This is a genomic window from Bacillus sp. Marseille-Q3570 (genome assembly GCF_946151055.1).
Taxonomy (GTDB): domain Bacteria; phylum Bacillota; class Bacilli; order Bacillales; family Fictibacillaceae; genus Pseudalkalibacillus.
The window spans coordinates 57,672-173,014 of the sequence record NZ_CAMGYZ010000004.1 but is presented as its reverse complement, the minus strand read 5'-3'; the positions used below and the strand labels follow the sequence as shown (position 1 = coordinate 173,014).

108 protein-coding genes and 1 riboswitch (1 of these 109 only partly in view) are annotated in these 115,343 nt (G+C 45.5%); of the genes, 85 read left to right on the top strand and 23 right to left on the bottom strand.

Going from position 1 to position 115,343, the window contains the following annotated elements:
- On the top strand, window positions 1-474 hold the 3' end of the coding sequence (atpD, locus tag N8M93_RS08745) for a F0F1 ATP synthase subunit beta (protein ID WP_261131048.1). Its footprint begins 930 nt before the window's first position; the window shows 474 of its 1,404 coding nt (coding positions 931-1,404); its start codon lies off the left edge, out of view; the stop codon is at window positions 472-474.
- Between the two features lie 69 nt (window positions 475-543).
- Window positions 544-948 carry a F0F1 ATP synthase subunit epsilon gene (locus N8M93_RS08740; RefSeq protein WP_261131047.1) on the top strand — a complete coding sequence of 135 codons (405 nt, stop codon included), beginning with the start codon at window positions 544-546 and terminating at the stop codon, window positions 946-948.
- A 604-nt stretch (window positions 949-1,552) separates the two neighbouring features.
- Here N8M93_RS08740 and N8M93_RS08735 read toward each other — a convergent pair.
- From N8M93_RS08735 to N8M93_RS08725, 3 genes are read right to left on the bottom strand one after another with little or no spacing between them, the layout of a single operon-like run.
- Entirely contained in the window at window positions 1,553-3,073 is a 1,521-nt protein-coding gene (locus tag N8M93_RS08735; RefSeq protein WP_261131045.1) for a tripartite tricarboxylate transporter permease, read from the bottom strand.
- A 13-nt stretch (window positions 3,074-3,086) separates the two neighbouring features.
- The gene (locus N8M93_RS08730) at window positions 3,087-3,551 is read right to left on the bottom strand and encodes a tripartite tricarboxylate transporter TctB family protein (RefSeq protein WP_261131043.1); all 465 of its coding nucleotides are present in this window, start codon (window positions 3,549-3,551) and stop codon (window positions 3,087-3,089) included.
- A gap of 40 nt (window positions 3,552-3,591) precedes the next feature.
- Complete coding sequence (locus N8M93_RS08725) at window positions 3,592-4,569, bottom strand: tripartite tricarboxylate transporter substrate binding protein (RefSeq protein ID WP_261131042.1); 978 nt, start codon at window positions 4,567-4,569, stop codon at window positions 3,592-3,594.
- Between the two features lie 294 nt (window positions 4,570-4,863).
- Here N8M93_RS08725 and N8M93_RS08720 point away from each other — a divergent pair, with 294 nt between their 5' ends.
- The 9 genes from N8M93_RS08720 to N8M93_RS08680 all read left to right on the top strand — a co-directional run bounded on the left by N8M93_RS08720 (window position 4,864) and on the right by N8M93_RS08680 (window position 13,829).
- Entirely contained in the window at window positions 4,864-5,313 is a 450-nt protein-coding gene (locus N8M93_RS08720) for an Lrp/AsnC family transcriptional regulator (RefSeq protein ID WP_221567293.1), read from the top strand.
- 344 nt (window positions 5,314-5,657) lie between these two features.
- Entirely contained in the window at window positions 5,658-6,599 is a 942-nt protein-coding gene (gene nikB, locus N8M93_RS08715; RefSeq protein ID WP_261131039.1) for a nickel ABC transporter permease, read from the top strand.
- A gap of 22 nt (window positions 6,600-6,621) precedes the next feature.
- The gene (locus N8M93_RS08710; RefSeq protein ID WP_261131038.1) at window positions 6,622-7,527 is read left to right on the top strand and encodes an ABC transporter permease; all 906 of its coding nucleotides are present in this window, start codon (window positions 6,622-6,624) and stop codon (window positions 7,525-7,527) included.
- 23 nt (window positions 7,528-7,550) lie between these two features.
- Window positions 7,551-9,098, top strand: a complete 1,548-nt coding sequence (locus N8M93_RS08705; protein WP_261131036.1) for a glutathione ABC transporter substrate-binding protein — start codon at window positions 7,551-7,553, stop codon at window positions 9,096-9,098.
- A 7-nt stretch (window positions 9,099-9,105) separates the two neighbouring features.
- A complete protein-coding gene (locus N8M93_RS08700) occupies window positions 9,106-10,113 on the top strand; it encodes an ABC transporter ATP-binding protein (RefSeq protein WP_261131034.1) in 1,008 nt (335 codons plus the stop codon).
- A complete protein-coding gene (locus N8M93_RS08695; RefSeq protein WP_314728274.1) occupies window positions 10,085-11,059 on the top strand; it encodes a dipeptide ABC transporter ATP-binding protein in 975 nt (324 codons plus the stop codon). Before N8M93_RS08700 ends, N8M93_RS08695 begins: the two co-directional genes overlap by 29 nt.
- Window positions 11,060-11,074: 15 nt before the next feature.
- Window positions 11,075-12,685, top strand: coding sequence for a gamma-glutamyltransferase family protein (locus tag N8M93_RS08690; RefSeq protein WP_261131032.1), 1,611 nt, complete (start codon window positions 11,075-11,077; stop codon window positions 12,683-12,685).
- A 50-nt stretch (window positions 12,686-12,735) separates the two neighbouring features.
- The gene (locus N8M93_RS08685; protein ID WP_261131449.1) at window positions 12,736-13,305 is read left to right on the top strand and encodes a chromate transporter; all 570 of its coding nucleotides are present in this window, start codon (window positions 12,736-12,738) and stop codon (window positions 13,303-13,305) included.
- Window positions 13,302-13,829, top strand: coding sequence for a chromate transporter (locus tag N8M93_RS08680; RefSeq protein WP_261131030.1), 528 nt, complete (start codon window positions 13,302-13,304; stop codon window positions 13,827-13,829). The genes N8M93_RS08685 and N8M93_RS08680 overlap by 4 nt, the downstream gene beginning before the upstream one ends.
- Before the next feature lie 262 nt (window positions 13,830-14,091).
- On the opposite strand, the gene N8M93_RS08675 is transcribed toward N8M93_RS08680, so the two are convergent.
- Genes N8M93_RS08675 through N8M93_RS08665 form a run of 3 tightly spaced genes read right to left on the bottom strand, consistent with a single transcriptional unit; the run spans window position 14,092 to window position 15,348 of the window.
- The gene (locus N8M93_RS08675; protein WP_261131028.1) at window positions 14,092-14,277 is read right to left on the bottom strand and encodes a Fur-regulated basic protein FbpA; all 186 of its coding nucleotides are present in this window, start codon (window positions 14,275-14,277) and stop codon (window positions 14,092-14,094) included.
- A gap of 16 nt (window positions 14,278-14,293) precedes the next feature.
- Entirely contained in the window at window positions 14,294-14,986 is a 693-nt protein-coding gene (locus N8M93_RS08670) for an LrgB family protein (protein ID WP_261131026.1), read from the bottom strand.
- Complete coding sequence (locus tag N8M93_RS08665; RefSeq protein WP_261131024.1) at window positions 14,983-15,348, bottom strand: CidA/LrgA family protein; 366 nt, start codon at window positions 15,346-15,348, stop codon at window positions 14,983-14,985. The genes N8M93_RS08670 and N8M93_RS08665 overlap by 4 nt, the downstream gene beginning before the upstream one ends.
- Window positions 15,349-15,516: 168 nt before the next feature.
- Here N8M93_RS08665 and N8M93_RS08660 point away from each other — a divergent pair, with 168 nt between their 5' ends.
- The 19 genes from N8M93_RS08660 (at window position 15,517) to N8M93_RS08570 (ending at window position 33,681) form a co-directional block, all read left to right on the top strand.
- On the top strand, window positions 15,517-15,840 hold the full coding sequence (locus tag N8M93_RS08660) for a MerR family transcriptional regulator (RefSeq protein ID WP_261131022.1): 324 nt from the start codon (window positions 15,517-15,519) through the stop codon (window positions 15,838-15,840).
- 345 nt (window positions 15,841-16,185) lie between these two features.
- On the top strand, window positions 16,186-16,560 hold the full coding sequence (locus N8M93_RS08655) for an NADH-quinone oxidoreductase subunit A (RefSeq protein WP_261131021.1): 375 nt from the start codon (window positions 16,186-16,188) through the stop codon (window positions 16,558-16,560).
- On the top strand, window positions 16,551-17,069 hold the full coding sequence (locus N8M93_RS08650) for an NADH-quinone oxidoreductase subunit B family protein (protein ID WP_236314324.1): 519 nt from the start codon (window positions 16,551-16,553) through the stop codon (window positions 17,067-17,069). Before N8M93_RS08655 ends, N8M93_RS08650 begins: the two co-directional genes overlap by 10 nt.
- On the top strand, window positions 17,066-18,511 hold the full coding sequence (locus tag N8M93_RS08645) for an NADH-quinone oxidoreductase subunit C (protein WP_261131019.1): 1,446 nt from the start codon (window positions 17,066-17,068) through the stop codon (window positions 18,509-18,511). The genes N8M93_RS08650 and N8M93_RS08645 overlap by 4 nt, the downstream gene beginning before the upstream one ends.
- A gap of 3 nt (window positions 18,512-18,514) precedes the next feature.
- Window positions 18,515-19,615, top strand: a complete 1,101-nt coding sequence (locus N8M93_RS08640) for an NADH-quinone oxidoreductase subunit D (protein ID WP_261131017.1) — start codon at window positions 18,515-18,517, stop codon at window positions 19,613-19,615.
- Window positions 19,615-20,616, top strand: a complete 1,002-nt coding sequence (gene nuoH / locus N8M93_RS08635; RefSeq protein WP_261131015.1) for an NADH-quinone oxidoreductase subunit NuoH — start codon at window positions 19,615-19,617, stop codon at window positions 20,614-20,616. The genes N8M93_RS08640 and nuoH overlap by 1 nt, the downstream gene beginning before the upstream one ends.
- Window positions 20,617-20,629: 13 nt before the next feature.
- Window positions 20,630-21,049 (top strand): NADH-quinone oxidoreductase subunit NuoI, encoded by a 420-nt coding sequence (gene nuoI / locus N8M93_RS08630; RefSeq protein ID WP_221567277.1) that lies wholly within the window; start codon window positions 20,630-20,632, stop codon window positions 21,047-21,049.
- The gene (locus N8M93_RS08625) at window positions 21,046-21,567 is read left to right on the top strand and encodes an NADH-quinone oxidoreductase subunit J (RefSeq protein ID WP_261131013.1); all 522 of its coding nucleotides are present in this window, start codon (window positions 21,046-21,048) and stop codon (window positions 21,565-21,567) included. Before nuoI ends, N8M93_RS08625 begins: the two co-directional genes overlap by 4 nt.
- A complete protein-coding gene (gene nuoK, locus N8M93_RS08620; protein WP_221567275.1) occupies window positions 21,560-21,874 on the top strand; it encodes an NADH-quinone oxidoreductase subunit NuoK in 315 nt (104 codons plus the stop codon). The genes N8M93_RS08625 and nuoK overlap by 8 nt, the downstream gene beginning before the upstream one ends.
- A 15-nt stretch (window positions 21,875-21,889) precedes the next feature.
- Window positions 21,890-23,746, top strand: coding sequence for an NADH-quinone oxidoreductase subunit L (gene nuoL, locus N8M93_RS08615; RefSeq protein WP_261131011.1), 1,857 nt, complete (start codon window positions 21,890-21,892; stop codon window positions 23,744-23,746).
- Complete coding sequence (locus N8M93_RS08610) at window positions 23,746-25,272, top strand: NuoM family protein (protein ID WP_261131010.1); 1,527 nt, start codon at window positions 23,746-23,748, stop codon at window positions 25,270-25,272. Before nuoL ends, N8M93_RS08610 begins: the two co-directional genes overlap by 1 nt.
- Window positions 25,269-26,759, top strand: a complete 1,491-nt coding sequence (nuoN, locus tag N8M93_RS08605) for an NADH-quinone oxidoreductase subunit NuoN (RefSeq protein ID WP_261131009.1) — start codon at window positions 25,269-25,271, stop codon at window positions 26,757-26,759. Before N8M93_RS08610 ends, nuoN begins: the two co-directional genes overlap by 4 nt.
- A gap of 436 nt (window positions 26,760-27,195) precedes the next feature.
- A complete protein-coding gene (locus tag N8M93_RS08600; RefSeq protein WP_221567271.1) occupies window positions 27,196-27,426 on the top strand; it encodes a DUF1146 family protein in 231 nt (76 codons plus the stop codon).
- 296 nt (window positions 27,427-27,722) lie between these two features.
- The gene (locus N8M93_RS08595) at window positions 27,723-28,472 is read left to right on the top strand and encodes a YwmB family TATA-box binding protein (RefSeq protein WP_261131007.1); all 750 of its coding nucleotides are present in this window, start codon (window positions 27,723-27,725) and stop codon (window positions 28,470-28,472) included.
- Window positions 28,473-28,502: 30 nt separating this feature from the next.
- Complete coding sequence (gene murA / locus N8M93_RS08590) at window positions 28,503-29,816, top strand: UDP-N-acetylglucosamine 1-carboxyvinyltransferase (protein ID WP_261131005.1); 1,314 nt, start codon at window positions 28,503-28,505, stop codon at window positions 29,814-29,816.
- A 412-nt stretch (window positions 29,817-30,228) separates the two neighbouring features.
- Window positions 30,229-31,263 carry a stage II sporulation protein D gene (spoIID, locus tag N8M93_RS08585; protein ID WP_261131004.1) on the top strand — a complete coding sequence of 345 codons (1,035 nt, stop codon included), beginning with the start codon at window positions 30,229-30,231 and terminating at the stop codon, window positions 31,261-31,263.
- A gap of 340 nt (window positions 31,264-31,603) precedes the next feature.
- Window positions 31,604-32,440 carry a M23 family metallopeptidase gene (locus N8M93_RS08580; RefSeq protein ID WP_261131002.1) on the top strand — a complete coding sequence of 279 codons (837 nt, stop codon included), beginning with the start codon at window positions 31,604-31,606 and terminating at the stop codon, window positions 32,438-32,440.
- Window positions 32,418-32,630 carry a hypothetical protein gene (locus N8M93_RS08575; protein WP_261131000.1) on the top strand — a complete coding sequence of 71 codons (213 nt, stop codon included), beginning with the start codon at window positions 32,418-32,420 and terminating at the stop codon, window positions 32,628-32,630. The genes N8M93_RS08580 and N8M93_RS08575 overlap by 23 nt, the downstream gene beginning before the upstream one ends.
- Before the next feature lie 169 nt (window positions 32,631-32,799).
- Window positions 32,800-33,681 (top strand): DUF1028 domain-containing protein, encoded by an 882-nt coding sequence (locus tag N8M93_RS08570; RefSeq protein WP_261131446.1) that lies wholly within the window; start codon window positions 32,800-32,802, stop codon window positions 33,679-33,681.
- Between the two features lie 53 nt (window positions 33,682-33,734).
- Here N8M93_RS08570 and N8M93_RS08565 read toward each other — a convergent pair whose 3' ends face one another.
- Genes N8M93_RS08565 through N8M93_RS08555 form a run of 3 tightly spaced genes read right to left on the bottom strand, consistent with a single transcriptional unit; the run spans window position 33,735 to window position 36,982 of the window.
- Entirely contained in the window at window positions 33,735-34,601 is an 867-nt protein-coding gene (locus N8M93_RS08565; RefSeq protein WP_261130998.1) for a transglutaminase family protein, read from the bottom strand.
- Entirely contained in the window at window positions 34,598-35,539 is a 942-nt protein-coding gene (locus N8M93_RS08560; RefSeq protein ID WP_261130996.1) for an alpha-E domain-containing protein, read from the bottom strand. Before N8M93_RS08560 ends, N8M93_RS08565 begins: the two co-directional genes overlap by 4 nt.
- Before the next feature lie 12 nt (window positions 35,540-35,551).
- A complete protein-coding gene (locus N8M93_RS08555) occupies window positions 35,552-36,982 on the bottom strand; it encodes a circularly permuted type 2 ATP-grasp protein (RefSeq protein WP_261130994.1) in 1,431 nt (476 codons plus the stop codon).
- A gap of 108 nt (window positions 36,983-37,090) precedes the next feature.
- Here N8M93_RS08555 and N8M93_RS08550 point away from each other — a divergent pair, with 108 nt between their 5' ends.
- The 12 genes from N8M93_RS08550 to N8M93_RS08495 all read left to right on the top strand — a co-directional run bounded on the left by N8M93_RS08550 (window position 37,091) and on the right by N8M93_RS08495 (window position 46,489).
- On the top strand, window positions 37,091-37,624 hold the full coding sequence (locus tag N8M93_RS08550; protein ID WP_261130993.1) for a hypothetical protein: 534 nt from the start codon (window positions 37,091-37,093) through the stop codon (window positions 37,622-37,624).
- A gap of 280 nt (window positions 37,625-37,904) precedes the next feature.
- Window positions 37,905-38,171, top strand: coding sequence for a sporulation transcriptional regulator SpoIIID (spoIIID, locus tag N8M93_RS08545; RefSeq protein ID WP_221567262.1), 267 nt, complete (start codon window positions 37,905-37,907; stop codon window positions 38,169-38,171).
- Window positions 38,172-38,319: 148 nt separating this feature from the next.
- On the top strand, window positions 38,320-39,321 hold the full coding sequence (locus N8M93_RS08540; RefSeq protein WP_261130989.1) for a rod shape-determining protein: 1,002 nt from the start codon (window positions 38,320-38,322) through the stop codon (window positions 39,319-39,321).
- Between the two features lie 126 nt (window positions 39,322-39,447).
- Entirely contained in the window at window positions 39,448-40,269 is an 822-nt protein-coding gene (locus N8M93_RS08535) for a flagellar hook-basal body protein (RefSeq protein WP_261130987.1), read from the top strand.
- 46 nt (window positions 40,270-40,315) lie between these two features.
- The gene (locus N8M93_RS08530) at window positions 40,316-41,143 is read left to right on the top strand and encodes a flagellar hook-basal body protein (protein WP_261130985.1); all 828 of its coding nucleotides are present in this window, start codon (window positions 40,316-40,318) and stop codon (window positions 41,141-41,143) included.
- 22 nt (window positions 41,144-41,165) lie between these two features.
- The gene (locus tag N8M93_RS08525; protein ID WP_261130984.1) at window positions 41,166-41,507 is read left to right on the top strand and encodes a DNA-directed RNA polymerase subunit beta; all 342 of its coding nucleotides are present in this window, start codon (window positions 41,166-41,168) and stop codon (window positions 41,505-41,507) included.
- A 466-nt stretch (window positions 41,508-41,973) separates the two neighbouring features.
- A complete protein-coding gene (locus N8M93_RS08520) occupies window positions 41,974-42,552 on the top strand; it encodes a transposase (RefSeq protein WP_261130981.1) in 579 nt (192 codons plus the stop codon).
- Window positions 42,553-42,633: 81 nt separating this feature from the next.
- Window positions 42,634-43,071 carry a 3-hydroxyacyl-ACP dehydratase FabZ gene (gene fabZ, locus N8M93_RS08515; RefSeq protein ID WP_261130979.1) on the top strand — a complete coding sequence of 146 codons (438 nt, stop codon included), beginning with the start codon at window positions 42,634-42,636 and terminating at the stop codon, window positions 43,069-43,071.
- Between the two features lie 24 nt (window positions 43,072-43,095).
- Window positions 43,096-43,719: an arylformamidase gene (gene kynB, locus N8M93_RS08510; protein WP_261130978.1), complete on the top strand. Its 624-nt coding sequence runs from the start codon at window positions 43,096-43,098 to the stop codon at window positions 43,717-43,719.
- A gap of 156 nt (window positions 43,720-43,875) precedes the next feature.
- The gene (locus tag N8M93_RS08505) at window positions 43,876-44,028 is read left to right on the top strand and encodes a hypothetical protein (RefSeq protein ID WP_261130976.1); all 153 of its coding nucleotides are present in this window, start codon (window positions 43,876-43,878) and stop codon (window positions 44,026-44,028) included.
- Between the two features lie 292 nt (window positions 44,029-44,320).
- On the top strand, window positions 44,321-44,803 hold the full coding sequence (locus N8M93_RS08500) for a glutathione peroxidase (RefSeq protein ID WP_261130975.1): 483 nt from the start codon (window positions 44,321-44,323) through the stop codon (window positions 44,801-44,803).
- A 300-nt stretch (window positions 44,804-45,103) separates the two neighbouring features.
- A riboswitch (cyclic di-GMP riboswitch) is annotated at window positions 45,104-45,188 on the top strand.
- Window positions 45,189-45,316: 128 nt separating this feature from the next.
- Entirely contained in the window at window positions 45,317-46,489 is a 1,173-nt protein-coding gene (locus tag N8M93_RS08495; RefSeq protein ID WP_261130973.1) for a DUF5667 domain-containing protein, read from the top strand.
- 232 nt (window positions 46,490-46,721) lie between these two features.
- On the opposite strand, the gene N8M93_RS08490 is transcribed toward N8M93_RS08495, so the two are convergent.
- Window positions 46,722-47,258 carry a DUF2569 domain-containing protein gene (locus tag N8M93_RS08490; protein ID WP_261130971.1) on the bottom strand — a complete coding sequence of 179 codons (537 nt, stop codon included), beginning with the start codon at window positions 47,256-47,258 and terminating at the stop codon, window positions 46,722-46,724.
- Window positions 47,259-47,341: 83 nt separating this feature from the next.
- A complete protein-coding gene (locus N8M93_RS08485) occupies window positions 47,342-48,118 on the bottom strand; it encodes a GNAT family N-acetyltransferase (RefSeq protein WP_261130969.1) in 777 nt (258 codons plus the stop codon).
- 195 nt (window positions 48,119-48,313) lie between these two features.
- On the opposite strand from N8M93_RS08485, the gene N8M93_RS08480 reads away from it, so the two are divergent.
- Entirely contained in the window at window positions 48,314-49,372 is a 1,059-nt protein-coding gene (locus tag N8M93_RS08480) for an acyltransferase (RefSeq protein WP_261130967.1), read from the top strand.
- Between the two features lie 249 nt (window positions 49,373-49,621).
- Window positions 49,622-51,643, top strand: coding sequence for a penicillin-binding transpeptidase domain-containing protein (locus tag N8M93_RS08475; RefSeq protein WP_261130965.1), 2,022 nt, complete (start codon window positions 49,622-49,624; stop codon window positions 51,641-51,643).
- Window positions 51,644-52,019: 376 nt separating this feature from the next.
- On the opposite strand, the gene N8M93_RS08470 is transcribed toward N8M93_RS08475, so the two are convergent.
- From N8M93_RS08470 to N8M93_RS08460, 3 genes are all read right to left on the bottom strand, one after another.
- Window positions 52,020-52,712 carry an OmpA family protein gene (locus tag N8M93_RS08470; RefSeq protein ID WP_261130964.1) on the bottom strand — a complete coding sequence of 231 codons (693 nt, stop codon included), beginning with the start codon at window positions 52,710-52,712 and terminating at the stop codon, window positions 52,020-52,022.
- Window positions 52,713-52,717: 5 nt separating this feature from the next.
- Window positions 52,718-54,286 (bottom strand): hypothetical protein, encoded by a 1,569-nt coding sequence (locus N8M93_RS08465; RefSeq protein WP_261130962.1) that lies wholly within the window; start codon window positions 54,284-54,286, stop codon window positions 52,718-52,720.
- A gap of 484 nt (window positions 54,287-54,770) precedes the next feature.
- Window positions 54,771-54,947, bottom strand: coding sequence for an aspartyl-phosphate phosphatase Spo0E family protein (locus N8M93_RS08460; protein ID WP_261130961.1), 177 nt, complete (start codon window positions 54,945-54,947; stop codon window positions 54,771-54,773).
- 265 nt (window positions 54,948-55,212) lie between these two features.
- On the opposite strand from N8M93_RS08460, the gene N8M93_RS08455 reads away from it, so the two are divergent.
- On the top strand, window positions 55,213-58,521 hold the full coding sequence (locus N8M93_RS08455; RefSeq protein WP_261130960.1) for a 5'-nucleotidase C-terminal domain-containing protein: 3,309 nt from the start codon (window positions 55,213-55,215) through the stop codon (window positions 58,519-58,521).
- Between the two features lie 69 nt (window positions 58,522-58,590).
- Here the strand turns inward: N8M93_RS08455 and N8M93_RS08450 are convergent, their stop codons facing one another.
- Window positions 58,591-58,857 carry a hypothetical protein gene (locus N8M93_RS08450; RefSeq protein ID WP_261130958.1) on the bottom strand — a complete coding sequence of 89 codons (267 nt, stop codon included), beginning with the start codon at window positions 58,855-58,857 and terminating at the stop codon, window positions 58,591-58,593.
- A gap of 339 nt (window positions 58,858-59,196) precedes the next feature.
- Between N8M93_RS08450 and N8M93_RS08445 the strand changes: the two genes are divergently transcribed.
- Both N8M93_RS08445 and N8M93_RS08440 read left to right on the top strand, forming a co-directional pair.
- Window positions 59,197-60,639 carry a phospholipase D family protein gene (locus N8M93_RS08445; protein ID WP_261130956.1) on the top strand — a complete coding sequence of 481 codons (1,443 nt, stop codon included), beginning with the start codon at window positions 59,197-59,199 and terminating at the stop codon, window positions 60,637-60,639.
- Between the two features lie 57 nt (window positions 60,640-60,696).
- Window positions 60,697-60,990 carry a hypothetical protein gene (locus N8M93_RS08440; protein WP_261130954.1) on the top strand — a complete coding sequence of 98 codons (294 nt, stop codon included), beginning with the start codon at window positions 60,697-60,699 and terminating at the stop codon, window positions 60,988-60,990.
- Between the two features lie 66 nt (window positions 60,991-61,056).
- Here the strand turns inward: N8M93_RS08440 and N8M93_RS08435 are convergent, their stop codons facing one another.
- Both N8M93_RS08435 and N8M93_RS08430 read right to left on the bottom strand, forming a co-directional pair.
- On the bottom strand, window positions 61,057-61,986 hold the full coding sequence (locus tag N8M93_RS08435) for a diacylglycerol kinase family protein (RefSeq protein WP_261130952.1): 930 nt from the start codon (window positions 61,984-61,986) through the stop codon (window positions 61,057-61,059).
- 369 nt (window positions 61,987-62,355) lie between these two features.
- A complete protein-coding gene (locus N8M93_RS08430; protein ID WP_261130950.1) occupies window positions 62,356-63,303 on the bottom strand; it encodes an LCP family protein in 948 nt (315 codons plus the stop codon).
- A 206-nt stretch (window positions 63,304-63,509) separates the two neighbouring features.
- On the opposite strand from N8M93_RS08430, the gene N8M93_RS08425 reads away from it, so the two are divergent.
- Together N8M93_RS08425 and panF are read left to right on the top strand one after the other, a co-directional pair.
- A complete protein-coding gene (locus tag N8M93_RS08425; protein ID WP_261130948.1) occupies window positions 63,510-63,800 on the top strand; it encodes a YhdT family protein in 291 nt (96 codons plus the stop codon).
- Window positions 63,797-65,263, top strand: coding sequence for a sodium/pantothenate symporter (gene panF, locus N8M93_RS08420; protein WP_261130946.1), 1,467 nt, complete (start codon window positions 63,797-63,799; stop codon window positions 65,261-65,263). The genes N8M93_RS08425 and panF overlap by 4 nt, the downstream gene beginning before the upstream one ends.
- Before the next feature lie 299 nt (window positions 65,264-65,562).
- Here panF and N8M93_RS08415 read toward each other — a convergent pair whose 3' ends face one another.
- Both N8M93_RS08415 and N8M93_RS08410 read right to left on the bottom strand, forming a co-directional pair.
- Complete coding sequence (locus N8M93_RS08415; RefSeq protein WP_261130944.1) at window positions 65,563-65,787, bottom strand: hypothetical protein; 225 nt, start codon at window positions 65,785-65,787, stop codon at window positions 65,563-65,565.
- Between the two features lie 184 nt (window positions 65,788-65,971).
- Complete coding sequence (locus N8M93_RS08410) at window positions 65,972-66,205, bottom strand: hypothetical protein (RefSeq protein ID WP_261130942.1); 234 nt, start codon at window positions 66,203-66,205, stop codon at window positions 65,972-65,974.
- A gap of 123 nt (window positions 66,206-66,328) precedes the next feature.
- Here N8M93_RS08410 and N8M93_RS08405 point away from each other — a divergent pair, with 123 nt between their 5' ends.
- Window positions 66,329-67,666, top strand: coding sequence for a hypothetical protein (locus N8M93_RS08405; RefSeq protein ID WP_261130940.1), 1,338 nt, complete (start codon window positions 66,329-66,331; stop codon window positions 67,664-67,666).
- 46 nt (window positions 67,667-67,712) lie between these two features.
- On the opposite strand, the gene N8M93_RS08400 is transcribed toward N8M93_RS08405, so the two are convergent.
- Window positions 67,713-68,840 (bottom strand): M20 family metallopeptidase, encoded by a 1,128-nt coding sequence (locus N8M93_RS08400; RefSeq protein ID WP_261130938.1) that lies wholly within the window; start codon window positions 68,838-68,840, stop codon window positions 67,713-67,715.
- A gap of 261 nt (window positions 68,841-69,101) precedes the next feature.
- On the opposite strand from N8M93_RS08400, the gene N8M93_RS08395 reads away from it, so the two are divergent.
- From N8M93_RS08395 to N8M93_RS08340, 12 genes are all read left to right on the top strand, one after another.
- Entirely contained in the window at window positions 69,102-70,451 is a 1,350-nt protein-coding gene (locus N8M93_RS08395; RefSeq protein ID WP_261130936.1) for a M20/M25/M40 family metallo-hydrolase, read from the top strand.
- A 12-nt stretch (window positions 70,452-70,463) separates the two neighbouring features.
- The gene (locus tag N8M93_RS08390) at window positions 70,464-71,672 is read left to right on the top strand and encodes a M20 family metallopeptidase (protein ID WP_261130933.1); all 1,209 of its coding nucleotides are present in this window, start codon (window positions 70,464-70,466) and stop codon (window positions 71,670-71,672) included.
- Entirely contained in the window at window positions 71,669-73,222 is a 1,554-nt protein-coding gene (locus N8M93_RS08385; RefSeq protein ID WP_261130931.1) for an ABC transporter substrate-binding protein, read from the top strand. The genes N8M93_RS08390 and N8M93_RS08385 overlap by 4 nt, the downstream gene beginning before the upstream one ends.
- Before the next feature lie 64 nt (window positions 73,223-73,286).
- Window positions 73,287-74,201: an ABC transporter permease gene (locus tag N8M93_RS08380; RefSeq protein ID WP_261130930.1), complete on the top strand. Its 915-nt coding sequence runs from the start codon at window positions 73,287-73,289 to the stop codon at window positions 74,199-74,201.
- 17 nt (window positions 74,202-74,218) lie between these two features.
- Window positions 74,219-75,139, top strand: a complete 921-nt coding sequence (locus N8M93_RS08375; protein WP_261130929.1) for an ABC transporter permease — start codon at window positions 74,219-74,221, stop codon at window positions 75,137-75,139.
- 27 nt (window positions 75,140-75,166) lie between these two features.
- A complete protein-coding gene (locus tag N8M93_RS08370; protein ID WP_261130928.1) occupies window positions 75,167-76,150 on the top strand; it encodes an ABC transporter ATP-binding protein in 984 nt (327 codons plus the stop codon).
- The gene (locus N8M93_RS08365) at window positions 76,147-77,151 is read left to right on the top strand and encodes an oligopeptide/dipeptide ABC transporter ATP-binding protein (RefSeq protein ID WP_314728272.1); all 1,005 of its coding nucleotides are present in this window, start codon (window positions 76,147-76,149) and stop codon (window positions 77,149-77,151) included. The genes N8M93_RS08370 and N8M93_RS08365 overlap by 4 nt, the downstream gene beginning before the upstream one ends.
- Before the next feature lie 463 nt (window positions 77,152-77,614).
- A complete protein-coding gene (locus N8M93_RS08360) occupies window positions 77,615-79,105 on the top strand; it encodes an AbgT family transporter (protein ID WP_261131442.1) in 1,491 nt (496 codons plus the stop codon).
- Window positions 79,106-79,130: 25 nt separating this feature from the next.
- Window positions 79,131-80,324 (top strand): M20 family metallopeptidase, encoded by a 1,194-nt coding sequence (locus tag N8M93_RS08355; RefSeq protein ID WP_261130927.1) that lies wholly within the window; start codon window positions 79,131-79,133, stop codon window positions 80,322-80,324.
- The gene (locus tag N8M93_RS08350; RefSeq protein WP_261130926.1) at window positions 80,321-81,628 is read left to right on the top strand and encodes an amidohydrolase; all 1,308 of its coding nucleotides are present in this window, start codon (window positions 80,321-80,323) and stop codon (window positions 81,626-81,628) included. The genes N8M93_RS08355 and N8M93_RS08350 overlap by 4 nt, the downstream gene beginning before the upstream one ends.
- Before the next feature lie 3 nt (window positions 81,629-81,631).
- Window positions 81,632-82,885, top strand: coding sequence for a M20 family metallo-hydrolase (locus N8M93_RS08345; protein WP_261130925.1), 1,254 nt, complete (start codon window positions 81,632-81,634; stop codon window positions 82,883-82,885).
- A 145-nt stretch (window positions 82,886-83,030) separates the two neighbouring features.
- Window positions 83,031-84,332 carry a hypothetical protein gene (locus tag N8M93_RS08340; RefSeq protein ID WP_261130924.1) on the top strand — a complete coding sequence of 434 codons (1,302 nt, stop codon included), beginning with the start codon at window positions 83,031-83,033 and terminating at the stop codon, window positions 84,330-84,332.
- Between the two features lie 308 nt (window positions 84,333-84,640).
- Here the strand turns inward: N8M93_RS08340 and N8M93_RS08335 are convergent, their stop codons facing one another.
- Window positions 84,641-86,968 carry a glycerophosphodiester phosphodiesterase family protein gene (locus N8M93_RS08335; RefSeq protein ID WP_261130923.1) on the bottom strand — a complete coding sequence of 776 codons (2,328 nt, stop codon included), beginning with the start codon at window positions 86,966-86,968 and terminating at the stop codon, window positions 84,641-84,643.
- 671 nt (window positions 86,969-87,639) lie between these two features.
- Between N8M93_RS08335 and N8M93_RS08330 the strand changes: the two genes are divergently transcribed.
- From N8M93_RS08330 to N8M93_RS08320, 3 genes are read left to right on the top strand one after another with little or no spacing between them, the layout of a single operon-like run.
- On the top strand, window positions 87,640-88,671 hold the full coding sequence (locus N8M93_RS08330) for an extracellular solute-binding protein (RefSeq protein ID WP_261130922.1): 1,032 nt from the start codon (window positions 87,640-87,642) through the stop codon (window positions 88,669-88,671).
- Window positions 88,672-88,689: 18 nt separating this feature from the next.
- Window positions 88,690-89,814, top strand: coding sequence for an ABC transporter ATP-binding protein (locus N8M93_RS08325; protein ID WP_261130921.1), 1,125 nt, complete (start codon window positions 88,690-88,692; stop codon window positions 89,812-89,814).
- Entirely contained in the window at window positions 89,811-91,571 is a 1,761-nt protein-coding gene (locus N8M93_RS08320; protein ID WP_261130919.1) for an iron ABC transporter permease, read from the top strand. The genes N8M93_RS08325 and N8M93_RS08320 overlap by 4 nt, the downstream gene beginning before the upstream one ends.
- 226 nt (window positions 91,572-91,797) lie before the next feature.
- On the opposite strand, the gene N8M93_RS08315 is transcribed toward N8M93_RS08320, so the two are convergent.
- Together N8M93_RS08315 and N8M93_RS08310 are read right to left on the bottom strand one after the other, a co-directional pair.
- Window positions 91,798-92,682: a hydroxymethylglutaryl-CoA lyase gene (locus N8M93_RS08315; RefSeq protein WP_261130917.1), complete on the bottom strand. Its 885-nt coding sequence runs from the start codon at window positions 92,680-92,682 to the stop codon at window positions 91,798-91,800.
- Window positions 92,679-93,353 carry a GntR family transcriptional regulator gene (locus N8M93_RS08310; RefSeq protein WP_261130915.1) on the bottom strand — a complete coding sequence of 225 codons (675 nt, stop codon included), beginning with the start codon at window positions 93,351-93,353 and terminating at the stop codon, window positions 92,679-92,681. The genes N8M93_RS08315 and N8M93_RS08310 overlap by 4 nt, the downstream gene beginning before the upstream one ends.
- Before the next feature lie 229 nt (window positions 93,354-93,582).
- On the opposite strand from N8M93_RS08310, the gene N8M93_RS08305 reads away from it, so the two are divergent.
- From N8M93_RS08305 to N8M93_RS08210, 20 genes are all read left to right on the top strand, one after another.
- Window positions 93,583-94,791, top strand: coding sequence for a CaiB/BaiF CoA-transferase family protein (locus N8M93_RS08305; protein WP_261130913.1), 1,209 nt, complete (start codon window positions 93,583-93,585; stop codon window positions 94,789-94,791).
- 16 nt (window positions 94,792-94,807) lie between these two features.
- On the top strand, window positions 94,808-96,247 hold the full coding sequence (gene leuC, locus N8M93_RS08300) for a 3-isopropylmalate dehydratase large subunit (RefSeq protein ID WP_261130910.1): 1,440 nt from the start codon (window positions 94,808-94,810) through the stop codon (window positions 96,245-96,247).
- Window positions 96,231-96,824 (top strand): 3-isopropylmalate dehydratase small subunit, encoded by a 594-nt coding sequence (gene leuD / locus N8M93_RS08295; RefSeq protein WP_261130909.1) that lies wholly within the window; start codon window positions 96,231-96,233, stop codon window positions 96,822-96,824. Before leuC ends, leuD begins: the two co-directional genes overlap by 17 nt.
- Window positions 96,825-97,020: 196 nt before the next feature.
- Window positions 97,021-97,266, top strand: a complete 246-nt coding sequence (locus N8M93_RS08290; protein WP_261131440.1) for a hypothetical protein — start codon at window positions 97,021-97,023, stop codon at window positions 97,264-97,266.
- Entirely contained in the window at window positions 97,263-98,768 is a 1,506-nt protein-coding gene (locus tag N8M93_RS08285; RefSeq protein ID WP_261130907.1) for a sodium:solute symporter, read from the top strand. Before N8M93_RS08290 ends, N8M93_RS08285 begins: the two co-directional genes overlap by 4 nt.
- 51 nt (window positions 98,769-98,819) lie before the next feature.
- The gene (locus N8M93_RS08280; RefSeq protein WP_261130905.1) at window positions 98,820-100,079 is read left to right on the top strand and encodes an MFS transporter; all 1,260 of its coding nucleotides are present in this window, start codon (window positions 98,820-98,822) and stop codon (window positions 100,077-100,079) included.
- Between the two features lie 26 nt (window positions 100,080-100,105).
- The gene (locus tag N8M93_RS08275) at window positions 100,106-100,702 is read left to right on the top strand and encodes a flavin reductase family protein (RefSeq protein WP_261130903.1); all 597 of its coding nucleotides are present in this window, start codon (window positions 100,106-100,108) and stop codon (window positions 100,700-100,702) included.
- A 462-nt stretch (window positions 100,703-101,164) separates the two neighbouring features.
- Window positions 101,165-101,722: a sigma-70 family RNA polymerase sigma factor gene (locus N8M93_RS08270; RefSeq protein WP_261130901.1), complete on the top strand. Its 558-nt coding sequence runs from the start codon at window positions 101,165-101,167 to the stop codon at window positions 101,720-101,722.
- Window positions 101,712-103,079, top strand: coding sequence for a hypothetical protein (locus N8M93_RS08265; RefSeq protein WP_261130899.1), 1,368 nt, complete (start codon window positions 101,712-101,714; stop codon window positions 103,077-103,079). Before N8M93_RS08270 ends, N8M93_RS08265 begins: the two co-directional genes overlap by 11 nt.
- A gap of 477 nt (window positions 103,080-103,556) precedes the next feature.
- Window positions 103,557-104,609, top strand: coding sequence for a M14 family metallocarboxypeptidase (locus tag N8M93_RS08260; RefSeq protein ID WP_261130897.1), 1,053 nt, complete (start codon window positions 103,557-103,559; stop codon window positions 104,607-104,609).
- A 504-nt stretch (window positions 104,610-105,113) separates the two neighbouring features.
- A complete protein-coding gene (locus tag N8M93_RS08255) occupies window positions 105,114-105,539 on the top strand; it encodes an esterase family protein (RefSeq protein WP_261130895.1) in 426 nt (141 codons plus the stop codon).
- A gap of 24 nt (window positions 105,540-105,563) precedes the next feature.
- Window positions 105,564-105,875, top strand: a complete 312-nt coding sequence (locus N8M93_RS08250; protein WP_261130893.1) for a hypothetical protein — start codon at window positions 105,564-105,566, stop codon at window positions 105,873-105,875.
- Window positions 105,872-107,149, top strand: a complete 1,278-nt coding sequence (locus N8M93_RS08245) for an ABC transporter substrate-binding protein (RefSeq protein ID WP_261130892.1) — start codon at window positions 105,872-105,874, stop codon at window positions 107,147-107,149. The genes N8M93_RS08250 and N8M93_RS08245 overlap by 4 nt, the downstream gene beginning before the upstream one ends.
- An 80-nt stretch (window positions 107,150-107,229) precedes the next feature.
- Complete coding sequence (locus N8M93_RS08240) at window positions 107,230-107,973, top strand: N-acetylmannosamine-6-phosphate 2-epimerase (protein ID WP_261130890.1); 744 nt, start codon at window positions 107,230-107,232, stop codon at window positions 107,971-107,973.
- Window positions 107,924-108,778 (top strand): MurR/RpiR family transcriptional regulator, encoded by an 855-nt coding sequence (locus tag N8M93_RS08235; protein WP_261130888.1) that lies wholly within the window; start codon window positions 107,924-107,926, stop codon window positions 108,776-108,778. Before N8M93_RS08240 ends, N8M93_RS08235 begins: the two co-directional genes overlap by 50 nt.
- Before the next feature lie 12 nt (window positions 108,779-108,790).
- Window positions 108,791-109,705, top strand: coding sequence for an ROK family protein (locus N8M93_RS08230; RefSeq protein ID WP_261130886.1), 915 nt, complete (start codon window positions 108,791-108,793; stop codon window positions 109,703-109,705).
- Window positions 109,695-110,564 (top strand): carbohydrate ABC transporter permease, encoded by an 870-nt coding sequence (locus tag N8M93_RS08225; RefSeq protein ID WP_261130884.1) that lies wholly within the window; start codon window positions 109,695-109,697, stop codon window positions 110,562-110,564. The genes N8M93_RS08230 and N8M93_RS08225 overlap by 11 nt, the downstream gene beginning before the upstream one ends.
- Window positions 110,565-110,576: 12 nt before the next feature.
- Window positions 110,577-111,470, top strand: a complete 894-nt coding sequence (locus N8M93_RS08220) for a carbohydrate ABC transporter permease (RefSeq protein WP_261130882.1) — start codon at window positions 110,577-110,579, stop codon at window positions 111,468-111,470.
- A 27-nt stretch (window positions 111,471-111,497) separates the two neighbouring features.
- Window positions 111,498-113,060, top strand: a complete 1,563-nt coding sequence (locus N8M93_RS08215) for a DUF4127 family protein (RefSeq protein WP_261130880.1) — start codon at window positions 111,498-111,500, stop codon at window positions 113,058-113,060.
- A gap of 76 nt (window positions 113,061-113,136) precedes the next feature.
- Window positions 113,137-114,804 carry an alpha amylase family protein gene (locus tag N8M93_RS08210; RefSeq protein WP_261130878.1) on the top strand — a complete coding sequence of 556 codons (1,668 nt, stop codon included), beginning with the start codon at window positions 113,137-113,139 and terminating at the stop codon, window positions 114,802-114,804.
- Window positions 114,805-115,343: the final 539 nt, after the last annotated feature.

Below are 115,343 nucleotides of genomic sequence, written 5' to 3'. Positions count from 1 at the left end.
ACTGACCCAGCACCAGCAACAACGTTCGCTCACTTGGATGCAACGACGAACCTTGAGCGTAAGCTTTCAGAAATGGGGATCTACCCTGCGGTTGACCCGCTTGCTTCAACTTCTCGTGCACTCGCACCTGAAATCGTTGGAGAAGAGCACTACAATGTTGCTCGTCAAGTACAGCAGACGCTTCAACGTTACAAAGAGCTTCAAGACATCATCGCAATCCTTGGTATGGATGAGTTGAGTGACGATGACAAGTTGACTGTATCCCGTGCTCGTCGTATCCAGTTCTTCTTATCTCAAAACTTCCATGTTGCTGAGCAGTTTACAGGTCAAAAAGGTTCATATGTACCTGTAAAGGAAACGATCGAAGGATTCAAACAAATCCTCGATGGTAAGCATGATGATATTCCTGAGGACGCATTCCGTCTTGTTGGACGTATTGAAGAAGTACTAGAAAAAGCTAAACAAATGGCATAAATGATCTGTGCGAAAAGAAGATAAAGGAGCTTTATCCGATTTTTGTACAAAGGCCCGAGGAGGGGTTTCATGAAGACATTCACGGTAAGTGTCGTCACCCCTGATGGCCCTGTGTATGAAGAAACAGGCGCAGAAATGGTCAGCGCGAAAGCCACCAGTGGTGAGCTTGGAATCCTGCCAGGCCACGTTCCGCTTGTAGCACCGTTGACCATCAATGCAGTGCGCATCAAGAAAGACAACAATACACAGATCTTGGCTGTTAGTGGTGGCTTTATAGAAGTACGGCCAGAGCAGGTGACAATCCTTGCACAAGCAGCAGAACTTGCAGCAGACATCAATGTCGATCGTGCAAAAGCTGCGAAAGAACGTGCGGAGAAACGCCTGCAAGGTTCGAAACAAGAAGACATCGATTTCAAACGCGCCCAGTATGCATTGGACCGCGCAATCAATCGAATCAATATTACAAGCAGATAATACTGCTTACAAAGACCTTTTCAGCTCGATTATGGAGCTGGAAAGGTCTTTTTTTAATCTCCTTGTTGATTTTTAATCGAAATCCACTACCATTCCGAGGGCTGAAGAAAAGTGGAGACGATCTGAAAAAGTCACACAGGTTACTGGAAAACTGACGAAGTTACACAGTTCACTGGAAAACTGACGTTGATGCTGTGGTCGCCGCAGGAAGTTTGAAGTGATCCAAGTGAGTGGTCACTGAGCTGGACATCACTTACTTCCGTACTTCTATCATCGCGGAAACCAAGTTGTACTAACCCGTTAACGGACACAGGAGACCTTATTTGACTAAAATAATGGAATTTTTCAAACTTAGCGGACACCAGAGACCTTATTTCGCCAATATCACAGGAAATCGGCTGTTTTGTTCACAAATAACGGCTGTGGTGTCCGTTAACTAATAACATGGCTGTGTGGTCTCTCCTGGACTGCTGTTCCCGCAGGAGTGTCGTAAATTCCCTAAAGCATCACCCAAGTTTTGTAACAGGACGTTTGTTTGAAAATCCACAAAAAATGCAGATCACTTCTTTGAAATGACCTGCAGACAAAAAATCCATATTTTGTGTTATGTTCTTGGGACACCGGTTGAATCAGTAGTTTGGATACGCTTGTTATACCGGATATCTGTAATGATCGCATATAAAATCGAGAGAACAGTCAAGAGTAATAGTACTCCCGAAATTGGTCGAGTAATGAAAAGCGTCAGATCACTATTAGTCGTAATTGCGATGCGTAGGTTTTCTTCTGTCAACGGTCCAAGAATGACACCCAATATAAAGGCAGGTAGTGAAAAGTTTCCAAGTTTCATTAAATAACCAACAATTCCGAACAGTAGTAAAACCCAAATGTCAAAAACCCGATTATTGATTGCGAAACTTCCTAGTGCACATAAGATTATGACAACAGGAATGAGATAATGCATCGGAACGTCATTGATCCTCAGGAAAAATTTGATGCCAAAAGATTGGATGATGAGCATGAAAATAGCTGAAATAAAGAACGAGAGAAAGATTCCATAAGCTAAAACTGGTTCAGAGACAAAAAAGTACGGTCCGGGTTGGATCCCATGGACTAAAAGTGCCCCCATCATCATTACTGTTACCGCGCTTCCCGGAATTCCTAAAGCAAGTGTAGGTATCAATGCGCCTCCCTCCGAAGAGTTGTTCGCAGATTCTGCAGCAATAATGCCATCCTGAGTCCCTTTTCCAAATTTACCTGGGTTTCTAGACATTTTTTTAGCAATATCATAGCTTAGGATATTAGCAATACTTGAACCTGCTCCCGGCAGGGCACCGATAAAGGTTCCTACAAAGGAGGAGCGGATCACATTCACCCAGGAGGAAAACATATTTTTCAAGGTCTTGCTGACGGGATAGGATAAACTGATATTCTGATTGAATTCCAGCTTTTCCTTTTTTTCCTTTTTAGCCTCAGACAGGAGTTGAGAGAAAGCAAAGATCCCGATCAAAACGGGTAAAAATGCAAACCCGCTCAGCATTTCCACAGATCCGAAAGTGAAACGCTCAACTCCCATTATAGGATCGGTTCCAATTGTGCCGATAAACATGCCGACCAGACCAGCTATCAATCCTTTTATCAAATTTCCTTCACCTAAACTTGCAATAGCGCTTAATCCAAAGACCATAAGACTGAAAAATTCCCATGCTCCGAATTTGATCGCCCACGTCGATAACAGCGGAGCAGCCAATACAAGTATCACTCCCCCGATGATCGAACCGATGAACGAAGACCATAATCCGATAGCCAGTGCTTTTCCAGGCTCCCCGTTCTTCACCATAGGATAACCATCAAAGGTCGTAGCCATTGCAGAAGGAGTTCCGGGAATCCCTAATAAACAGGCAGAAATCAACCCACCGGAAGCACCACCTAGCCAAACTCCCATCATCAATGAAATTCCTGCAAGTGGTTCTAAACCAAAACTGAAAGGTAGGGTCAGCGCTACTGCCATGGTAATTGTAAAGCCGGGGATACATCCGAAGACGATTCCAGCAATGACTCCGATCATCATCAATAGCAGAGTATCCCATTGTAGAATTGCTTGAATACCTAAAAGTAAGTTATCCAATCGTTAACCCTCCTTAGAAAAAGATTCCCTTTGGTAAGTAAACGTTCAAGACGTTCTGAAAGATGACTGAAAGGGTAACAGTGATCACTAGTAAACTGATTAATGGAATCACATGGCTTTTAAACGGTCTCTTCTCAGGCAAGATCAGTAGATAAATAAGCGTAATGAAAATGAAAGAAGAAATGATGAATCCAAGGAAACCCAAACTTAAAATATAGAGGGCGAAGAGGGCGAAGATGATCCATACGATGCCCTCTTTTTGATTTTTGTCCCTCTTCTTTTCCTTTACCTTTTCTTTTCTCAAAAACGATTGAATGAACATTACAATCGTCAAAATGGCGATCAATCCTAAAAGAAGACGCGGGAAAAATGCTGCTGAGATCTCGGTAAGGCCCTTTGTATCGATGGATGTCGATTGATAGTAAAAGAATATACAAAAAACAAGTAGTACTGCTCCTGCAATACGCTCTTTAGTCATACGCAACCCCCTGTTCCGTTGTTTTTACCTATCAAGGTGATTAATCGATTACACCTTGACGTTTCAGCATTTCGCTCAAATAATCGACATCATCCTGGAGATGCTTGGCGTATTCTTCGTTATTCATATATCTGACCTCTACACCCATTTTTTCCATTTCTTCAACGAACTTAGGGTTTTCCGCAACTTTTTTAATGGCATCACTTAACGTTTTGACGATTTCGTCAGGTGTCCCTTCTGGGGCGAAAAATCCACGGTTTGTTGCGTTTGTAAAGTCGATCCCTTGCTCTTTCAATGTCGGTACATCAGGAAGAGCAGGGGTTCTTTCATCAGTAGCAATCCCTAACATTTTGAGTTGGTTGGCTTTCATATATTCCTTAGCAGCAGGAATGGTTGTTGCTCCAAAATCCAGATGCTGACCTAACAATGCTTGAGTACGTTTAGCCGTACCGTCATAACCGACAATTTTGAATTTGACATCCGCTTCGTCCTGGATACCAAGAGGTACAATATGTGAGGTGGAACCGATGGATGCACCGAAGCTGATTGATTCGGGTTCTTCTTTCAGTTGTTCAACGACATCCTCCATACTGTCCCAGGGGTTGTCCACATGAGTAGCAATCAACTGAGGTGCTGAAGTAAGCAGAGAGACAGGCTCGAAGGAAGAATAGTCAAAATCTGTTTTTCCCATCAGTTGTGAAATCCCGATCGAATCATGCCCAGCTAAGATGGTATATCCGTCTGGTTCAGCTTTCATCGCTTCTTCAGCGCCAATGGATCCACTTCCTCCATTGATATTTTGTATCGTTATTTTGGTGTCCAATTCTTTTTCTAGATACTTTACTGCAACCCGGTTGATGACATCCGTATCACCACCCGCAGACCAAGGAACGATCAACTTGATATTTTTTTCGGGGTAATTCGACGAATCACCCGAGGATGAACAACCTGTAAGAGCTGTGGCGATCGAAAGAATAAGTACGAATGTGAAAAGCATTCTCTTCTTCAATTGTTTCATGTTTACTCCCCCTAATTGTTAAATTGAAAGGGATACAGCCGATTCTCGAACATTTGTAAATGTAATTCGGCATTTGGATTCCCTTTTGTTGCAAATAAGTATATACAAAATATTTCGACAAGTCTATGCAATGCTTAAATTTTCTGATTAATTTTTATTAAAAGCTTTTTTATACTCAATTATTTTGGATAAAAATAGGTTAAAAGTATGAAATTGTTAATCGATGTGATTGTTTAGCAAACCCATTATCTATATAATAAAGGGAGATAAACTTTACATTTGTGTGGTGAGGGAATGAAAATTGATCAGATTGATAAGAAAATCTTAGAATTGCTTACTCAAAACGGAAGAATGTCATATGTGGATATAGGGAAGGAACTGAATCTATCCAGAGTCTCTGTGAGAGAAAGAATCAACCAATTATTAAAAAATGGTGTTATTGAAAAGTTCAGTGTCATGATCAATTCAGAAAAAGTCGGAAAGAATGTATCTGCTTTTTTTGAAGTGGATTGTGAGCCGAATGCTTTAGTGAAAGTAGCGGAAGCACTAGCAAGCAATCCTAATGTTGCAAGCTGTTATCAGATGACTGGACCAAGTACATTGCATATGCATGTGTTGGTCAATGATTTCATCGCGTTGGAATCATTCATTAACAATGAATTGTACGCCCTTGAGGGAATAACACGGGTTGAAAGTCATATCCTTTTGAGAAGGTTCAAGAGTAGAGCAGGACTTAAGTTGTAGACAACCGATCGAAATTATACAAAACGGAAATTTAACAGGTTTATTTAAACATGCCGGAGGAAAAAGCGCTTCCCCGGCTTTTTTTATTTGACAAAAAGAAGTATTTTTCGCAATACTTCAATTTTTTTGTATATTTTGTGGATTTTTGTCTTCAGTATCTATATAATCATAAATAATTTAATAAACCATACATTTGTTAATAAGAAATGGAATATGGATTAACAAATGTATAAAAAAATAAATAATTCCTTTTCGAAAAGATAACTATATTTTTCCATATTAATGAAACTGGGATTGTTTTTTTATTTTTTATTTCGTATGCCGAAATTATTGGAGGTGAAAACATGATCAGTCTAGTCTTAAGACGTCTTTTACAGTTGGTGTTGTTGCTGTTTGGAATATCTTTCATCGTTTTTATGAGTATGCATATTTCACCAGGTGACCCTGCGAGCATCATCGGCGGGCCGACTGCAACGGAATCTGATATTGAGGCAATCAGGGATAATCTCGGTTTGAATGATCCTGTGTTGGTCCAATACGGAAATTATATTGCAGGGGTTCTCCAGGGAGATCTCGGATTTTCCTATCAATCGAAAGAATCCGTAAGTCAAGCAATCCTCACAAGGTTTCCCAATACACTGAACCTTGCCATAGCAAGCATGATTGTTGCGGTGGTCATTGGGGTTACAGCAGGGATCATTTCTGCATTGAAGCAAAACTCATGGCTTGATATTTCAAGCACGACGGTTGCACTAGCGGGGATATCTATCCCGAATTTTTGGCTCGGGACGGTTCTGATCCTTATTTTTGCAGTTAATTTGCAATGGCTGCCTGTGGGAGGATTAAGTGCTCCTTTCTGGACAATCGAGGGGATGAAACAGTTGATATTGCCTGCAATCACTTTAGGGACAGGATCAGCCGCCATGATTGCCCGTATGAGTCGTTCAACGATGTTGGAAGTGATAAGGGCTGATTTCATCCGTACAGCCAGGGCTAAGGGAGTAAAAGAAAAATCAGTTGTTTGGGTTCACGCATTAAGAAACGCAATGATTCCCGTCATTACGGTCATAGGTTTGAATTTCGGGTTCCTTTTAGGAGGAACGATCATTACTGAACAAGTCTTCGCCATCAACGGGGTAGGGCGACTGATGATTGAAGCGATCGCCGCAAGAGATTTTCCCATGGTACAGGGATCGGTCCTTCTTGTAGCAACTCTATTTGTACTTGTAAACCTGATCGTCGACATCGTCTATGCGTTTATTGATCCACGAATCAGCTACGATTAAGCGATTGAAAGGAGGTTATGAAATGTCTAGTGGGGCAGTGGCTTCGAAAAATTCACAACTTGAAAATAGCAATCAGAAGAAAGAGAAAATGGTTTTAGTGATCACAAAACGATTATTAAAGAACCGATTAGCGGTATTTGGTCTGATCATCATTTTCATACAAGCTTTGATGGCTATTTTCGCAGATTGGATCACTACGTATCCCCCCATCCAACAATCATTGGCAGATAGTGAACTGCCGGTTTTTTCAGAGGGACATTGGCTAGGTACGGATAATTACGGTCGGGATATGTGGAGCAGGATCGTGTTTGGCGCCAGGATATCGCTGGTTGTCGGTTTCGCATCCGTCATACTTGGGCTGATCGGTGGTATAACATTAGGACTTATATCTGGTTATTATAAAAAACTTGATGGGATCATCATGCGATTTGTAGACCTGTTGTTTGCTTTTCCAGGAATTCTATTAGCTATGTTGATCATTGCAATGTTAGGAACAAGCCTGGTGAACGTCATGATTGCAATCAGTATTTGGTCGATACCGACATGCGCCCGGATTGTAAGGGGAAGTGTATTATCTGTAAAAAAACAGGAATACATCGTAGCGATGAAATCCCTCGGGGCAAGTAATTTCCGTATTCTCATCAAACATATTCTACCGAACTGCATGGCTCCGATCATTGTATTTGCCACAATGAGAATGGCTACAGCGATTCTTTCAACATCTGCACTCAGCTTTTTGGGACTTGGCGCACAGCCGCCGACTCCGGAGTGGGGTGCTATGATTGCAGCTGGCCAGGATTTTATGTGGACATCACCACATATGACAATAGTTCCTGGGATTGCAATCATGCTAGTTGTGTTTGCGTTCAATGTCGTGGGTGATGGGTTGCGTGATGCGTTGGACCCTAACATGGACTTCAATAACTGAAAATAACGGGAGGAAAGGTTGAAATGAAAATGAAGCGATTGAGCACTTGTTTACTAGCAGTCTTCTTAATAGCATCTGTCGCATTGGCAGGTTGCAGTGGAGGAAAGTCAGGTAATGGCTCTGGAGGTAACGGGGACGTTCCTCAGGAGCTGACGTATGCGACTACGACAAAGGCGGTCGGTCTATCCCCGATCGAAACGAATGATTCTGTTTCATCCCGCGTTATCGAACAAATCTATGAAACGTTATTCATCCGGGATGAAAAGTCGATGGAAATCGTTCCTTACCTTGCAGAATCCTATGAAAACCCAGATCAGAAAACCTGGGTCATCAAACTGAAAGAGGGAATCAAGTTCCATGATGGAACTGACTTCAATGCTGAAGCTGTCAAATATACATTCGATAAGTTCAGGGATCCAGAAACTGCAGCGCCTCGAGCATCCTTATTGGAACCGATCGAATCGATCGAGGTGAAGGATGAATATACGGTTGTCATCAAAACGAAAGAACCCTATGGTGCGATGCTTGCTGCATTATCCCATTCAAATGCGTCAATCGTGAGCCCGACTGCTGATAAAAAGGGGAATTTGAACAAAGAACCTGTTGGGACCGGCCCTTTCAAATTTGTTGAATGGAAGTCAGGGGACCATATCACGCTAGAAGGAAATAAGGATTATTGGCAAGACCCGCCTCAACTTGAGAAAGTGACCTTCAAAGTCGTTCCTGAGGTGAATACAGCTGTCTCGATGCTTCAGACCGGAGAGGTTCAATTCATTGATGGACTTACGGCTGAGCATTTGCCAAGACTTGAATCGATTAAAAATGTCGAGATCATGAAAAAAGAAGGGACACCTGTATCCTACCTTGGCTTTAACATGGCTAAAGCTCCATCAAATGAGCTTCCATTCAGGCAGGCTGTTGCTTATGCATTGGACAGAGAGGCTTATGTTAAAAAATTAAAAGGATTAGGGGTCCGATCCAACAGCATCATCGGACCTAAGGTTTTTGGCTATGACGAATCAGCCGAACAATCAGGTTACGAATATGATCCTGAGAAGGCGAAACAATTGCTAGAGGAAAATGGATATGCCGGGGAAGAAGTCAAAATGTTGGTTGCGAATACGCCTGTGTATATGAACATGGCTGAAATCGTCCAGGCTCAGCTAAAAGAAGTCGGCTTAAAACCTCAAATCGAAACACTTGAATGGGGCACTTTCCTGGATGTGAGTAAAAAAGGTGAATTTGATATCACATTCCTGGGCTGGACGAATTCAACCGCAGATGGAAGTGAGCTTCTTTACCCTAACCTTCATAGCGATAATATCGGTTCATCAAACCGGGTCCAATACTCGAACCCTGAGTTTGATAAATTGGTAGATGAATCACGGAATATCGTCGATCAGGAAGAACGTAAACAGAAACTGATCGAAGCGAATGAAATCGTCGTAGAAGACATACCATGGGTCGTCATGAACCACGGGATTGTAGCAGCGGCATATGATAAATCGGTTAAAGGCTTGGAGATGGATCCTACTGGCCGATGGTCATTATATAACGTACACAGAGAGTAGGGTTAACATGCCAGAACAGTTGCTTAAGGTGGATAACCTCGTAACGAAATTCAAGACGGCTGAGGGCAAGCTTTCAGCCGTCCGCGGGGTTTCATTTTCCGTCAATAAAGGCGAAACGGTTTGTATCGTTGGAGAGTCGGGTTGTGGGAAAAGTATCACATCATTATCCATCATGGGGCTGCTTCCCAATAACGGCGAAATCAGTGAAGGATCAGTTCGATTTTCCGGTCAGGAACTTACGAAATTATCAAAAGAAGAGTTGCGTAAACTCCGGGGCAACAAGATGTCGATGATTTTCCAAGAACCGATGACTGCATTGAATCCCGTTTTCACTGTCGGGTTTCAACTCAGGGAACCACTGATGATCCATAAGAAGTTATCCCAGCGAGAAGCCCATCGTAAAGGGATCGAGTTATTGAATCAGGTAGGCATTCCTTATCCGGAAAAGAGAATGTCCCAGTATCCCCATGAACTGAGTGGTGGAATGCGACAGAGGGTCATGATCGCGATCGCTTTAGCGTGCCGCCCATCCCTGTTGATCGCTGATGAACCGACAACAGCACTCGATGTTACGATACAAGCTCAAATACTTGATCTTATTGATGAGATGAAAGAAGAATTAGGCATGGGGGTCATCATGGTCACGCACGATATGGGGGTTGTTGCCGAAGTAGCTGACCGCGTCATGGTCATGTATGCTGGTGAAAAAATCGAAGAGGCGGATGTCGAAAGTTTGTTCATGAATCCTCAACACCCGTATACAAAGGGATTGTTGAAATCAGTACCAAACGTAGATGATCGTGACCATCAGTTGGAACCAATCCCTGGCACTCTTCCTAATTTGAACGAAAAAATAAGTGGATGCCGTTTTCATAACCGGTGTGAATTCGCAACGGAAAAATGCAGGGAACAGTCCCCGAAGACTTTTACTGTCAATGAAGGGCATACGGTCAGATGCTGGTTACAGGAGGTGGAACAAAATGATGATGCAGAAACAGCCGCAACCACTTCTTAAAATCAGCAAGATGAAAAAGTATTATCCGATAAAAGGCGGCTTCCTTCAAAGGGTGCAAGGACATGTAAAGGCGGTTGAAAATGTGACCATCGATGTCTATGAAGGAGAAACTTTGGGTGTTGTTGGTGAGTCCGGATGTGGAAAGTCAACCTTTGGCCGTGCTGTGCTTCGACTTGAACCTCTGACAGAAGGATCGATTCAATTCAAAGGCGAAGAAATCGGAATGCTTCCAGAATCCAAGCTCAAAAAGTATAAAAGGCAAATGCAGATGATTTTCCAGGATCCTTACGCCTCGTTGAATCCGAGACAACGAATCGGTGATGCGCTTGAAGAGGCTTTCATCATCCATACGTCACTGTCTAAGAAAGAACGGAAAGAAAAGGTTAACAGTTTGCTTGAAGAAGTTGGATTGAAACCGGAACATTATGACCGTTATCCCCATGAATTCAGCGGGGGTCAACGACAAAGGATAGGGATTGCCAGAGCGATCGCCTTGAATCCTTCTTTCATTGTTTGTGATGAGGCTGTATCGGCACTTGATGTATCCGTGCAGGCCCAAGTCATCAAACTATTAAAAGACCTTCAGGATAAACATCAATTGACTTACATGTTCATTTCACATGATCTAGGCGTAGTCCGTCATATCAGTGATCGCGTCCTTGTCATGTATCTCGGGAATACTGCGGAGCTCGCACCAGCTGACCGAATTTACGAGAATCCTCTGCACCCTTATACGAAAGCTCTGTTATCTGCAATCCCTCGCCCAATTCCAGGGAGGAAGCGCAAACGTGTGAAGTTAGAAGGAGATTTGCCGAATCCGGCGAATCCTCCTAAGGGGTGTGCTTTTCATACAAGATGTCCACTGGCAACTGGACAATGTAAAGAAGAAAAACCAGTATGGAGAGAAGTAGAGGAAAATCATTTTGTTGCCTGTCATGAAGTTTAGAAGGGGGAATCGATCATGAGCTATGATGCTTTATACAATCCGTATCCATCACAACGGATGACGACTTTTGCGAAAAATGGGATGGTGGCAACCTCGCAGCCGCTCGCTGCACAAGCAGGGCTGGAGATCTTGAAAAAAGGCGGCAATGCAGTCGATGCAGCCATCGCGACCGCTGCATGCTTGACTGTTGTTGAGCCGACGTCCAACGGGATCGGTGGGGATGCATTTGCACTCGTTTGGATGAAGGGGAAGCTGCATGGACTGAATGCAAGTGGTCCATCACCACAGTCGATTTCAATAGAAGCACTTGAAGAACGAGGAATGGAAGAAATCCCGAAGCATGGATGGATTCCTGTCACAGTACCTGGTGCACCAGGAGCCTGGGCTGCGTTATCGGAACGTTTCGGTAAATTACCGTTGACAGACGTGCTGGCGCCGGCCATCGATTATGCGGCAAATGGTTATCCGATTTCACCGACGTTAGGGAAGTTTTGGAAAGCAGCTGCAGATCATTTTAAAAATGTGTTCACCGATGATGAATTCAAGCATTGGTTCGATACATTCGCTCCTGAAGGAAAGGCACCAGAGGTAGGAGAAGTATGGCGTTCAGAAGGGCATGCATCGACTTTACGAGATATCGCCGAGACAAAAGCGGAATCGTTTTATCGTGGGAAAATCGCTGATCAAATCGACGCATTCTCGAAAAAGTATGACGGTTTCATACGTAAGGAGGATCTAGCATCCTATCAGCCTGAGTGGGTAGATCCGATCGGTGTCGAGTATCGCGGACACAAAGTTTGGGAGATTCCTCCAAATGGTCAAGGGATCATCGCGTTGATGGCGTTGAACCTTTTGAAAGACGCCAAGTATTCGAATAAGGAAGACGTAGACACGTATCACAAACAGATTGAGTCAATTAAACTCGCATTCACGGACGGTCTCAAATATGTGACGGAAAACAAATCGATGACGACGAGAACGGAAGACCTTTTAAGTGAGGCGTATGCTGCAGAACGGAGAAAACTGATCGGGGAAAGGGCGATGGATCCGACACCTGGAACACCTCCAAAAGGTGGAACCGTCTATCTCGCTACCGCTGATTCAGAAGGCAACATGGTCTCGTTCATCCAAAGCAACTACATGGGATTCGGTTCAGGTCTTGTCGTACCAGGAACGGGAATCGCATTACAGAATAGAGGTCACAATTTTTCGATGGATCCTGAACATGATAATCGTCTTGAAGGCGGTAAGAAAACCTATCACACAATCATCCCAGGCTTTTTGACCAAAGGCGATCAACCAGTCGGTCCATTCGGTGTAATGGGAGGATTCATGCAGCCGCAAGGACATCTGCAGGTGATCATGAACACGCTTGATTTCCACCTGAACCCACAAGCTGCACTTGATGCACCAAGATGGCAATGGATGGAGGACAAGAAAGTTTTAGTCGAGCCGAACTTCCCGAACCACATTGCTCAAGCTCTTGCACGTAAAGGCCATCAGATCCAGGTCGCTTTAGACGGCGGACCGTTCGGGAGAGGGCAGATCATTTGGCGAGATCCAGAGACGGGCGTCCTTTCAGGTGGAACGGAATCACGGACGGATGGCAGTGTTGCCGCTTGGTAGGAAGAAGCGAAACAGAGGTGAATCCTCCTAAGACGGTAAAAAAGAAAACCATACACATCCCTTTGTTTCTTGCCTTTTTCCGGGTTGGCATTTTCGGCTATGGAGGGGGGCCTTCCTCCATTCCGCTCGTGCATAAAGAGGTTGTTGAGCATTACGGATGGTTTACGGATGATGAATTCGGGGATTTGCTTGCCCTGGGTAATACACTCCCTGGACCGATCGCGACCAAACTTGCAGGCTATATCGGGTACCGGGTTGCGGGCCCAATCGGTATGATCAATGCTGTGGTGGCGACGATTCTACCTTCAATCCTGGCCATGATCGCTCTCTTGACGACACTTAGTATGTATAAAGATAAATCCTGGGTGCAAGGGATGACGAAAGCGGTGGTTCCTGTCGTCGGATTCATGCTCGCCCAGTTGACCTGGCAATTCACGAAAAAATCGAAAGCTGGTTTAGGATGGGTGCAGGCACTTGTTATCATTGCACTTTCCTTAGTCCTGATGGAATTCGTCAACGTCCATCCAGGAATCATTATCGGTTTTCTACTATTATATGCCTGGTTCGGAACACGGGAATCATCTGAAAATGATGATGAGAAGGCGAGTGGTGCATCATGATCTACTGGCATATCTTTTTAGCGTTCTTCATACCAGGTATCCTTGGCTATGGTGGTGGCCCTGCCTCGATTCCATTGGTTGAAAATGAAGTCGTAGACCGATATGACTGGATGTCGACAGAGGAATTCAGTGAAGTCTTAGCACTTGGAAATGCTCTGCCTGGGCCGATCGCGACGAAAATGGCGGGTTACATCGGATATGCACAAGCTGGATGGCTAGGTGCTACGGTTGGGATTTTCGCAACAGTCGCGCCATCGCTCATTTTGATGATCATCCTTTTGAAAGCATTGATGAAATATAAGGATTCCGAAAAAGTCAAGCGGATGACGGTGATGGTAAGACCGGCAATCGCTGTGTTGCTCGGTGTGATGGCATACCAGTTTTTTGTGAGTTCCTATGCAGGTTCTGGTGTCTTGCAAACGGTGCTTCTGATCGCTGCGAGCTATCTGTTCCTGGTCAGACTCCGGGTCCATCCAGCGTTCGTCATTGCTGGAGCACTCGTCTATGGCGGAATCTTCTTATAAAGAGCCTTTGATTGGTGGTTAACCCCAAAAGTTAGTTTTCTACTCTAACTTTTGGGGGGCGGTACCATTGTGCTCTTTTTTTAGCGTTGTGGTTGTAGTAAGGTTCTACGGTTTACAAATATGATAAGCGGTTTTTACAAAATAAAGAGTCGAATTTGCCAAATTATGAGCGTAATTTACAAAATTCTGCTCCAATTTTACAAAAACGAAAAGCGGGTGCCCTGAAACTGTCACAAGAGCACCCGATTCTTCTATGATATCGTCAACCCAGCCCATGTTTTCTTTTGTTCATCTCTCTCAATTGCATCATCTTGAATTCCTTTTCCAGCTCTTTAAGTGTAAGTTCATACAGCTGGCGATCGCTTGATTTGTAGTAACCAGCGTTCAAGAGCTGGCTGATGTAGTGATGTTTCACACGATCAAGACTTTTCCTTAGATATGCGGCCATCGAAAACACGCCTCCTTTACATTAATAAAATGGCTGCCGGGATCAGGACTGAAATGAAAATCGCTGTCGTTGTCATGCCGATGCTCCCCATCGCCCCTTCCTCTTCACCCCATTGCAGGCATTTGCTCGCGCCAAGTGCTTGTGCCGATGCCCCCATCGCCAAACCTCTCGCCGCTTTGCTAGTAATATTGAAAAGCTGCAGCACTTTTGGACCGCAAATGAATGAAAAGACAGCTGATGATAAGACAAACAAAACAGTTAACGAGGCTTCCCCGCCGATTTTATCTGAAACCGATAAAGCGATTGGTAATGTGGCCGCCTTTGGGGTAAGGGAAGCGAGCATTTCAGCATTGATTTTAAAAAGCCCCGCAAGTGCAAGCGTTGTCGTGAGTCCGGCTAAACTGCCTGAGACGATTGCGATTCCGATTTTCTTGAGGTTCCGCTTCAACAGCTGCCACTGTTTGAACAATGGAATCGCGAGTGATACGATCGCTGTTTGCATCAAGAATGAAAAGAGATCCACACCCTCCTGATAGCGTTGGTAATCGACATGCAATATCGGAAGAAAACAAACGAGAAACAGTGAAACCGTATATAAAGGATTGAGCCAGCTCTTACGCATCGATTTTTCATAAATCTTCAAACCTGCCAAATAGGCAGCATAGGTGATGATCGTCGTAAATAAAATCTTCCCCAAAACAACAGTCATTCTTTTTGCCTCCTCCGTAATTTTTCATACCATTGCACAACAATACCGGTTGCTAAAATGATGGTGAGACTGCTTAAACCTAAAATCAAGATCAGCTTCCATATTTCTTTTTCAAGTAAGTGGATATACATGACACCTCCGGTTACAGGAGGAATGAACAATAGCGTCATATGCCTTAATTGGAAATCCGCTGCTCTCTCCACCCAATCAAGCTTGATAACACCCGTCAAAAGGAAGAAAAGAAGCAGAAACATTCCGGCGATGCTGCCCGGCAAAGGCAGATGGAATAATGAAACGACAAAAGATCCAAGGAACAAGGCGGATGCAATAAGTGTGAACTGCCAGAGAAACTGGATGATCATGGACACCACCTTACATGTTTACGTCAAGTTTATAGGGCTTAAAAAGGTATTTCATCAAGTTTGTCAGAAAATATAACAGGATTTTTTATTTTCATGTTAGAAAATCTGACATGAGTCTTGAAGAGATCATATGAAAAGGTATAGTTATGATAGAAGGGAGTGTTACGGATGTCTGTTGATGAAAGTTCTTATAGAGAAAGGAAAGTGATTGTAATCGGTGTAGTGAAAGAGCTTACGGGGTTGAGTGAACGTCAGATCCGCTATTACGAAGAACGCAAGCTGATTTTTCCTGAAAGAACGGTCAAAGGTACTCGTAAATATTCATTCTCAGACGTAGAAACACTTATGGAGATCGCGAATAAAAGAGAAGACGGTGTCCAGACGAACGAAATCAAGAAAGAAATGGTATCGAAGAAAAAGCTGAAGAAAGATCTGGTGAAAGAAGAAATGATCCGAGGGCAACTGAATGCACACTTCCGTAACCAAAGATGACATTTGGGGATTTCTATGAAGCGATATTTACGGCACTCGGTGAACACACATCCATGCAGGGCCCCCTCGGTAAGGGGATGAATTTAAAGAAATATAGGTAAAAAGAAACCGAGATTCCAGCATGAAATTTTTCGAGATAAATAAGCTAGAAGTATGGGTCAAGCATAAAAAGTGGATGCGCCTCTCATTCTGCAAGAGAGGCGTGCATTTCGTGTGGCGAAGAAAGTGGGTATAACTGTCACTCATCGTATCGACACAAAAATTGGTATTTGATATAATTGATAGCGATTACAATTTTAAAAAATTTCTAACATCGACCTTAAATAGACAGATGGGGAGGTACATATGGAGCTCTATCACTTGTATCAAAACAACTACCTGGTCGTTTTGATGTTCTTGCTATTAGGCATCCTTTTACCTGTTGTCGCTTTGACTGCCGGTAGGATCCTGCGACCGACAAAACCGACGAAAGAAAAACAAACAACCTATGAAAGTGGTATCGAGCCCTTTCATCAAAGCTGGGTGCAATACAATGTCCGTTACTACATATTCGCCTTGCTGTTCGTGATTTTCGATGTGGAAACCGTGTTCTTATATCCATGGGCCGTCGCTTATGATAAGCTCGGGATTTTCGCACTGATCGAAATGGCGATCTTCATCGTCATGTTATTGATCGGACTCATCTATGCGTGGAAGAAGAAGGTGTTAAAATGGATGTAAAATTGGAGCAGATTACCCCAGAAGAACGACAAGAGCTCTCCAAAAATGTATTTTTCGTCACACTCGAACAGGTGAAGGCGTGGGCAAGAAGCAATTCCCTCTGGCCTCTTACGTTCGGGTTAGCTTGCTGTGCAATTGAAATGATGGGAACCGGTGCCTCACATTATGACTTGGACCGCTTCGGCTCTTTTTTCCGTACTTCCCCACGGCAGTCTGACGTCATGATCGTCTCTGGTACGGTTACGAAAAAAATGGCGCCTGTACTGAAGCGTCTATATGATCAGATGCCAGAGCCGAAATGGGTGATTGCGATGGGCTCTTGCGCAACAGCAGGCGGACCATACATAAAATCGTATGCTGTTGTGAAAGGGGTCGACCAGGTTGTCCCTGTTGATGTCTATATTCCAGGCTGCCCACCAAACCCGGCAGCATTAATCTATGGAATTAATAAACTTCAAGAAAAGATCCGCTATGAAGCTAAGACTGGGAAGCGGGTGACGGATAAATGAGTGATCAAGAGAAACCATTCTCCGAAATGACAGAAGAAGAGAAAGCAGAAGCAAAGCGCAAAGCTGTCGAAGAAGCGAAACGCAAGGCCGCTGAGAAGAAAGCGGCAAAAGAAGCGGGAAAGGAAGCAGGAGAACCGTCCCCAAAAACCGGCTCTGCCGAAAAACCATTCTCCGAAATGACCGAAGAAGAGAAAGCAGAAGCAAAGCGCAAAGCGGTTGAAGAAGCGAAAAGAAAAGCAGCCGAAAAGAAAGAAGCGAAAGAAGCGGGAAAGGAAGCAGGAGAACCGTCCCCAAAAGCCGGCGCTGCTGAAAAACCATTCTCCGAAATGACCGAAGAAGAGAAAGCAGAAGCAAAGCGCAAAGCGGTTGAAGAAGCGAAACGCAAGGCCACTGAGAAGAAAGCGGCAAAAGAAGCGGGAAAGGAAGCAGGAGAACCGTCCCCAAAAGCCGGCGCTGCCGAAAAACCATTCTCCGAAATGACGGAAGAAGAGAAGGCGGAAGCGAAGCGTAAAGCGGTGGAAGAAGCGAAACGCAAGGCCGCTGAGAAGAAAGCGGCAAAAGAAGCGGGAAAGGAAGCAGGAGAACCGTCCCCAAAAGCCGGCGCTGCCGAAAAACCATTCTCCGAAATGACAGAAGAAGAGAAGGCGGAAGCGAAGCGTAAAGCGGTTGAAGAGGCGAAACGCAAGGCTGCTGAGAAGAAAACAGCGAAGGAAGCGGGGAAGGAAGCAGCAGAACCGTCCCCAAACAACGATGCCAAAGCTAAAGCAGCCGCTGCAGCGAAAGCAAAGGCAGCCGCTGCAGCCAAGGCTAAAGCCGCGAAGTCTGGAGGCGGTGGTGCTGGAGATGATGAGAAAGCGAAGGCGATCGCAGCAGCGAAAGCCAAAGCCGCCGCCGCCGCAAAAGCAAAATCAGCAGCTGGCGGAGCAGGAGCGAAGACCGCTGAACCAGCTGAAGAGAAGCCATCACCAAACCAGCCCCTCCTGGATAAGTATGTGAAGACGATCAAGGACAACCTTGGCGAAGACGTTCTGGAAGAGTCCTATATTAACAGACTTGCAAAGGACGTCCCGACCCTCGTCGTCAAACGGGAAAGGTTTTATAAACTAGCAGAATTCCTGAAGCATAATGAACAACTGAATTTTGAATATGTAAGCGAATTGCATGGAACCGATTTTGAAACGCATATGGAAGTCTATACCCATCTTTATTCCTTTAAAAACAATCAGCCTGTTGCAGTGAAAGTGAAATTGGACCGTGACAAACCGGAAGTCGCATCTGTGACACCGGTTTGGCCTGGAGCGAATTGGCCGGAGCGTGAAGCGTATGATCTGCTTGGAATCCGTTTTACCGGACACCCGAACTTGACGCGGATCCTGATGCCGGATGATTGGGTCGGATACCCGATGCGAAAAGATTATGAACCATACGATGTGGAGGTGTAACCCATGATTCGTACAGAAGAAATGCTGCTCAACGTTGGACCTCAGCATCCGAGTACCCACGGCGTGTTCCGGATCGTGTTGAAAATCGATGGAGAAATCATCAAGGAAGCCACACCTGTGATCGGTTACCTCCACCGTGGAACGGAAAAGCTCGCTGAAGACCTGCAATATACACAGATCATTCCGTATACTGACCGGATGGATTATCTATCAGCGATGACGAACAATTATATCCTTTGTCACGCAGTCGAGACGATGATGGACATGGAGATTCCCGAGCGTGCGGAATATTTACGCGTACTCGTGATGGAACTGGGTCGTATTGCGAGTCATCTCGTTTGGTTCGGTACATATTTACTTGATATCGGTGCATTGAGCCCGTTCTTATATGCATTCCGTGAACGGGAGATGATCATCAATTTACTTAACGAAATCTCTGGAGCGCGTCTGACATTCAACTACATGCGTGTAGGCGGCGTAAAATGGGACGCGCCGGAAGGCTGGATCGAGAAAGTCGAAGAGTTCATTCCGCACATGCGTAAAGAACTTGCGGGTTACCATGATCTTGTCAGCGGAAACGAAATCTTCCTCAACCGTGTTCGCGGAGTCGGGAAGTATACGAAACAGGAAGCAATGGCGTACTCCTTGAGTGGTGCGAACCTTCGCTGTACGGGTGTCGATTGGGACCTTCGGAAAAAAGAACCTTATTCCATCTACGATCGTTTCGATTTCGATGTCCCTGTCTTTGACGGCGGAGATGCCTGGGCCCGTTATAAGTGCCGTCTGGCGGAAATCGAAGAGTCGATCAAAATCGTCGAGCAGGCTGTTGAACAGTTCCCGAAAGAAGGGGACATCATGGCCAAAGTTCCGCGAATCATCAAGCCGCCTGCTGGTGAAACCTATGTGCGCATAGAATCACCCCGGGGAGAGATCGGCTGTTACATTTCATCCGAAGGAAAGAAGGAACCGTATCGTCTGAAGTTCAGAAGACCGTCCTTCTATAACCTGCAGATTTTACCGAAGCTGTTGAAGGGTGAGAATATCGCCAACTTGATCACGATCCTTGGCGGTATCGACATCGTACTTGGGGAGGTGGACGGCTGATGATGGAAGATTTGCTCTACTCATCACCTTCACTGACAAATACGCTGATCTTTTTCGGACTCGGTGCGAGCTTGCTCATGATGGTACTCGGATTTGTGACATATGCGATCTTAGCCGAGCGTAAAGTCATGGGATTCATGCAGCTCCGTATCGGACCGAACCGTGTCGGCGGACCGTTCGGATTGCTCCAGACGGTAGCTGACGTCCTTAAGCTTTTATTGAAAGAGGACACGATTCCGAAAGCGGCAGATAGACCTTTGTTCATTTTGGCTCCGGTCATTGCTTTTGCACCAGCGTTCATGGTGCTCGCTGTCATACCATTTTCAGAGTCACTCCGATTTTCCGACATCGGAATCGGATTGCTTTATTATATCGCGATATCCGGCATCTCCACGGTCGGTGTCCTGATGGGCGGATGGGCTTCGAACAACAAATATGCGCTGTTAGGTGGTATGCGTTCTGCAGCGCAGATGATTTCCTATGAAGTGCCGCTCGTCATGTCGGTGATCGGGATCATCCTTCTTACCGGAAGTTTGAATCTGATCACGATCGTCGAAGCGCAGGAAAGTCTCGCATTTCTATTCGTACAGCCGCTTGCATTCGCGATTTTCATGATTGCGTCTGTTGCAGAATTGAACCGGACGCCGTTCGACTTGCCAGAAGCGGAGTCCGAGCTCGTGGCAGGTTATCACGTCGAGTATTCAGGATTCAGATGGGCATTCTTCATGCTTACGGAATATGTCTACTTGTTCGCGATGGCATCGATTACGACGATCCTTTTCTTAGGTGGATGGAATCCGGTGCCGTTTCTTGAATTCATTCCAGGAATCATCTGGTTCGCGCTGAAATTCAGCGTAGTCGTTTTCTTCCTGATCTGGCTGCGTGCCACATTACCACGGATGCGCGCCGATCAGCTCATGTCATTCGGATGGAAAGTATTATTGCCGTTAGCACTGCTTAACATTTTTATCAGCGCGGTGATCAAGGAAATCTGGTTCTAACGGAGGGATTACAATGAAAGGACTCGTAAAAGGGTTAAAATACACACTGAAAAACTTGACCAAACAGAACGTGACGTATTCGTATCCGGATGAACCGCTTGAGATGCCAGATCGTTTCCGAGGAATCCAGAAATTCTATCCGGAAAAATGCATCGTCTGCAACCAATGTGCGAATATCTGCCCGACAGACTGTATTGAACTGACAGGCAAAAAGCACCCGGATCCGAATAAAAAAGGGAAGATCATCGATACGTACGATATCAATTTTGAAATCTGCATCCTTTGTGACCTTTGCACAGAAGTCTGTCCGACAGAGGCGATCGTCATGACGAACAATTTCGAGCTGGCGGAATACAGCCGCGATGAGCTGTTCAAGAATCTTGAATGGCTTGACGAAAACGATACGAACGTAAGAAAGGAGAATAAGGTATGAATGGTGAATTGATCTTATTCTTTGTTCTTGCACTCGTTGCAATCGGTAGCGGTGTACTGATGCTGAACCTGACGAAGGTCGTCCACATGGTGATCGCCCTCGTCTTCACGTTCCTCTCAATTGCGGGATTGTACGTGATGCTCTCAGCGGAATTCGTTGCATTCGTACAAATCCTCATCTATTCTGGTGCGATCACGATCATCATGCTATTCGGAATCATGCTCACAAGGCACGATGACAAGACCGAAACGAAGATCGGTGCACCGAGGATGATCCTGGTTTTGACAGGGATCGTCGCATTCTTCGTCATCATGTTCTTCCAAATCAATGATCTGAGCTTTGGGGAACAGGCCGCCGATCTGCATGTAGATAATACAGAGAAGATCGGAATCGCTTTATATTCCAAATACGTCATTCCATTCGAATTGACCTCTGTTTTGCTACTTGTGGCGCTGGTCGGAGCAATCATTTTGGCGAAACGGGATGATGAAAAGGAGGGGGCAGAGGACAATGAGTAGTGTACCTTTATCCGTCTATCTTGTTCTTGCTCTGATCCTCTTTTGTATCGGACTTTTCGGAGCTTTGACGAAACGGAATGCCGTCATCGTCTTGATTTCCATCGAATTGATGCTTAACGCAGTGAACATCAATCTTGTCGCTTTTGCGAAGTACGGCATCAATCCTAGTATCACTGGACAAATTTTCTCCTTGTTTACGATTACCGTCGCTGCTGCTGAAGCTGCGGTAGGGCTTGCGATCCTGATCGCCCTCTACCGTAACCGTAAGACTGTAAACGTAGATGAGATGGACATTATGAAACGATAAGGAGGAGGATCGACAATGCACCCAATCATCTGGCTCATACCTGTGTTACCACTTCTATCCTTCGTCCTTCTCTTATTGTTTGGTCGTAGGTTGAAAGAAGCATCAGCCCTCGTCGGCTCATTTTTGACATTTGGCTCCCTCATTTTGTCTGTCGTCATTTTCATGGGACAGTGGGGTGGGGAACCTGTAAAACAAACCCTTGAATGGCTTGCGATCGGAGACACTGTACTGACGATCGGTTATGAAATCAATCCATTGAACGCGCTTATGCTCGTCATCGTCTCGCTCGTCAGCTTTCTCATCCAGGTGTATTCGAAAGGTTATATGCATGACGACAATCGCTTTCCTGTCTTTTTTGCCTACCTTGGCTTGTTCACATTTGCGATGCTCGGTCTCGTCATTTCACCGAACCTTTTACAGCTCTATATCTTCTGGGAGCTAGTCGGTGTCGGTTCATTCCTGTTGATCGGGTACTATTTTTATAAAAATGAAGCGCGAGAAGCAGCGAAGAAAGCCTTCATCATGACACGTATCGGCGATGTCGGTCTGTTCATCGGGATGATCTTGTTATTCTGGCAGGTCGGAAGCTTTGAACTCGATGTCATCTTTGATGCGGTCGCAGCTGGAGATATTTCACAGGGCTGGATTACGCTGACCGCGATTTTGATTTTCATCGGGGCCATCGGTAAGTCAGGTCAATTCCCATTACATACATGGTTACCGGATGCGATGGAAGGTCCGACACCTGTTTCGGCATTGATCCACGCAGCAACGATGGTTGCTGCAGGTGTTTACCTTGTCGCGGCTACGTTCCCGCTATTCGAAGCCTCTGAAACGGCGATGACCACTGTCGCTGTCGTCGGTGGTTTCACTGCGATTTTTGCAGCGACGATCGGTCTTGCCCAGGCAGATATCAAACGTGTCCTTGCGTATTCCACAGTCAGTCAGCTCGGCTACATGATGCTAGCATTAGGATCTTCAGGCTATGTCGCCGGAATCTTCCATTTGACGACGCATGCATTTTTCAAAGCACTCTTGTTCCTGGCAGCTGGAAGTGTCATTCATGCCGTACATACACAAAACATCCATGAAATGGGCGGCCTTTGGAAGAAGATGAAATGGACAGCACCATTGTTCCTGATCGGGGCGATGGCGATTTCAGGCGTACCTTTGTTGTCTGGCTTCTTCAGTAAGGATGAAATTTTAGCGGCAACCTATGCAGATGGCCGTTATGGACTATTCTGGATCGCAGTGATCGCGGCATTCTTGACCGCATTTTATATGTTCCGACTGTTTTTCCTCGTCTTTACTGGCGAGAACCGCGGAAAAGTGAAAAATATCCACGAATCACCGGGTGTCATGGTGTTCCCGATGGTGGTGCTCGGGATTTTGGCAGTGGTAGCTGGTTATATCAATACACCGGTAGCGCAAGTGTTTGGTGATTACCTGGCGAACAGTCCTTATGTAGAAATCCATCACCATGAGGCACACTGGTGGATTCCTGTTGGCGCAACAGCCGTTTCCTTGCTGGGAATTTTCATGGCATGGCTCGTCTATGCAAAGAAAAAAGTGAGGAGGCTATCCGAAGCCTCACCGGATTTCCACTATATTTTATTGAACAAATACTTCATCGATGAAACATACGATTATAGCTTTGTAAAAGGAACGAGAGGATTCAGTTACTTCTGGTATTATATCGATCGCTTCGTCGTCGAAGGTGTCGTCCAGCTTGTAACAGGTGCTGTCGGGTGGTTGAGTAAAATCAGCTCGAGAGCCCAGAACGGACAGGTGCAGCTTTATGCTTCTGTCGCATTCGCCGGAATGGCTGTCCTGCTTCTCATCGTTGCCTGGTTAGGGGGGTACTTGACGTAATGGATTCTATTCTACTATCTGCACTTATTTTCTCCCCGATCGTAGGAATACTGGTCTTGTTGTTCGTACCGAAAACGGAGGACAGCTCCATCAAGTGGGTCGGATTTTTAGCGACGCTATTACCGCTCGTCCTTGCTTTCATCGTTTATTTTGGATTTGACAGTGCGAACGAATCATTACAGTTCATCGAGCAATACAAATGGATCAATTTCGATATTCTACCCATGCAGAACGGTGGGGATTTCTCAGTAAACTATGAACTTGGCGTCAATGGGTTGACCGTGCTGCTTTTATTATTGACGGCGGTCGTGTCGACACTAGCTGCAGCAGCATCCGTCTGTATCAAGGAGCAGTCGAAAGGTTACTTCATGCTGTTTCTCCTATTGGAAATCGGCATGCTTGGGGTTTTCGCTTCACAAAACTTGCTGCTTTTCTTCATCTTTTTCGAGATCACATTGATTCCGACCTTCTTCCTGATCGGAAAATGGGGTTATCTCGACAAAGAGAAGGCAGCATACAGCTTCTTAATCTACAACGGATTAGGTTCTGCGATTTTACTGATCGTCTTCATCATCCTTTATATGAAGGCAGGAACGATGAATTTCACCGGTTTATCCGCGTTCTTGAGCCAACCGCCTGAGATGCTTGAGCGGTTGTACATCGGAGACAACTTCCGGATGGGACTGTTGATTGCCTTATTGGTTGCATTAGGTGTGAAGTTGCCAATTGTGCCTTTGCACTCCTGGATGTTGCAGGTACACGTCCAAGCGCCGCCATCGATTGTCATGATCCACTCTGGCATCTTGCTTAAGATCGGTGCTTACGGACTTTATCAGTTCGGAATCGGGTTCTTCCCAGGAGAGTTTGAGAAGATCGCCTTCTGGATCGCTTTACTCGGAGTCATCAACCTTTTATACGGTGCGTTCATTGCTTTCGTACAGATTGACTTTAAAAAGGTCCTCGCATACTCTAGTGTGTCGCACATGGGGATTGTGCTGATCGGACTCGGAAGCTTGACCGATGCTGGAATCCAGGGAGCGATGTTCCAAATCATCTCGCACGGATTGATCTCAGCGTTGCTGTTTTTCCTGGTCGGATTGATGTACCAGCGTACAGGAACGTCGTTGATCACACATTTAGGTGGAATAGCAAGAGTGATGCCGGTGACTGCTGGATTCTTGCTTGCTGGAGGTCTTGCGTCACTCGGGTTACCTGGAATGTCTGGTTTTGTCAGTGAATTCATGGCATTCCTCGGACTATTCGAAGTCATGCCGGTGCTAGCAGCAGTCGGGGCGCTAGGAATCATCCTGACAGCAGTCTATATGCTTCGTGCCGTATTAACGATAACGTTCGGCGAAACGAAAGAACCACTTGTTTCAATCAAAGAAGCGCGGTTCGTCGAATGGGTGCCAGCTTTGGTACTGACCTTTTTGATTGTTCTGATTGGAGTTTATCCAGCAGTCCTATCTGATATGCTGCAACTTACGATCAACGCCATGATGGCAGGCAGGGGGGCTGTTGTATGACACTAGAAAAATTGTTGAGCTATGACTGGGGTATCATGGCCCCTGAATTCACGATACTGATTGTGGCGACTTTGCTGTCGTTGATGGATTTGTTCATGCCGAAAAAAGCGAGTCGAAAGCCTCTGGCGCTTGTAGGGATTGCGGGTGTGATCATTGCGATCGTCTTTTCGCTCACGCAGATCGGCACAGAACCGACAAGCATCCTTTTTGATACGTATCGCTTCGATTCATTCGCGCTAGCGTTCAAATTATTATTCCTTGTGGCGACCGGTTTGATATTGTTGTTAGCCCTTGATTATGAAGGGAAGGCGAAATGGGAGTTCAGAGGAGAATTCTTCTATCTCTTGCTGACGGCATTGCTCGGTGCGATGATGATGGCGTCCAGTGCGGATCTTATCACTTTGTTCGTCGGACTTGAGTTATTATCGATTTCTTCCTATATATTAGCGGGGATTCGTAAAACCAATCTCCATTCCAACGAAGCGGCATTCAAATATGTCGTCAATGGTGGAATCGCCACCGCGATCACACTTTTCGGAATGAGCTATATTTACGGTTTGACAGGAGCAACCAACCTGTATGACATCGGTGAGGCTTTGACAAATCCTGTTGTTGAACAGAATGCTTTCCTTCTGATAATCGCATTCGTCATGCTGTTTGTCGGGCTTTCGTTTAAAATTGCAGCTGCTCCATTCCACATGTGGGCCCCTGATGTATACCAGGGCTCAGCGACTCCTGTTACGACTTTCTTAAGCGTGGTATCGAAGTCAGCTGGATTTACATTGATTTTAAAAGTATTCCTGATCGCGTTCTTATCTGTACAGGGCTGGCATAACGCGATCATTCTGGAGCTTCAGCCGTACATCGCAGTCGTTGCAGGAGTGACAATGGTTGTAGGTAACCTGATTGCCTTGAGACAACGAAACATCAAGCGCATGTTCGCATACTCGAGTATCGCACACGCTGGTTATGTGCTCGTGCCATTCGTCTCATTGTCGCTGCTTGTTTTTAAAATGACATGGTTCTATCTGCTCGCCTACTTATTGATGAATATCGGGGCATTCGCAGTCATCCAATTCGTGACCGAACGCGAGAAATCCGAAGACTTCACGGCGTTCGCGGGACTGTATAAACGGGCGCCATGGGTAGCGGTGATGATGGGTGTATTCATTCTGTCCCTTGCTGGACTTCCATTCACAGCTGGATTCATCGGTAAATTCGGCATTTTCATGAGCTCCCTTGGTACAGGGCATTATGTTTTGGCATCTGTTATGATCGCCACGACGGTCGTATCGTACGTGTATTATTTCAATGTACTTGTACAGATCTTTTTCCGTAAAAGCGGAGTCGATCGGATGCGACCGTCAATCGGGCTGATGATCGTCATGATCATCTGTACAGCCGGCACGATCTTGTTCGGTGTCTACCCAAGCGCAGCATACGAGTTTTTCCAGGGATTCGATATGAACGAGCTGTTTGTAAAATAGCATTTACATTATAGAGAGCTGAACCCCAGTGGTTTGGCTCTTTTTGTGTACCTTGCATTTTATTCTGTTTGCGATTCAGTTGAACAGTTAATAATTAGAGGACAACTGTTCCGTTATCTGTGACAAAAAGGGGTGATTTGAAAAAATAGAGGACATCTGTTCCGCTAATTAGCAAAAACAACCCTGATTTTCTCAGGTTTTAGGTGAATAAGGTCTCTGTTGTCCGCTAAATTTCGGAAGTTTAGGCTTTTAACTCTCTGGTGTCCGATATGCAGTGTACTTGGATATGTGGGGAGGAAATGTCGAATATTGCGCGGGAAATAGGCGGATAATTAGGTCTAAAGGTTTATTTTGTTAATTAATGAAGATAACCGAAGGAAAAGTGAAAAACTTGTCGAAAAATATAGGTATGCAATTATTGGAGGTCTAACGTCTTATGCACCCATTTGGAACACAGGCTTTGTTGAATATAATCGTGAGTATCGTTTTTCTCGCTGTATCCTGGTGGGCGTTACAAGCACTCAATTTTGAAAGGTTCATTAAAAGCGGGCGGGTCTTCCAAGCCCAATTATTGATGATTTTACTGACAATCGCGCTTGCCTCACTTTTAACATCGTTTTTCATGAATTATTTGTCCTGGTCGACACAGTTGAAATATCTGTTCTAAAAGAAACGAATGAATGATGAGAAATTACTGCCAGTGAACGTCGGAGTCGATCCATCCATGTGCAAGTATACAGCCTTGCGGATCGACTGGTAAGGGAGTGAATTGTAAAGGGAGTTAATTTTTACACTTAAAGAAAGTATAAAAATTCTTCAGTATAAACGAACCATTTAAAGACGAATACATAATGAAGATTGTCGAGGGATGAAGACAGGCTTTTTGTCGCATCTTGACTACATCTTCCATGTATGAACCTCTCTCTCATGGAAACAATTGTAATGAGAGAGGAGTGGGGAATTATGAAACAAAAATTCATACTATTCGGAATGTCGTTGACGATTTTGCTTGCATGTTTTTCAGGTGCCGAGGCGAAACAATCCACATGGTCTGATCAAGAACTTTTGGATATAACCCGCGTTATGGAGCAGTCTGACATAACGATCAAGGGTTGGTCATTTTATGGTAAAAACAAATATGGTTTTGTTTCAGATTTTACAGGGTATGTATCGTTAATAGAAAGCCTGCAGGCAAAATCGCCAAACTTCCGGTGGGAGAAGATTGTCGAAAAAAAAGAACATTGGAACGTAACAGGGCATTATACGAATCCATATGGTATTGAAGAGAAAGTTTCAGTGTTTGCTTACCCCCACAAAAATCAGTACATGGCGTACATTATTTATTATGTTCAGGGGAAGTCCTGGGACCCTGAAAGTTGGAGAGCTTTCAAACCTGAGTATAGGCACAAAGTCCAGCTGTTTCTAGGGGAGAATGCGAAAATTTATACTTGTGTTGAAGGTGTGAAATCTGATAAAATGAGTATTGTTTTGCAAAAATTGGCGAAACAACTCGTTCAGTCATTTGACGCATCCATAATTGAGACATTAAACGAAGAGACATTTCTGTCCCTATCAGCATATACTGACGAATGGAAGCCTTCAATCCAAACAGATCGAAAACGGATGAACCTGCAAATTGGACTCCGGAACAGCGGAATAGGCGGAAAGACAACCATAACAATTGGAACACCGATAATTACGACTGAATATTAATATATAAATTGGACGCGGAGGGGAATTATCTTGGAAAAAATCATCGTCCGTGGTGGTAGGCGGTTAGAAGGCTCCGTCAGAGTAGAAGGGGCTAAGAATGCCGTACTGCCTGTCATCGCAGCATCGATTTTAGCTAGTAAAGGAACAAGCACTATTTCGGAAGTGCCAGCACTTGCCGATGTTTATACGATAAACGAAGTATTACGCCATTTGAATATTGGCGCTGAATATTCGAATAATCAAATAAATGTAGATGCGACACGCCCATTGAAGACAGAAGCACCTTTTGAATATGTTCGTAAAATGAGAGCATCATTCCTGGTGATGGGCCCATTATTAGCAAGAGTCGGGATCGCACGAATTGCTTTACCAGGAGGCTGTGCAATCGGATCACGTCCGATCGACCAGCATTTAAAAGGCTTTGAAGCCATGGGAGCGGAAGTTAAAATCGGAAACGGTTTTATCGAAGCGAAAAAGGAAGGACGCTTACAAGGGGCTAAAATCTATTTGGATTTCCCAAGTGTAGGTGCAACTGAAAACATCATGATGGCAGCTGCCTTAGCAGAAGGCACGAGCATCATCGAGAATGTAGCGAAGGAACCTGAAATCGTTTGTCTTGCAAATTACCTGAACGCAATGGGAGCTAAGGTATACGGGGCAGGTACAGGCACACTTCGTATCGAAGGTGTAGAAGAAATGCATGGTGCTGAACATCAAGTCATCGCTGACCGTATTGAAGCTGGAACATTCATGGTTGCGGCTGCAATCACTGGCGGGGATGTGACGATCGAGAACGCACAAAATGAACATCTGACACCGCTTGTATCAAAGCTACAGGAAATGGGCGTCTCTATTACTGAAACAGAAAATGGTGTGCGTATCATTGGACCTGAGAAGTTGAAGCCGGTTGACATCAAAACGATGCCGCATCCAGGTTTTCCAACTGACCTTCAGTCGCAAATGATGGCTCTATTATTAGCAGCTAATGGAACAAGTGTCATTACGGAAACAGTTTTTGAAAATCGTTTCATGCATGTGGAAGAATTCCGCCGTATGAATGGTGATATTAAAATCGAAGGTCGTTCTGCAGTGATCAATGGACCAGCAAAACTTCAAGGTGCAGAAGTAGCAGCGACAGATTTACGTGCTGGAGCAGCTCTTATCCTTGCAGGTCTTATTGCAGACGGATACACAAGAGTCACAGAACTACAACATTTAGATCGCGGATACGTTGATTTTTCCGGAAAATTAGCAGCACTAGGGGCAGACGTAGAACGCGTGAAAGAAGAAACAGAATCGATCACAAACGAAAATCAAACACAAAACTTAAAAGCCAAGGCATAATATATCTACTTATAAGAAAGTCGTCTTCCACAGGAAGGCGGCTTTTTTGGTTGTGCAAGGCATATTTTTGTTTTTGAAAGCCACTAACTTTAGAATGAACAAATTAATCGGAAAAGTGAACAAAATAACTTCCAAAGTGAACAGAAAAACCTTGAAAGTGAACAGATTTATCAAGGAGTGAATAGATTGTCATTGAAATAGTGCATCAGGGCCCTGGAGTGATTTTGTGCATTTATTTTTATTCTTGAAGGAAGGTCTTCGAAACTTGGGCATGTGAATTTGCGGAAACTTTGTTTGATCTCATGTTCGTGTATTCGGTGGTTTTATGAAGGTCCTGTTCACGTTCTTCAGTTCTAAAAGGTTGTCCAAGCCCATAAGCTATACTAACTTTGAAATTTTGGGGGGGCTGCCAATGAACCAAATACGATTTGGAACACCATTTTATCTCTTCATAATTGGACTACTTACATTCATACTCTTACTCCCGAGTTTGATCGTCATGCCTTTTAAAAATGATGTTGAGCAAAGTACATCACCTGGAAAGTTGGAAAAGGCAGAAACCGAAGCTCCGATTGTTTTAAATTCAGAAGTTGATGTTTCTGTTTATAAAACGTCTGCTAAAAAGATTGAAACATTACCTCTTGAAGACTATGTAAAAGGGGTCGTAGCGGCTGAGATGCCTGCAGACTTTGAAATTGAAGCCCTGAAGGCACAGGCATTGACAGCGAGGACGTATATTATAAAAATGCTTCTGAATCCAGCTGATATGAATCTGCCCGAGGGAGCCGACGTGACGGATGCGGTCATCCATCAGGTATTTAAAAATGATCAAGAACTACAGAAAGCATGGGGCAAGGATTATGAGTGGAAAATGAAAAAGATTACACAAGCGGTGAAAGAGACGGAAGGAAAAATCATCACCTATGATGGAAAGCCGATCGATGCATTATTCTTTTCTACTAGCAATGGGTTTACGCAAAACTCTGAGGATTATTGGTCGAGTTCGTTTCCGTATTTGCGAAGTGTAGAAAGTCCGTGGGATAAAGATTCACCGAAGTATTTCCATCAACAAGCGTTTCCGGTTGATGTCGTGGAATCGAAGCTGAATGTGAAATTGGCCGACGAAGATGGAAAAGTCGGAAAAATATTGAGCAGAACAAAAGGAAATTATATTGATACGATTGAAATTAACGGCAAGAAAATGAGCGGAAAAGATATTCGCGTCGGGTTGAATCTCAAATCCTCAGATTTTACGATTCTCAGAAAAGGCGATGAAGTGATCTTTCAAACGCGCGGCTATGGCCACGGGGTCGGCATGAGCCAGTATGGCGCCAACGGAATGGCCCAAGATGGCAACAACTATAACCAAATCGTCAAACACTACTACAACGGCGTCGAAATCACCGACACCCAGGCCTACACAAGTAAACTCACCGCATCGAACTAATGTCGCTTCGGTGCCAGGCACGACAATTTCACCCTACAGCTCCAACGAGTTTGAGACGGTGCCTGGCACCGAAGCGAACCCCTTGGGGCTGTTGAGGTCTCAAATGGTGCCTGGCACCGTTTTGAATCCCTAGTGCTGCAATGACTTTGAAAGTGTACCAGGCACCGCCAATAGATGCTACTGTCTTTTGAGGCAGTGGTATTTTTGTGTGGTTTTACTAGTGTATCACCCAGTGCAACTTGTTACTTTCCCCTGTTTGTCGAAATAATATTCAGAAAAAATTTACCGGAATGTATATATTTTGAAAAATGTGCCAACAATGTTGCTGAGGTGATGCAAAATGAGAGAAGAAGAAAAACAAAAAAATCCTCTTAAGGCAAAGTGGTACAAAAAGAAGCGTTGGGTTTATCCGGCAGTATATCTTGGGTTTGCAGCAGTGATTTTGGCATCTGTCCTTTGGTATCAAAATAGCATTGGAGATAAGCTGAATGAAGAAGCTGATCCAATCGGTTTTGAAGACCAAGATTCAGTACCAGTAATGTCAGACTCAGAAGTACTTAAGTCACCAGTTTCAGATGATGTCACAGTTCAAAGAAAGTTCTATGACAGCAAAGCATCTGAAGCAGAACAAGAAGCAGCTCTCGTATTCTATAATAATACCTACTTCCAGAATAAAGGAATCAACTATGCGACTGAGAGCGGTGAACCTTTTGATGTAATGGCAAGCTTGAGTGGTAAAGTTGTAGATGCTGGTCAGGATCCACTAGTAGGATACTTCGTCCACATCGAACACGATAACGGTGTAATGACGCACTACTCTAGCCTTGAAAACTTACAAGTTGAAAAAGGTGACACTGTGAAGCAAGGTGATGTCCTAGGAACAGCAGGTATGAGCCTTCTTGACAAAGAAGCACAAGTACACGCACACTTTGAAGTACGTAAGGATGGCGTAGCAGTCAACCCAGAAGAGTACTTCAATAAAACAGTCACTGACATTCCTGCTCAAAAGCAAGAAGTCAACGAAACTCTTACTGATGAAGAAACAGATGCGGACGCAAAAGAAGAAGCTGATGTAGACTCTGATGAAGAGAACGCAAACCCGTCAAGCGAAACCCAAAATGATGACGCTCAACCACAGGAAAACTCTGTCGAGGATGAAGATCAATCAGGCGCTTAAAACCACTAAAGCGTCAAAACAAATAAACACTAGACAAGCTCTGGAGAAACTCCAGAGCTTTTTTCTTTTTACCTCGGTGCCTGGCACCTTCAGCGAAGCGTTGGGAGAGAAGGATTCCGAAAGTGTACCAGGCACCGAACAGGAACCCAAGCGCAACAAGGGTTTCGAAAGTGTACCTGGCACCGATTGAAACTCCTTCTGCGGCAAGGCTTCGTAATCGGTGCCTGGTACAGCCTAAGGTACAGCCTAAGATAGGGCAGCCAAAGGTGCAAGTTTGACGTTTTTTCACCTGTGAAAAGGGGAATGGGGTGGACATCGAGAATTACTGGTTAGAGGTTGTGAAGGGAGAGTGTTCGTTCATGTATACAGGGAAGATTCCGAAAGATTTGGTAGCTACGTTTTCTATTGTCGGTTTTGATCCAGAAACAGACGAACTAGGTATCGCGGTTCAGTCGAAGTTCATCGGTGTGGGATCTGTTGTGCCATGGGCGAAAGCGGGTGTCGGGGCGGTGGCGACACAGTCGTTCGCCAACACGTCATACGGTCCGAAAGGTCTTGAGCACATGGCGTCGGGTAAGTCTGCTGAAGAAACAATCAGGTTATTGACGGAAAAAGATGAGCAGCGGGAGCTTCGCCAGGTCGGAGTTGTTGATGCGAAGGGGAATCCCGCGACTTTTACGGGTAAGGATTGCTATGATTGGGCAGGCGGCCGTACGGGTAAACATTATGCAGCGCAAGGGAATATCCTCGTCAATCAGGAAACCGTCGATCAGATGGGTATGGCGTTCGAGAACACCACAGGGACCTTAGCTCATCGCCTTCTCACTGCCCTCAACGCTGGCCAGCATGCTGGTGGGGATAGCCGTGGAAAACAGTCGGCAGCCCTCTTGATCGTCAAAGATAAAGGCGGTTACGGCGGCTATAATGACCGTGCCATCGATCTTCGTGTCGACGACCACAAGGAACCAATCAAAGAATTGATCCGCATCCATCACCTGCATCAGCTTTATTTTTCACGCTCAAAAGAAGAGAACATCGCCGAGATAAAAGGAGATGTATTCCGTCAGCTTGCTTTTGAGCTCGAGCGACTTGGCTATCTTGAAAGAAGCGATGAACATTCAGAGGATGCCGTCCTGGACGCCTTACGCGTGCTCGTCCATCAGGAGAATTTTGAAGAACGCGAACAGAAGCGAGGCTACATCGACCTTGAAATCCTCGACTTCATGAAAAAAGCGCAATAATAAAAATCCAACAGAAAAAGCGGAGGGCCTCCAAGCCTTCCGCTTTTTCACTATCAAGCTGTTACATTTTCCTCTAGCGCATGAACACTGACCTTCACATCAAGCTTCTGGACACCTCCGTGATAGACCCCCTTCAATGGAACGATATCTCCATAATCCCGACCGACCGCAACACGGATATGCTGATCTTTTACAAGTACGTTATTCGTCGGGTCGAAACCGATCCATCCGGCTGTCGGAAGTTTTATCTCCACCCAGGCGTGTGTGGCAGCATCACCACGCATGGCTGAATTTTCACCGATATACAGATAACCGCTCACATATCGGGCAGGGATTCCGCATGACCTGCATAACGAAAGCATCAGATGGGTGTAATCCTGGCAGACCCCGACCTTATTTTCAAGTGCTTCCGAAGCGGTCGTGTTCACCGTCGTCGACCCAGGTGTGTAGGTGAAGGTATCGTAAATATACTTGTTGACCAGTTTTACGAATTCGAAGGGATCATCGCATTGCTTCCATAACGGTTCGGTAATTTCCTTACAAATCTCATCAGGAAGCGTCGTGTACTCCGTCTTCATCAAAAACTCGGCATACTGTTCCTTGAATGTCTGTGAAAAGAGTGCGTCCCTCATCTGGGGGCTGAACGAATAGGCTTCCTTGAAAGCATATGGATCGATCATCACTTCAGATGTCGTTACGAGCAAAAGCTCATCATGGTCCTCCCATGCATAGAACGTCTCCACGTGGTTGCCCCAATAATCGTAATGGACATACGACGGGACGTTCGGGGTGATTTCTTTTTTAAAAGAAATGCATTCCTGTTTCACGTCATCAATCGGCTTAAGCCGGAATTGATTGATGCTCTGGCTCACTGGTTGTTCGTATGTGTAATGTGTATGCTGGGTGACCCTGTATTTCATACGCCCACTTCTCCAAGATAGTAGGTTTTATTGATCAAACGACCGAGCTGAAAGCAATCGGACTGGAACTTTTGTAAAAATTGATGGATATCCTCAGTAATGACGTCAATGACGGTCATCGTTTTAAAGTCCTGGCGCATCTGGGCGATCAATTGATGGAGATCCTCCGAGTAATGCTCGATTTTACCGTTCTCAAGCTCCTGGAACACGTTGTAGACCTGCTCAAGACAGTAATTGATCGAACGTGGGAAAGCCTCATCAAACAATAGAAACTCGATGACACGCTCACCGGTGATGAACGGATGGTGCTTTTTCAAGTAAGCCTCGTGCCCGCTGACAGATTGCAGGACGGCGAACCAATGGCGGTAAAGTGATGGATCGTTGTGCTCCGGATCTTCAGAGCGGTAATAGTAGATATTGAGAATGCGGGACGTTTTTTCGGCACGTTCAATGAATTTCGCCATCTTGATGAACAGATAAGCCTCATCAAACGATAACGTCGCTTCAACCATCCCCTGGAAAAGGGCAGACTGGCGGATGATCATCTGGTAAAAATCATCGATCGTATCAACCGTCCAGTTTTCATACTTGTATTGTTTGACCTCCCAATAGAAGGAATTCATCATTTCCCATAATTCCTGCGGGATGATTTCGCGGATCGCCCGTGCATCCTCCCGCGCCAGTTTTACACAATTCAAAATCGAGTTCGGATTGTCGGTCGAGAACGACATGTAATCCATGACGGACCGAGCATCATACAGATCGTAGCGCTTTTCGAATTCCTCGTTAGCGCCTACAATTGATATCAACTCATCCCAGTGGTTTTCTTTATGCTCGATGCTGCCGATCAGGCGTACAGAAATAAGCCGGGCGGTATTTTCTGCACGTTCGATATTGCGTGACATCCAGTATAGTGAATTCGAAACTCTGCTAAGCATGCTTGTCCCTCCTTAATCGGTCATGACCCAAGTATCTTTTCCGCCGCCGCCCTGCGAGGAATTGACGACGACCGAACCTTCCTTCAGTGCAACCCTTGTCAGACCGCCTGGGAAGACGTGTGGATGCTCCCCGTTGAAAATGAATGCACGGACGTCGATGTGGCAACCAGCGAATTTTTCCCCTCTAAAAACAGGAAGCCGTGAGAGATTGACCATTGGCTGTGCAATGTAGTTGGCTGGATTCTTTTCAATCTGGATCCGGTAGTCTTCCCGTTCTTTTTCGGTTGCATGTGGACCGATCAAGAGATTATAACCCCCTGAACCGTCCGTCTGTTTTACGACGAGTTGATCGAGATTTTCCAGTACGTATTTGCGTTGTTCTTCATCTCGTAAAAAGTACGTCTCGACATTGCGGATGATCGGCTCTTCGCCGAGGTAGTAGCGGATCATGTTCGGCACATAATGATAGATGGCTTTGTCATCAGCCACACCGTTTCCAATCCCGTTACTGATGGTCACGTTGCCAGCACGGTAAGCATCGAGCAGACCGGCGACACCGAGCATGGAATCAGGACGGAACTCGAGCGGATCGAGAAAATCATCGTCAATACGGCGATAGATGACGTCGACGCGTTTCAGCCCCCTCGTCGTTTTCATATAAACGATACGGTCGCGGACGAGCAAATCACGTCCTTCAACAAGTTCAATGCCGAGCTGCTGGGCTATGAAACTATGATCAAAATAAGCAGAGTTATAGACACCAGGTGTAAGAAGTACGATGTTCGGATTTGAGACATTGTTCGGCGCGATGGAAGAGAGAGCGTCATGGATGTGCGTGAACTGGTTTTCGAGCGAGACAACATCATAGTCCTGGAAAAAGTCAGGGAATACGTGACGCATGACGTAACGGTTCTGGAACACGTAGGATAGCCCGGACGGATTCCTGAGATTGTCTTCGAGGACGCGGAACTCTCCGTTCTCGTCTTTGATCAGATCTATACCAGCCATAAATATATGATTTCTTCGTGGAACTTTGATTTTCGTAACCTGGGGATAAAAGTATTTACAGGTGACGACGAGTTCTCGGGGAATGAGGCCGTCTTTCAAAATCTGCTGGCCATTATAAACGTCGTCTAAAAATAGGTTAAGAGCTTTGACACGTTGTATGAGACCCTTTTCGAGCTGCTGCCATTCGTCCTTCGGAATGATGTTCGGGACAAAATCGAAAGGGATCGTACGCTCCGCACCCTGGTCGTCGTTATAGACGGTGAAGGTGATACCCTGTCTGAGGAAGTTCTGCTGAGCAGCTTCATGGCGGGCTTGCAGTTCATCCTCGGGAAGGGCGGATAATCGATCATAGAGGGTTTGATAATGCGCACGCGGCTTCCCTCTTTCCTGGAGCATTTCATCAAAGAATGAATCGGTTTCATAAGTTTTGAACATTCAATGTCCCCTCCCGTTATTATGTTCTTTTGTTTTTTTTGTTTCGGTGTTGGAATTTGGCTCGAATGTTTGGACACGGTTGTGACTCGATGCAGCTATGTAGTCAAAATGTTAGCGGGAAATTTATTCGAAAATTCTAACATTTCAAGAATACACTATAGAAATCCCTTTATCAAGACAAGAAAAACACTAATACTGTCGAACGATGATGAATCATTAAAAGTTTTAATACAAGAGCAAAAAACCTGTATGAAAACCGCAAAAAATAGTGTACCAGGAACCGATCACGAAGCCCTGTCGGAGAAGGGATCCGAACCGGTGCCAGGTACACTTTCAAAAGCGTTGCCGGAGAAGGGATCCGAACCGGTGCCAGGTACACTTTCAAAAGCGTTGTCGGAGAAGGGATCCGAACCGGTGCCAGGTACATTTTCAAAAGCGTTGCCGGAGAAGGGATCCGAACCGGTGCCAGGTACATTTTCAAAAGCCTTGCAGCACAAGGGATCCGAAAATGTACCTGGCACCATCTCAAAACCGTTGCGGCTCAACGGTGGAATTGTCGTGCCAGGCACCGAACGCCGAAGTGATGGCACCGGACAAATAAAATTTTCTAACTTTTCGTACATTTTATTGGCTTGTTTGTGAGCGATGGACACTGTGCGGCAAGCGTTTTCAAGGGCTGTTTCAATAAAAAGTAAACAAATTCCCTTGTCCCACTTGACTTTTAGGTATATAACCACATCCCTAATAATAAAATGTTACAAAACGAACTTTAGGGGACCGCGATGAGAAGTCTAAGTAAAGCTGCGTGCGAGCTTAGCAGTCATTTTGTTCATAGGGGGAAGATGACAATTTAACATTTCGCAGCCTAGATATTGAAGTCTCATTTCGCACCTCTTACATCCAATTTAGGGAGGCGAGTGGTGTGCACGATTACATCAAAGAACGAACCATCAAGATAGGCAGGTATATCGTGGAGACAAGAAAAACCGTTCGAATGATCGCGAAGGAATTCGGTGTTTCGAAAAGTACTGTCCACAAAGATTTAACTGAACGATTACCTGAAATCAACCCGGAGCTGGCCAACAGTGTCAAAGAGATTTTGGAGTACCATAAATCGGTACGACATCTCCGCGGGGGAGAAGCTACTCGGGAAAAATACAAAAAATCGACCGAAAAGGTGGTCAATTAATTTTTGGGTAGTGATTAAGTACTATTTTTTGACAAATTTTGTCCCTATTCTACACAAACTATGGTACACTTATAAAATGGATGAACTACATAAATTTAACAAATCATACTACCAATAGAACTAGTCTGAAATAGGGAGGATTTACCGCATGTTTTCTAGAGATGTGGGCATTGATCTGGGTACCGCCAACGTACTCATTTATGTGAAAGGACGGGGGATTGTCCTCGATGAACCATCAGTCGTGGCCATCGACAATAACCTGAATCGGGTTTTAGAGGTTGGTGAAGCAGCTCGAAGAATGGTAGGGCGAACTCCTGGAAATATCGTCGCAGATAGACCATTGAAAGATGGGGTGATCGCAGATTTCGAAATGACTGAAGCGATGCTCAAATATTTCTTGGATAAGATTAATGTAAGGGGGCTGATAGGCAAGCCGAGAATCTTGATCTGTACCCCGACAAACATTACGACTGTTGAACAAAAAGCGATCCGTGAAGCTGCTCAAAAAAGTGGAGCAAAACACGTATTTCTTGAAGAGGAGCCGAAAGTTGCTGCGATTGGTGCTGGTATGGACATTTTTCAACCATACGGGAACATGGTCGTTGACATAGGCGGTGGGACATCAGATGTTGCCGTTCTATCCATGGGCGATATCGTCACCGCCTCTTCGATTAAAGTGGCGGGGGACAAGTTTGATCAGGACATCCTTCAATACATAAAACAGAAGTACAAGCTACTTATCGGAGAACGGACCTCTGAGAGCATCAAGATCCAGGTAGCGACGGTCTTTCCAGGAGCTCGTGACGAAGAGATGGATATCCGCGGCCGAGACATGGTCAGCGGTTTACCACGCAACATCACGATCGGATCTGCAGAGATAGAGGAAGCGTTGAATGAATCTGTCCATTCCATTGTGATGGCTGCGAAAAGCGTACTCGAAAAAACACCTCCAGAACTTTCAGCTGACATCATCGACCGAGGAATCATCCTTACGGGAGGCGGTGCGCTTTTACATGGAATCGAACAGCTTTTTGCCGAAGAATTGAAGGTGCCGGTCCATGTTGCGGATGACCCGCTGACTTGCGTGGCACGTGGAACGGGCTTGATGCTCGAACATATCGACAAGTTACCGAAGCAAAAAACGTCTTGAACGAGCGACTGAATCTATCAATGAAAACTAGCATTTTGCGCTAAGGCCTGGCAAATCCCAAGTTATATTTAAAATGGACAAGCCAAAGCACTGTAGTTGCTTGAAAAATCGAAGGAGGAGAGCAGCATGTTTCGAGGATTTTACACAGCGACGTCCGGAATGATCTCGCAGCAGCGGCGTCAGGATTTATTGACGAACAATCTAGCAAATGCCAATACACCCGGATTCAAAGCGGATCAGGCTTCACTTCGCGCCTTTCCACAAATGTTGTTGAGCCGTCTCGGAGAAACGAACGTAGGAGGGCACTCGATTCCGACGAGTAAGCAAGTTGGACCGCTTGCGACAGCTGTTTACATGCAGGAAACGATGCCGAATTTCCGACAGGGTGACCTTCAGGAGACCGGAAATAACCTAGATGTTGCTCTTCTTCAAGGCGCAGTCCCAATCAATGAGGAGACCGGAGTGCAAGGTGCTTTGTTTTTCACTGTACAAAATGAAGAAGGTGCGACCCGCTTGACGCGGAACGGGAATTTTTCACTGGACGCGAACGGAAATCTCGTAACGAGCACCGGTGATTTTGTGCTGGATACGGAAGGGAATACGATCCAGGTCGACGGTTCTGATTTTACGATGGATGCTAATGGTAGGATCATAGAGGCTGGCGCTCAGGTGAACGTCGCGCTGATCGAAAATCCGAATCTACTAGAAAAAGAAGGCAACGGCCTTTTCGTGGCAGGTAATGAAGACACGATCATTCCGGCCGTAGGGAACCCCGAAGTTTCCTTTCAATTGAAACAAGGATTTGTTGAGCGCTCGAACGTAGATGTCGAACAGACGATGGTAGAGATGATGAATGCGTATCGGACATTCGAAGCTAACCAGAAGGTTTTACAGGCATATGATCGGACGATGGAAAAAGCATCGAATGAGATTGGTAGACTTGGCTGATTTTAAAAGATTTGCTATAGCAGGATAGATTTCAGGAGGTAGAAAGATGAATCGATCGATGATTACGGCTTCTGTATCAATGGGGCAGTTGCAGCACCAGTTAGACACGATTTCAAATAACCTTTCCAATAGTAATACATATGGATTTAAGAGACGCAATGTGCAATTCGCGGATTTACTTGTACAGGAGATGAATAACCAGCCGAATCGGAAAGCAGAAGATGGCCGCTTGACACTGGATGGGATCCGTCTTGGAAGTGGGGCGAGGGTTTCAGGGACAGCTCTTCGCCTGGAACAAGGTAGCGTTGTCGAAACAGGCAGAACACTGGATGTTGCCTTGTTAAATCCAAATGTTATGTTTCAAATTGCGAAAAGACTTGAAAATAATGTCGAAATCATTGAATATACAAGAGAAGGGTCTTTTTATGTAACACCTGTAGAAGGAAACCCTGATCAACTACAACTTACTGCTGCGAATGGGGATCGCGTCATGGGCGAAGACGGCCCGATTGAGGTGCCCGCAGGTTTCAATTCGATTTCGATCAGCGGAAATGGCACGATTCAAGCAAAAATGCCGGATGGTACGGTCGTTGATGCGGGCCGTTTGGCTTTGGCTGAAGTTGTTCGTCCGCAGTTGTTGGAATCGTCAGGTGATAACCGATTCAGAGTCGATCCTGGAACTGCGGTTGGACAAGCTATCGCACAAGTGGACCAGGGTGAAGGTTTGATCCAGCAAGGTGCGTTGGAACAGTCCAATGTCAACGTCGCGCATGAGATGACGCAACTTTTAACGACACAACGTTCGTATCAGATGAACGCCAGAGCGGTTACGATGGCTGATCAGATGATGGGGCTTGTGAATACCATTCGATAAGCAGGGTTAATGGGGAGTTAACATGATTCAAAAAAATACAGAAGCCAAAAATGAACGATCTTCTTTAAGACAAGCATTTAAGGCGAGTAAAAATAAATTAATGAAAATCACACCAAAGAAGAACGAGGAAAGCTCGCCTTCTTCACGGGAAGAACGCAAGCAACAGAAAGCCGAAGCAGAAAAGCTGCGCGTGCGTCTCGTGCCGATCTGGCTGCGATTGATCATCGTCATTCTTCTGTTTGCACTATGTCTTGCAGGCGGACTCGCAGTAGGATACGGCGTAGTCGGAGACGGGGAAATGATGGACGTTTTCAAAAAAGACACATGGCAGCACATCATCGACATCGTCAAAAAAGATTCATAGAGGGAAATTTGAATAAAAATATGCTCAGAAGCCCGTTGGGAGCGGAATGCCACCGCTCCCAACGGGCTTTTAATTTGGGGAGGTACCACGCTGAAGTCGGTGTTTCCGCTGATGCCGGTGCCAGGCACCAACCGAGAAACCTTGTGGGAGAAGGGGTTTAGAACGGTGCCAGGCACCAACTGAGAAGCCTTCAGGGAGAAGAGGTTCAAATCGGTGCCAGGTACCAACTGAGAAGCCTTGTGGGAGAGGGGATCCAAAACGGTGTCTGGTACAGAAATTGAAGAGAAAAGGTACATAAATGTATTGGAGTAGGGATTTCGTGCGAAAAATCATTTCCATATTTATCTATTTATCGGTATAATGATGGTAGTTTCCTCTTTTTTCGACATCTTCGGAAACTCCCTGTAAATTACCCTCTGAACTGCTGAAGATCCACGATAATCAAATATTTTTAAGGAGTGACGCTATGCCTCGAAAGCCAAGGGTATGGTATCCGGGAGCGGAGTATCATATCACCTCGCGTGGTAATCGAAAGACCCCACTTTTTTACGACAATCAAGATCGCCAGAAGTACATGAAATTCCTCAGTGAAGCCCGCACAGAATTCACCTTCGACCTCTATTCCTACTGTCTGATGACGAACCACATCCATCTGCAATTGAAGACCCACTACTCATCTGCCACCCAAATCATGAGAAAAATCCACCATCGCTATGCCCTCTACTTCAACAAGAAATATGAATTCGTCGGTCATGTGTTCCAGCAACGATACGGCGCAAAACTCATCGAATCACCCAACTATCAAATGGATGTCAGCAAATACATTCACCTGAATCCCGTGAAAGCCGACCTTGTCGCAACACCAGGCGCCTACGAATGGAGCAGCTACCGGACCTATGTCGATTTTCATAGACTCCCCAACGTCAATCCCTATCCTGTCCTCGCTCATTTTCCATATCCTCAGAACATCCAGTACCAGAAATTTGTCGAAAAAGATCCAACCTCATCCATCACCGGAGACAACCTAGAAATATCCCTCCCATAGCGACGCCACCCAGGATTTATTTTTCAAAGACGTTTTATGCTATGATAGGGAAAAGAATGCACTACATAGGAGGATTTACATATGTTGAACATTGATGAAATCAAAGCGATCATCCCGCATCGCCACCCAGTCTTACTGGTAGACAAGGTATTGGAAGTGGAAGAAGGCAAACGCGCAATCGGACTAAAAAATGTAACCGCTAACGAAGACTTTTTCAACGGACATTTCCCAGAATACCCTGTGATGCCAGGTGTTCTGATTGTCGAAGCGCTTGCTCAAGTCGGAGCGGTCGCCCTTCTTAAAAAAGAAGAAAATCGGGGACGCTTAGCCTTTTTCGCAGGAATCGACAAATGTCGTTTTAAAAGACAAGTGCGTCCTGGCGATCAATTACGTCTTGAAGTCGAACTGACACGTGTCCGTGGATCGATGGGGAAAGGGACAGCTGTCGCAACTGTCGATGGCGAAGTCGCTTGTGAAGCGGAAATCATGTTTGCGTTAGGTGACAAGAAAGAAGAATAAGCTATTAAAAAGGGAGTTTTGCTGATGAAAATTTGGGACATTTCTCAACCATTGAAGGAGGGAGTGCCAACTTGGCCTGGCGATACTCCCTTTTCTTTTAAATTGAACTGGACCAAAGAGGAAACAGGCTCAGTCAATGTTGGCAGTCTGACGTTGAGCACGCATACCGGAACGCACGTGGATGCACCGTTCCATTTTGACGACCATGGCAAAAAAATGTTGGATTTGCAGCCTGAGCTTTATGTTGGTGATGCGCTCGTCGTCCATTTGGAAGACCGTGAAATGATTAGGCCAGAAGACCTTGAAGGCTATGATCTAGGGGCAGTGGAACGATTGCTGATCAAGACTGGTTCCTGGACTGACAGAAGCAAGTTTCCGGAGTCGATCACCTATCTTTCAGAAGAACTTGCCCCATTTTTAAAAGAAAAAGGCATCCGTTTGATCGGGGTAGATGTGCCTTCCGTCGATCAGGTAGATTCGAAGGATTTGGCAGCGCATCACAGCTTGTTGAACAACGACATCCATATTCTCGAAAGTGTCGTGCTCGATGAAATTGACGAAGGGATCTATGAATTGATCGCCTTGCCACTGCCGCTCGAGGAATCCGATGCAAGTCCGGTCAGAGCCGTTTTGCGGAGAATACTATAATCCAAAAAATGTTAAGCTGATGTTAGCGTGATGTTAAAAACGTAAGGAAACCTTATGCATTCCGTAAAATCACCCAATTTTTCCGGAAAATGCTCTATATTGTAAGTAGCTGGTACACAAACCAGCACAAAACTTGCGATACAAGGAGTGGTTACCGTGAACAAAGGTTTTCTCGCTAAACTAGGCTCTGCATTATTCGCAATTATGTTGATCACAGCATGTAACGGAACAGAAGAAGAACCAACGAATGAAGAACCGACTGAAGAGGAAACGAACACTGAAGAAAGTGAAGGTGAATCTTCTGAATGACGGTTTTGATTATAAATTGAAAACGTAGGCACATGTCCTGCCTCCCTAACCCCTCATCGGAGCTGCTCCAACGCAGCTCTATTTTTTTGTGCATTTAAAGAGTGTACCAGGCACGACAATTTACCCCTTGGTATCACTGGGTTCGTGAAAAGTGCCAGGCACCGATTCAAACACCTTGGGAACATTGACTTCTTGGTCGGTGCCTGGCACCCGAATAGGAACCCGAATAGACGATATCTTTTGACTTAGTTGATGGTTATTGCTACTTTTTGAATTAAAAGGAGGCTGTTTAATGAGTAGTGTTCATGATTTTTCAGCTAAGTCGATTTCAGGAGAAGAGAAGAAGTTAGCCGATTACAAAGGGAAAGTACTACTGATCGTCAATACAGCAAGCAAATGCGGTTTTACGCCTCAGTATGAGGGCTTACAGCGATTGTATGATACATATAAAGACGATGGGTTTGAAGTACTCGGCTTTCCCAGCAACCAATTCATGAATCAGGAACCCGGCTCTGAAGTAGACATCCAGGAGTTCTGTAAACTCAATTATGGAGTAAGTTTTCCAATGTTCAGTAAAGTGGATGTCAAAGGTAGTGAGGCTCATCCTTTATTCAAACATCTGATAAAAGAGGCACCTGGTATGCTTTCTGATCAGGTTAAATGGAATTTCACCAAGTTTCTCGTCAATCAAGAGGGCAGGGTAATCAACAGGTACGCCCCTCAAACCAAACCTGAAAATATTGAAGAAGACATTCAAAAATTACTGAGTCGGTAAATTACTGCTAGACGAGTCAACTGTGCTCGTCTCTTATTTTATTTAAACTCGCTATGAAAAAGTTCCAAACCAGGACAAAATAGTAATGTGTAAAGGGACTACAGACTTAAGGCAATCCCAAAATGATGGAAACGCAAATAATGAATATAGCCCTTTGGATATAGGTCATTTATCCTCAACACAAAAAAATTCCCGATTAACGGTCTTATATGGTCGGTTGGTACTAGATATTTTCTGAAAAAACAGGTAATATTTACTTGGAAAAATAATGTCGAATTCTTGTATAATAAAACTAATTAAAGCAGATAATGGCAAAGCTATCGAAAGGTAGTGACGCAAAGCTAAAGGGACTAACGGTTTATACCTATGTCAGCCAGTTGCCTAAGTATCAGACATACATACATAACTTGGACCCCCTGAGTGGGTACGGCAGCAAATTCCTGGGTTGAACGTTACATACAGCCTTGGCAATCTGCTTTTTTTATGGAAAAAAGAACAGAGGGGATGGAGAACATGATCAAAAAATGGATCGCAACGATCAGCGCAGCTTCACTTTTGCTTTTTGGAGCAACACCAGCTGCATTTGCAAACACAGACGAGTCTACACCAACAGTAGATGTGTCTGAGGGATCAACTAATGAGGAAGAAAGCACAACTGGAGAAGGTACTGAGGAAGAAACCACAGAAAGCGAAGAAACTACTGAAGAAACAGAAAATGAAGATTCAACTGAAGAGGGGGCTGAAGAAGAAACAGAAGAACCGTCACTACTTCCTGGGGATTTTTTCTACTTTGTAAAAACAATGATCGAGAATGTACGTCTAGCGGTAGCTTCAGATGAATATGAAGAAGCGAAAATTTTAGCAGAGATTGCAGCAAACCGTATTGCTGAAGCGAATGCTCTTTTTGCAGCAGGTGAAGAGGAATTGGCCCAAGAGACGCTTGAAGAAGCGTTGAAAGCGCAAGAAGCTGCGATGGAAAAAGCAGAGGAAGAGGAGTCTTCAGAAGAAACTGAAGAAGGTACAGAGGAAGAAGGAACTGAAGACGAGACTTCTACCGGTGAAGAAGTGAAGGAAGAAGAATCAACCGAAGAAGAACCAACAGAAGATGAGGAAACAACTGAAGAAGGAACGGAAGAGGAAGAAGGTTCCGAGGAGGACGAACTTCAGGCAAAATTATCTCATAACATAGATGCACTTCTAATGGCTCTGACACATGTGAAAAATCCGAATGCTCAAGCTTCTTTGATGAATAACATCCAAAAGGCTTTTGCTAAACTTGATAAAAAGATTGCAAAACTTGAAGAGGGATACGGATTAGACGGTGATCAAGAGGAAGAAGTTGAAGGCGAAGAAACTGAAGTGACCGAAACTAAAAAAGAGGCTGCAGCTGAAGAAGCAGAAAAACAAGCTGAAAAAGCTGAAGAAGAAGCAGAGAAACGAGCTGAAAAAGCTGAAGAAGAAGCAGAGAAACGAGCTGAAAAAGCTGAAGAAAAAGCAGAAAGACAAGCTGAAAAAGCTGAAGAAAAGGCCGAAAAAGCTCAAGAAAAAGCTGAAAAAGCTCAAGAAGAACGAGGAAAAGGTAAGCAAGATAAAGAACGAGGAAATAAAGACAAACACGAGAAGGATCGCGGAAAAGGTAACCAAGGAAAAGGTAATGGAAACGGCAACGGCAACGGAAGAAATTAACACCGTTCAGTCAGTTGAAAAAGAGAGAACTCCACACAAAAATTGTGGAGTTCTCTTACATTTATCAATACTACCCGCGTACCAGGCACCGAACAGAAAGCCAGTGGTAGCAAGGGATTTCAAACGGTACCAGGCACCGAACAGAAGGCCGGTGGTACCAAGGGATCTCAAACGGTACCAGGCACCGGGGATTGACACCGTCATTGGAAACGTCTTTTTCATCCCTGAGATTTTACACCGATAATCCTCCACCGGAGAGCGGTTGTTTGAAGCTTGTCCTTTTCATGAAGGTTGCTTTGACTCGTTTTGATTTCAATAAGTATGGGACCAAAACCAGGCATGAGACCAATGAGCCGATCTGCTGTCTATAGGTTTGGGTTTTGATGTATACAAGCATTTCTTCAGATATCGGAAGTGAGCTGAAGATCCAGCTGGTCATGAATCCATCGGCAACCGAAAAAATTGCCACGCCAACTAAGAAATAAATCATGTATTTCGGAAAAGAAGGGCTTCTATTGAACAGCAGCCACAACGCGACAAACGACAAAACAACAATCCCATAATCCACGGCTGCCCCGACGAAAAAGGTGGGTGCAAACCAAGCGTGATACATCGCATTCCCAGGTTCCGTCAACAAGCTCCATGCTGGTGTGTCATAAACTGTCACATAGCTTTGATAAAGGGCATAGAGACGAATGATCGGGACGAACAGAAGACCAGCAACAATCAAAATCAACCATCCAGCGATTCCTTCGTGTTTAGATCCCATAATGATCTCCTTTCGTTTTCCTTAATCTGCTATTTAATACCCGCAATCCCCTTAAAGGAAACTAGAGCATTCTACCCAAATTTTCAGGTGCTTTTATATACCTCATATTTGCCGAGTTCCATAAATCCCAGCTTTCGTAAAATCGGTTCTGAGGTGCCTTTCCTGGCTTGCGTGACGATCCAGTTGCTTCCGTATGAACTGGCAAGCTCCATCCGTCTCGATAAAAGCGCACGATAGATGCCTTGCCCACGGTACTCCGGCAAAACGCCGGTTCCGGAGAGATACATCGCTTCACCATCACTGCTGAATCGATATCCTGCATAGCCGACCGGACGATCCCCATCCCTGACGACCAATAAACCGCCTCGACGGCCAGGAGCTTTTAAATACTCAAGCCTCTGACGTACCAACGTTTTTTTCGTCGCATCATCATATCCCCAGATGTACGCGCTCACCTCAACATATTGGCGGACATCATCCTCATCCACTACATTTCGGATTGAATACGGCAGGTCCACCTTTTCCCACTGATCAACGGCTTTCACTAGTCCGTAGTAGGTGTCTTCATGCTCAAGTCCAGCCGATTCTACTTTTAAAATCAAATCCTCAGGCTTAGAATCCGGTCCAATCCACCAGGAGTAGGGATTGCCCTGATAAAAACGCTCCACTTCACCAATCAACTGATCGAACGCTTCATCAGTCTCAACTTCAACCTTAGCAATCTTGTTAGATAAAAAGCTTGATGACCCATTTGTCTTGTACATCAATAACGCCGGACGTTCCACAAATTCAACATTGTCCGGCACACTTTCATAATCCCACATAACCCCGCGGACATACGTCCATAATTGTTCATCCATTGCTGTCACAACCTTTTTTTCACTTAACAGTCATTTCGTTTACAAAGTTAAAACTCCTGCAACTCAAATTTTACAATGGGACGAGTAGGTGCTATATCAATATTTTACATAAATTGTAAGTTATTTTATGGTCACTTTGCCCTTGATACAACCGAATTGCTAAATGTAGTAATTTTTTTGGGGGAGGTGTTACTAGTGGAAAAAACACTTGAAAAATCCAAAGGTAAGTTTTTCGAAGAAATTCATTTTTTACGCGCGTTCGCTTGTATTGGTGTTGTGCTGGTACACCTTAGTGCAAGTTATTATAATCAACATGACCAGACATACAACTGGCTGACATTCGCATTGAACCAGCTAGGTCGTTTTGGAACACCGACATTCGCCTTGATAAGCGGTTTCCTATTGTTTCACCAGGTAAAAGCAAAAGGCTTTGATTTTCAAAGATTTTTAAAATCACGATTCACAAAAATCGTCATGCCCTTTGTCATTTGGAGTATCTTTTACCTGCTGATCAATGTTTTTGTATTGAAGGCCAACCTGCCAACAGGATCTGATTTCATTGAAACTTTCCTGACGGGTGCTACGTTTTATCATTTATATTTCATGGTCATTGTCATCCAGTTTTATTTCATTTTTCCATTATTACAGTCTATAAGGACAAAACGTTCATGGATGATCGCACTTGTTCTTTCTTTCATAACCAGTGCTTTCTTCATTAATTTATCGCATTTCATGTCCGTACAAGAGGGACTGGGAGCAATCTTGAGTAACCGTGTATTCATTTTTACATGGATCTTTTACTTCATATTTGGTGGCTTTTTAGCCTATTATTGGCGCTCGATCACAAAGCTCATCACAAGCCAGACGAAATTGGTTGTATTGGTCGTAGCCGTCTATCTTTTAGCGATTTACGAATATAAAATCATGGGGTCGATCCCTTCGAATAGAATGACGAACCTGATCAATATCCCATTATTGAGTATGGCTGTCATCGGACTCTTTCCGATCATCCAAAACCTGCGGATCCTTTATAAACCATTAAAATTGATCGGGACACTGTCGATGGGCATTTACCTCGTGCATCCCTTAGTGCTCTTGTTTTTAAACCAAATTCTACCTCATACAGCCTGGGCAACAAGAGGATTGCCAATCATGTATGTAGTGGTGATGCTGCTCTCGATCGCAATCGTCCAGGCGATCCGCAAATTATCATTTGTGCAATATATCATTCCAGTTCCGCGCATGCAGAAATAAATAATGTTTGAAAAGCCCTTTTGCGAGGGCTTTTTTTGTGCTTGAAGAAAGTATGAAAATATTTTCTTCAGTATGAACGCAACTATGGCTCATCTGCGCCAAAGGCTTGGCTTTGTCAAGCTTTCTTTATTTGTAACCTAATTCGATGTGGTTCGTCTAACAAAGTGTACGAAAGCAATCTATAAGAAAAATAAGGAAAGAAATAGTAGAATATAATAAGGGAGTCAAAATATAGGGGGATGGTCAGAATTGCGGAAAACAGTATTCATTCTTATATGTATCGTTTTCAGTCTTGTCGGTTGCTCTGATAAACCGAAGCCTGAAACGACATTTGAAAGTTACATGAAGGCATGGGAAAAACAAGACTACGCGAAAATGTACAGTCTTTTATCAGAGGAATCGAAAAAGCAGATTACAGAAGAGAAGTTTACGGAAGAATATAAAAATAATTACGAAGAAATCAAGATGAGCAACTTCAAAGCTACATACAAATTGCCAAAGGAAGAAAAGGAATACAAGGAAGAGGATAAGCCGACCTTCGATTATTCCGTAACGATGGATACACTGGCAGGTCCGCTAGAAACGTCCTATCAAGCTGAACTCGTTTATGAAAAAGCGGAAGACAACGAGAGGTGGGCGATCAACTGGAATCCGTCGATGATTGTTGCTGGTATGCAAGAAGGGGATACGCTTTCTGCAACTACCATCAAACCTGAACGGGGTGAAATTTTTGCCGTGAATGGGGAAGGGCTGGCGGTTAATGGTGTCATCCAAGAAGTTGGTCTGGTCCCAGGGTGGATGAAGGAAGATGCCGAAGAGGTGAAGGAAAAGCTTTCGGAATTGATCAATGTACCGGTAGAAAAAATTGATGCTCAATTGAACCAATCCTGGGTAAAAGAGGATTCGTTTGTACCGCTTGGCTCAGTAGCGGATGATGACCGAGAGAAAATAGAAGCGATCCGACCGTTGAGCGGGACCAAGTTCATGGAGAAAAAAGCTCGTGTCTATCCATTGAAGCAGGCTGCAGCGCATTTAACGGGCTATGTCGGTAAAGTGACTGCAGATGAATTGGAGAAAAAGAAAGAGGAAGGATATACAGCTCAAGATGTCATTGGGAAAACAGGTCTTGAACGAGCGCTGGAAAAAGAATTGAGAGGCCAGCACGGCGGTGAAATTGTCATCAAAAGTGCGGATGGTACGACAAAGGATATCCTGGTCAAAAACGATCCTGCTGACGGTAAGGATTTTATGCTGACGATCGATTCGGCGGTCCAGTCATCGCTTTACCATCAGATGAGTAAGGATGCGGGCTCAGCTTCAGCGATCAATCCGACGACCGGTGAAGTCCTTGCGCTTGTCAGTACGCCATCCTATGACCCGAATGAATTTGTATTCGGGGTATCAGGTGAACGTTACGATGAATTATTGAATGCGCCATCAGCACCATTACGAAACCGATTCAGCAAGACCTATGCGCCAGGCTCCACCTTCAAACCGATTACAGCTGCGATCGGTCTTGAAACAGGGGCGATCGATCCGGCTGAGAAAAAATCTGTTCCGGCTAACAACCGCTGGCAGAAGGAATCCTGGGGTGACCATTATGTAACACGAGTGAAAAGCCCGCTAACACAGGTCAATCTTCAGGATGCACTCGTACGCTCGGATAACATCTATTTTGCAAAAGCGATATTGGATATCGGCGGCGAGGCATTTTTACAAGAAGCGGAGCGTTTCGGTTTCGGTGAAAAGTTTCCTTTCCCACTAGGAATCGAGGCGTCACAGATTACGAACGATGGTTTTGCAAGTGAAGGCCAGCTTGCCGATACAGGTTACGGGCAAGGACAAGCGGAGATGAGTTCGCTTCATTTAGGGCTAACTTACACGCCTTTCATTACAAAAGGGACGATGTTGAAACCGATTCTTTTTACAGATGAAGAAAAATCACAAGCCTGGAAAGAGAATGTGATCAGTGAAGATACGGCGAACACGATTGAGGATGATCTCGTGCAAGTCTTTGAAAATCCCGCCGGTACGGCAAATGATGTGAAGCTTTCAGGTGTGAAACTTGCAGGTAAAACTGGTACGGCTGAACTGAAACAATCAAAGGATGACAAAGAAGGTACGGAAAACGGTTGGTTCGTGGCCTGGAACACCGAAAACCCATCGTTGTTAGTATCGATGATGATCGAAGACGTTAAAAAACGGGGAGGGAGCCATTACGTCACGCCGAAAGTGGCAAAAGTGTTCGAGGAAATCCTTGTATCGGAATAATTGTCGAAAAAGGAAAGCGGACTATAGTCATTCTCCGCCCGAGATATGTCTTTTGGTGAATAGCAGTATCTGTACGTTAAAAGAAAATAATGTTGGATATAAAAGGAGTCCCGCGAATGATGACGCAGGACTCTTTTATTTTGATGTCCGGTGAAATTAGCGGACACCAGATGCCTTATTCGTGAACAATTCCTCTGTTTATAAAGTTTAACGGACACCAGCGCACTTATTTATAGAAAACAGCTGATAAAACCGTCCCTTTTCGTAAAATAGCGTCTCTCATGTCCGTTAAATTCCCGAATCACCTCTTTTTGGTTCAAATAACGGCTGTGGTTTCCGTTAAGAATTTTTGAGGTGCGAATTCTTCCAGCAATGCTCAGTATTCATTGATGATCCCCTTCAGTTTATTCTGCCATTTTTCATCGTCCAAAATGATCTGGAACGAAATGCGGCGGTTTTTCTGAAGGGATTCGTCTGAACTTCCTTCTGCAATCGGCTTATACTCCGAGTATCCGGTCGCTGCAATGTATTGGGCGTATTTCTGCTCTTTGAATTTCGGGTTGACTTCAGCCATGTACTTGACGACCGCGACAGCACGCTCGGTCGAAAGGCTCCAGTTATCATACGGGACTGAATCGGTGTGCCCCTCGATCAGGATGATGTAGAGGTATCGGCTCAATTCCTGCTCGTCAATGATCTGGACGAGCGCGTCTGAAAGCTGAGCCAGCACCTTTTTTCCTTGTGGACTGATTTCCGCACTTCCAGTATCGAATAAAATGTTCCCTTCAACGGCGATCGTGTTGTTCGGACCCCGGACGATCTTATCCTTCCCGACGTTTTCCTCAAGTCGTTTTTCAATCAAGTCCGAGATGTGTTTTTTCACGTCGGCTACTTTCGCCAGTTCATGCCGTACCTCGGTCTGCTCGTAGGCGTTGTAGATGCTCTGGATGTAAGCGATGATCGCGATGAACAGCATGACGAGGACCATCATCGCCATCATATCGGTGAATGACGGCCAGAAATAGCTTTTCGTTCCTTCCTCTTCGTTACGCCATCTTCTTTTTCGCATCGGCATCACCTGTGGGTCGGGTCGTGCACAGTGATCCGACGTGGCTCATAATCCCGTTCGTAGCGGTTGTTCGCCGATTGGACGGTCGCATCCAACAAGCGCTGTAAAACGTGGTACACATCGCCGAAATATTGGTGTGTCTGTTTGAATTCCCGTGAAAGGTTTTGATAGACAGAATCGAGTGCCCGGATGAGCTCGCGCATTTCTTGTTCGCGTCCGGGGTCCTGTCTCGCTTGCCGTTCACGGTCGAACATATAACCGAGCTGATCGATGAATTCTCTTTTGAACGTTTCGATCGTGCCATACCAGGCTTTCTCCAGCTGTTGCACCGAACCGGCGAAAGTCTCGGATGCTCTACCGTATTGCTCGGTTTTATCCTGATACCTGTAAAACCATTCGTCGTTTTGCTGGGCCATTTTCCGCTCGAAGTCTTCCTGCTTCGTTTCGTATCGTGAAAGGACGGTTTCCACGCCGTTGACGAGGGAGCGTCCAAGTTCTTCCGTTTTCTTTTGCGATTCTTCAATTATACGGTCGGAGTGCTTCATCACATGCTCCATGCGCTTTTGCCCTTGCTCAAGGTGTTCACTCGTCCGTTTGTATTGTTTTTCGAATCCGGAGACGTGGTCGTTGAGTTTAGAAAGGCTTTTATCGACTGAATGCTGGACAGATTCGAGTTTCGTGATCGTTTCTGAAAAGCGGTCTCCGAACATCACAAGGACGTCGGTGCTCTGTTTGAACTGCTCGGTGTGATCACGTTGTGCAGTCAGGATCCCTTTCACATCATCCATCGCTTCCTCAAGGCCCGAGGTGAAGCCGACCATTTTTTCACTAAAATCACCGATGCTTTGCTGAAAGCTTTCCTGAACCTTGGACACGAGGCGGTCCAGGAGGCGCTCGAGTGAATCCTTCGGTTTTTCATTCTGGAGCTGTTCTTGCACGACATGGTCGAGAACGCCCTCTGCCTCTGCTAAAACCCGGTCCTGCAGGTAGCTGAGCGAAGTACCTCCGGTCAGGAAACCCGATTGTACGAAGGAGAGAAGCAGTGAGCTTCCGATCCCGGCGATGCTTGTGACGAATGCGATGCTCATCCCCCTGAACGGCTCAGAAATCGCAGCGACGATCGCCGATACGGAAAGGTTCGCATTCTCGCCCGGCTGGTTGCCGATGCTGACAAGCGTATCCTGCATCGCCATGATCGCAATCGTCAGACCGACGAACGTTCCGAGAACCCCGACGATGATCGCGAGGGAAGGGAGACCATGTAAAAGGCGGATGATATTCCCGGTAGGCACACGGAAAATGCCGAGAACCCGGACCGGCTCTTGCATCAGATGTTTTTCCACTAAGACAGGACTATTCACATTCGAAATACCGGAAAGATGGAAATTCCGGTAATCCTCTATCGCATCATTCATCCAATTCGGACCCCGGCCTGCCTGGACTGTCGCAGCATCAATCTGTTTGAGCTCCTTCAGCCAATCAGCCAACTTGATCCGTGCCTGGATGTTGCCGATGATCCCGAACACGGTGATGAACCCGATAATCCCAATGACAATGATCGTTACATTTTCCAAGCTGCATTCCCCCTTGTCTACTCCCATTCTATGAAGACAACCAGGAGAACTTGCCCACTTTTAAGACTTAGGTGCCATTCATCGAAGACCTCGGTGCCAGGCACGACAATTTCGCCCTTCTGCCCCAATGGTTCCAGAAAGGTGCCAGGCACCGAAGCAGAACCCTTGGGGCAGTTGAGGTCTCAAATGGTGCCTGGCACCATCTCAGAATCCTTGGCGCAGAAGGGGTTTGAAAGTGTACCAGGCACCGGGTGGGAAGTGTTGGTACCGTTGACTTCTTTTTCGGTGCCTGGCACTTAAAGAAAAAACCTCAAAAAGGAAAGAAAAAACCACCGTCGTGATTGACGGTGGGTACTTACACTTAAAGAAAGTATAATTTACTTTCTTCAGTATAAGGGCAACTAATCGCTCAGCCTACGCTTATGGCTTGGCTGAGCCAAAGTTTTCTTTAAAAGTTATGTATTATCCTACAAAAATCAAAAATTCAGTTTTGGATTTTTGCCCTTTGTATGATATTGAGTTTGTCATCAAGTTTCTGGCTCATTTTGACGATGGTTGGATCGGAGTAGTTTTTCAGCCTTTTACTATACTCATACATCAACTTTTGCAAAGAATAGACTTCTTCATTTTCTCTAGTTTCTGTTGTTTTAGTAGTATTCATCAAAATCCTCCAAGGTCAGACATCATTCAATTAAGAGTGCAGTAATAATTTTACATTACTGTCGAATCATTGTAAACAGGAAAATAGTTTAATAGGCCTATTTAGCTATATTTGTAAAAATAGGGCAATGTTTGCGGTTGTCAGACCGCGTAATAGTAACCTTGAACGATTTTTCAATCTTTTACAAATAATTCATTTAACCTTAAACAAAATCTAGTAGAGTTAGAAATATAGGGAATTAAATTCAACTTTAGGAGGAATTTACATGTATCACCAGGTTACCCGCAAATGGACGACCTTTTTAGCTTTGATTGCAATGCTCGTGACGTTGTTTCCAATGGGAGTCGCACAAGCTGCAACGACGATTCCGATTTCGGAAGCAAAATCCCAGAACGGTCAGACCGTGACAGTAGAAGGAATTGTCACAGCTGATTTTACAGCTAGCAATCTATCAGCGTACATACAAGACGAAACGGCTGGCATCAATGTTTTTTCTTTTAATGAAAACTTGGCATATTTAAATGTAGGTCAAGAGATTCAGGTTACAGGTGAAATCACAATCTACAATGGATTGACGGAAATTGAACCTACCACAATCGAGGTTTTATCAGAAGGAAACGAACTTCCAGGACCTCAACCGACAGAACTCTCGACCCTTTATAACAACGAAGCAGAACCGCTTGAAGGATCACTCGTCAATACTACCGGATACATACAATCGATTCCATCCAATCAAGCTGGCAGCGGTTATAACATATCTTTCATCGATGAAACAATGCAAGGCGTAGTCCTCCGTGTCGAAAACGCGACTGACATCGACGTTTCCCAGTTTGAGGAAGGCAAATGGTACGATGTCACAGCTATCGTCGGCCAATACAATGACTATCAACTTTTACCGACGAAAGCAGAGGATTTAAGATTACTAGAGGATCAACCGCCTGCTCCACAACCTGATGAAGAATACCAAGCGACGGTTGAACGTGTGGTGGATGGCGACACGGTCCGCATCAATGACCCGGTGCTCGGGGCATCCAATGTGCGTATGCTTTCAATCGATACGCCTGAAACGAATTACAACGGCCACTCCCAGGGCGAGCATGCGGAAGCTGCTACTGCAGAACTTCAACGCTTGCTGCCAGCAGGAACCGCAATCACGCTTGAAGTGGGGGAAGACCCGCTTGATGATTACGGACGTCTTCTCGCGCATGTCCATAAAGACGAGATGGACGTCAATAAGGAAATGGTCCGCTTAGGACGAGCTGTACCTTATTTTATCTATCCGAACATGGAGCATTTCGAGGCGTATAGTACTGCTGCTGAAGAAGCGATTGAAAACGGACGCGGCATGTGGGACCTGGAAAACCCGATCGACGAGCTTCCTTACGAGTTCCGTTTCAATCTTCGTAACGGCCCGGATAAGTTTGTCGGCGATTATTTCACTCAAGAATATGTTGTTCCTGAAAAATGGGAGGATATTCCTGTTCAGAATCGCGTGTTTTTCTTTGAAGAGCAAGATGCGATCAGTGCAGGCTACACACCGGCAGACGATGGTGATTCTGATGAAAACATCCAGGTTCAGCTGCTAGGTGTGAACGATCTTCACGGCAAAGTCGATGTGACGGGAACAGTGAATGGTATTCAATACGGACGCATGGACTATCTCTCTGCCTATTTAAAAGAAAGAGAAGCAACGAATCCGAACACATTGATGGTTCATTCTGGAGATATGGTTGGAGCGAGTTCGCCAGTATCAGCGCTTTTACAAGATGAGCCGACAGTCGACATGATGGAAACGATCGGCTTTGACGTTGGAACACTCGGAAACCACGAATTCGATGAAGGTGTCGATGAAATGCTTCGTCTCATCGACGGCGGCGATCACCCGGACGGCACAGAAAACTATGACGGCATCGATTTTCCGATGGTGGCAGCGAACGTCGAGTATAAGGATACAGGTGATCTCGTGATCGATCCTTATACGGTAAAAGAGATCGGCGGCACGAAGATCGGTTTCATCGGGATCGTGACGACAGAAACGCCGAGCATGGTCATCCCGGATGGCATTCAGGATATCCGTTTTACAGATGAAGCGGAGGCGGTGAACCGTTATGTCCCTGAACTCCAGGAGCAGGGTGTCGAGGCGATCGTCGTCCTCGCCCATGAACCAGGGAACCAGAGCGGTGACACAGCGACAGGCGAAGTATCTGAACTGGCACAAAACATCAATGACGCGGTGGACGTGATTTTTGCAGCCCATAACCATGTAAAAGTGAATGCGGTGGTAGACGGAAAATTGATCGTCCAGGCCTGGGAATATGGAAAAGCTTTTGCTGACGTCGATCTTGAAATCGATCCAGTGACGAATGATATCGTCAGCAAATCAGCTGAAATCGTCGATGTTGTCCAAAACGGGATCGAGCCTGATCCAGAAGTTACCGAACTTTTGGATTATTACCTTGAGCTAGTCGGACCGAAGTTGAACGAAGTTGTCGGTGAAGCCGCGATCGATCTTGAAGGCGGATATGCAAGCACGGGGCTTGTCGGGGATAACGCACTCGGTAACTTGATCGCAGAAGGTATGCGTGCAGAAATGGGATCTGATTTTGCCTTGATGAACGGCGGCGGAATCCGTGATGACCTTGATGCTGGTGAAATCACATGGGGAGAGCTTTATAACATCCAGCCGTTCGGGAATACACTGGTACAGGTTGATTTGACAGGTGATGACCTTCGTCAAGTGTTGAATGCGCAATTTTCAAGTTACGGACCGGATGTCAGTATCGCCGGCTTCCGTTACACGTGGAACGAAGAAACGTGGGAAGTCATGGGGCTGTATTTACCGGATGGAACACCAGTCGATCCTGAAGCAACCTATACGGTGGTCGTGAACAATTACATGTATCCGCATGGAACAGATGACTATCGTTTGGACGAGCTTGGTGAAAATCCAGTTCAAGGACCAATTGATCTGGATGCGACAATCAACTATATCCAAAGCTTTGAAGAACCAATTGAGATCTACGCGGATGCAAGAATCAGTAACGATTATTTTGCACCGACAACGACAGTGGAGATTGACGGCAATATTGGCGAAGATGCTGTGAATGAAGAAGACGTGACGTTCACTGTTGACGCGACGGATGGAGAAGGAATCGGAGTGTTGAGAACCGAATATCGCGTGAATGATGGTGAGTGGACGACAATTGAAGATGGAAGCTTCACACTGTCAGAAGAAGGCACGCACGTGGTTGAAATCCGTTCAGTGGATAAAAACTTCAACAAAGAAGAAGCACAGGTGTTCACGGTAGTGATTGGTGAAGAAGCGGTGACGATCGACGAGTTGGATGAGATGGTTGATGAAGCATATGAAGATGGCCATTTCAAGAACTATGGAACATACCGTTCATTACAAGCAAGAATCAGCAATGCCCAACAAACCGATAATGAACGTGTACAAGCTAAAAAGCTGGAATCGATCCAGAACGATGTGGAGAAGAAAAGCGGAAAGCACATCAATGCGGAATTTGCACAAGAACTGATTGAAGCGATTGATGGGATTTTAGAGACATACTAATAAAATAAGAAGTGTAAAAAATGCCTGGTAAGTGGTATTCGTAATTCACCACTTTACCAGGCATTAAATTTAGGCTGTCTTCCGAGACTTCACAAAAGGTAGTGTCAAAAATATCAAACCAATCACCGTAATGATACCACTTATAACGAAAAAGCTTTTTGCATGGGCCGGAATTTCACTTTCAGGAACACGATCAGCAATTTCCATCCCCAAGAAACTGATTCCGATGCCATCCCCATCAACATCCGTACCAAGCGCTCTCAAATCCATTCCTTTCATAAAAAGCAAAACCCCCAAAGCCGCAAAAACCACAAACCCGATGAAATGCTTTTTCACCAAATCCCTCCAATATCATATTGTTATCCATATTATAACATTGGTGCCAGGCACCGAAAAAGAAGCCAAGCGTACCAAGGGTTCCCACCTGGTGCCTGACACCAATCCAAACCCCTTGCGCCCCAACGCTTTGAAAAGTGTACCTGGCACCATCTGAGACCTCAACGACGACAAGGGTTTTGTTTTGGTGCCAGGCACTATCTCAGAACCGTTGGGGGAGAAGGGGGGAATTGTCGTGCCAGGCACCGCTTAACTTGCGATAGTTTGGGGAATGTATAGGTAGCGGTGGGTTTTCAGAAGTTAAATACAAATGGAGTTTTGAGACGGAGGAATTGTCAATTGAAAAAGTTGAATATGGGGAAAAAGCCGGTCATCTGGACTCTAGTTGGTATCCTTCTACTGATTTACATAGCTACAATGGTGTATCACACCTACAAATCGATTCCTGAAGGGGTTGCCTATCAAAGCGATGTATACGAAGTGGATGATGTAAAGTTCTATCACGATCTGACTTATCAAAAAGACGGCAAGAAAGTACACGAACTTGAAATCTTTGAACGAATAAACGAAATCATCATGGAGGCGGATGATTTCATCGTCATCGATATGTTTTTATTCAATGGCTATTATGAGCCGGATCAGTCTTTTCCGCCGATAAGTGAAAACCTTACGAATACGATCATCAAAAAGAAACAGGAGAATCCTGATATCAAAGTCGTTTTCATATCGGATGAGGTCAACACCGGCTATCGGTCGTATCAATCCAAACTCCTTTCGAAACTAGAGGAGAACGGTGTTGAAGTCGTATACACGAATTTAGAACGGCTGCGAGATTCTTCGCCATTATACTCGGGAGTGTGGCGGATGTTTTTCCAATGGTTCGGTCAAAAAGGGGAGGGCTGGGTCCGTAATCCTTTTGCGAGCACTGCACCGGACATGACAGCTCGATCTTACCTGAAACTTTTAAATGTAAAAGCGAATCACCGCAAAGTCGTTGCGACGGATAAAACAGCACTCGTTACTTCGGGAAATCCGCATGATGCTTCAGCTTATCACGGGAATGTCGCTTTTGAAGTCGAAGGACCGATCATTCAAGAGATCATCAATGCTGAGCAAGCGGTCGTGGACATGTCTGAAAAAGGGATCGACCTGCCAACCTACAAGGCGAAAAATGACCAAAAGAATGGGCAATACCAGATCCAGTACTATACAGAAGGAAAAACACATAAACAGATCGTGGAAGCAATTGAACAGACGAAAAAAGGCGATGAAATCCACCTAGGGATGTTTTACATTGCGGACCGTTCCATCATCGGACCACTTCTTGAGGCTGCCGACCGTGGAGTGGACGTTGAAATGGTATTGGATCCGAATAAGACGGCTTTCGGAAATAAGAAAACCGGACTTCCAAATATTCCGGTTGCAGAAGAAATAATGGAGGATTCTAATGGCCAAATTGAAATCCGCTGGTACAATACCGGGATTGAGCAATATCATACAAAAATGATGTTCATCAAAAGTGGGAAGGAAGCAACGATCATAGCCGGTTCGGCCAACTATACAAAAAGGAACTTGGAAGCTTTCAATCTGGAAGCGGACCTGCAAATCAAAGGACCAACTGATTCAGAACTCATGAAAAAAACCGATCATTACTTCAATCGGATTTGGAACAACGAGGGCGGCTTATATACCGTCGCTTATGAAAAGAATGAAACAAAGCTCTCTCCGCTGCAACGTGGCGTTTATGCTGTACAGAAATTTTTACGATTGACGACCTATTGAAAGAAAGACCTCATCAGTTTTAGGCTGACGAGGTCTGTTTTGGGTTTGGAGGTGTGTGTGATAGGGACAGGAACAGGTGAAAAAGGCGAGATGCTGTCCCGAAACGAGGGATACGAGACAGGAACAGGTGGAAAAGGTGTGGAGCTGTCTCGAAACGAGGCGATACGGGACAGGAGCAGGTGGAAAAGGCGTGGGGCTGTCCCGAAACGAGGAGATACGGGACAGGAGCAGGTGAAAAAGGCGTGGAGCTGTCTCGAAACGAGGCGATACAGGACAGGAACAGGTGAAAAAGGCGCTGAGCTGTCCCGAAACGGAGTTTATTCAGTCAGGAGCAGGGTGAATGGACCCTAAGGAACCGCCCCTGAAATGGAGCGAATTTAATAGAGGTTGGCTGACAAATATCAGCCTCCTTTTGAGTCAAGGGACGTAAATATCAAGATGCTTCGGCAACATCTCGATTTTAAGAGGGAGCGGGTCGCCTTCCTCGCCATCGATGTTAGAATGAAGTTTTTCCGAAGATGTGATTTCAAGCTTCGATGTGGTGATGTATTCAATCTTGTCGTCATGGATGTGTTCCCCTTGTAAAAGTTCAGTACCGATCTTGATGAACTTTGGCAAGGAAACATCATGGACGACCAGGCATTTCAGCTTTCCATCATCGACCTCAGCATCGGGAGCGATTTTTTCAAAGCCGCCGACGGAGTTCGTCAGGGCTGCCAATACCAGGAGGGCATCACCCTTCCATGTGCCATGATCATGCTTCAGTTCAATGTCATAAGCGGTTTTTGAAGTCAGTGTCTTGAGTCCTTCGATCATATATGCGACAGGGCCAAGCATCGTTTTCTGCTTTGGCGATACCTGATATGTCGCTTCAGCAATAGCACCGACCGCTATGATATTCATAAAATATCGATCGTTCACTTTTCCGATATCAACCGCACGTGTTTCACCTTTCTCGATCAATTCGACGGCTTCATCAAAATCGAGAGGGATATTGAGGGCTCTAGCAAAATCGTTCACTGTCCCCATCGGGATGATCCCGAAATTCGGGCAATGCTTTTGACCGGCAAGACCGTTCACCGTTTCGTTCAGCGTCCCGTCGCCGCCCATGGAGACCACGATATCGAATGCTTCCAAACAAGACGTCCGGGCAAACTCCATCGCATCCAGTTCTTTTTCTGTGAGCTTGATGATGACGTCATAACCTTTCTTACGTAGGAGATCCTCGACCTTGGACTTATTTTTTTCAGCTTCTTCTTTACCTGAAGACGGATTTACAATGATCATCGCTTTCTTCACAACATACATCCCCCCTTGAAAATCGACTCGAACAGTAAGAATATACAACACTAATACCCCCAATCACCGCAGCCTAACCTTGGATGACACACATTAAAAAACCTCAGGGTGCCAGGCACCGAAAAAGAAGTCAACCATACCAAGGCTTTCCAGCCGGTGCCAGGCACACATTCAAATCCCTTCAGCCGCAAGGGTTTCAAATGCGTGCCTGGTACACTTTCAAACCGTAACAGCCCCAAGGGTTTTGCTTCGGTGCCAGGCACCTCGCGAAAACCGTTGGCGCACAAGGGCGAAATTGTCGTGCCAGGCACCGAAAGCTATCGCCACTAAAACGAAAAAAACCACTGGTCCGTGTTTACGGTCCAGTGGTTCCCTTGTGCCATTCACATAACTTGCATCACATTTTTTCTTCTCTATTCAAGCTGCGTCTCCGTTTTCAGACACGGATTGGCTTTCGATTTCAAGGTGTTCTTTCAGCTTAGAACGGATTTGGTTCCGTTCTTCGTCAGAAACGATAAAGTAGAAGATGTTATTGATATATTTTTCTGTCGCCTTAACTTCAAATGTTTCAATATTCTTTCGTGCGCCTTTGTAATTCTCCTGGATATCCTTCATCTCAGCGAACGTCATATTCGTTTTCACGTTACTGCTGATGACATCCAGCACATCATCAAATTTTGTGATCGAGGAAACACGAGCGCCTTTATCAATGACTCCTCTGATGATCTGGCGTTGGCGTTCATTCCTGCCTAGATCCCCCTTAGGATCCTGCTTCCGCATCCTGACATAAGCCAGCGCTTCTTTCCCATTATCAAGCTCAATCTCACCTGAAGGAAATTCATAACCGCCAGCATTGAAACCAAAGCTGTTCTTCACCGTCACACCATCAACCGCATTGACGATATCCTGGAATGATTCCATGTTCACCTTGATGTAGTAATTGATCGGTATATCCAAGAAATTCTCGACCGTTTCCACAGCCATTTTCGTGCCACCGAATGCATAAGCATGGTTGATTTTATCGTCAAAACCTTTACCGATGATTTCCGTACGTGTATCCCGTGGAATATTGAACATGATCATCGAATCATCGTGAGGATTCACCGTAATGACTACCATCGTATCCGATCTGCCGCTATCATTTTTCCGTTCATCGACACCTAACAGCAAAATCGAGATCGGTTCTTTTTCAGATTTATCCACTTTCGGTTTAGGCACATTCTTATCCCGCTCAGGGTCGATCGGTTCATGGATATCGTTAGCCGTATCTTTGACCGAATCATACAAATAATAAGCGTAGCCTCCGATACCGACTACCGCTATTCCCAAAACAATGACAAATCCCCAGATGAATTTTTTCAACATATACTAATGACCCCTCTTAATTCAAAAATTTCACATCTAACTCGATTATACAGCAATCGCAATTCTATCAAAACATAATTTTTTACAATAGAGGAAACGATTCGTAATTAGCGAAGTGAAAGTGATAGAAAGAAATTGTCGAGTCTACGAATCCGTTCTGTTAAAATAGTGAACAAAAGCTAGTCTGATAGATTTGAGGGATTGTAATGGGGGATGGACGCACCCAAAAACGAGATGATCTGCGTTTCAAAATAGCCAACCGTGAAGCCTTGATGGGTGTCATCCTGGCCGTGTTCAACTTCATCTGGTGGTTCGCTTTTGCCTATGGCTTAGGCAGAAAACCGGTCGAAGAATATACGTACATTTTCGGATTTCCAGCGTGGTTTTTCTACAGCTGCATCGTCGGCTTCCTGCTTTTTTCAACGCTCGTTTTTGTCATGGTGAAATTATTTTTCCTCGAGGTGCCTTTTGAGGACAGAGAGGAGGACGCCGAATGAATTGGGATGTCATCATACCTCTCTTTGGTTTTCTTGTCATCGTCTTTTTGATCGGGACGTATTCGTCAAAGTACATAAGGAAAGCTCCGGATTTTTTGCAGGAGTACTTTTTGGGGAGCCGCCAGCTGAACGGCTTCATTTTAGCGTTGACGATGGTCGCGACCTTCGGAAGTGCGAGCAGTTTCATCGGCGGACCTGGTGTTGCGTATAATCTTGGACTCGGATGGGTGCTCCTCGCGATGTCACAGCTCGTCACCGGGTATTTTACGCTTGCGGTTTTAGGGAAAAAGTTCGCGATTGTCGCTCGAAAAATCAACGCCGTCACACTGATCGACTTTTTAAAAGAAAGATACCAGAACACGTGGGTCGTGTTGCTTTCAGCAGCGAGCATCGTCATCTTCCTTTTCAGTGCGATGGCTGCCCAGTGGGTTGGGGGAGGCAGGCTGATCGAGTCGTTCACAGGGCTTTCCTATACAGCTTCGTTGTTCATTTTTGCGAGTTCCGTACTCGTGTATGTCGTGATCGGCGGTTTCCGGGCTGTTGCGATCACCGACAGTCTGCAGGGGATCGTCATGTTCATCGGGACCTTGCTCTTGTTGATCGGAACCATTGTAGCAGGTGGGGGAATCTCGAACATCATGACGGAACTGGCTGTTGAAAACCCTGACCTCGTTTCACCATTCGGAGCGGATGGGTCGTTGACACCGTTGTTCGTGTCATCTTTTTGGATTTTGGTCGGGGTAGGGGTCATCGGGTTGCCGCAAGTCGCCGTCCGAGCCATGTCTTACCGTGATTCGAAAGCGATGCACAAAGCGATAATCATCGGGACGCTCGTCGTCGGATTCATCATGCTCGGGATGCACTTGATCGGAGTCTTTGCGCGAGTGGTCGTGCCGGGGATCGAAGTCGGGGACAAAGTCATGCCGCTCGTGGCCTTGGAAGTGCTTCCGGGATGGCTTGCGGGAATCGTTCTTGCCGCACCGATGGCAGCTGTCATGTCGACAGTCGATTCGTTGCTTTTGCTCGTCAGTTCCGCGGTCATCAAGGACGTTTATGTGAACTATGTAAAACCGACAGCTTCACAACGCCAGGTAAAAACATTGAGCATTGGGGTTACAGCTATTCTCGGGATCCTGGTATTCCTGATGGCGATCGATCCACCGGACTTCCTGATCTGGTTGAATTTATTTGCGTTTGGAGGCCTTGAAGCCGCATTTATCTGGCCGGTCGTGCTCGGATTGTACTGGAAAAAAGGCAACGCCTACGGAGCATTCGCCTCGATGATCATCGGAGTCGGCTCATACATGATCATCCACCTGACCGCACCGAACCTGTTCGGCATGCACACCGTCGTGGTACCAGTAGTGCTGTCCTTTGTAGGCTATGTACTCGTCAGCCTCATCACCCAGCACAAACACCAACTCCAACAACAAGAAATCATCCAACGTTTCTGGAGCGCGTAAGTACATCGGTGCCATTTTCAGTAAACCTCGGTGCCAGGTACACTTTTGAAACCATTGATAGGACTGGCTTCCTAAAGTGTACCTGGCACCTTTCTTGTTAATCAAACATTTGATTGCTATGTATCACAGTTCATTTGCATGTTTAAACAAACGTTTGATTGAACAAACGAAAAATTTGTCGCCTATCAAAAAATATATTATTGATGGAGAATGTAAGAAGAATTAATGAAGTGAAAGAGTAGCTTGGGATTGAGGCACAGTATTTGGGGAACACATTAAATTATTGAAGAAGTGATAGATTAATCTTGTGCCAGACGAATTGTTTTCTTGAGCTTACGAATATCCGTTTTGTTTTGCCAATGTTCTTCGACTAACAACTCCAATTGTTCATGAATGTCCTGTTGACCTTCTTCAAGTCTCCCCATCCTATTCTCAAGTTTATCTATTCTAGTATTTAGTCCGTTAAACCCCTCATTCATTTGGTCTTGAAGTTCTTTAATAGCTTGCAAAATCTGATTTTCCATTTTATTCACCACCTTTCCCACCCAGTATATCATTTAGCTCATACTATAAATAAGAGACTTTATTCAAACTCTTAAAGTTAGTAAAAGGTTACTAGAAAGATAATCAATAGTTACCGATACCATCATTAAACAAACGTTTGATTAAAACCTCAGAACTTAATATAGCACCAACTTAACCATCTAATCAAACGCTTGATTGAACAAATCCGAAAGTTGTCGACCAAATATTGTACCAGGTACCACAATTTAGCCCTTGTGCCCCAACGGTTTTCAAAAAGTGCCAGGCACCGAATCGGATCCCTTGCAGCTCAACGGGTTTCATTTGGTGCCTGGCACACATCAAGAACCCTTTCATACCAGGGCTTTCAAAACGGTGCCAGGCACCAAAACGGATCCCTTGCGGCTCAACGGGTTTCATTTGGTGCCTGGCACCCATCATGAACCCTTTCGTACCAGGGCTTACAAAATGGTGCCTGGTACAAAGCTCTTGGTGTTTTGATATACTTGAAGTAATTATTTTCGGAATGGAAAGGTGAGTTTATTGGAAATACGTTTAGGGGTCATTGGACCTGAAGATTCAGTCAAACATATATTGAATTCTGCTGAACCGTTTGCAGATATAACTTTATTACCGTTTTCGTACAATACGATCGATCAAGTCGATGAGATCATCCATCAAAACCGAGATTCCATAGATCAATGGTTTTTCTCAGGACAAGTTCCGTATACATATGCTTTATCCAAACAGCTGATCCAGGAAAAGGATGGAATCTATCCGCCGCTTTACGGGGCAAGCTTATTAGGGAAAGTGTTAGAAGCATTGATGGATCTAGAAGAAGTAGTCCAAAAAATCAGCCTTGATACGATTCAAGAAGAGGAGCTTCATACGACGAAACAATATTTCTCGCTCCAAAAGTTACAGATATTTTCCTATTCTTACCCTGATTTCAGACCGGTGGATGAAATCGTCGAGTACCACCGTTCACTTTTTGAAAAGGGGAAGACCCAGGTTGCTTTCACATGTATCCGGGCGGTTTATCTCCAATTAAAAGAATCAGGGATCCCGTGTTATCGAATCTATCCTTCACATTTGTCGATCTATTTTACACTAAGGCTCCTGAAAGAACGTGGCGTATCTTCATGGTATCAACGTTCCCAGCTTGCTTTATTAGGTGTGGAACTTCTTCCTCCTGATGAAGAAGAAGATGAGTATCTCTTTTCATATGAACTTAAACATAAAGAGCTGAGCTTGAAGCGGCTGTTACTTGAATTAGCGGAACGGATAAATGGATCCTTCGTTCAAATCGGCGATGGTCTTTATTTTATTTATACAACACGTGGGGAAATAGAGTTTAAATTAGATAAAAGTGACCTGTTCCATCTGATTGAGACGGTCTATTCCCACAGCAAATACCATATCCGGATCGGTATCGGGTATGGGCTGAATGCTCTCCAAGCAGAAGAGAATGTACGGACTGCATTCCGGAACGCCCGTAAAAATACCTCCTCAAAAGTCGTTCTTGTCGATGAGAAAAAAAAGGTTACAGAATATCTGTCAGAAAGGAAAGCTCTCCAATACGATTACCAGAAATGGGTTGATGGCGAGTGGTCTGAGGAATTGCGAAAAGCCAATATCTCCCCGACGGCATTAGCGAAGATCGAATCCTTAGCAAACTTTTATAAAAAAGAGGAAGTTACTGCCCAGGAAGTGGCAGTCTGGTTAGCTAGTTCGGAAAGAAATGCCCGCAGGATCCTGGCTGAACTTGAAAATCTCAAGCTTGCAACCAGTAAAAGTGTACAGCTCAACGGATCGAAGGGGAGACCCCGAAAAGTGTACCGGTTGATATTCAACAAGACTCCTGCAAAAACGAATATATAAAAAGAAGTGTCAGGGCCAATAATAAGGCGTCTGACACTTCTCCTTTCTAAAGCTTCAAAAGCAAGTGGGCAAGCATAGCCGATCTCTTCGGAAGATCTTCAATAACGATATGTTCAATTTCAGCATGCGGACCTTCGCCGACTCCTCCAAGACCGTCCAGTGTGGGAACTCCAATACTCGCTGTAAAATTCCCGTCACTTCCACCGCCGACTTGTGCTTCAGTAATCGTAAAACCAACCTCTTCCGCAGCCTTTTCAGCTTTTTCAAATAATTCCTCTATATCAGAAGTGCGCTCCATTGGAGGTCTATTTAATTCACCTTCCACCTCTAAAGTCGTCCCATCAAGTTCTGGGGTCAAACTTTCCAGATGGGCAACAATCCGGTCAGCTTCTTCCTCTGTTTTCACACGAAAGTCGATCAAAGCTTCGGCTTCCTCGGGTACGACATTCCGCCTTGTCCCGCCATTGATCACACCAACATTTACTGTTGTACCACGATCGTAATTTGTGAGCTCTTCCAATTTTACAATCTGGAGGGCTAATTCATGAATGGCACTTGCACCAGCACGATGATGGTTACCGGCATGGGAACTTTTCCCTCTTACCTTTATTTGATAGATGCCTACCCCTTTTCTAGCAGTTTTCAAAGCACCGGTCTTTGCAACAGGTGGTTCAGTAATCAAGACGATATCACTGTTCTTTGCTTCTTCCTCAATGATAGGCCGAGAGGTTTGGCTGCCGATTTCTTCATCAGACGTACAGAGGAATTTGATCTGAAGGTCATCCAGCAATTTGAAATGCAAGAGCGCCTTCAATGCCCAAATGGATTGGATGATCCCGCTTTTCATATCAAGGACTCCGGGGCCGTATAGCTTACCATCGACAATCTGCCTAGGTAACCGGCCTTTATCCCAAACCGTATCAAAGTGACCTGCAATCAATATACGTTTGCTCCCGTTACCGACTGTAAAACTGAAATGGTCACCGCGATCAGTCTGGGGATAGAGTTTAGGTTCGACAACCCCCAGTCGTTCAGCAAATATCTTTTTCAAAACATTCCCGCACCGGTCTACCATTTCCTTATCTTCGGAAGGGGATTCTGCATCAACGAATGTAATGATGTCAGCTAGAATCTCTTCTTCATGCTCTTTTAAATAATCAGCAATTTCGGTCATGCAATCAACCACCTTATTTGATTTATAAAAATATTTTTTGATCGTCTCTTCATTTAGGAAAGGTTTCAGAAAGTAGCCGTTAACATGTATTTCTAGTTATACAGCATGTAAAAACAAAACGCAATATTTAAAATATTCACTCAAATACCAATTGACAAAATAATCTAACTATTTTATAGTCGTGTATAAGAATTTAGGAAAAGTTTTGGAATATTGCCGAAAAACATCAAAATAAAAACAATATTTGGAGGGGGAAGGTGGATGAAAGATGTCTATCAGTATATCGAGGATCACAAAGACCAGTACATAGAATGGTTACAAGAGCTTTGTATGATCCCGAGTGTCGCTGCCCAGAACAGAGGAATGGAAGAAGCCGCGGAGCATGTATTAAATGATTTGGCACAGAAAATAAACGGAGAAACGCAACTCGTCTCCACCTCAGGATTCCCGGTCGTTTACGGAAAGGTGCCTGGTACAAGGGATAAAACCCTTTCGTTTTATAACCATTACGACGTTCAGCCGGAAGACCCGATTGAATTGTGGGAACACCCTCCATTCGAAGCGGAAATACATGACGGAACGATGTATGCAAGGGGAGTTGCAGATAACAAAGGAAATCTGATGGCACGCATCGCAGCTGTACATGCCTACCAGCAGGTGAGAGGCGAATTGCCGCTGAACATCAAATTCATCGTGGAAGGAGAAGAGGAGATCGGAAGCATCAATCTGGATGAGTTCAGTGAAAAACATGCTGACCTCATTCAAGCGGACGGATGCATTTGGGAGTTCGGTTACCGGAATGCGGACGGGAGACAACAAGTCAGCTTAGGCGTAAAAGGTATGACCTATGTCGAGCTTGTCTGTAAAGGTGCAAACACGGATCTCCATTCTGCAAACGCAGCAGTCATTGAAAACCCGGCCTGGCGACTGATATGGGCATTGAATACGCTGAAAGATGAAAATGAACATGTCAAAATCGACGGCTTTTATGACCGGGTCCAATCCCTTTCTCCGGAAGATAAGGTGGCAATCCGTGAATTGATCTACAGCGAGAAAGAAATGTTAGAGCAGCTTGATCTGTCTTCATTTTTATTGAACCTGGAAAGCGAGGATTTGAAAGAGCGGCTGATTTTCGCCCCTACCTGCACGATATGCGGAATCGAGTCCGGCTATACGGGCGAAGGAGCGAAGACGGTCCTTCCATCAGAAGCGAAAGTGAAACTCGACTTCCGTCTCGTCCCAGATCAGGATCCACATGAAATCCTCAAAGCGCTAAGAAATCACTTGGACAAACATGGATTCGAGGATATTGAGATACATGAAATGGCAATGGAAAAACCGGGGAAGACCCCCTACAACGATCCACTATCAGAAACGGTCATATCAGCCGCCCAAAAAATCTCGAAGATGGAACCGACAGTCATGCCGATGTCACCAGGTACAGGACCGATGTATGTCCTTTGCCAAAAGCACGGTATCCCATCCGTTTCAGTCGGAGTCGGGAATTTCCAATCCAACAATCATGCACCGAATGAAAACATCCATATAGAGGATTACATAGATGGGATCAAACTGATTGCAACTGTGATTGAAGACTATGCCAGAAAATAAGGGGAGGATCTTTTGGAAACGAGTATACGCCCGACAATTTTAAAAGAAGCACAGGAATTACAACAACAGTTGTCAACATGGAGAAGGGATTTCCATGAACATCCGGAGCTTGGTTTTGAAGAAGAACGGACATCTGCCATCGTTGCTGATTACCTGGAAAGCCTTGGTCTCGAGGTGAAACGGAACATTGCCAAAACGGGTGTCGTCGCTTTACTTAGAGGAATGGAGGAAGGTCCGACTTTTGCGCTGCGTGCTGATATGGATGCCTTGCCGATTTTGGACGAAAAGACAGTGCCGTACCATTCCAAGCATCAGGGTTTAAGCCATGCCTGTGGTCATGATGCCCATACGACGATGCTGATGGGTGCCGCGACAATCCTCAGTAAAAGGGGATTGGAAAAAGGGAATATCAAATTCATCTTCCAGCCGGCAGAAGAAGGCAGGGGCGGGGCACAAGCGATGATCGACTATGGGGCTCTTGATGATCCGAAGGTGGATGCAATTGGTGGCCTTCATGTCAACACCAGCATCACAACTGGAAACATCACGCTCTCAAGTGAAAGGGTAGGGTGCGGGGCTGCAGATTTCTTCACATTGAACGTAATTGGAAAAGGGGGCCATGCTGCTCACCCCCATCAAACCGTCGATTCTGTCGCTGTCACAGCTGAAGTCATTTCAGCTTTACAGCATATTTCAAGCAGACAGGTGGACCCGACGGATCCGATCGTCATTACAATCGGTTCGATACATGGTGGTTCAGCAAGCAATGTCATCACACCAAATGTAGAAATGACCGGAACAGTAAGGACTTTGAATCCAGAGTTGCGTCTGAAAGTTCCAGACATGATGGAAAAAGTGATTCAAGGGATTACGAACGGATTCGGTGCGACGTACGAATTCCAATTCGAATTCAAATTCCCGTCCATTTTAAATGACAGTGAATTGACAGAGCTAGCAGCGACCACTGCAGATGAAGTACTTGGAGATGGACATTATGAAAGAGTGAAGCCTGGGATGGGTGGAGAAGATTTCGCCTTTTATACGGAACAGATTCCAGCTGTGTTTTTCCGCTTAGGGGTTGGAAACGACCAGATGGAACGGTATCCAGGACACCATCCGAAGTTTGACATTGATGAAAAGGCCTTGCCTTATGGATCCGCGATGCTATCTCAATTAGCACTCAATTATTTGAAAAATCACAATGAGGGGGAGAAGAAGTGAAGAAACTTGCATTCACATTGTTAACTGCAATTCTGGCATTGAGTTTGACCGCTTGTGCTTTCAATGATAAATCGAACTCAGATGAAGGTGACGGAGCCACCGAACAAAAACAGGATAAAAAACTTGTCATTGCTAATGGAACAGATATGGTGACGTTTGACATCCATGATCATAACACCACCTCCACCGAAGCGATCCACATCAACATGTTCAATTATCTGGTGAAAAATCTAGGTGATGGAGAATTTGAATCAGACCTTGCCGAAAGCTGGGAAAATGTTGACGATACAACCTGGAAATTCAAATTGAAGGAAGGCATCAAATTCCATAATGGTGAGGATTTGACGGCAGAAGATGTAAAATTCACGCTCGAGCGTGTCGCGAAGGACAATAAGTTACTCGAATATGGAAACTACAAACAGATCAAAGAAGTGAAAGTCATCAATGATCATGAGTTCGAAATCATCACCCATGAACCTGAACCCGCATTATTGAACCGTGTTTCCCGTCTTGGTTCAGGGATTCTTCCGTCACAATACATCGAAGAAGAGGGATGGGACACATTTTTAAAAGAACCAGTAGGAACAGGTCCTTATAAATTCGTCGAGTGGAAAAAGGATGACCGTGTCGTCTTAGAAGCGAATCCTGATTATTTCGGAGAAGAGCCGAAATGGGAAGAGCTCGTGTTCAGATCAATCCCTGAAGACTCTACAAGGGTTTCCGAGTTGTTGACTGGCGGAGTTGATATCGCTGCTAACGTACCTCCTAGTGATTGGAACCGGATTAAAGATAACGAAGGGACAGACATCGCGAAAAGTCCGACACAGCGTGTGATGATGCTAGTTTTGAGACATACGGAAGGTCATCCGACATCGGATCCGAAAGTTCGGGAAGCGATTGATCTTGCTATCGATAAACAAGCGATTTTAGACAGCCTCATGGAAGGTGCAGGGACAGTTACACGGACCCGAGTGACACCAGGAAACACAGGGGCGAACGAAGACCTCTACCAAAAAACACTGTATGACCCAGAGAAAGCGAAGGAACTTTTAAAAGAGGCTGGATATGAAGACGGCCTTGAGCTTGAATTAAGTGCACCGAATGGACGTTACTTGAAGGATAAGGAATCTGCAGAATTGATGCAGGCGATGTTGAAGGAAGTCGGTATCGATGTAAAGCTTAATTTCTTGGAATGGAGCTCGTTTGCAGAAAAATATTCCTCTAAGAAATTCGGGGATATGTTCCTGATCGGTTATGGAAATTCCATGTTTGATGCAGCGCTGGCTTTAGAAAGACTCAGCAAGGAACAAGCAGTGGGTGAAACCGATTATGACAACCCTGAAGTTGAGAAGCTGCTTCAGGATGCGATGAGCAATATGGATCCGAAAGAGCGTGCTGAACAATATAAGAAAGCACAAGAAATCATTGCTGAAGATCGTCCGCAAATCTACCTGTATCAACTTGATTCGGTATACGGGTATAATGAAGGGTTGAAATTCGAACCTCGATTGGATGAGATGATCATTGCAGATGAAATCACGTTGAAATAAGCATGGCAGGGGTTGACTCATCAAGAGTGGGTCAACCCTTGCACATAATGTAGGAGGGATGGAAATGAAGTTTCTGTTGAGAAACATCCTCCGGATCATACCGGTTTTGTTCATCATCAGTTTAATCGTTTTCCTGCTCGTCCGCGTAACCGGTGATCCTGTATCACTCATGTTACCGGAAACGGCGACAGAACAGGATAAAGCGGAACTCAGACAATCATTGGGGTTGAATGACCCGCTATACGTACAATATTTTACTTATCTCGGGGATGTGGTCACCGGTGATTTCGGTGAATCGTTCCGCTACAACCAGCCTGCATTGCAAATCGTATTGGAAAGGTTGCCAGCCAGCCTGGAGTTGGCCTTTTTCTCGATGATCATTGCAATCATCATTTCAATCCCACTCGGGGTTTTATCAGCAATCAAGCGTAACTCATTCATTGATCTGTTCATCACTGGGGGAGCGGTCTTAGGGAAGGCGATGCCGAACTTTTGGCTTGGTATCATGCTGATCCTCTTGTTTGCGGTACAGTTCAATGTATTGCCTGTTTCAGGTACAGGCTCGATCTATCACTTGATATTGCCTGCTATCACTTTAGGTACAGCGATTGCTGCAGAAATGACGCGGCTGATCCGTTCCAGCATGTTGGAGATCCTTAGCCAGGAGTATATCCGGACTGCTAGAAGCAAAGGGTTGATTGAGGCGATCGTTGTCAATAAGCATGCCTTGCGGAACGCGCTGATCCCTGTGGTGACGATCATGGCGCTTCAGACAGCCACATTGATCGGGGGGACCTTGATCACAGAAACAGTCTTTTCGTGGCCGGGAATGGGACAATTGCTCATCCAGGCTGTCAATCTCCGCGATATGGCCGTCGTCCAGGCAGCTACTTTCGTGATTGCGATCCTGGTCATCGGAAGCAATTTGCTGGCTGATTTGACATACCGCTACCTTGATCCAAGGATTAAGTACGATTAAAAGGGGGCTTTAGTTTAATGTACACCGAAACAGAAACGAAAAAAGACGTCACACTGGAAACGCCTAAAGCCCGAAAAGCCAGTGGCAGATTGAAATGGATAAAACTCTTGTTAAGAAGCAAGACGGGAACATTAGGTTTGGTCATCGTTTTAGCGATGGTCGGAATGGCTGTCTTCGCTGATGTGATCGCACCCTATAATCCAGCAGAGACCGATATAGTAAATCGCCTTCTGCCTCCTGCCTGGGTAGAGGGAGGAAATCCAGATTACCTTCTCGGGACCGATAACCTCGGCAGAGATATCTTAAGCCGAATCATCGTTGGTTCACGTGTTTCCCTTTTAGTCGGGATCAGTGCGGTTGTTTTAGCCGGAGCGATTGGATTGTTGTTAGGACTGCTTGCCGGATTTTATGGAAAGTGGATTGATACGGTGATCATGAGAACGGTCGATTCCTTTTTAGCTATTCCTAACATTTTGTTCATGCTGATCGTTTTAGCGGTAATCGGACCGAGCTTGATGACGATGATTTTCGCGCTTGGAGGGACGACCTGGGTGGTATATGCCCGGATGGTGCGTGGTGAAACGCTTAGTGTGAAAGAAAGGGATTATGTCCGGTCGGCAAGAGCAGTAGGAGCGAAGGATGTCCGAATCATTTGGCAATACATCCTTCCGAACATCGTTTCATCCTTTATCGTCATTGCAACTTTGAATGTCGCTACCACGATCATTTTGGAGTCCTCGTTAAGCTTCTTAGGGTTGGGTATCCAGCCTCCAGACGTTTCCTGGGGCTTGATGCTCAGTGATGGAAGAGAGTATCTTGCTACAAGCTGGTGGGTCGCTACATTCCCAGGGATCGCAATCACGATAACCGTTTTAGGCATCATCTTTTTAGGAGATTGGTTGAGAGATGTACTCGATCCAAAAATGAAGATCAAATAGATACAGGTAGAAAAGTGAGGGATGATCGTGTCGACTTCATTGTTGAGTGTTGAAGATCTAAAGGTTCGTTTTAAAACAGAAGACGGAATTATCCCTTCTGTAAATGGCGTCACATTTAATGTGGAGAAAGGCGAAACGGTTGCCATCGTAGGCGAATCAGGCTGTGGGAAAAGCATCACCTCGTTATCGATTCTCGGCTTGATCCCGTCTCCAGGTGAAATCCACCATGGGAAAATCGATTTTGACGGAACAGATTTGCGGACAATCAAGAAAAAACAGTTGAGAAAGCTGCGTGGGAATGAGATTTCAATGATTTTTCAAGAGCCGATGACCTCATTGAATCCAGTTTTTACAATCGGCAACCAGATCAGCGAAACAATCCGCCTGCATCAGCGGCTTGATAAAAAGAAAGCCTTGATGAAAGCGGTCGAGATGCTTGATCGGGTCGGGATTCCAGACTCGGAAACGGTTGTACGTCGTTTTCCTCATCAGCTTTCTGGTGGAATGCGTCAGCGTGTGATGATCGCGATGGCTCTTGCATGCAACCCGAAGCTCTTGATTGCAGATGAACCTACGACAGCCCTTGATGTCACCATTCAAGCGCAGATTTTAGAGTTGATCAAGCAATTGAAAACAGACTTCGATACGGGAGTCATTTTGATTACGCATGACCTTGGTGTGGTAGCCGAAGTTGCTGATCGGGTCGTGGTGATGTACGCGGGAGAAGTGGTTGAGGAAGCACCTGTAATAGAGTTGTTCGAGAATCCGAAGCATCCGTATACATTAGGTTTGTTGAGTTCAGTTCCGAAAGCAGAACATGTGGTGGATGAACTAGGGACCATTGAAGGAAGCGTGCCAAATCCAGCTGATATGCCGGAAGGATGCAAGTTTCATCCACGTTGCCCATTTGCAACCGATAAATGCCGGAATGAACATCCGGAATTGGAACAATACGATTCTCATCATAAAAAACGCTGCTTCTATGATGTGGAGAAGGGAGGGGTCGCATGATGAGCACAACTATGGCGGATGATCGGCAGCCGTTGATCCAGGTCAAAGGATTGAAAAAGCACTTCCCGATTACGAAAGGCTTGTTCAACCAGACTGTCGGCACAGTCAGGGCTGTTGATGGCGTTGATCTTGAGATTTACGAAGGAGAGACGCTTGGAATTGTCGGGGAATCCGGCTGCGGGAAATCAACGACCGGACAAATGCTGTTAGGGTTGTTGGCCCCCTCAGAAGGATCCGTCAATTTTGAAGGAAAAGATTTAACGACACTCTCTAAAGAGGAACTCCGGTCGATGCGGCGGGACCTACAAGTGATTTTTCAAGATCCGTATTCCTCGTTGAACCCGAGGATGACGATTGAACAACTAGTCGGAGAACCTTTGAAAATACACGGGTTGAAAAAGGGAAAAGCGTTACGTGAAGAAGTGGTCAGGTTACTTCGGGTTGTCGGCTTGGATGAGCATCATCTCAAGCGGCATCCGCATGAATTCAGTGGTGGGCAACGACAAAGGATAGGGATCGCTCGTGCTTTAGCTTTGAATCCGAAAGTGCTGATTTGTGATGAACCTGTTTCGGCATTGGATGTATCCATTCAAGCGCAAATCTTGAACTTGCTGAAGAAGCTGCAAAGGGAATTCAACCTGACTTATGTCTTCATCGCCCATGGGCTGCCAGCCGTTCGTCATATCAGTGATCGCATCGCCGTGATGTATTTAGGGAAGGTCGTTGAAATCGCAGGGCGGGACAGCTTGTTCGAAAGTCCGACGCACCCATATACAGAAGCGTTGCTGTCTGCAATTCCGGTAGCGGACCCGACGAAACGGAGGAACCATAAGCCGTTGGAAGGCGACCTCCCGAATCCATCGAATCCGCCATCTGGATGCCGCTTTCATACACGCTGTCCCTATGCCCAGGAACGCTGCATCAAAGAAGAACCTGGTTTAGTAGAATACAAACCCGGCCACCACGCCGCCTGCCACTACCCGCTAGGCGTAAAGAACTGAAGTCTATCGAACTGAAGTGTACCAGGCACAACAATTCAGCCCTTGTGCCCCAACGGTTCTCAAAAGGTGCCAGGCACCAAAACGGATCCCTTACGGCTCAACGGGTTTCATTTGGTGCCTGGCACCGATCATGATCCCTTTCGTACCAAGAGTTTTGAAATGGTGCCAGGTACAAAAACGAAACCCTTGGCGCAGTTGAGGTTTCAAAATGTACCTGGCACCGAAAAACCTAATTTCTCCTCCATCCGTTTATTTCCATCTAAGAATTTTCTGAATTCACTAGAAATTATGTTAGATGTGCGATATGCTCTTATTAACGGAATAAAAAAGGACATTATCCGTAATTGTCCGGAATTATTTCCATTACAATTTGGATAAGGTCCGAACCTAATGAGGAGGAATAAAATTGCCGTCGATTAATCGAAACACTTCAAACAATAGTGAAACCGCTGACAAAGGGTTCATGCTCAGATTCCTTGATCGGGTGGAAGTACTCGGGAATAAACTTCCGCATCCTTTCATGCTTTTCGTGTATCTGGCATTAGGAATCATCGTCTTGTCCGCTGTCATCAGCATGTTCAATGTGACTGTCGATCATCCTGGAACAGGCGAAGAGGTCGCAATCAAGAGTTTAATCTCAGGTGAAGGGCTGAAATACATCCTCACCTCCATGCTGACGAATTTTGTGGAATTCAAACCACTCGGCCTCGTGCTTGGTATGATGCTCGGGATCGGGCTTGCCCAGAAAGTCGGTCTGATCCAAACGTTCATGAAAAAGACGATCATCAATGCACCGCCTAAGCTCGTCACTTACGCAGTCGTGCTTACAGGTATTTTAGGAAACTTGGCTTCTGATGCTGCGTTCATCATCGTACCGCCGATCGCAGCGATGGTCTTCCTGACACTCGGTCGACATCCGATCGCTGGACTTGCTGCTGGGTTCGCAGGGGTCGGGGCTGGTTTTACCGCCAACTTCCTCATCACTGGTACTGATGCGCTTCTTTCGGGAATATCTACTGAGGTCGCCAAAAATATTGGAGACGGAATAACCGTAACACCAGTAGATAACTATTTCTTCATGATTTTCTCTGTCGTCATGCTCATGACGGTCGGTACATGGATTACGGAAAAAATCGTTGAGCCGAAACTCGGAAAATATGAAGGAACAAACGACGATAAAGAACTCGAAGAAATAAAACCGGTCGAGTCACGTGGTCTACGTAATGCTGGGATTGCCGCACTCATCTATGCAGTTCTTCTTGCTCTGACGCTCTTTTTACCAAACTCAGCTCTACGAAATGAAGATGGTGGCTTGATCCCATCACCATTCTTAGATGGAATCGTCCCGATCATCCTGTTCTTCTTTATTGTCGTATCCGTCGCGTACGGAAAGACAATCGGAAAAATCAAAGAGACATCAGATGCACCGAAATTCATGGGTGAGGCGATGAAAGACATGTCTGGATTCATCATCCTGATCTTTGCTGCGGCACAATTCATCGCTTACTTCGACTGGACGAACATCGGTGTATGGATTGCTGTTTCTGGAGCGGAATTTTTACAAAGCATCAACATGACAGGATTGCCGGTCATCGTCGGATTCATTCTACTTGCTGCTGTCTTGAACCTATTGATTTTCAGTGGTTCAGCTCAATGGGCTTTGATGGCACCCGTGTTCATTCCGATGTTTGCACTGCTGGATTATAATCCTGCGTTCACACAAATGGCTTTCCGTATCGCAGACTCATCTACGAACATCATCACGCCATTGAACCCATATGTACCGATGATCCTGGCGTTCATGAAAGAATATGACAAGAAGGCAGGTTTCGGAACACTGTTTTCCGTCATGTTGCCATATACGGTCATTTTCCTGACCATCTGGACGATCTTGTTCGTGATCTGGAACCTACTTGGCTTGCCGATCGGACCTGGCGTCTTCATGAAATCATAGATAATCAACATGGGGGTTTTACGAAATGCTAGATTTTAAAGGACAAGGTGAGCAGATCGAAAAAGAAATCATAGCGATCAGACGTCACCTTCACGAAAATCCTGAACTGAGTGAAGAGGAATTCGAAACCTCTCAAATCATTCAACAAAAGCTCGAAGAATACGAGATTCCTTTTAAAAAAGGGTATGCGAAAACCGGTGTGCTCGGCATCATAAAAGGTGACCAGCCTGGTGGAGTCGTCGCGCTCCGTGCGGATATCGACGCCCTTCCGATCAAAGAAAGGACCGACGAACCGTTCGCCTCTAAAAAAGAAGGAGTCATGCACGCCTGTGGACACGATGCACATACGGCGATGCTCCTCGGTGCTGGAAAACTTTTAAACTCGCAAAAAGAACAGATCAAAGGGACCATCCTGCTAGTCTTCCAACCTGCCGAAGAGAATGCTCCTGATGGAGGCGCGCAGCCGATGATGGATGATGGTGTTTTTGATGAATACACACCCGATGTCATTTTCGGCCAGCATGTTTGGCCGGACCTTCCAAAAGGACAGTTCGGAATCCGGGATGGGGCGATGATGGGTGCGTCCGATCGTATCAAATTCACGATCAAAGGCACTGGAGGTCATGCGAGCATGCCTCATCAGACGAACGACGCGATCACGATAGCGACTACGGTCATCAATCAACTGCAAACGATCGTAAGCCGGAACGTCGACCCGTTATCAGCTGCTGTTTTGACCATCGGAAAAATCGAAGGCGGTTATCGTTACAACGTCATCGCAGACGAAGTCCTGGTAGATGGCACGGTCCGCACACTGGACAAAGACACCCGTGAGAGGATCAAGGATCGCTTTTACAAGATCGTTGAAGGAACAACAGAAGCGATGGGTGGAACTGCTGAAGTCGAATTCACCAAAGGGTATCCTGCAACGATCAATACACCGGAATGGGCGCAACACGTCCGTGCCACCGCGCAAACCTTGTTCGGTGAAGAGGCGACGCCAGTGCTCAATCCTTCTCTTGGCGGAGAAGATTTCAGCCGTTTCCTTTTAAAATATCCAGGCGCATTCTTCTGGTTAGGAACGAAACCGAAAAATGGCCAGCCGAAGCCGCTTCACGATCCGTCCTTTGAAATTGACGAAGATGCACTTGCAGGCGGAGTCGAATTGATGGCACAGGTTGCCGCCGATACGTTGGAAAAATTGGAGAGACGCTTATGAATATCGAAGCATTCGTAGAGCAAAACAAAGATCGTTTGAGCTCGTGGCGGCGTCAATTTCATCAATACCCAGAAGTGGGGTGGACAGAGTACGTCACGACCTACCGGATCCATGAAATCCTATCCGGACTCGGTTTCACGACGTATCTCGGAAAAGACGCACTCGTAAGCGAAGTACGGATGGGTGTTCCTTCTGATGAAGTCTTGCGAGAGGAAGAGGAGCGGGCACTGGCTGAAGGCGTTCCTGAGGCTTTTTTGGAAAAAATGAAAGGCGGTCACACAGGAGTCGTTGCTACGTTCGATACGGGGAAAAAGGGACCGCATATCGCCATGCGATACGACATCGATGCCTTGCCGATCAACGAGTCTGAGAGCCAGCAGCATCAGCCTGCCCACGTAGGATATCGCTCAAAGAGAGACGGACAAATGCATGCTTGTGGCCATGACGGACATACGACGATCGGCCTCGGTGTCGCTTCCTTTTTAAAATTGAATGCCGAAAACCTTAGCGGCCGTTTCACGCTTCTTTTCCAGCCGGCTGAAGAAGGCTCCAGAGGGGCGAAAGCGATGGTGGAAAAGGGCTGGCTTGATGATGCGGACTACTTTTTATCCGGGCATATCGGTATCCATATGAAGCGATATATCGGCCAGATCGCTGCAACCACCAGCGGATTTTTAGCAACGACCAAATGTGATGTCACATTCACGGGTCTTTCTGCGCACGCGGGAAAAGAGCCGGAAAAAGGCCGGAATGCCCTGCTTGCAGCTTCGTCCGCTGCTCTCAACTTGCACGGGATTGCGAGACACGGAGATGGAAAGACGCGGATCAATGTCGGCACACTGAATGCCGGTACTGGCCGGAACATTATTCCTGATCACGCTGAAATCCAGCTTGAAACACGTGGAGAAACAACCGAACTGAACGAATATATGATAACTGAAGCGAGGCGGATCATTGAAGCAAGCGCTGCGATGTATAACGTCGAGGCAGAAATCAAGATAGTCGGTGAAGGAATCGATGCGACGAGTGACGAGTCGTTCATTCCGATCATCCAGCATGTGGGGGAAGAGAGTCCGTTGATCGAATCGGTCCTTGATCGAGATGTGATCGGTGCATCAGAAGACGTAGCATATATGATGGAGCGGGTGCAACAAAGAGGAGGAAAAGCAACGTTCCTTTTATTTGGCACACCACTTGCAAATGGACACCATCATTCGGAATTCGACTATCAAGAGGACGTTCTTGCTGTAGCGGTCGATACGCTGGCAAGAACCATCGTCCATTTACAACAAGAAGAGGTGTAGGGAATGGCTGACGAATCATGGTTGATAAAGACGTTGAAACAATTGAATCTGACAGATGATATGGAGCAGGAAGAAGGCTTCAGCCGCCTCGGTTATAGTGAAGAGGAATGGGAGTCGATCGCTGTTTTTGAGAAAAAAGCAGAAGAAATCGGACTCGAAGTAAAGCGTGATGAAGCCGGGAACTGCATTGCGCGCTGGAACGGAATGGACGCAAACAAACCAGCGGTCGCGACAGGTTCCCACCTTGATACCGTTAAAAATGGTGGTGGTTACGATGGCGTTGCTGGTGTCCTTTGCAGCCTGGCAGCGGTAAAAGCATTGAAGGAAGAAGGGTTTCAGCCAAATTCACCGATTGAAGTGATCTGTTTCGCCTCAGAGGAGTCTTCGCGCTTTGGTGTTTCTACGGTTGGCAGTAAAGCGATGACGGGACTTTTGAAACCGCAACAGCTGGAACAAATTGAAGATGATGACGGCATCACAATCAAGGAAGCTGTTGAAAATCGAGGGCTTTCATGGGATCAGCTACCTGAGACGGAACGTAAAAAAGAGGAACTCCGTCAATTCGTCGAACTGCACATTGAACAAGGGACACGAATAGAAGACGCGGGGAAATCCTTTGGCGTCGCTACCGCCATCGCCTGTCCGACACGGCTAAAGGTTGATATCGTCGGAAAATCAAGTCATACCGGCACGACACCGATGGCTAAAAGACAGGATGCGTTGGTCGCAGCTGCACCGATCATTTCATTCATTTCGGAGCGTGCAGGTGAGCTATCTGAAGAGAATGAGATACCCGTTGTCGCGACCACAAGTGTGGCCGATGTTTTTCCGAACAAAATGACGAGTATACCAGGACAGGTTGAACTTGGCGTCGATATCCGAAGTGTAAGTGATGAACTGAAACGAGGGCTTGCGGAAGAGATTGAAACGGAACTTGAAAAACTGGCGGAAGCTTATCAGGTGAAGATCACTACCAGCAGGCTCGTTGACGATCATTCCGTTTTTCTTGACGGAAAGGTAGCGGAAACGTTGAAGGAGACAGGTGAACAACTCGGGTTGGACTGTCTTGTCATGGAGAGTGGCGCCGGCCATGATGTCATGAACATGGCTTCCCGGTGGCCGACAGGTCTGATTTTCATCCCATGCCGTGATGGTTTGAGTCATCATCCAGATGAACATGCTTCAGAAAAAGACCTGGAAATGGGTGTAGAAATTTTAAAACAATACCTGAAAAACGAGACAAAAATCCCTTCTTGATGAGGGGGTTTTTCTTACACTTAAGGAAATTTAGTATAAGGGTAACTATGCCTCGACTTTTGCAAGGCTTGGTCTCGTCAGGTTTTCTTTACCATCATAAGGTTTGTTATAGTGAGAAGAGGAAATTGTTGGACGGAGGACGCTTATGAAAATACAGTTAGGCATTTTAGGGCCTGAGGATTCGATCGAACGGATCAAACAATTTGCTGAACAAATGAATGATTTTGATATCGCCTATTTTCCATATACGCACGCTTCTGAATCAGAAGAGTTGATCAAAGGGAACGAAAAGCAAATCGACCACTGGTTTCTATCTGGTCCAGCCTTATACCGTTATCTGATTCGTAATCGGTTATTAGAAGAGGAAAACACAAGCTATCCGGATTTGTATGGTTCCAGTTTGATGGGCTCGATCGTGGAAGCACTCACGACGATGGAGGATCGGATTCAAAGGGTCAGTCTCGATACGATCCGAGATCCGGAACTTGAGAGTGTCAAAAATGACTTCAACCTTTCCAATATCGAGTTTTTCCTCTATCAAGGTGAGGAGTTTTTACCCGCGACCGAGGTCATCGAATACCACGAATCTTTGTATAAAAAGGGGAAAACCGATGCGGTCCTTACTTGTATCAAAACAGTCTATTTGTCGATGAAAGAGAAGGGGATTCCGTGTTTCCGTGTCATTCCTTCACGGTTGGGGATCGAACTTGAGCTCCGGTTCATAAAAGAACACGCGCAGGCGAATTGGTACCGGAAATCCTCTCTTGGTATTGTCGGGGTTGAAGCGGGCCTTCCCAAAGAACAGCAGGACAACCAATCCTACTCCTATAAAATGAAGCAACAGATACTTGATCTGAAACGTTTGATGCTCGATTACTCGGAAAAAGTCCAGGGTTCTTTCGTAGAAGTGGGAGACGCGCTGTACTTCATCTATACAACGAGAGGCGAGTTGGAATTGAAAGCACGGGAAATCAACCCGTCTCAGGTTGTGAATGATTTTGAAAAACAAACTGGACTTGCGCTGAATTTGGGTGTCGGATATGGGATGACAGCATGGGAAGCGGAACAGAACGTCCGGCATGCCCTCCAGTTGTCACGTGAAGAAGGAAAGCAAACCGTGGTCGTCGTGAATGAGGAAAAAGAAGTCACGTTGCATCAGCATAGTGAAAAGCTGACCTATCAGCAGCGGTTCTCCGGAGAAAATTGGGAGAGGAAGCTGAAGGACGCGAAAATCAGCCCGGCGATGATTTCGAAGATCGCCTCGTATTATCGGTATTATGAAAAAGATTTCGTCACCGCCAAAGAAATCGCCCAATGGCTCAAAAGCACCGACAGGAACGCACGCCGCATCCTGACCGAACTCGAACGCCTGGACCTCGCAACCATAAAAGGCGAAGAACAAGGCGGCCGCGGCCGACCACGCAAAGTATACAAATTGGAGATCTAAGTGGGTGTCAATCGTTCTACTTCGGTGACATTTTCGGTGCCTCCGCAACTACTTCGGTGCCAGGCACGACAATTTACCCCTTACGCCCCAACGGTTCTCAGATGGTGCCAGGCACCGAAGCGAAACCCTTGGGGCTGTGAGGATTCAAAAGTGTACCTGGCACCAAAATAAAACCCAGGTGGCACAAGGGATCTGAAATGGTGCCTGGCACCGATTCAGATCCCTTGGTATATCCGCATTCATAAAAAGTGCCAGGCACCGATATTGCTTCGGTGACTGGCATTTTTCAATTATATTCATTTGCAATATTATTCACTTACGTTGACTTGGATTGGTTCGGATACGAGGTTCCATTCTTGGTCTAGCATGGTGAAGGTGTGTTTGACGAATACTTGTGCTGTTCCCGGTGATAGTGCTTCCACGTTATTGCCTTCAACTTCAACGATGCCGTCATTGTTCATGGTGTAGAGTTCTGTCTCGATATTTTCCGTTTCACCGGTTCTGTAACTCAGGAAGGCTTTTGCGTTGATGTCACGTGACTTTCCGACCTTCAAATTAACCTTCTTAATCGGTGTTTCTAGATTGATTGGAGAGTGTGTCAACCATTGCGTATAGTCGGTGATCGGTCCAATCAAGCCTTCTCTCAATTTATCTGCAAATGGGTCTTCAGCACGGAATGTCCAGTGCATGCTCAGCATTCCGCGTTGTCTCATATATGTGAGGAATTCCCTGTAAACCGTTCCGTAGCTTGCGTTGAGTGTCACATTCCAGGTGGTCCCATAGTCGACCATTTTCTTGGCATTGTCCAATTTTTCCTGACCCCCATTTGGAACACCTGCTGAAAATAAATATCCTGTCGCTAACTTAGGCTCAAGCTGGTTGAATGTCTTCATGCTTTCCAAATCAAAGTTTTGGAGGACGACTTGATTCATCATGTCCATCTCCTTGATTTCCTCAAGAACTTGTTCCTCGAGGTCGTAACCTTTCAACTCGACCAAAAGCACAACATCTTTCCCTTTGAACTCTTGTAGGAATTCTTTAAATGTAGGGACAGGTTCTCCCGCAAATTCCTCACCGAATTTAATGCCTGCATCCAGTTTTTTGATTTCTTCCAGTGTCATATCTTTTACTGCTCCAGTACCGTCAGTGGTTCGATCGACCGTATAATCGTGCATGACGATAACATGACCGTCTTTCGTCATATGAAGATCCGTCTCGATCATGTCTGCTTCCAGATCATAGGCTAACCGATAGCCTGCCATCGTGTTTTCTGGTGCAAGGGAAGGGACACCACGGTGTGCAGCAACAATCGGACGCTGTACGATCGTGTGCACCGGATATTGACTGAATGCTTCTTCCGAATATTCAGGGTTATCCGTTATAACTCCGTCGACTCCCATATGAATCAGTTCGTGTGTTGAAGCTAAAGAATCCCCACCAATTCCCCAGGCAGCCACCATCCGATTATGCAAATAATAGACGATCTCCTGAGAAAGGAGTTTTTGTGGAATCAAAACGACCTTGCTTTTACTGGAATGTACGTCAAACGGAATCTGCTCCAAATCATTCTTGTTCAGAGACTTACCATCATAGACAAGTCCTCCGCGTATTTGCGGTTTAAGCCCTTTGACGGCCTCAATGATAGCCGGATTGCTTGATACGACATGGACATCCGTCGTCTGGGTTGCTTCGAGACTCTGCACGATCTCTTCTTGAAGGCCTTCTTCCTCGACATGTAAAACAGCGATATTTTCATTTTTGATCGACTGTAACTGCTCATTCAAAGGCTCTCCATTCGCTTCTAGCGTACCATCTTGACCACGTTCCACTTTCAACATGGCGGAGGCTGCTTTATTTTCACCACCAGCAGCATCAGGTCCTGCAATGATCGTTGGCGGATTGATGATGTTGGTTTCGGCTTCTTGCGGAAGAAACGCATCGGAATCTTCAGCAGGAGGCAATTCTTCATTGTATGTAGTGACTTGGACGTTATCGAATTGCACCGTAGAACCGCTTGCCTGGAATCCTACATCTCCATTGGACCATTGGGTGGCGCCGTCAGTGTCGATGACCAGTTCACCGTCCACGAATTGCTGTACGCGATCTCCACTCACAATGACCTTCAAGCGATAGCTTTTACCGTATTCGAAATTCTCCTTGTAAAAATTCGTTTCAGTAACCGACCATCGATTGCTTGCGTTCCTTGTCGCAAACTCCAACCCATTCAAAGCGCTTGTCCCTTTTCTGACTGCAAACTGATAGTAAGGATAATCCTCATTCTGGATCCGGTACATTAAAGAAGCCCAGCGTGTATTTTCGACTGCTGATACGAAAGTCATATCGGCTTCAAACATATAGTCGCCGTACTCCTCAGCTATCGGAACACTTACCCTCGAGGGACTGGAAGTTGCAGGTGACGTCAAAACAAGCTTCCCGTCCTGGACCTCGGCATCCCCTTCAATCACATTCCAATGCTCAGGCAGTGATCCATCCGCTACATTTTCAAACGATTCATTGACCAATTCGACAGTCGCTTCTTCAGCCTTGATGTTCCCTTGCGGACCAGTTACGAATAAACTTAGGGCGAGTGTGGATGAAGCTATAATACTACCAATCGTTCTGAACTTGCCTTTCATGACAACATCTCCTTTTAACTTAAAATCAATGGACAACCTGTTCTGTTCTCACCTCCTTAATGGAATGTAGGCACATTCGAAATCTACCAGTTTTGAAGTTAGAATTGGGAAATCATACCGATTTTTTTACAAAATATTTAATTTTCCATAACATATCCGGCGCGAGAAGCAGGAGTGGTTCGATCGGGAGATTACAGGCAAAAGAAAAAAGAAGACACCACTAGCCAAACCCTTTCATTCAAAAGAGGTTTATGGCAGGGGTCTTCTCAACGTCTCTTCCCAATATTATTAAGTTTATCCTGAATTATACAAAATAATCTGAATCTTTCCATCGACAGAATGACCTAATTAACGCTACTAATGTTTTTCTAATATAAGAAATGGTTATCTACAGCGGACACTTCCAATAAAATGACCACAAAAACAAGACTAAAGTCCTTATTAAATAAGGGGAGAAATTTTTTATCTAAAAATTTTGACAATTAAATTGATAAATCATTTTATTTTGGTATAATGTAAAATAATAGAATAGACGTGAGCAGAGACGAGGAGAAGAAGCTCATCAAGTATGACCTGGAACCATAGGATCGTTCCGGGCATTGTTTGATGGCCTTCTTCTTCTTTTTTTGTTCAATTTCATTCTATTAGATTATTAAAAGGGAGGCACCATAATGAAAAGAGTATTTTCTTTATTCATGACTTTGTTTGCGCTTACAAGTTTACTAGTTGCGACTGCCTGTTCTTCAAGCAGCAGCGGTGGGGACGGTCCAGGTACGATCAACTTCTATTCTCCTGAAACACCCGATATGGCAAAAGAAATAGCAGAAGCATACGAAAAGGCAGTTGATGGCGCCACTGTAAACGTCCAATATGCCGGGACCAACGTACTGGTCAACCGTATGATGGCGGAAAAAGACAACCCTCAAGCTGACGTGTGGTATGGCGGGGGTGGAATCCTTCCTTTTGAAGCAGCGGTAGAGAAGGGAATCATTACGCCTTTCACGCCAGAATTGGCTGAAGACTGGGAAACGGTCGAAAATGGAATCAAAGTTAAACACCAAGATGGTTATTATACAGGTGCAGAAATCTTCGTTTTAGGTTTTGTGTACAACACGGATCTCGTTTCTGAAGAAGAAGCGCCAAAAACATGGGAAGATCTATTGGATCCTAAATGGGAAGGGAAAATCCAATTTTCAAACCCAGCAGCATCCGGAACAGCGACATTGATGGTGCTTTCGCAAATGATGCTGCAGGGTGAAGAAGAAGGATGGGAGTATTTCCAAAAGCTTTCTGATCAGGCAAACTCCATTCCGGATTCTGGTTCAGGGCCGACACAGAGTGTAGCGAAAGGGGAAGCGGCAATCGGAGTAGGGTTTGATTTTATGGCTTATGAACAACAAGCAAAAGGTGAAACGGTGGATTTCATCGTCCCTGAAAAAACACCGATCCTCGTCAACCCGGTTTCTCTAGTAGAAGGTGGTCCAAACCCTGAAGGTGGGAAAGATTTCATCAACTTCTTGCTTTCTGAAGAGGGGCAACAGATCCTGGCAGACTGGTACCATATTCCGATCAATCCGAATGTGGAGTCGAAAACACCTTTGAATGTTGAAAATATCAAAACCAATGCTGTAGACCTGGATATTGATTGGGTCATTGAAAATTACGATCGAGTACGAAACGAATGGAAAAGTAAAATCAAGTAGTTTTAAGGAGGAGATTTCTTGGGCTCAGTAAAGATTGAAAATTTGGTCAAGAAATTCGATGACGTAGAAGCACTCAGTGATGTCAATTTGGAAATCAAGGAGGGCGAATTCTTTGCCCTCCTGGGCCCATCAGGTTGCGGTAAGACGACGACGATGAGGTGCATCGCGGGTTTTGAAAATCCAACTTCCGGTACAATCAAGATCGGAGATAACGTAGTCAACCATGCTCCGCCTAACCAAAGAAACTGTGGAATGGTCTTTCAAAGCTATGCCTTATTCCCGCATTACAACGTTTTTGAAAACGTAGCGTACAGTCTTAATATTAAAAAACTAAAAGAAAGCGGACTGACAGGAAAGTTGTCTACATACGCAAGACTATTAAGCAGGCGGCTTTCCAAATACCCGAAAGATATCGAACAAAAAGTATGGGAAACACTTGAATATGTGGAACTTGCGCATCTAGCTGATCGTTTGACGAGCGAATTGTCGGGGGGTCAGCAGCAACGTGTCGCACTCGCCAGGGCACTGATCATGGAACCTGCTGTATTGTTGATGGATGAACCATTATCCAACCTGGATCAGAAACTGCGTCATTCGATGAGGAACACGATTCGAAGGATCCAGCAAGATTTAGGGATCACGACGATCTTCGTCACCCATGATCAGGAAGAAGCGATGAGCATGGCTGATCGTGTAGCTGTCATGAGCGACGGTAAAGTAAAACAGATTGGAACGCCTACAGATCTGTACAGTAACCCGGGGACAAGCTTCATTGCAGATTTTGTAGGGAGTTCGAACATCCTGAAAGGAAAAGTCGTGAACCGTGAAGATCCGTATTGTACGGTCCAGTTCAACGGCTCTCAAATACGTTCGATCTCAAAACCGAAAAAAGATGAAGTGGAAGTGGTGATCCGCCCGGAAAACATCTCAATCATCCAGGAACATGAAATCGATCCTGCCAAAAATATCCTAGAAGGTACGATCATGTTTTCTACATATTTAGGAGCGGTGGTCAGGTATGATATCCAGGTCGGCACTCATCAAATCATCGTAGATACGACCTATAAATCCGGGGACAGCATACTCTCACCAGGTCATAAAGTCCATCTTACAATTGAACCTGAGAGGGTGCTGTTGATATGAAAAGCTTTAATGGTTTATCCGTATTAAAGTGGATCATTTCAGCGTTTTTCTTATTGTTTTTGATCATTCCGTTATTATCGGTCTTCCTTGTCAGTTTTACGGGACAGCCGATCAACTTGCTCGGGTCCTTGACCAACCTTGATACCTTGAACGCAACAATCGAAAAGTTCAAAGGGAGTTCCCTTGAATATTATACAGAGATCCTGTCACGATCAGGTTATCTTGATGCGTTGAAGAACAGCCTTGGATTATCATTGCTTGTGTCGTTATTGGTGATTCTGCTATGTATCCCGATTGCTTACGGGATCGCAAGGACGACCATGCCGTTCAAAAAGACGATTTCTGCTTTATGTACGATTCCTTTGATCATTCCGACGTTCATTTCAGCTTATGCGTTCATCCTCATGTTCGGTCGTACGGGATGGTTTACACAACTGTATCAGGCCATAGGATTTGAAGGCAGCTTCATCAACCCATACACGATGACCGGGATTGTTCTCGTCCAGGTGTTCTTTTTCTTTCCTTATGCCTTATGGCCGATGGTCGCTGCTTTTAAAATCAGTGATGTAACACTGGAAGAAGCCTCGCAAAATATGGGAGCGAAAAGCTGGGTGACGTTACTCTTCGTTACCTTCCCGCTGGCATTGCCGGGGATGATTTCAAGTGCACTATTGATCTTCACTGTCAGTTTTTCTGATTTCGGGACGCCGATCATCCTTGCGCCGAAAGATCTTAATTTGATCGTCGTTGAAGCTTATCGGGAAATCGCTGGATTCTTCAATTGGGCAGGTGCTGCGATATTAACTGTCATCATGGTATTGGTCGCCGCATTTTTCTTCTGGCTGCAGAATCTGCTGCTCAAGGGGAGGGACTATGGCGCAGTATCCGGTAAACCGAAGAAACAAAAACTTAACGATAATAAGCTCGTAACTAGATTACTAGCTGGTTATTCGGGATTGGTCGTTCTGGTACCGTTGTTTGCAGTCCTATCAGTTGTTCTGCAATCATTCGCGACTACCTGGGGCGCATCTCCATTGCCGAGAGGATACACGTTGAAGCATTATCAAACGGTGTTCACTTCTTCATTCGAAAACATTTCGAACAGTATCATCCTCGCCACCGGTGCACTGATCTTGAGTGTGGTGATTGCAACGTTCGTCTCTTATTTTGTGGTCCGGCAAAATGCGACGAAGTTGGATTTTCTTACGTCGCTTCCGTTGGTCGTACCTGGTATCGCGTTCGGAATCGCCTTGATCCAGACCTTCAATACCGCACCCTTGCAACTGACAGGTACAGCATTGATCCTCATTGTTGCCTACAGTATACGAAGGCTGCCTTACATGATCCGTTCGACGATGGGCACTATGCGGTCGATCAAGAAAGATATCGAGGAAGCAGCAGTCAATCTCGGCGCGACACCACTAACGGCAGCGATCACGGTGATCGGACCGTTGATGCTGCCGGGAATCGCAGCAGGCTCGATTCTTGTATTTGTCACTGTCATCAAGGAGACGAGTATTTCCGTCTTGATGGCACCCGCCCAATGGGCACCTATGAGTCTAGCGATCTTCCAAAATATACTCAGAGGGGAATACTACACAGCAGCAGCCATGTCCGTATTGCTCATCATCATCGTCTTGATCCTGCAAGCACTCGCCAAAAAAGTATCAACCAAAAGCACAAAGAAGCAAGTCCGCAAAGATACCACAGGCGGTGCCAGGCACCAAGAAGAAACCCAGGTGGGACCTGGACTTTGAAACGGTGCCAGGTACACTTTCAAAGTCCTTACGTACCAAGGTTTTCAAAAGTGTACCTGGCACCAAAATAAAACCCAAGCAGCACAAGGAATCTGAAATGGTGCCTGGCACAGTTTCAGACGCCTTGGTATATCTGCATTCATAAAAAGTGCCAGGCACCGCAAAAATTCGCTGCCTGGCACTTTTTTCTATTAATATTTTATCTATTAATCTCATGCTTCATAGATTACGCAATTCCTGCTTTCATGAGCATTCCGTCGAGGGAGCGGCCTATGTTCTGTTCCATCCATTTCGCGGTTTCGAGGAGTTGTGCGAGGTCGGTGCCGGTTTCGACACCCATGCCACGGAACATGTTCACCATGTCTTCTGTACAGACGTTGCCGACGGCTTTCGGAGCAAATGGACATCCGCCAAGACCGGCGATTGAAGAGTCGAATCGTTCCACCCCTGCATTATAACCTGCAAGCACGTTTGCCAAACCCAACCCGCGCGTATTATGGAAATGCAACCCGAGATCCAGGTTATCACCAAACTCATTCTTAAATGCTCCTACGACTTCAGATACTTGATTCGGATTCGCCATCCCTGTTGTATCGGCCAGGGTAATCGCCTTACATCCAGCTTTCAAAAACTCCTCAGCCACACCTAACACCCGTTCAACCGGCACTTCTCCTTCAAAAGGACAGCCGAATGCGGTTCCTAGTACACCGACGACATTCCGTCCTTCCGAAACACCATCTGCCACGACTTTGCTCAATTCCTCTGTCGCATCAGCAACAGTCCGCTTCGCATTCTTCAGATTGAACGAATCACTCGTCGTCGTGACGACATGCAAATAACCGATGTTCGTCTTCAACGCTCTTTCCAACCCGGATCGGCTCAAAATCAGTCCGGCATATTTGACGTCATCCCGTTCCGGCAACCTGGTCAACAACTCTTCTGCATCTGCCATCTGTGGGACGACTTTTGGATTGACGAACGATACAGCCTCGATATAGCGGATGCCAGCGTCAATCAGTTTGCCGATCAACTCCACTTTCGTTTCAGTAGGGACAAACTTCGCTTCATTCTGGATTCCGTCTCTTGGACCGACTTCACAGATTTCAATCAATGTACATCCTCCTCTTTTATAAGATGGTGGTTCTTTATATCTTCCAAATGGGTCAACACGTGGTCCCGACCTTCGTAAATATGTTCATGCATCGCGATACGTGCCCGCTCGGATTCCTGGTTCTCGATCGCTTTTAAAATAATGCGATGGACTTCGAGGGAGCGTTCCAGCATACCGCGGTCATACCAATAGAACGACCGGAAGATCAGCGGGACGACAACGACCTTTGAAATATGGAAATGAATATGTTGGTTTCTTGATGCCATGACAACTGCCTCATGAAACTGTTGGTTCACCTCGACGACTCTTTTGACGCTATGGATATCGGATTGTACACATTCATCGATTGCTTGCTTGTACAATTCGTTAGCTTCCGCCATTTTCTCAAGATCTTTTTCCGTCCGATGGATCGCGGCCTGTGAAGCAGCATAACCCTCCAACAACGTCCGGAGATCATAGATTTGACGGATATCCTCTTTCGTAAAACTACGTACACTAACGCCGCGTTTCAATGGAACAATCAGCCCGTCCGCCTGCAGTTTTTTGATCGCTTCACGGATCGGTGTACGGCTCATCTGCAGCTCTTTGGCAAGGTGCTCCTCAGTCAACCGCATCCCCGGCTCATATTTTCCTAACACAATTGCATCTTTTATATAATTGTATACATTCATATCAACACCTCGTTTTCATTGTATACAAACAGAGTGTAATTTTCAATAAATTCAAAAAACAACGCTGAAAACACTGGTAAATAACCTAATTTATACCATATTTTTAGTTAAAAACACCCAAATATAAAGCGTTTACAAAATATCGTTGATTTTTTGTATACAAGTTTGTTAGTATTGTATGCAACATTCAGAATCTTTAGACAACCGCCATGTAAGGAGGATTTCATATATGAGTGAAAACCAAGAACGCTTGCCTCTCGAGGGGGTGCGGGTGCTTGAATTGGGGACCCTTTTAGCTGGTCCGTTTTCAGGGAGATTGTTCGCAGACTTCGGTGCAGAGGTCATCAAGGTCGAGCCCCCTGATAAAGAAGATCCAATGAGAAGCTGGGGCAAAGAGAAAGACGGAGTTGGACTCTGGTGGCCGATCCAGTCCCGGAACAAAAAATCGATCACCTTGAACCTGCGTGAGGAAAAAGGGCAAGAGCTTTTAAAAGAAATGGTGAAAGACGCAGATATCATCATCGAAAATTTCCGGCCGGGAACGATGGAAAAATGGAATTTGTCCTATGAAACATTATCTGAAATCAACCCGAAGCTGATCATGATGCGCACATCAGGTTTCGGACAAACCGGACCATACAAACACCGCGCTGGTTTCGGAAGCGTTGGGGAAGCGATGGGTGGATTGCGTAACATCACCGGTTTCCCGGATCGTGCCCCGGCGCGTATCGGCATATCGATAGGCGATACACTGGCCGCATTATTTGCGACGATCGGCTGTCTCGTCGCCCTCCATGAGAGGGAACAGTCAGGCAAAGGACAAGTCGTCGACACCGCACTATATGAATCGGTCTTCTCCGTCATGGAGAGTTTGATACCGGATTACCTGCTTGCTGGATATGTTCGGGAGCGGATGGGAAATATCCTTCCCGGCGTAGCACCTTCCAACATCTATTTTACAAAAGACGAGACGTATATCGTGATCGGTGCGAATGCAGACGGTGTGTTCAGGAGGCTTTGTGAAGCGATGGGACAACCAGAACTGGCGGAAGATGAACGATTCGCAACCCATCATGCGCGAGGCAGGAACATGAAACAGCTTGACCTTATGATCGAAGAATGGACGAAATCCCTGCCGGCTAAAGAAGCACTCCAAAAGCTCGAGGAAAAAGGCGTCCCGTCCGGAATGATCTATACCGCAAAAGAAATCGTCGAAGATCCGCACTATCAAGAACGTGAAATGATTGTAAAAGTCGATCATCCTCAGCTCGGGGATTTTCCGATGCCGGGGATCGTGCCGAAGTTAAGCCGGACACCTGGTAAAGTCAATCACCCTGGACCTGAAAAATCAGGGAAACACAACGAGGAAGTCTACAGCAGACTCTTAGGATTCACTGAAAAAGAACTTGAGGAATTGAAGGCGACCAATATCATCTGAAAAAGGAGGGAACGAGATGGGGAAGACCTTGTATGAGAAAATATGGGACCGCCACGTTGTTCATGGAGAAGAGGAACAGCCGGCGATCCTCTATATCGATCTCCACCTGGTCCATGAAGTAACATCTCCACAAGCTTTTGAAGGGCTGCGATTAAATGATCGAAAGGTCCGCCGGCCGGATTTGACGTTTGCGACGATGGATCACAGCATCCCGACGATAAACCGGAATGAACCGATCAAGGATGAAGTTGCAAGGCAGCAGGTCCGAACCCTTGAAGAAAACTGCAAAGCGTTCGGGGTGAAGCTGTTCGATCTGCATCACCAGCATCAGGGAATTGTCCATGTCATTGCTCCGGAACTTGGCCTCACACAACCTGGACAGACGATCGTATGCGGGGACAGCCATTCCTCGACACACGGGGCATTCGGAGCACTCGCTTTCGGAATCGGGACGAGTGAGGTTGAACACGTCCTCGCGACTCAAACGTTGAAACAGTACAAATCAAAAACGCTTGCGATCAACGCGGAGGGTGAACTCCCTCAAGGAACGACTGCGAAGGACCTCATCTTATCGTTGATCGGTAAATTCGGTCATGACTTCGCGACTCGCTACGTCATCGAATACCGTGGTGAAGCGATCCGGAAACTATCGATGGAAGAACGGATGACGGTCTGTAACATGTCGATCGAAATGGGGGCAAGGGCAGGACTGATCCAACCGGATGAGACCACTTTCCGATACTTGCAAAATAAAGATTACGCCCCGAAAGCGGAGGGTTGGGAAGAAGCGCTGAACGATTGGCAGACGCTGTACACCGATGAAGATGCCGAGTTTGATCTCACCGTTGAATTCGATACAAGTGAAATCGAGCCTCAGGTGACATGGGGGACGAATCCTGGCCAGGTCACAGGTATAACCAGGAAGGTTCCGCAAGTCAATGAATTCAACTCCACACAAAAATTGAATGTCCAGAAAGCTTTGGGCTATATGGGACTTTCAGGTGGAGAGGAGATCCAGGACCTCACGCTTGATGTCGTATTCATCGGTTCCTGTACGAACAGCCGGATTGAAGACTTGAGAAAGGCCGCGGAAATTGTAAACGGATACAAAGTGGCAGATGGGGTGAGGGCGCTCGTCGTCCCAGGCTCCCAGCTCGTAAAAAAGCAAGCTGAGAAGGAAGGGCTGGACAAAATTTTCTTGGATGCTGGTTTCGAGTGGAGGGAAGCGGGTTGCAGCATGTGTCTCGGAATGAATGACGATATCGTAGGGCCTGGAGAACGATGCGCCTCAACGTCCAACCGGAACTTTGAAGGAAGACAGGGTACGAAAGCCCGCACCCATCTCGTCAGTCCGGAAATGGCGGCCGCAGCAGCGATCAAAGGCCACTTTACAGATGTGAGACAGTGGCAAGTCATAGCGCGAAAGGAGCAAGCACCGAATGAAGCCTATCAATAAGCATACAGGAATCGTCGCACCGTTGGATGTCGAAAACGTCGATACGGATGCAATCGTTCCGAAGCAGTTTCTGAAACGGATTACGAAATCTGGATTCGGTGAGGTTCTTTTCTATAACTGGCGGTTTGAGGATGGAAATGAAAATCCGGAATTCGTATTGAACCAGACTGAGTATCGTAAAAGCTCGATCCTCCTGGCCCGTAAAAACTTCGGTTGTGGTTCCTCTCGCGAACACGCACCCTGGGCATTAGAGGATTATGGATTCCGCGTCATCATTGCACCGTCCTTTGCGGATATCTTTTACAGCAACTGCTTCAAAAACGGCATTCTGCCAATTGTCTTACAAGAGGAAGAAGTGGAGACTCTTTTCCGCCGGACAAAGCAGAATCCAGGTTACCGTCTTACAGTCGATCTAGAAACACAGACGATCACCGATGAACAGGAATTCAACACAACCTTCGAAATCAGGCCTTATCAAAAATCGCAACTTTTACAGGGCCTTGATGAAGTAGGCGCTACATTGATACATGACGACAAAATCAGTTCCTTTGAGAAAGACCATAAGATTTACTATTGATTTTTTGCACTTAAAGAAAGTATAAATGCACAAGCTGGTTTCTTTGGAAGCAATACACCGCACGAAGGAAAGGCAACTGCTTTTTCGAGGAACGAATGGCTCAGCCTACGCCTAAGGCTAGGCTTAGCCAAGTTTTCTTTACCCTTAATTTTCACAAAATTCTATCATTTCAGGGAGGTCGTAACACGTGGAAAAGATGAAAGAGCCGATCAAGAAGAAATGGATCTGGATTGGACTGGTCTTGATTGTCCTGGCCATCGTGCCATGGTACTATCCCGGAAAAGCCGTCGAACCGATCATTCTAGGGTTTCCGCTTTGGGCATTCATATCGGCGATTTTTTCACTCGTCCTGTGCGGGTATCTGAGCTGGTTATGTACACATGAATGGCACATCGTCGAGGACATTGAAGAAGCGGAAAAAAGGAAGGTGGATGATCAATGAATCTAACATTCTCAGGCATTGACGGCGTCATCATCCTCGTCTTTTACGCCCTGGTCATGCTCCTGATCGGCTGGTTATCCGGTCGTGGGGACAAGAAACTGCATCACTCGATGTCAGGGTACTTTCTCGCTGGTAAAAATCTGGGCTTCATCGCCTTGTTCTTTACCCTTTATGCGACGCAATACAGTGGAAATACGATCGTCGGATATGCGCCGACAGCGTATCGAACCGGGTTTTCCTGGCTTCAATCCGTCTCGTTCATGACCATCATCATCGGTGTTTATCTCTTGTTCGCACCAAGGTTGTACGTCATTTCGAAACGGAATAAATTCATTACACCGACGGACTGGCTCCGTTATCGTTTCAACTCGAAAGCTGTGACGCTGTTGGGCGTGTTCCTCATGTTATGGGGACTAGGGAACTACTTGTTGGAACAGCTTGTCGCCATTGGACAAGCGGTAGCAGGAATGACTGGGGGAACCATCCCGTATCAGGTTGCCGTCATCGCTTTTATCCTTGTCATGCTGGCGTATGAGTGGATGGGCGGAATGAAGGCCGTCGCCTTTACAGATGTCATGCAAGGGATTGTGCTGATGGTCGGAATCCTTGTTTTCCTTGGAGGGGCACTCTATCTCGTCGGAGGAAACCTCACGAATGTCACGACTTTCATCATGGATTCAGAACCTGCCAAAGTCGGGTTACCTGCAATGGAAACTTCGGTCAACTGGTTCAGCATCTTATTGCTTGTAGGATGTGGTGCGGCGATCTATCCGCATGCGGTCCAGCGGATCTATTCGGCTGAAAGTGAAAAGACATTGAAGAAATCCTTTGCGCGTATGGCGTGGATGCCTCCAGTTACAACTGGTTTGGTATTCGTGATCGGAATCATCGGGATTTCGATGTTCCCAGGGTTGAATGAAGCCAACTCAGAACAACTCGTCGGGATGATGGCGAACGAAATCGCTTCGATCAATTCGTTCTATTACTGGGTGATGATCCTCTTCTTCGGTGGGATTGTTGCGGCGATCGTTTCCACAGCCGACTCAGTTTTGCTCAGTTTTTCGTCAATGGTTTCCAATGATATTTACGGGAACTTCATCAACCCGAAAGCTTCGGAACATAAGAAAGTCCTGGTCGGGAAAGTGGCTGGCGTAATCGCAGTCATTCTCTTGCTATTGATCGCCTGGAATCCTCCAGGAACACTTTATCAGATTTTCGTGTTAAAATTCGAATTACTCGTACAGGTTTTCCCAGCCTTCATCTTAGGGCTGTACTGGAAAAAGCTTTCTGCAAAGCCTGTATTCTGGGGAATGCTCTTAGGTGCCATCATCGCCGGAGTAATGACGCTCTCTGGGCACAGCACCGTATACGGCATCCACGGTGGTGTCATCGGGCTGTTGGTGAACTTCGGTGTAGCCGTAGTCGGATCCGTCCTCGTACCTGTGTCTTCTAAGCAGGAAGGTCAGGCGGACGAGATGACATCATTGAAAATCGAGGCATAATAGGATTTCCATTTAAAAGTAGATTTTTAAAAAAAGATTAGTAGTAAAGAGATGATTGATGTGAACACGGTTGAGCTTAAAGCAGAACGAAGAGTTTCCATAGAGCCATGGCGTATGCTGCTGTGGCTTCTTATTGCTCAGTTGATGGTGGCGTTCGTCGGCCGGAGCCTCGGACCGTTGGGAATATTGATCGGAGATGATCTTTCCCTTACAAAAGCAGAAATCGGGCTGCTGCCATCTGCACTTTTTATCGGGCAGGCTTTAGCATCAATTCCAGTTGGATTCATGGCGGACTTCATCGGGTCCAGGCGGCTGCTTTTGATGCTCTCGCTCTGCCTGGGCGTCAGTTTTCTGATCATGACGATGCTGACGAATTTCGTTTTCGTCCTGCTTTTAGTCTTGATCGGCGGACTCGGATACGGCGCGATGCATCCAACTTCGAATCGAGGCATCATATACTGGTTTTCTCAAACGCAAAGAGGGACAGCGATGGGCATCAAGCAGATGGGCATCACGTTCGGCTCCGCCATGGCAGGGTTTTTGCTGCTGCCGCTCTCAGCTGAATTCGGATGGCGTCCGGTTCTTTTGATCGCATGCATTGGCTTGGTCATCACCGGTTTTGTCGCTTTCGCTTTTTACAGGGATCCATTGGGAAGCTTGAAGCCTCGAAAAAAAGTAGGCATATCGTTCTTTAGCAGATCGCTTTTGAAAATGGGAAAAAACAAACCATTGCTGTTGATCAGTTTGAGTGCGATGGGGTTGAACGGCTCGCAGATGTGCCTCAATACGTACCTTGTTCTGTTCGCTTATGAAAAAATGGGGATCAGCCTGTTTTTATCTGGTATACTGCTTGTCATATCAGAGGTGAGCGGTTCGCTAGGAAGAATCGGTTGGGGTGTCATCAGTGACAGGTTGTTCAACGGAAGACGATTGATTATTGTCTACATCATCGCCGTTTTAGCAGCGGTTGCAAGTACGACCGTCGCCTTTTTGCCAGAAGGTACTCCTTTCTTCGTACTGGTTCCGATCATTATCGTGTTCGGATTTTGCGTTTCGGGATTCAACGGGATCTGGATGAATATCGCGTCAGAACTCGTTCCGAAAGAACAAACCGGACTATCGAGCGGATTCAGCATCACGTTAGGTTCGATGGGCGTCATTTTCATACCGCCTATTTTCGGCTTGATGGTCGACCAGAACGGGCATTACACAGCAGGGTGGCTTTCAATCACGGCAATTATGGGTATTGTAATAGTACTGTTAACGATGTTTTCGCGCCATGTCCGGAAAACGAGTTTAACAGACTCCTGATATATGGATAGAGGAGGGAAAAGAAAATGGAATTTGATCCATCACAACTAGGGACAAAAGAAGTTTATAAATTATTGACAGGATCGGTGGTACCAAGGCCGATCGCATGGGTTTCGACCATTTCTGAGGAAGGGAAAATGAATCTTGCTCCATTCAGTTTCTTTACGGTAGCTTCCAGAAAACCGCCGATTCTGGCGATTTCGATCGGGCCTGGTGTAGGAGAACGAGCAGGTACGGAAAAAGATACACTTATGAATATCCGGTCGCAGAAAGAATTCGTCATCAATGTAGTGCCTTCTGAATTAGGGAATCAGATGCAAAAAAGCTCAGAAAACCTCCCAAGCGAGGTGGACGAGTTCGAGGAGGCTGGATTGACCCCAGTAGAAAGTGCCGTCGTTAAGCCAAAGCGGGTGGATGAAGCACCGATCCAGATGGAATGCAAGCTGCATGACATCATCCAGCTCGGATCCGACCACCTCATCCTCGGCGAAATGATCCACTATCACATCAAGGATGAATACTATGTCGAGCCATACAAAGTCAATTTGGAAAAACTCCAACCACTCGGAAGACTAGCAGGTAACTACAGCGAAAACACCACATTCTTCAAACTGCCGAGATGATAGATGTAGAGAAAGCCCAGTTGAACAAACCGTTGTTCAACTGGGCTTTCTATTTTTAATCAAACATTTGATTGAAATCCAAAACCCCACCACATCAACCACTCTAACCCCTTAAACAAACATTTGATTGACCAAACGCAAAAAATGTCGCTCATCATAATAAAACCTCTGTACCAGGCACGACAATTTATCCCTTGCGCCCCAACGGTTCTCGAAAGGTGCCAGGCACCGAAAAAGAAGTCAATGGTACCAAGGCTTTTCATTCGGTGCCTGGCACCAATCTGTAGTCCTTGTGGCTCAAGGGTTTCTAATAAGTGCCAGGCACCGAAACAGCACCCAGTCAGCTCAAGGGTTTTCGTTCGGTGCCTGGCACGCGTATAGACGTTTTACATTAGTTCTTCTTTTTTGAATCTTTTTCCATGTCCTTCCTCGTCATAGTAGTATAAAGGGGGAGGGAGTTGTTTGATTTTGCCATACTCGAGTAATAGTGGTAAACCTGCATATGCAAAAGCCGACTCATATCAAGATAGAGAGATAATGTGTGAAGCTGTCACCACATACGGCAAACAGATGACCAATTTTGCATTCAGTTATGTTAAAGATTGGGGATTAGCTGAGGATATTGTTCAAGAAGTATTTTTAAAAGCGTTTCGTAACTTTCAATCATTCAGAGGTGATTCGTCCTTAAAAACATGGCTCTATAAAATTACTGCAAATCAATGCAAAGATTACTTGAAATCCTCTTATTTTAAAAGAGTCGTTTTGTCTAATTTCTTTCCGACAAAACAGAAGCGAGATGAATACGAGATTTTCAACAACAATGATGAGCTGTCCCAAAGTGTTTTCCGATTACAAGTCAAATACCGTGAGATCATCATTTTACATTATTACGAGGATCTCAAGATAAAAGAAATCAGCAATTTATTGAATATGAAAGAAGCTACTGTTAAGACACGGTTGCAAAGAGCTCGCTCCATTTTGAAAAAGGAATTAGAAAGGAGCTCATCCAATGGGGAATAAGCTTGAAGATTTGAAAACATCACTTGATCAACATGTTTTTGACAAAAATACATTTGATAAACAAAGAGAAAAAAGGATCATTGAACAATTGAACAAGGAGCAACTGAATAAGAATACGAACTTTTTTACTTTAGGGAAGTTTTATAAACCTGTTTTATCTCTGATTGCCTTGTTGGCATTCGCTTCATTTTTATATTTTTATATTTCCAATGGAGAGCTGGCTAATCAACCAGCTGATCCAGGACCGGAAGAAACGGATAAACCGCCAATTGAAGTTCCGCAAGAAACCACTTCCCAACAAGCAATTTATAATAAAATGTTGAATACTGCTCCTTTCTTTAAAACTGTTGAGGGAAGCTACACTATACAAAATAAAGAAGCTGATGATATTACAACTGTAAACTTTGCGGTAGACCAAGAGTTGCAATCGTATTACGAACATATCCAAAACAATGATTCCGATATAGAGATTGTTTTAAAAGATCATGAAAAAATGATGGTCGATCATAAAAAACAAACCTATACAAAAACAGCAGGTGTAGACTTCGAACCAGAGCTACAAGCCTACTCAACCTATTTATATCCTAAAGAGTTAGCAAACACGTATCTTCAAGCTTTTGAGACCTGGGAGATAAAGCAGAATGAGGATAGCAAAGACCAAGACGCTGTTATGATTGAGGGAAAAAAAGACACTGAAAAATTCAGAATGGAAATCATGGAAGACACCGGGATCGTTTTGGGGTTAACTGTATGGAAAAATAATGAAATCATCCAAACAGTCACAACAAAAGGAATGACCATAGAGCCCAATCTTGTAGCCGACCAATTTACGATTGATATTCCTGCGGGTTACGCTGATACAAACGCTGTGAGTGATGATGAGACTGTTGAAAATAATGAAGAAGCCAGCACCCAAGAAAATGAAGAAGAACCTAGTAATTCACCAGGTGATGAACCAAGTTCACCTGTAAGTCTTGCACAAGAATTAACCGGATATAAAATGAATACATTCGACCCGCTTTATAATTCCACAAAAGAAGAAGTCATTCAACATTTAGGGAAGCCGATGAAAAATGATCCCGGAACTCCTCAAAGTGATGATCTACCTTCGTTAACTTATGAGGATCTTCTTATAAAGTTCAAAGGAGAAACAGTATATGTCATACAAATAAAAAAGGCGGAGGAAATATCAGAAGAAGAGTTGAAAGAAAGACTCCAAGAGTACCAGTACGAATTCGAGCCACCTGCCTTGTATAACACATACAGCTATAATTACGATGAAAAACCATTTGAGATCCAATTCCACTTCGGCTCTGAAGGGTTCCAGCACGTTCAGTTATACAGTGGCACAACTTGAATATCAATAAAATAACTGAAGTAGGAGACGACCCGATCGTACATCGATTCTCATGTACGATCGGGTATTTTATTGAACACTATGTACCAGGCACGACAATTTATCCCTTGCGCCCCAACGGTTCTCGAAAGGTGCCAGGCACCGAAAAAGAAGGCAATGGTACCAAGGCTTTTCATTCGGTGCCTGGCACCAATCTGTAGTGCTTGTGGCTCAAGGGTTTCTAATAAGTGCCAGGCACGCACTCAGCTTGACCTACTTGGTTCGTAGTTAAATAGTTTTGATTTTATTTGCTTTGAAAAGTTTGCAGGATATAACAATACAACTATGGAATGTTGGGTGTGGAATGCGGTCTGACTCCATGTATTACAGGGATTTTCTGTAATCTTATTAGATTCGGAAGGATGGAGAGTCGGTTACCAAAACAAGATAACCAACTGAATTTACTATTTTTACATAATTATAGGAGGAGCTAAAACGATGAATCTGAAGAAGTTCAATCTGAAACACACTCTCACGTATTTTTCCATTATCCTGTTGGGAAGCATATTATTGTTTCCAACGTCTACTAGTGCCCATGAAAGTGTAGTAGATCCCCATCAAACGTATACATACTCTGAGATGGTCCGTGATATTAAACTACTAGCTGAAAAACATCCTAATCTCATAAACTATAAAGTGATTGGGAAGAGTGAGTACGGTCGCAATATCTATGCTGTTTCCCTTGGGAACAAGGATCCTGGAGGGCCATCCGTTTTTATTAATGGTTCTCATCATGCGAGAGAATGGCTGACGACCAACCTCAACATGTACATGATCGATGAGTATGCTCGGGCCTATCAAGCTGGCAGCACGATCGATGGTTATAATGTAAAAGAAGTCCTTGATAAAACAACGATGTGGTTTGTTCCGATGGTCAATCCAGATGGCGTTACGTTACAACAGAGTGGTTTGGAGCCTTTCCCGGACAGTGTACATGACGATTTGATCCGGATGAACGAGGGAAGTACTGATTTTACGAGGTGGAAAGCGAATGCTAAAGGCGTCGATTTGAACCGGAATTACAATGCGGATTGGAACAACATCCAGGATGCTCGCCCCGAACCAAGCTGGGCTTTTTACAAAGGAGTAGCACCTCATAGCGCATCAGAAGTCAGGGCTGTTGTGAACTTTACAAAATCGATTATGCCTGAAATTGCTGTCCCTTATCATAGCGCTGGAGAAGTTATTTATTGGAACTATAAACAAACAGGGGCACAATATGACCGAGATCATCGGATCGCCAGCGAAGTCAGCAATATGACTGGTTATCAAATGATCTATGCTGGAGATAATCCATCTGGCGGTGGAATGACAGACTGGTTCATCAGCAAATATCAACGACCAGGTCTAACAATGGAAATCGGAAAATATCCAGGTCAACGTCATCTGCCAATCTCAGAATTCGATCCAACCTGGGAAAAGAATAAATCAGTAGGGCTGTACGCTGCAGAAGAAAGTTACCAACTATACGAATCGAAATTCGGTAATTAATAAATGGAAAAGGACTAACTCCTACACAATCAAGTAGAGGAGAGTTAGTCCTTTTTTCTGTATGTTAAACAAACATTTGATTGAAATCGAAAACCCCACAACAACAGCGATTCCCCCACTTAAACAAACGCTTGATTGACCAAACACGAAAAATGTCGCAATTATTTCGGTGCCATCTTTCATTCTTCGGTGCCAGGCACGACAATTCAGCCCTTGCGCCCCAACGGTTCTCAGAAGGTGCCAGGCACCGAAAAAGAACCCAAGCCGCACAAGGGTTTTCAAAGTGTGCCTGGCACCAAATTCAATCCCTTGCGCAGCAACACTTTCAAAAGTGTACCAGGCACCGATCAGGAATCCGCACCACGCAAGGCTTCTTAATCGGTGCCTGGTACATTATCATTGTTTTGGAGATTATATCCGCCTTTTTTATCATTTTTAGAGAAATTATCCATATTTCTGAAAATTTGTGTTATTATGTTGGTAACAAATTTTGGGAGGGGTTGAATGGGCGTTGCTTTAGAGGAAAGTGTAATCTCCAGCACCATCTTGAACAGGGAGCAAAAAGTGATTTTCCTTCACCCCGAGCACTTCAAATATGAAGGGGATGATTGCAGCCTGCTTTTTGTGCAGGACGGGGAAGATTACTTAGAGTTAGGAAGCTTGAAGGAACAATTCACAGGATTGCTCAATCAGAACAATAGTCGATTCGGAAACATTGCCATGATCCTTATTCCACCAGGAACCTCACATGAGCGTTATCAATTTTACCACCCAGAAGGTACACACCACTCAGATTATCTCCAATTTTTCCATCAAGAATTACTACCTTTCGTACAAACGAAATTCACTCAACAAAGAAAACACATCACAAAAATGGGTCTGCTCGGTGATTCACTCGGAGCTGCCGTCAGTCTAGCGCTAGCGCTCTAACAACCATCAGTCTGGACACACCTTTTGCTTCAATCTGCAGCAATCGAAGAACCACTCATACAAAAAGTAAAAGAGGAAACCCGATCAAACTGGCACGTGTATCAAGTGTATGGGGTGCATGAAGATGGTTTTCAATCTCAAATCAGCGGGAAGACGCTCGACATCACAACGAATAACCGAAAACTTGCACACGCCTTCCAACAGGCAAAAACGAACCTTACATACTACGAAGAAGATGAAAGCCATCTCTGGAGTTTTTGGAAAAATGATCTGAAAAGGGCGTTGTCATATTTCGCCCACCAGGAAAACGAAACGGAAAAGAGGGGGATTTTATGAAAAAGTGGTCATTTTTAATGTCCATATTGTTGATCACAGCTCTTATCATTTCAGGCTGTAAAAGTGCTGAAACTTCGGAAGAAGGGGAACAAGTCGAAATCGAATTCTGGACGATGCAGCTTTCTCCAACATTCGATGACTACATCAATGGCGTGATCGCAGATTTTGAAGAGGAAAATCCAAACATCAAAGTGAAATGGGTCGATGTCCCTTGGGCGGATACGGAAAAGAAAATTTTAGCGGCAGTCGCTTCGAAAACAGCTCCGGATGTCGCCAACCTCAACCCACAATTCGCATCGAAACTAGCTGAATTGGATGCTCTCATCAATATGGACGAAGTGGTTAGTGAGGAAAAGAAGAATGAATATTTCGAAGGGGTTTGGAAGTCGAACACGTTCGATGGCAAGACCTTCGGGATCCCATGGTATCTCTCTTCCCAGGTGACGATGTACAACACAGATATTTTTAAAGAAGCTGGACTCGATCCGGATTCACCTCCAAAAACGTTCGATGAGCTTAAAGATGTTGCGAAAACGATAAAAGACGAGACGGGAAAATACGCGTTCTTCCCGCCGCTCGATGCAAGCCACTTGCTCGAAACCCTCGTCATGATGGATGTGGATCTGACAAACGAAGATATGACAAAAGCAGCTTTCAACACGCCTGAAGGAATCAAAGCATTTGAATTCTTCGTGGATCTTTACCAGGATGACTTGATTCCGCGTGAAGTACTGACAGAAGGACACGGAAAAGCAATTGATATGTATCAGGCCGGCCAGCTCGCCATTTTAGCGTCAGGACCGCAATTCCTGAACAAGGTGGAAGAGAACGCACCTGATATCTTAAAAGCAACAAAATCAGGACCACAAATCACCGGCGCATCAGGCAAAAAGAATACAGCAGCGATGAACCTCGTCGTTCCGAAACAGAGTGAACACCAGGAGGAAGCGGTCAAGTTCTCTCTTTTCATCACCAATGCTGAAAATCAGGTTGAGTTCGATAAGATCGTCCCTATCCTTCCTTCAATCGAAAGTGCGTTAGACGATCCGTATTTCAATGAGCTTCCTGAAGATCCGACCCCGATTGATGAAGCTCGAATCGTTTCTGCTGAGCAGTTGAAGGAAAGTGAAGTCCTCGTACCGCCAATGGAAAATTACGAAGAGTTGAAAACATCGATCAATGAAGCTTTACATGCGGCCATGCTTGGTAAAATGACTCCTGAAGAAGCGGTAGAACAAGCTGAGAAAGAATGGAACGAAATCCTATCCCAATAAGGAAGAATACAAGGGGAAATCGTCTTCCCCTTCTTCTTTTTCCAACAAAATGAGTTCAAAGAGTGGTGGTATGTAGAGAGATGGAACCATTAACGATTTTTCAACAAGTAAAAGGAGGACTGATCGTTTCCTGCCAGGCACTGGAGGATGAGCCGCTTCACGGATCGGAAGTGATGGCGAAGATGGCGCAGGCTGCTGAAATGGGCGGTGCTGTCGGCATCAGAGCGAACGGGGCTGAAGATATCGTGGCAATCAAGAAGATGACGAACCTCCCCATCATCGGACTGGTGAAAAAATCCTATCCCGACAGTGAAGTCTACATCACCCCAACTGCCAAAGAAATTGACCAATTGATCAAAGTGGACGTTGACATCATCGCAATCGATGCAACGTTAAGGACGCGCCCCTACGAACAGACCGTCGCCGAATTGATCACCTATATCCATCGTCATAAAAAAGTGGTGATGGCGGACGTTTCGACTGTTGAAGAAGGGCTGAAAGCGGCTGCGACAGGAGCGGATTGCATTTCAACGACCCTCTCCGGTTATACACCTTATTCTCCATCGATCGATACACCGGATTTTCGACTAGTGGAACAGTTGGCAAAACGTCTGACCGTACCGGTGTTTGCGGAAGGAAGATACCACTCACCAGAAGAGGCACGAAAAGCGTTACAACTCGGTGCACATAGTGTTGTGGTAGGTTCAGCAATCACAAGACCTCAGGAAATCACCAGGAGATACACAAATCTGTTAAAGAAAGAAGGCTATGCGGATGACAGTGAAACAAGCGAATCGGACCGGAAATATAAAAGGGTTGATTAACAGTTATTTTCCTGCTTTGACCAAGTCGGAGCAAAAGGTTGCAGACATCGTGATGCAACAGCTTGATCAGGTGATTTACTACTCTGTCACGGATCTTGCAGATGCAGCAGAGGTCGGAGAAACGACCGTCCTGCGTTTTTGCAGGAAAATCGGGTTGAAGGGCTATCAAGAATTCAAGCTGGCGATTGCAAAGGATTTAGCGAACAAGACTGGAGATGAATCGGGTAACGCTGTACAAAATGATCTGTTCACCACGATTTCTTCCTATACGATCGATGCGATCCATGAAACCGTCTCCATGAACAGTGAAGAGGCCATCAATAAAGCGATCGACATGATCGATCAAGCGTCGTCCGTCCACTTTTTCGGAGTCGGTACTTCCGGATTGACCGCGCTCGATGCTAAAAACCGTTTTCTCAGGATCGGAAGAAGAGTGGATGCAGTAATCGATCCGCATCTACAGTCAATGACAGCCGCAACCCTATCAGAGAATGATCTTGTCGTCGGCATAACCGTATCCGGTAGCACGAAGGACACAATCGATTCATTAAAAATCGCAAAGGAAAATGGCGCGAAAACGATAGCCGTCACGTACCATGCGAGATCACCGATCACTAAAATCGCAGATGCTGTCCTGATCAACGGAGGAAAAGAATCGCCTCTAGAAGGAAGTTCCCTTGCCGCAAAAATCTCACAGCTATTCGTGATCGATCTTTTATGTACAGGGCTTGCACTCAAACACAAACAGGAATCCTTAGAAATGAAAGAAAAGACCGCACAATCCGTAGTAAATAAGATCTATTAAGATGGTGAAAAGATGAAAGCGATCGGAATCGATATAGGCGGTACTGCAATTAAAGGGGCTATCGTCGACGAAAACAGAAAAATCCATCACCAGTGCACCACACCGACCAATGTGACCGAGGGACGGGAAGGAATCCTTGCCTCATTGACCGCCACGATCGATCACTTGTTTGAAAAAGATAAAGAGATCACTGGAATAGGGATCGGCACCGCCGGCAGAGTTGATTTTAAAACTGGTGAAGTCGTTTATAGTACAGCCAATCTTCCCGGGTGGCAGGGCATTAACTTGCGCGATTTTATCGAAAATACATATTCACTTCCTGCTGTCGTCGACAATGACGCGAATGCAGCACTGGCAGGAGAGTGGTGGAATAAAAAAGAGAACTATGATTCAGTCACATTCCTGACCCTTGGGACTGGTGTGGGCGGGGCGAACATGGTCAATCGGAAAATCTTCCGAGGAAATCATTGGAACGGCGGTGAATGGGGCCACGTCATCCTCTATCCAGAGGGACGGTCATGTAACTGTGGAAATAGCGGTTGTATTGAACAATATCTTTCGGGCACTGCATTAGTAAGTCTCGCGAATGAACAATCCGGAAACCGAACCTATGAAAACGGAGCAGAAGTGTTTGAAGCTTTCCACACTGGCGAAAAAGAAATCCAGCCTGTCGTCGAGAGGTACATCGATGATCTTACGCTTGTCATCTATAACCTTTCCGTCAGCATCGATCCGGAAGCCGTGATCATCGGCGGCGGGGTGATCGAGTCGAAGGACAAGTGGTGGCCGACGCTCCAACAAAAATTGCACAAAAAAGAAGTAAAGCTGGATGTTCTTGCAGCAACGCTGGGGAACAAAGCCGGGATGATCGGCTCGGCTAAGCTGTTGTTCGATGCATTGAGTAAGGGGGGAGATTGTGAAGCGTAACGCGTTGACACCGTATTTGTTTTTGCTGCCAGGATGTGTGATTTTGGGAGCATTCATTTTTTATCCGTTGTTGCAAGCCATCTGGTTAAGTTTTACCGACTACAACATGATTGTCGATCCAACCTTCGTCGGCACTGAAAATTACGAGAAACTTTTCGATGATAGCATGTTTTGGAAAACGCTGATCCAGACGCTGATTTATCTTGTCGGCGTTGTTCCGGCGCTCATCATCCTGCCGATTTTTCTCGCGATCCTCGTCAATCAAAAGCTCAAAGGCATCGGATTTTTCCGTTCAGCTTATTACATACCTGTCGTCACCTCATGGGTCGTCGTCGGGATCACGTGGGAATGGGTCTATGCCGAGAAAGGAGTTCTTAACTACTTACTAGAGGTGGTCGGTATGATCAACGGCCCAGTCCACTGGCTTACGTCAGAAAAAACGGCCCTTTTTGCTGTGATGGCCGTAACGGTCTGGAAGGGCTTAGGGTATTACATGGTCATCTATCTGGCAGGGCTTCAGTCCATCCCATCCAACCTATACGAAGCGGCAGAAATCGACGGGGCGAACAAGTGGCAGCAGACGATCCGAATCACAATCCCGATGTTGATGCCATCGATCATCATCGTCACGGTGATGTCGTCGATTGCCGCGATGAAAGTGTTTGAAGAGATCTACATCATGACAGGCGGCGGTCCGCTGAACAGTTCGAAAACGCTCGTATTTTATATCTATCAAGAGGCATTTGAAAAGTTGAACATGGGCTATGCAAGTGCTGCCGGCGTCGTACTCTTTCTCATCACACTCATCTTTTCAGTCGTCAATCTGAAACTGATGGGCAGGAAAGAAAACGTAGCATAAGGGGGGAGAAAAATGGAAGCGCCTGTTACAGATAAAAAACGATCCATCGCCACACAGACCCGTCCGATGATGAATGTAAAAACGAAAAGCCGTATCAAAAAACTGTTGATCTACCTACTCTTGATCATCGTAGCCATCGGTATGCTCGGTCCATTCTTATGGCTCCTTGCGACCGCATTGAAATCAGGGCATGAAAACATCTTCAGTTACCCGCCGAAATTCATTCCGGAAAGCCCGACGCTGGGCAATTTTTCAAGGGTGATGGATGCGTTCCCGTTCTGGACATATTTGATGAACAGTACGATCGTCGGCTTTTTCACGGTACTCCTTAACGTCTTGTTTTGTTCGTTTGCCGCTTATCCGCTGGCAAGAATGAATTTCAAAGGGAAAAACATCATTTTCATCCTGATCATCAGTACGATGATGATTCCGTTCCAGCTGTTGATGATACCGATCTATATCCTGTCACTCGATCTTGGGTTGAAAAACACGTATGCCGGTCTGATCCTGCCGCATGCGACGACGGCATTCGGAATCTTCCTGATGCGTCAGGCATTCATCACGATTCCATATGAACTTGATGAATCAGCGCGAATGGACGGCGCAAACAGTTTCCAGATCTGGTGGCGGATCCTGCTTCCGCTTGTAAAACCGTCGATGGTCACGCTCGCGATTTTCACATTCGTGATGGCATGGGGAGACTTCCTGTGGCCGTTGATCATTCTCGATGATCAGAAGATGTACACCCTGCCGCTAGGTTTGAACGCGCTCACCGGACTGTTTTCGGCAGACTGGCGGATGATTGCGGCCGGTTCCGTCATTTCAGTCCTGCCGATCATCATCTTCTTCCTCATCCTCCAACGCTACTTCATCAAAGGAGCGACGAGCGGAGCCGTAAAAGGATAATAGATTAACAGAAAGGATGAGAGACCGATGAAACGGAAAATTGCACTCTTGCCAGTTGATGCCCGACCGGTTACACGCGACCTTCCAAGGCAGCTCGCAGCAATCGGTGGCTGGGAAGTCCTCGTACCAGAACGTCATGAGCTCGGATTTTTAAAAAAGCCAGGTAATCTTGATCACTTGCAAAAATGGTTGAGAGAAATGGCACATGAGGTAGACGGGATTATCGTATCGGTCGATATGCTCGGCTATGGCGGGCTTGTCTCTTCGCGGATTTCTGAGGCGACGGTAGATGAAGTCCGTGCCCGCCTTCAAGTTTTAAAAGAACTGAAAGCCGTCAATCCGGAACTGAAAATCATGGGATTCAGTGCCACGATGCGCCTTTCCAATTCTTATGTGAATGAAGAGGAGAAGGAGTACTGGAGCCGCTACGGGAAAGAAATCTGGCAATTCTCGTATCACTCCCATCGTCATTCGAAAACGAAGGATTTCAACTCTAAAAAACTGGTGGAGGAGCTGAAGCCGCAGATACCGGATACGATTTTAAAAGATTACAAGAAAACGAGAGAGCGGAATTTTACGATCAATCTTTCATTGCTGGATGAAGTCGATGCTGGCTTGTTTGATACCCTTGTGTTCCCGCAAGACGATACAGCGGAATACGGCTATAACATCCAGGAGCAGGAATTGCTTTCGGAAGAGGTGAACAAACGTACCCTTCATGAGAAAGTTTTCATCTACCCTGGAGCTGATGAGGTGGCAAGTACGTTGGTCGCCAGGATGGTCTATGATCTTGAAGACGTGAAGAGGCCGATCTTCCATCCTTTTTACAGTGGTCAAAAAGGGGCGTTGTCCAATGCGATGTATGAAGACCGGCCGATCACTGAATCTGTCAAAGGCCAAGTCTATGCGTTCGGATCTTTTACCGTAGAAAGTTCACCAGAAGCAGACGTGCTTCTTGCGGTCAATGTTCCTGGGAAGAAGCAGGGGGACCTCGCCCTACAAAGGGGTTTGTATGAAGTCGACACGACGGACCGGAATCTCGGGGAATGGATGTTGAAGATCAAGCATTATCTTGAAAAAGGAAAAGATGTAGCGGTTGCCGATCTTGCGTATGCGAATGGCGCCGACCCAGCACTTATGCCGAGATTGATTGATTCGGGGATTTTCAGCCACCTGTCAGGCTTTGCTGGCTGGAATACGGCGGGCAACTCCCTGGGAACGGTCATCGCTCATTCTGCCATGGTCCATTTGCAGAAACTGAATGGGTTTTTGCTGGATACCGACTTCCGGAAAAGGCACCTCGAATTGTTGACGTTGCGCCTTTTAGATGACTATCTCTATCAATCGGTCGTCCGCCAGAATGTCAGGGGTCGAGTGGATGAATCCAGGTTAAATGATGATGAGTTGCTTGAAGTTGTACAGCAAGAGTTCATGGAAGCTGCTGGAGAGATGTTGAAAAAGCTCCAACTTTGCCAAGGTTTTGCCCCAAGAATCCAAAACCTCGCGCTTCCCTGGAACCGGACGTTTGAAATCGGTCTGGTGATTGAGCTGGAGGGAAACCAGGCAAATCTTAAGGAGGTGGTTCACTGAACCGACATCTGAACGATTCTCCTTATTCTCACCGCTGCAGCTGGATCTTGTTCAATTGAAAATTCGGAGGGATTTGATGAAAAAACTATTCGGTGTTCTACTGTCCGTTGTTTTGCTGTTCAGCCTGGTCATACCGGCAACAGCAACTGGAAATGACAAATCAAGGCATCAAGTGCTTCAAGACCTCGTGAATGAAAATGACAAGAAAGCAAGGATTTTATGGTACGACCTTTCGGCGAACATCCAGAATCTGAACACGCCGGAAAAAGTGAAAAACATTGTTGAAAAGACCGCAAATGCAAACATCGATACGATCATCCTCGACGTAAAGAACTACACTGGATTTGTCGGGTACTTGAGTGAAATCGCCCCGCATATGAGCACATCAGAGATTCCGAAATACGACGAGTTCCCTGAAGGATATGACTTGCTTACAGAAGTGATAAAGGAAGCACATAAGTATGGAATCCAGGTCCATGCGAACGTGAATGTCTTTTCGGAAGGGAACAACGATTATAAAGATGGCCCGGCCTTTGAAAACCCGGAGTGGCAGACGACATTTTACATGGCTTCACGAGTTGCAGAAGCTGAAAATGGAGAAACATTCGACATAACGGGAGTGAACACGACAAGAGGTTCGAACCAGTTGGTCATGTATACACCTTCTGAATATGATGTGTCTCCTGCTAACCAATGGGGTACCGAAGTCCAGATCACAGATGGAGTCGTAACTGAAAAAGTGGACCGTACATATGGTGCTCCAGCTGTTGAAGTTCCGGAAAATGGTGTCGTCTTATCCGGGCATGGTGAAGCACGGACATGGCTGAACGAAAATGTCCAAGTCGGAGATGAAATCGACTATTCCGCTTCAAAAACGGAATTGGTCCCGGCATCGGAATACCCTTCGTTTTCAACATTCACCAATCCGATCCGTGAAGACGTGAGAAGTTACGAGTTGAGTATCATTGAAGAGTTGATCGACAACTATGACATCGACGGGATCGTACTGGATCGTGCGCGTTACTCGAACATCAATGCCGATTTCAGTGATTTGAGCCGTGAGCGTTTCGAAGAGTATATCGGTGAAAGCGTCACGAACTGGCCGGAGGATATTTTCAGCATCGAGTTTACGGAAAATGGGCAGGAGCGTAATCCAGGACCACTTTATCAGAAGTGGATCGAATGGAGAGCGGGTAATATACAAGACTTCTTCCGACAAGCAGAGGAACTCGTCCATGAAAAAGATTCTTCTCTTTTCTTCAGCACGTATGTCGGTGCATGGTACCCGCTTTACTATAGTGAGGGTGTGAACTGGGCAAGCCGAACGCACCAGCCCGATTATGATTGGGCAAGTCCTGACTACGGTAAAACCGGTTATGCCGAAGTGCTCGATTTCTTGATGACAGGAAACTACTTTTATGATGTGACACGGGAAGAAGCGATCGAGTCCGGGAATCCGGATTGGTACAGCGTTGAAGGCTCAGCGGATATCGCCTTCGATGTCGTGAATGAAGCCACTTTCGTTTATGGAAGCCTTTATTTGAACCAGTACAAAGGTGATCCAGAGCAGTTCCGTAAAGGCTTGAGATCCGTGATGGAGCGGTCCCACGGGATTATGCTCTTCGACCTTGTTTATTTTGAACAGTTTGGCTGGTGGGACATCATCGAAGAAGAGTTTGCAGAAGACTCTCAGCCGCCACACCAGATTCCAGGTTTATTGAAAATGATCAGAGAAGATAAATAATGATGGTTTGGGCTGGCTTACGGGTCAGCCCGATTCTATGAAATATCTTTATATGAGTACACCAAATTCAGTTTTGTGTGTTTTCATGTACTCATGAAGCACTCATGAGTAAATCAAATTCAGTTTTGTGAGTTTTCACGTACTCAGGAAGCACTCATGAGTACATTAAATTCAGTTTTGTGAGTTTTCACGTACTCATGAAGCACTTATGAGTACATCAAATTGGGTTTTGTGCGTTTTCATGTACTCATGAAGCACTTATGAGTACATCAAATTCGGTTTTGTGCGTTTTCATGTACTCATGAAGCACTTATGAGTACATCAAATTCGGTTTTGTGCGTTTTCATGTACTCATGAAGCACTCTTGAGTACACCAAAATCGGTTTTGTGAGTTTTCATGTACTCATGAAGCACTCATGAGTACATCAAAATCGGTTTTGTGAGTTTTCATGTACTCATGAAGCTCTCCTGGGTACATCAAATTCGGTTTTGTATGTTTTCACGTACTCATGAAGCACTCATGAGTACATCAAAATCGG

What these genes read in the sequence shown, in the direction of transcription:
- N8M93_RS08740 (WP_261131047.1), top strand. Translation starts at nt 544, where the DNA reads ATGAAGACATTCACGGTAAGTGTCGTCACCCCTGATGGCCCTGTGTAT.
- N8M93_RS08730 (WP_261131043.1), bottom strand. Translation starts at nt 3,551, where the DNA reads ATGACTAAAGAGCGTATTGCAGGAGCAGTACTACTTGTTTTTTGTATA.
- N8M93_RS08725 (WP_261131042.1), bottom strand. Translation starts at nt 4,569, where the DNA reads ATGAAACAATTGAAGAAGAGAATGCTTTTCACATTCGTACTTATTCTT.
- N8M93_RS08720 (WP_221567293.1), top strand. Translation starts at nt 4,864, where the DNA reads ATGAAAATTGATCAGATTGATAAGAAAATCTTAGAATTGCTTACTCAA.
- nikB (WP_261131039.1), top strand. Translation starts at nt 5,658, where the DNA reads ATGATCAGTCTAGTCTTAAGACGTCTTTTACAGTTGGTGTTGTTGCTG.
- N8M93_RS08710 (WP_261131038.1), top strand. Translation starts at nt 6,622, where the DNA reads ATGTCTAGTGGGGCAGTGGCTTCGAAAAATTCACAACTTGAAAATAGC.
- N8M93_RS08705 (WP_261131036.1), top strand. Translation starts at nt 7,551, where the DNA reads ATGAAAATGAAGCGATTGAGCACTTGTTTACTAGCAGTCTTCTTAATA.
- N8M93_RS08700 (WP_261131034.1), top strand. Translation starts at nt 9,106, where the DNA reads ATGCCAGAACAGTTGCTTAAGGTGGATAACCTCGTAACGAAATTCAAG.
- N8M93_RS08695 (WP_314728274.1), top strand. Translation starts at nt 10,085, where the DNA reads ATGCAGAAACAGCCGCAACCACTTCTTAAAATCAGCAAGATGAAAAAG.
- N8M93_RS08690 (WP_261131032.1), top strand. Translation starts at nt 11,075, where the DNA reads ATGAGCTATGATGCTTTATACAATCCGTATCCATCACAACGGATGACG.
- N8M93_RS08680 (WP_261131030.1), top strand. Translation starts at nt 13,302, where the DNA reads ATGATCTACTGGCATATCTTTTTAGCGTTCTTCATACCAGGTATCCTT.
- N8M93_RS08675 (WP_261131028.1), bottom strand. Translation starts at nt 14,277, where the DNA reads ATGGCCGCATATCTAAGGAAAAGTCTTGATCGTGTGAAACATCACTAC.
- N8M93_RS08670 (WP_261131026.1), bottom strand. Translation starts at nt 14,986, where the DNA reads ATGACTGTTGTTTTGGGGAAGATTTTATTTACGACGATCATCACCTAT.
- N8M93_RS08665 (WP_261131024.1), bottom strand. Translation starts at nt 15,348, where the DNA reads ATGATCATCCAGTTTCTCTGGCAGTTCACACTTATTGCATCCGCCTTG.
- N8M93_RS08660 (WP_261131022.1), top strand. Translation starts at nt 15,517, where the DNA reads ATGTCTGTTGATGAAAGTTCTTATAGAGAAAGGAAAGTGATTGTAATC.
- N8M93_RS08655 (WP_261131021.1), top strand. Translation starts at nt 16,186, where the DNA reads ATGGAGCTCTATCACTTGTATCAAAACAACTACCTGGTCGTTTTGATG.
- N8M93_RS08650 (WP_236314324.1), top strand. Translation starts at nt 16,551, where the DNA reads ATGGATGTAAAATTGGAGCAGATTACCCCAGAAGAACGACAAGAGCTC.
- N8M93_RS08645 (WP_261131019.1), top strand. Translation starts at nt 17,066, where the DNA reads ATGAGTGATCAAGAGAAACCATTCTCCGAAATGACAGAAGAAGAGAAA.
- N8M93_RS08640 (WP_261131017.1), top strand. Translation starts at nt 18,515, where the DNA reads ATGATTCGTACAGAAGAAATGCTGCTCAACGTTGGACCTCAGCATCCG.
- nuoH (WP_261131015.1), top strand. Translation starts at nt 19,615, where the DNA reads ATGATGGAAGATTTGCTCTACTCATCACCTTCACTGACAAATACGCTG.
- nuoI (WP_221567277.1), top strand. Translation starts at nt 20,630, where the DNA reads ATGAAAGGACTCGTAAAAGGGTTAAAATACACACTGAAAAACTTGACC.
- N8M93_RS08625 (WP_261131013.1), top strand. Translation starts at nt 21,046, where the DNA reads ATGAATGGTGAATTGATCTTATTCTTTGTTCTTGCACTCGTTGCAATC.
- nuoK (WP_221567275.1), top strand. Translation starts at nt 21,560, where the DNA reads ATGAGTAGTGTACCTTTATCCGTCTATCTTGTTCTTGCTCTGATCCTC.
- nuoL (WP_261131011.1), top strand. Translation starts at nt 21,890, where the DNA reads ATGCACCCAATCATCTGGCTCATACCTGTGTTACCACTTCTATCCTTC.
- N8M93_RS08610 (WP_261131010.1), top strand. Translation starts at nt 23,746, where the DNA reads ATGGATTCTATTCTACTATCTGCACTTATTTTCTCCCCGATCGTAGGA.
- nuoN (WP_261131009.1), top strand. Translation starts at nt 25,269, where the DNA reads ATGACACTAGAAAAATTGTTGAGCTATGACTGGGGTATCATGGCCCCT.
- N8M93_RS08600 (WP_221567271.1), top strand. Translation starts at nt 27,196, where the DNA reads ATGCACCCATTTGGAACACAGGCTTTGTTGAATATAATCGTGAGTATC.
- N8M93_RS08595 (WP_261131007.1), top strand. Translation starts at nt 27,723, where the DNA reads ATGAAACAAAAATTCATACTATTCGGAATGTCGTTGACGATTTTGCTT.
- spoIID (WP_261131004.1), top strand. Translation starts at nt 30,229, where the DNA reads ATGAACCAAATACGATTTGGAACACCATTTTATCTCTTCATAATTGGA.
- N8M93_RS08580 (WP_261131002.1), top strand. Translation starts at nt 31,604, where the DNA reads ATGAGAGAAGAAGAAAAACAAAAAAATCCTCTTAAGGCAAAGTGGTAC.
- N8M93_RS08575 (WP_261131000.1), top strand. Translation starts at nt 32,418, where the DNA reads ATGAAGATCAATCAGGCGCTTAAAACCACTAAAGCGTCAAAACAAATA.
- N8M93_RS08570 (WP_261131446.1), top strand. Translation starts at nt 32,800, where the DNA reads ATGTATACAGGGAAGATTCCGAAAGATTTGGTAGCTACGTTTTCTATT.
- N8M93_RS08565 (WP_261130998.1), bottom strand. Translation starts at nt 34,601, where the DNA reads ATGAAATACAGGGTCACCCAGCATACACATTACACATACGAACAACCA.
- N8M93_RS08560 (WP_261130996.1), bottom strand. Translation starts at nt 35,539, where the DNA reads ATGCTTAGCAGAGTTTCGAATTCACTATACTGGATGTCACGCAATATC.
- N8M93_RS08555 (WP_261130994.1), bottom strand. Translation starts at nt 36,982, where the DNA reads ATGTTCAAAACTTATGAAACCGATTCATTCTTTGATGAAATGCTCCAG.
- N8M93_RS08550 (WP_261130993.1), top strand. Translation starts at nt 37,091, where the DNA reads ATGTTAGCGGGAAATTTATTCGAAAATTCTAACATTTCAAGAATACAC.
- N8M93_RS08540 (WP_261130989.1), top strand. Translation starts at nt 38,320, where the DNA reads ATGTTTTCTAGAGATGTGGGCATTGATCTGGGTACCGCCAACGTACTC.
- N8M93_RS08535 (WP_261130987.1), top strand. Translation starts at nt 39,448, where the DNA reads ATGTTTCGAGGATTTTACACAGCGACGTCCGGAATGATCTCGCAGCAG.
- N8M93_RS08530 (WP_261130985.1), top strand. Translation starts at nt 40,316, where the DNA reads ATGAATCGATCGATGATTACGGCTTCTGTATCAATGGGGCAGTTGCAG.
- N8M93_RS08525 (WP_261130984.1), top strand. Translation starts at nt 41,166, where the DNA reads ATGATTCAAAAAAATACAGAAGCCAAAAATGAACGATCTTCTTTAAGA.
- N8M93_RS08520 (WP_261130981.1), top strand. Translation starts at nt 41,974, where the DNA reads ATGCCTCGAAAGCCAAGGGTATGGTATCCGGGAGCGGAGTATCATATC.
- fabZ (WP_261130979.1), top strand. Translation starts at nt 42,634, where the DNA reads ATGTTGAACATTGATGAAATCAAAGCGATCATCCCGCATCGCCACCCA.
- kynB (WP_261130978.1), top strand. Translation starts at nt 43,096, where the DNA reads ATGAAAATTTGGGACATTTCTCAACCATTGAAGGAGGGAGTGCCAACT.
- N8M93_RS08500 (WP_261130975.1), top strand. Translation starts at nt 44,321, where the DNA reads ATGAGTAGTGTTCATGATTTTTCAGCTAAGTCGATTTCAGGAGAAGAG.
- N8M93_RS08495 (WP_261130973.1), top strand. Translation starts at nt 45,317, where the DNA reads ATGATCAAAAAATGGATCGCAACGATCAGCGCAGCTTCACTTTTGCTT.
- N8M93_RS08490 (WP_261130971.1), bottom strand. Translation starts at nt 47,258, where the DNA reads ATGGGATCTAAACACGAAGGAATCGCTGGATGGTTGATTTTGATTGTT.
- N8M93_RS08485 (WP_261130969.1), bottom strand. Translation starts at nt 48,118, where the DNA reads ATGGATGAACAATTATGGACGTATGTCCGCGGGGTTATGTGGGATTAT.
- N8M93_RS08470 (WP_261130964.1), bottom strand. Translation starts at nt 52,712, where the DNA reads ATGCGAAAAAGAAGATGGCGTAACGAAGAGGAAGGAACGAAAAGCTAT.
- N8M93_RS08460 (WP_261130961.1), bottom strand. Translation starts at nt 54,947, where the DNA reads ATGAATACTACTAAAACAACAGAAACTAGAGAAAATGAAGAAGTCTAT.
- N8M93_RS08455 (WP_261130960.1), top strand. Translation starts at nt 55,213, where the DNA reads ATGTATCACCAGGTTACCCGCAAATGGACGACCTTTTTAGCTTTGATT.
- N8M93_RS08430 (WP_261130950.1), bottom strand. Translation starts at nt 63,303, where the DNA reads ATGTTGAAAAAATTCATCTGGGGATTTGTCATTGTTTTGGGAATAGCG.
- N8M93_RS08425 (WP_261130948.1), top strand. Translation starts at nt 63,510, where the DNA reads ATGGGGGATGGACGCACCCAAAAACGAGATGATCTGCGTTTCAAAATA.
- panF (WP_261130946.1), top strand. Translation starts at nt 63,797, where the DNA reads ATGAATTGGGATGTCATCATACCTCTCTTTGGTTTTCTTGTCATCGTC.
- N8M93_RS08415 (WP_261130944.1), bottom strand. Translation starts at nt 65,787, where the DNA reads ATGGAAAATCAGATTTTGCAAGCTATTAAAGAACTTCAAGACCAAATG.
- N8M93_RS08410 (WP_261130942.1), bottom strand. Translation starts at nt 66,205, where the DNA reads ATGAAACCCGTTGAGCCGCAAGGGATCCGTTTTGGTGCCTGGCACCGT.
- N8M93_RS08400 (WP_261130938.1), bottom strand. Translation starts at nt 68,840, where the DNA reads ATGACCGAAATTGCTGATTATTTAAAAGAGCATGAAGAAGAGATTCTA.
- N8M93_RS08395 (WP_261130936.1), top strand. Translation starts at nt 69,102, where the DNA reads ATGAAAGATGTCTATCAGTATATCGAGGATCACAAAGACCAGTACATA.
- N8M93_RS08380 (WP_261130930.1), top strand. Translation starts at nt 73,287, where the DNA reads ATGAAGTTTCTGTTGAGAAACATCCTCCGGATCATACCGGTTTTGTTC.
- N8M93_RS08375 (WP_261130929.1), top strand. Translation starts at nt 74,219, where the DNA reads ATGTACACCGAAACAGAAACGAAAAAAGACGTCACACTGGAAACGCCT.
- N8M93_RS08365 (WP_314728272.1), top strand. Translation starts at nt 76,147, where the DNA reads ATGATGAGCACAACTATGGCGGATGATCGGCAGCCGTTGATCCAGGTC.
- N8M93_RS08360 (WP_261131442.1), top strand. Translation starts at nt 77,615, where the DNA reads ATGCTCAGATTCCTTGATCGGGTGGAAGTACTCGGGAATAAACTTCCG.
- N8M93_RS08355 (WP_261130927.1), top strand. Translation starts at nt 79,131, where the DNA reads ATGCTAGATTTTAAAGGACAAGGTGAGCAGATCGAAAAAGAAATCATA.
- N8M93_RS08350 (WP_261130926.1), top strand. Translation starts at nt 80,321, where the DNA reads ATGAATATCGAAGCATTCGTAGAGCAAAACAAAGATCGTTTGAGCTCG.
- N8M93_RS08345 (WP_261130925.1), top strand. Translation starts at nt 81,632, where the DNA reads ATGGCTGACGAATCATGGTTGATAAAGACGTTGAAACAATTGAATCTG.
- N8M93_RS08340 (WP_261130924.1), top strand. Translation starts at nt 83,031, where the DNA reads ATGAAAATACAGTTAGGCATTTTAGGGCCTGAGGATTCGATCGAACGG.
- N8M93_RS08335 (WP_261130923.1), bottom strand. Translation starts at nt 86,968, where the DNA reads ATGAAAGGCAAGTTCAGAACGATTGGTAGTATTATAGCTTCATCCACA.
- N8M93_RS08330 (WP_261130922.1), top strand. Translation starts at nt 87,640, where the DNA reads ATGAAAAGAGTATTTTCTTTATTCATGACTTTGTTTGCGCTTACAAGT.
- N8M93_RS08320 (WP_261130919.1), top strand. Translation starts at nt 89,811, where the DNA reads ATGAAAAGCTTTAATGGTTTATCCGTATTAAAGTGGATCATTTCAGCG.
- N8M93_RS08310 (WP_261130915.1), bottom strand. Translation starts at nt 93,353, where the DNA reads ATGAATGTATACAATTATATAAAAGATGCAATTGTGTTAGGAAAATAT.
- N8M93_RS08305 (WP_261130913.1), top strand. Translation starts at nt 93,583, where the DNA reads ATGAGTGAAAACCAAGAACGCTTGCCTCTCGAGGGGGTGCGGGTGCTT.
- leuC (WP_261130910.1), top strand. Translation starts at nt 94,808, where the DNA reads ATGGGGAAGACCTTGTATGAGAAAATATGGGACCGCCACGTTGTTCAT.
- leuD (WP_261130909.1), top strand. Translation starts at nt 96,231, where the DNA reads ATGAAGCCTATCAATAAGCATACAGGAATCGTCGCACCGTTGGATGTC.
- N8M93_RS08290 (WP_261131440.1), top strand. Translation starts at nt 97,021, where the DNA reads ATGAAAGAGCCGATCAAGAAGAAATGGATCTGGATTGGACTGGTCTTG.
- N8M93_RS08285 (WP_261130907.1), top strand. Translation starts at nt 97,263, where the DNA reads ATGAATCTAACATTCTCAGGCATTGACGGCGTCATCATCCTCGTCTTT.
- N8M93_RS08280 (WP_261130905.1), top strand. Translation starts at nt 98,820, where the DNA reads ATGATTGATGTGAACACGGTTGAGCTTAAAGCAGAACGAAGAGTTTCC.
- N8M93_RS08275 (WP_261130903.1), top strand. Translation starts at nt 100,106, where the DNA reads ATGGAATTTGATCCATCACAACTAGGGACAAAAGAAGTTTATAAATTA.
- N8M93_RS08265 (WP_261130899.1), top strand. Translation starts at nt 101,712, where the DNA reads ATGGGGAATAAGCTTGAAGATTTGAAAACATCACTTGATCAACATGTT.
- N8M93_RS08260 (WP_261130897.1), top strand. Translation starts at nt 103,557, where the DNA reads ATGAATCTGAAGAAGTTCAATCTGAAACACACTCTCACGTATTTTTCC.
- N8M93_RS08255 (WP_261130895.1), top strand. Translation starts at nt 105,114, where the DNA reads ATGGGCGTTGCTTTAGAGGAAAGTGTAATCTCCAGCACCATCTTGAAC.
- N8M93_RS08245 (WP_261130892.1), top strand. Translation starts at nt 105,872, where the DNA reads ATGAAAAAGTGGTCATTTTTAATGTCCATATTGTTGATCACAGCTCTT.
- N8M93_RS08240 (WP_261130890.1), top strand. Translation starts at nt 107,230, where the DNA reads ATGGAACCATTAACGATTTTTCAACAAGTAAAAGGAGGACTGATCGTT.
- N8M93_RS08235 (WP_261130888.1), top strand. Translation starts at nt 107,924, where the DNA reads ATGACAGTGAAACAAGCGAATCGGACCGGAAATATAAAAGGGTTGATT.
- N8M93_RS08230 (WP_261130886.1), top strand. Translation starts at nt 108,791, where the DNA reads ATGAAAGCGATCGGAATCGATATAGGCGGTACTGCAATTAAAGGGGCT.
- N8M93_RS08220 (WP_261130882.1), top strand. Translation starts at nt 110,577, where the DNA reads ATGGAAGCGCCTGTTACAGATAAAAAACGATCCATCGCCACACAGACC.
- N8M93_RS08215 (WP_261130880.1), top strand. Translation starts at nt 111,498, where the DNA reads ATGAAACGGAAAATTGCACTCTTGCCAGTTGATGCCCGACCGGTTACA.
- N8M93_RS08210 (WP_261130878.1), top strand. Translation starts at nt 113,137, where the DNA reads ATGAAAAAACTATTCGGTGTTCTACTGTCCGTTGTTTTGCTGTTCAGC.